The 96,197-nt window shown below is 64.6% G+C and carries 78 protein-coding genes, 3 tRNA genes and 1 pseudogene (1 of these 82 cut by a window edge); 51 read left to right on the top strand and 31 right to left on the bottom strand.

Annotated elements, in window-relative coordinates; translation table 11 throughout:
• Positions 1-282: 282 nt before the first annotated feature.
• From AC3WJD_RS03585 to AC3WJD_RS03570, 4 genes are all read right to left on the bottom strand, one after another.
• The gene (locus tag AC3WJD_RS03585; RefSeq protein WP_492744574.1) at positions 283-840 is read right to left on the bottom strand and encodes a recombinase family protein; all 558 of its coding nucleotides are present in this window, start codon (positions 838-840) and stop codon (positions 283-285) included.
• Between the two features lie 165 nt (positions 841-1,005).
• Complete coding sequence (locus tag AC3WJD_RS03580; RefSeq protein ID WP_492744572.1) at positions 1,006-3,132, bottom strand: ATP-binding protein; 2,127 nt, start codon at positions 3,130-3,132, stop codon at positions 1,006-1,008.
• Positions 3,129-4,418: an SIR2 family protein gene (locus AC3WJD_RS03575; protein ID WP_492744570.1), complete on the bottom strand. Its 1,290-nt coding sequence runs from the start codon at positions 4,416-4,418 to the stop codon at positions 3,129-3,131. The genes AC3WJD_RS03580 and AC3WJD_RS03575 overlap by 4 nt, the downstream gene beginning before the upstream one ends.
• A 106-nt stretch (positions 4,419-4,524) precedes the next feature.
• On the bottom strand, positions 4,525-5,781 hold the full coding sequence (locus AC3WJD_RS03570) for a hypothetical protein (protein WP_492744568.1): 1,257 nt from the start codon (positions 5,779-5,781) through the stop codon (positions 4,525-4,527).
• A 91-nt stretch (positions 5,782-5,872) separates the two neighbouring features.
• Here AC3WJD_RS03570 and AC3WJD_RS03565 point away from each other — a divergent pair, with 91 nt between their 5' ends.
• The 3 genes from AC3WJD_RS03565 (at position 5,873) to AC3WJD_RS03555 (ending at position 7,633) form a co-directional block, all read left to right on the top strand.
• Positions 5,873-6,457, top strand: a complete 585-nt coding sequence (locus AC3WJD_RS03565; RefSeq protein ID WP_492744566.1) for a hypothetical protein — start codon at positions 5,873-5,875, stop codon at positions 6,455-6,457.
• A gap of 30 nt (positions 6,458-6,487) precedes the next feature.
• Positions 6,488-6,563, top strand: a tRNA-Thr gene (locus AC3WJD_RS03560).
• A gap of 305 nt (positions 6,564-6,868) precedes the next feature.
• The gene (locus tag AC3WJD_RS03555; RefSeq protein WP_492744564.1) at positions 6,869-7,633 is read left to right on the top strand and encodes an SDR family NAD(P)-dependent oxidoreductase; all 765 of its coding nucleotides are present in this window, start codon (positions 6,869-6,871) and stop codon (positions 7,631-7,633) included.
• Between the two features lie 75 nt (positions 7,634-7,708).
• Here the strand turns inward: AC3WJD_RS03555 and AC3WJD_RS03550 are convergent, their stop codons facing one another.
• Complete coding sequence (locus tag AC3WJD_RS03550; RefSeq protein ID WP_492744563.1) at positions 7,709-9,691, bottom strand: serine hydrolase domain-containing protein; 1,983 nt, start codon at positions 9,689-9,691, stop codon at positions 7,709-7,711.
• Positions 9,692-10,051: 360 nt separating this feature from the next.
• Here AC3WJD_RS03550 and AC3WJD_RS03545 point away from each other — a divergent pair, with 360 nt between their 5' ends.
• From AC3WJD_RS03545 to AC3WJD_RS03525, 5 genes are all read left to right on the top strand, one after another.
• The gene (locus AC3WJD_RS03545) at positions 10,052-12,124 is read left to right on the top strand and encodes a transglycosylase domain-containing protein (protein ID WP_492744561.1); all 2,073 of its coding nucleotides are present in this window, start codon (positions 10,052-10,054) and stop codon (positions 12,122-12,124) included.
• A gap of 130 nt (positions 12,125-12,254) precedes the next feature.
• Positions 12,255-12,995, top strand: coding sequence for a hypothetical protein (locus tag AC3WJD_RS03540; RefSeq protein WP_492744559.1), 741 nt, complete (start codon positions 12,255-12,257; stop codon positions 12,993-12,995).
• 190 nt (positions 12,996-13,185) lie between these two features.
• The gene (locus AC3WJD_RS03535; protein WP_492744558.1) at positions 13,186-14,988 is read left to right on the top strand and encodes a tetratricopeptide repeat-containing sulfotransferase family protein; all 1,803 of its coding nucleotides are present in this window, start codon (positions 13,186-13,188) and stop codon (positions 14,986-14,988) included.
• Positions 14,989-15,128: 140 nt separating this feature from the next.
• Positions 15,129-17,564 carry a TonB-dependent receptor gene (locus AC3WJD_RS03530; RefSeq protein WP_492744557.1) on the top strand — a complete coding sequence of 812 codons (2,436 nt, stop codon included), beginning with the start codon at positions 15,129-15,131 and terminating at the stop codon, positions 17,562-17,564.
• An 85-nt stretch (positions 17,565-17,649) separates the two neighbouring features.
• Positions 17,650-18,969 (top strand): amino acid permease, encoded by a 1,320-nt coding sequence (locus AC3WJD_RS03525; protein WP_492744555.1) that lies wholly within the window; start codon positions 17,650-17,652, stop codon positions 18,967-18,969.
• Positions 18,970-18,991: 22 nt separating this feature from the next.
• On the opposite strand, the gene AC3WJD_RS03520 is transcribed toward AC3WJD_RS03525, so the two are convergent.
• The 5 genes from AC3WJD_RS03520 to AC3WJD_RS03500 form a co-directional block, all read right to left on the bottom strand.
• Entirely contained in the window at positions 18,992-19,339 is a 348-nt protein-coding gene (locus AC3WJD_RS03520) for a RidA family protein (RefSeq protein WP_492744554.1), read from the bottom strand.
• A gap of 190 nt (positions 19,340-19,529) precedes the next feature.
• Positions 19,530-20,387 (bottom strand): sigma-70 family RNA polymerase sigma factor, encoded by an 858-nt coding sequence (locus AC3WJD_RS03515; protein WP_492744552.1) that lies wholly within the window; start codon positions 20,385-20,387, stop codon positions 19,530-19,532.
• Positions 20,387-20,845 (bottom strand): carboxymuconolactone decarboxylase family protein, encoded by a 459-nt coding sequence (locus AC3WJD_RS03510; RefSeq protein ID WP_492744551.1) that lies wholly within the window; start codon positions 20,843-20,845, stop codon positions 20,387-20,389. The genes AC3WJD_RS03515 and AC3WJD_RS03510 overlap by 1 nt, the downstream gene beginning before the upstream one ends.
• A gap of 111 nt (positions 20,846-20,956) precedes the next feature.
• Complete coding sequence (locus AC3WJD_RS03505; protein ID WP_492744549.1) at positions 20,957-22,567, bottom strand: phytoene desaturase family protein; 1,611 nt, start codon at positions 22,565-22,567, stop codon at positions 20,957-20,959.
• Between the two features lie 105 nt (positions 22,568-22,672).
• Positions 22,673-23,863 carry an aromatic ring-hydroxylating oxygenase subunit alpha gene (locus tag AC3WJD_RS03500; RefSeq protein ID WP_492744548.1) on the bottom strand — a complete coding sequence of 397 codons (1,191 nt, stop codon included), beginning with the start codon at positions 23,861-23,863 and terminating at the stop codon, positions 22,673-22,675.
• A 68-nt stretch (positions 23,864-23,931) separates the two neighbouring features.
• Between AC3WJD_RS03500 and betI the strand changes: the two genes are divergently transcribed.
• Positions 23,932-24,549, top strand: coding sequence for a transcriptional regulator BetI (gene betI / locus AC3WJD_RS03495; protein ID WP_492744546.1), 618 nt, complete (start codon positions 23,932-23,934; stop codon positions 24,547-24,549).
• Between the two features lie 78 nt (positions 24,550-24,627).
• Positions 24,628-25,683 (top strand): alpha/beta hydrolase, encoded by a 1,056-nt coding sequence (locus tag AC3WJD_RS03490; RefSeq protein ID WP_492744544.1) that lies wholly within the window; start codon positions 24,628-24,630, stop codon positions 25,681-25,683.
• Between the two features lie 4 nt (positions 25,684-25,687).
• On the opposite strand, the gene AC3WJD_RS03485 is transcribed toward AC3WJD_RS03490, so the two are convergent.
• Positions 25,688-27,088, bottom strand: a complete 1,401-nt coding sequence (locus AC3WJD_RS03485) for a M20/M25/M40 family metallo-hydrolase (protein ID WP_492744543.1) — start codon at positions 27,086-27,088, stop codon at positions 25,688-25,690.
• Positions 27,089-27,361: 273 nt separating this feature from the next.
• On the opposite strand from AC3WJD_RS03485, the gene AC3WJD_RS03480 reads away from it, so the two are divergent.
• Entirely contained in the window at positions 27,362-27,697 is a 336-nt protein-coding gene (locus AC3WJD_RS03480) for a hypothetical protein (protein WP_492744541.1), read from the top strand.
• A 12-nt stretch (positions 27,698-27,709) separates the two neighbouring features.
• Here AC3WJD_RS03480 and AC3WJD_RS03475 read toward each other — a convergent pair whose 3' ends face one another.
• A complete protein-coding gene (locus AC3WJD_RS03475; RefSeq protein ID WP_492744539.1) occupies positions 27,710-28,165 on the bottom strand; it encodes a MarR family winged helix-turn-helix transcriptional regulator in 456 nt (151 codons plus the stop codon).
• A 171-nt stretch (positions 28,166-28,336) separates the two neighbouring features.
• Between AC3WJD_RS03475 and AC3WJD_RS03470 the strand changes: the two genes are divergently transcribed.
• From AC3WJD_RS03470 to pip, 3 genes are all read left to right on the top strand, one after another.
• The gene (locus AC3WJD_RS03470; RefSeq protein WP_492744537.1) at positions 28,337-28,759 is read left to right on the top strand and encodes an organic hydroperoxide resistance protein; all 423 of its coding nucleotides are present in this window, start codon (positions 28,337-28,339) and stop codon (positions 28,757-28,759) included.
• Between the two features lie 109 nt (positions 28,760-28,868).
• Positions 28,869-30,536 (top strand): MFS transporter, encoded by a 1,668-nt coding sequence (locus AC3WJD_RS03465; protein ID WP_492744594.1) that lies wholly within the window; start codon positions 28,869-28,871, stop codon positions 30,534-30,536.
• 43 nt (positions 30,537-30,579) lie between these two features.
• The gene (gene pip / locus AC3WJD_RS03460; RefSeq protein ID WP_492744535.1) at positions 30,580-31,533 is read left to right on the top strand and encodes a prolyl aminopeptidase; all 954 of its coding nucleotides are present in this window, start codon (positions 30,580-30,582) and stop codon (positions 31,531-31,533) included.
• A gap of 26 nt (positions 31,534-31,559) precedes the next feature.
• Here the strand turns inward: pip and AC3WJD_RS03455 are convergent, their stop codons facing one another.
• The 3 genes from AC3WJD_RS03455 to AC3WJD_RS03445 form a co-directional block, all read right to left on the bottom strand.
• The gene (locus AC3WJD_RS03455) at positions 31,560-32,759 is read right to left on the bottom strand and encodes a serine hydrolase domain-containing protein (RefSeq protein ID WP_492744533.1); all 1,200 of its coding nucleotides are present in this window, start codon (positions 32,757-32,759) and stop codon (positions 31,560-31,562) included.
• Between the two features lie 148 nt (positions 32,760-32,907).
• Positions 32,908-34,863 carry a hybrid sensor histidine kinase/response regulator gene (locus AC3WJD_RS03450; RefSeq protein ID WP_492744531.1) on the bottom strand — a complete coding sequence of 652 codons (1,956 nt, stop codon included), beginning with the start codon at positions 34,861-34,863 and terminating at the stop codon, positions 32,908-32,910.
• A gap of 106 nt (positions 34,864-34,969) precedes the next feature.
• Positions 34,970-37,981, bottom strand: a complete 3,012-nt coding sequence (locus AC3WJD_RS03445; protein WP_492744529.1) for an EAL domain-containing protein — start codon at positions 37,979-37,981, stop codon at positions 34,970-34,972.
• Between the two features lie 419 nt (positions 37,982-38,400).
• Here AC3WJD_RS03445 and AC3WJD_RS03440 point away from each other — a divergent pair, with 419 nt between their 5' ends.
• A complete protein-coding gene (locus AC3WJD_RS03440; RefSeq protein ID WP_492744527.1) occupies positions 38,401-39,132 on the top strand; it encodes a hypothetical protein in 732 nt (243 codons plus the stop codon).
• Between the two features lie 419 nt (positions 39,133-39,551).
• Here AC3WJD_RS03440 and AC3WJD_RS03435 read toward each other — a convergent pair whose 3' ends face one another.
• Complete coding sequence (locus AC3WJD_RS03435; RefSeq protein ID WP_492744525.1) at positions 39,552-40,727, bottom strand: aromatic ring-hydroxylating oxygenase subunit alpha; 1,176 nt, start codon at positions 40,725-40,727, stop codon at positions 39,552-39,554.
• Between the two features lie 150 nt (positions 40,728-40,877).
• Between AC3WJD_RS03435 and AC3WJD_RS03430 the strand changes: the two genes are divergently transcribed.
• Complete coding sequence (locus AC3WJD_RS03430; RefSeq protein ID WP_492744523.1) at positions 40,878-41,492, top strand: TetR/AcrR family transcriptional regulator; 615 nt, start codon at positions 40,878-40,880, stop codon at positions 41,490-41,492.
• A 27-nt stretch (positions 41,493-41,519) separates the two neighbouring features.
• Here AC3WJD_RS03430 and AC3WJD_RS03425 read toward each other — a convergent pair whose 3' ends face one another.
• Both AC3WJD_RS03425 and AC3WJD_RS03420 read right to left on the bottom strand, forming a co-directional pair.
• On the bottom strand, positions 41,520-42,224 hold the full coding sequence (locus AC3WJD_RS03425) for a glutathione S-transferase family protein (RefSeq protein WP_492744521.1): 705 nt from the start codon (positions 42,222-42,224) through the stop codon (positions 41,520-41,522).
• Between the two features lies 1 nt (position 42,225).
• Positions 42,226-43,050, bottom strand: a complete 825-nt coding sequence (locus tag AC3WJD_RS03420) for a glutathione S-transferase family protein (protein WP_492744519.1) — start codon at positions 43,048-43,050, stop codon at positions 42,226-42,228.
• Between the two features lie 220 nt (positions 43,051-43,270).
• On the opposite strand from AC3WJD_RS03420, the gene AC3WJD_RS03415 reads away from it, so the two are divergent.
• From AC3WJD_RS03415 to AC3WJD_RS03390, 6 genes are all read left to right on the top strand, one after another.
• Positions 43,271-44,779 (top strand): acetyl-CoA acetyltransferase, encoded by a 1,509-nt coding sequence (locus AC3WJD_RS03415; protein WP_492744517.1) that lies wholly within the window; start codon positions 43,271-43,273, stop codon positions 44,777-44,779.
• A gap of 60 nt (positions 44,780-44,839) precedes the next feature.
• Positions 44,840-45,748 carry a LysR family transcriptional regulator gene (locus tag AC3WJD_RS03410; protein ID WP_492744515.1) on the top strand — a complete coding sequence of 303 codons (909 nt, stop codon included), beginning with the start codon at positions 44,840-44,842 and terminating at the stop codon, positions 45,746-45,748.
• Positions 45,749-46,034: 286 nt separating this feature from the next.
• The gene (locus tag AC3WJD_RS03405; protein ID WP_492744513.1) at positions 46,035-46,820 is read left to right on the top strand and encodes an enoyl-CoA hydratase-related protein; all 786 of its coding nucleotides are present in this window, start codon (positions 46,035-46,037) and stop codon (positions 46,818-46,820) included.
• Positions 46,817-48,907, top strand: coding sequence for an acetate--CoA ligase family protein (locus tag AC3WJD_RS03400; protein ID WP_492744511.1), 2,091 nt, complete (start codon positions 46,817-46,819; stop codon positions 48,905-48,907). Before AC3WJD_RS03405 ends, AC3WJD_RS03400 begins: the two co-directional genes overlap by 4 nt.
• 2 nt (positions 48,908-48,909) lie before the next feature.
• Entirely contained in the window at positions 48,910-50,250 is a 1,341-nt protein-coding gene (locus AC3WJD_RS03395; protein ID WP_492744592.1) for an MFS transporter, read from the top strand.
• Positions 50,251-50,266: 16 nt separating this feature from the next.
• Entirely contained in the window at positions 50,267-52,555 is a 2,289-nt protein-coding gene (locus AC3WJD_RS03390; RefSeq protein WP_492744509.1) for a TonB-dependent receptor, read from the top strand.
• A gap of 752 nt (positions 52,556-53,307) precedes the next feature.
• Here the strand turns inward: AC3WJD_RS03390 and AC3WJD_RS03385 are convergent.
• The gene (locus AC3WJD_RS03385; RefSeq protein ID WP_492744507.1) at positions 53,308-53,724 is read right to left on the bottom strand and encodes a hypothetical protein; all 417 of its coding nucleotides are present in this window, start codon (positions 53,722-53,724) and stop codon (positions 53,308-53,310) included.
• 106 nt (positions 53,725-53,830) lie between these two features.
• Between AC3WJD_RS03385 and AC3WJD_RS03380 the strand changes: the two are divergent.
• The 4 genes and pseudogenes from AC3WJD_RS03380 to AC3WJD_RS03365 form a co-directional block, all read left to right on the top strand.
• A pseudogene (locus AC3WJD_RS03380) lies at positions 53,831-54,282 on the top strand (DDE-type integrase/transposase/recombinase); the annotation flags it as partial.
• Positions 54,283-54,536: 254 nt separating this feature from the next.
• Entirely contained in the window at positions 54,537-56,000 is a 1,464-nt protein-coding gene (locus tag AC3WJD_RS03375) for an amidase family protein (protein ID WP_492744505.1), read from the top strand.
• A 69-nt stretch (positions 56,001-56,069) separates the two neighbouring features.
• Complete coding sequence (locus AC3WJD_RS03370; protein ID WP_492744503.1) at positions 56,070-56,552, top strand: DUF302 domain-containing protein; 483 nt, start codon at positions 56,070-56,072, stop codon at positions 56,550-56,552.
• A 31-nt stretch (positions 56,553-56,583) separates the two neighbouring features.
• Entirely contained in the window at positions 56,584-57,171 is a 588-nt protein-coding gene (locus AC3WJD_RS03365; protein WP_492744502.1) for a TetR/AcrR family transcriptional regulator, read from the top strand.
• Between the two features lie 90 nt (positions 57,172-57,261).
• Here AC3WJD_RS03365 and AC3WJD_RS03360 read toward each other — a convergent pair whose 3' ends face one another.
• The 3 genes from AC3WJD_RS03360 to AC3WJD_RS03350 all read right to left on the bottom strand — a co-directional run bounded on the left by AC3WJD_RS03360 (position 57,262) and on the right by AC3WJD_RS03350 (position 58,831).
• Positions 57,262-57,438, bottom strand: coding sequence for a hypothetical protein (locus tag AC3WJD_RS03360; RefSeq protein WP_492744500.1), 177 nt, complete (start codon positions 57,436-57,438; stop codon positions 57,262-57,264).
• A 141-nt stretch (positions 57,439-57,579) separates the two neighbouring features.
• Positions 57,580-57,654 (bottom strand) — tRNA-Gln (locus AC3WJD_RS03355).
• A 79-nt stretch (positions 57,655-57,733) separates the two neighbouring features.
• Positions 57,734-58,831, bottom strand: a complete 1,098-nt coding sequence (locus tag AC3WJD_RS03350; protein WP_492744498.1) for a branched-chain amino acid aminotransferase — start codon at positions 58,829-58,831, stop codon at positions 57,734-57,736.
• A 91-nt stretch (positions 58,832-58,922) separates the two neighbouring features.
• On the opposite strand from AC3WJD_RS03350, the gene AC3WJD_RS03345 reads away from it, so the two are divergent.
• Entirely contained in the window at positions 58,923-59,423 is a 501-nt protein-coding gene (locus AC3WJD_RS03345) for a MarR family winged helix-turn-helix transcriptional regulator (RefSeq protein WP_492744496.1), read from the top strand.
• Here the strand turns inward: AC3WJD_RS03345 and proC are convergent.
• Positions 59,420-60,235 carry a pyrroline-5-carboxylate reductase gene (gene proC, locus AC3WJD_RS03340; protein WP_492744494.1) on the bottom strand — a complete coding sequence of 272 codons (816 nt, stop codon included), beginning with the start codon at positions 60,233-60,235 and terminating at the stop codon, positions 59,420-59,422. The two genes, AC3WJD_RS03345 and proC, sit on opposite strands and share 4 nt — an antisense overlap.
• Before the next feature lie 46 nt (positions 60,236-60,281).
• Positions 60,282-61,823, bottom strand: coding sequence for a M23 family metallopeptidase (locus tag AC3WJD_RS03335; RefSeq protein WP_492744492.1), 1,542 nt, complete (start codon positions 61,821-61,823; stop codon positions 60,282-60,284).
• 215 nt (positions 61,824-62,038) lie between these two features.
• On the opposite strand from AC3WJD_RS03335, the gene AC3WJD_RS03330 reads away from it, so the two are divergent.
• The 20 genes from AC3WJD_RS03330 (at position 62,039) to AC3WJD_RS03235 (ending at position 84,592) form a co-directional block, all read left to right on the top strand.
• Positions 62,039-64,528, top strand: coding sequence for a helicase-related protein (locus tag AC3WJD_RS03330; RefSeq protein ID WP_492744490.1), 2,490 nt, complete (start codon positions 62,039-62,041; stop codon positions 64,526-64,528).
• Complete coding sequence (locus tag AC3WJD_RS03325) at positions 64,518-64,820, top strand: RNA-binding S4 domain-containing protein (protein ID WP_492744489.1); 303 nt, start codon at positions 64,518-64,520, stop codon at positions 64,818-64,820. The genes AC3WJD_RS03330 and AC3WJD_RS03325 overlap by 11 nt, the downstream gene beginning before the upstream one ends.
• A gap of 49 nt (positions 64,821-64,869) precedes the next feature.
• Positions 64,870-65,208, top strand: a complete 339-nt coding sequence (fdxA, locus tag AC3WJD_RS03320; RefSeq protein WP_492744487.1) for a ferredoxin FdxA — start codon at positions 64,870-64,872, stop codon at positions 65,206-65,208.
• A 243-nt stretch (positions 65,209-65,451) separates the two neighbouring features.
• Positions 65,452-65,982 (top strand): CarD family transcriptional regulator, encoded by a 531-nt coding sequence (locus AC3WJD_RS03315; RefSeq protein WP_492744486.1) that lies wholly within the window; start codon positions 65,452-65,454, stop codon positions 65,980-65,982.
• A gap of 123 nt (positions 65,983-66,105) precedes the next feature.
• Complete coding sequence (locus AC3WJD_RS03310; RefSeq protein WP_492744484.1) at positions 66,106-66,855, top strand: head GIN domain-containing protein; 750 nt, start codon at positions 66,106-66,108, stop codon at positions 66,853-66,855.
• A 64-nt stretch (positions 66,856-66,919) separates the two neighbouring features.
• Complete coding sequence (locus AC3WJD_RS03305) at positions 66,920-67,624, top strand: head GIN domain-containing protein (protein WP_492744482.1); 705 nt, start codon at positions 66,920-66,922, stop codon at positions 67,622-67,624.
• A 47-nt stretch (positions 67,625-67,671) separates the two neighbouring features.
• Positions 67,672-68,868, top strand: a complete 1,197-nt coding sequence (locus AC3WJD_RS03300; protein WP_492744480.1) for a CoA transferase — start codon at positions 67,672-67,674, stop codon at positions 68,866-68,868.
• 13 nt (positions 68,869-68,881) lie between these two features.
• Complete coding sequence (locus AC3WJD_RS03295) at positions 68,882-70,111, top strand: acetyl-CoA C-acetyltransferase (protein ID WP_492744479.1); 1,230 nt, start codon at positions 68,882-68,884, stop codon at positions 70,109-70,111.
• A 2-nt stretch (positions 70,112-70,113) separates the two neighbouring features.
• Complete coding sequence (locus tag AC3WJD_RS03290) at positions 70,114-71,709, top strand: acyl-CoA dehydrogenase family protein (RefSeq protein WP_492744477.1); 1,596 nt, start codon at positions 70,114-70,116, stop codon at positions 71,707-71,709.
• Positions 71,709-72,557, top strand: a complete 849-nt coding sequence (locus tag AC3WJD_RS03285) for an HTD2 family dehydratase (protein ID WP_492744476.1) — start codon at positions 71,709-71,711, stop codon at positions 72,555-72,557. The genes AC3WJD_RS03290 and AC3WJD_RS03285 overlap by 1 nt, the downstream gene beginning before the upstream one ends.
• Before the next feature lie 93 nt (positions 72,558-72,650).
• Complete coding sequence (locus tag AC3WJD_RS03280; protein WP_492744590.1) at positions 72,651-73,232, top strand: ANTAR domain-containing response regulator; 582 nt, start codon at positions 72,651-72,653, stop codon at positions 73,230-73,232.
• Positions 73,229-74,428, top strand: coding sequence for an ABC transporter substrate-binding protein (locus AC3WJD_RS03275; RefSeq protein ID WP_492744474.1), 1,200 nt, complete (start codon positions 73,229-73,231; stop codon positions 74,426-74,428). Before AC3WJD_RS03280 ends, AC3WJD_RS03275 begins: the two co-directional genes overlap by 4 nt.
• A 285-nt stretch (positions 74,429-74,713) precedes the next feature.
• On the top strand, positions 74,714-75,922 hold the full coding sequence (locus AC3WJD_RS03270; RefSeq protein ID WP_492744472.1) for an MFS transporter: 1,209 nt from the start codon (positions 74,714-74,716) through the stop codon (positions 75,920-75,922).
• Entirely contained in the window at positions 75,922-77,115 is a 1,194-nt protein-coding gene (locus AC3WJD_RS03265; RefSeq protein ID WP_492744471.1) for an alginate export family protein, read from the top strand. Before AC3WJD_RS03270 ends, AC3WJD_RS03265 begins: the two co-directional genes overlap by 1 nt.
• A gap of 9 nt (positions 77,116-77,124) precedes the next feature.
• A complete protein-coding gene (gene nirB, locus AC3WJD_RS03260; protein WP_492744469.1) occupies positions 77,125-79,605 on the top strand; it encodes a nitrite reductase large subunit NirB in 2,481 nt (826 codons plus the stop codon).
• Positions 79,602-79,940, top strand: coding sequence for a nitrite reductase small subunit NirD (gene nirD / locus AC3WJD_RS03255; protein ID WP_492744467.1), 339 nt, complete (start codon positions 79,602-79,604; stop codon positions 79,938-79,940). The genes nirB and nirD overlap by 4 nt, the downstream gene beginning before the upstream one ends.
• 1 nt (position 79,941) lies before the next feature.
• The gene (locus tag AC3WJD_RS03250) at positions 79,942-82,545 is read left to right on the top strand and encodes a molybdopterin-dependent oxidoreductase (RefSeq protein WP_492744465.1); all 2,604 of its coding nucleotides are present in this window, start codon (positions 79,942-79,944) and stop codon (positions 82,543-82,545) included.
• Positions 82,538-83,317 (top strand): uroporphyrinogen-III C-methyltransferase, encoded by a 780-nt coding sequence (cobA, locus tag AC3WJD_RS03245; protein WP_492744464.1) that lies wholly within the window; start codon positions 82,538-82,540, stop codon positions 83,315-83,317. Before AC3WJD_RS03250 ends, cobA begins: the two co-directional genes overlap by 8 nt.
• 131 nt (positions 83,318-83,448) lie before the next feature.
• The gene (locus AC3WJD_RS03240) at positions 83,449-83,595 is read left to right on the top strand and encodes a lmo0937 family membrane protein (protein ID WP_492744462.1); all 147 of its coding nucleotides are present in this window, start codon (positions 83,449-83,451) and stop codon (positions 83,593-83,595) included.
• A gap of 853 nt (positions 83,596-84,448) precedes the next feature.
• Complete coding sequence (locus AC3WJD_RS03235) at positions 84,449-84,592, top strand: EamA family transporter (protein WP_492744461.1); 144 nt, start codon at positions 84,449-84,451, stop codon at positions 84,590-84,592.
• A 35-nt stretch (positions 84,593-84,627) separates the two neighbouring features.
• Here the strand turns inward: AC3WJD_RS03235 and AC3WJD_RS03230 are convergent, their stop codons facing one another.
• Complete coding sequence (locus AC3WJD_RS03230) at positions 84,628-85,938, bottom strand: epoxide hydrolase family protein (protein WP_492744459.1); 1,311 nt, start codon at positions 85,936-85,938, stop codon at positions 84,628-84,630.
• Between the two features lie 10 nt (positions 85,939-85,948).
• A complete protein-coding gene (locus tag AC3WJD_RS03225; protein WP_492744458.1) occupies positions 85,949-86,569 on the bottom strand; it encodes a cysteine hydrolase family protein in 621 nt (206 codons plus the stop codon).
• 130 nt (positions 86,570-86,699) lie between these two features.
• Between AC3WJD_RS03225 and AC3WJD_RS03220 the strand changes: the two genes are divergently transcribed.
• On the top strand, positions 86,700-87,596 hold the full coding sequence (locus AC3WJD_RS03220) for a LysR family transcriptional regulator (RefSeq protein WP_492744456.1): 897 nt from the start codon (positions 86,700-86,702) through the stop codon (positions 87,594-87,596).
• Positions 87,597-87,677: 81 nt separating this feature from the next.
• Here AC3WJD_RS03220 and AC3WJD_RS03215 read toward each other — a convergent pair.
• Positions 87,678-87,770: transfer RNA gene (locus AC3WJD_RS03215), tRNA-Ser, on the bottom strand.
• 190 nt (positions 87,771-87,960) lie between these two features.
• On the opposite strand from AC3WJD_RS03215, the gene AC3WJD_RS03210 reads away from it, so the two are divergent.
• Entirely contained in the window at positions 87,961-88,722 is a 762-nt protein-coding gene (locus AC3WJD_RS03210) for a DUF1134 domain-containing protein (RefSeq protein WP_492744454.1), read from the top strand.
• Positions 88,723-88,783: 61 nt separating this feature from the next.
• On the opposite strand, the gene AC3WJD_RS03205 is transcribed toward AC3WJD_RS03210, so the two are convergent.
• Both AC3WJD_RS03205 and pyrC read right to left on the bottom strand, forming a co-directional pair.
• Positions 88,784-91,147: a TonB-dependent receptor gene (locus AC3WJD_RS03205; protein ID WP_492744451.1), complete on the bottom strand. Its 2,364-nt coding sequence runs from the start codon at positions 91,145-91,147 to the stop codon at positions 88,784-88,786.
• A 141-nt stretch (positions 91,148-91,288) separates the two neighbouring features.
• Positions 91,289-92,347, bottom strand: coding sequence for a dihydroorotase (pyrC, locus tag AC3WJD_RS03200; protein WP_492744449.1), 1,059 nt, complete (start codon positions 92,345-92,347; stop codon positions 91,289-91,291).
• A 53-nt stretch (positions 92,348-92,400) separates the two neighbouring features.
• Between pyrC and ygfZ the strand changes: the two genes are divergently transcribed.
• The gene (ygfZ, locus tag AC3WJD_RS03195) at positions 92,401-93,120 is read left to right on the top strand and encodes a CAF17-like 4Fe-4S cluster assembly/insertion protein YgfZ (RefSeq protein WP_492744447.1); all 720 of its coding nucleotides are present in this window, start codon (positions 92,401-92,403) and stop codon (positions 93,118-93,120) included.
• 98 nt (positions 93,121-93,218) lie between these two features.
• On the top strand, positions 93,219-94,841 hold the full coding sequence (locus AC3WJD_RS03190) for a M28 family metallopeptidase (RefSeq protein WP_492744588.1): 1,623 nt from the start codon (positions 93,219-93,221) through the stop codon (positions 94,839-94,841).
• 12 nt (positions 94,842-94,853) lie between these two features.
• Here the strand turns inward: AC3WJD_RS03190 and AC3WJD_RS03185 are convergent, their stop codons facing one another.
• On the bottom strand, positions 94,854-95,483 hold the full coding sequence (locus AC3WJD_RS03185) for a hypothetical protein (protein WP_492744445.1): 630 nt from the start codon (positions 95,481-95,483) through the stop codon (positions 94,854-94,856).
• Positions 95,484-95,689: 206 nt separating this feature from the next.
• Positions 95,690-96,197 carry the end of an aconitate hydratase AcnA gene (gene acnA / locus AC3WJD_RS03180; protein WP_492744443.1) on the bottom strand. The gene runs 2,165 nt beyond the window's last position, so the window shows 508 of its 2,673 coding nt (coding positions 2,166-2,673); the start codon falls outside the window, past its right edge; its stop codon occupies positions 95,690-95,692.

The following is a 96,197-nucleotide window of genomic DNA, read 5'->3' as shown; positions in this document are numbered from 1 at the left end:
TTCGCCGTCCTCTTCGGCGACAGGTTCACGGTCTGATGAACGAAACTGGCCTCGCGCACAAAATTCCTGACAGTCCCCCATCAAGCTCCCAACCTTGACCAGTCAATGCACGGCACTCGCCACGCGCATGCAACAGCGTTCACGGACGGCATGCGGGTTAGTAGTGCCGCACGATGACGGCCCAGCGGGTATGCCAATGGGCAGGCCTGGCGCCAAGCCCCTTGCCTCGGGAGGAAGCAAAGTTTCCTGTGGATAGATTTGCCCCGACCCCGAACGCTGGCTTTAATTGCGGTCCGCTGAGCTGTTCAAAGCCCTGTAAACGCTCGCTCGTGAGATGCCGAGTGTCCTTGCTATCTCAGTGGGCCGACTGCCACCCGCTGAAAGGGCCGCAACTTTGGCAATTTCCACGGTGGGCTTTCGTCCACGATAGACACCGTTCGCCTTAGCCTTGGCGATGCCCTCCATTTGCCGCTCCTTGCGGATATCGGCCTCGAACGCGGCGACCGCGCCGAGTATGGCGAGCATCAGCCTGCCAGTGCTGCTGTCGGTATCGACGCCAGACTGTTGGAGGCACTTGAAAGCCACCCCTTTCGCCGTCAGCCGTTCAATGATGGCGAATAGGTCACTCACCGACCGCGCAAGGCGGTCCAATCGCGTGACGACAAGGGTGTCGCCCTCCCGCACAAAATCTATGCAATGTGACAGCGCGGCGCGGCCAGTGGCGGACAACCCCGATTTCTTCTCCGAGAAAACCTTGCCGCATCCCGCCTGGTTCAACGCATCAAGCTGAACATCAAGGCTCTGACCGCTTGAACTGACGCGCGCATACCCCACCAGCATAACCCCTCCCGTCTCATTTGGGTCTAGAGCCTATGCAATTACGCGATCGAAATATTATTGACAACCCTATTGAGACGTTTTTTCTGTCTCAGCAATGTGTTGCACATGGGTATACCCATTTGAGATGACCAGCGACGCGGAACCGAGAGCGTGGCCAGCATTGGTCTAGCCGCCAGGAAGAACCGGTGGAGCAGGCGCATCAGGCGCCTCGTCCGGCAACCCAACCCAGTCCTGTACGAGGCCCTTCCAATCAGTCTTTCTCGGATTTTTACCGATCCAAACATCCCAGAAATCGGGATCAGACGATTGGGGCCGATGATCTGGCGCAAGTTCATCCATTTCCACGAGCAAGGGAATGGGGGTCGCCCAGCCGAGCAAAATCGCCTGTCGGGACGGCAAGCTGGGCAGCTCTTTTAACAGGCCCGACACGTTGTCGGGTACCAGCCGTGCGACAAGGGTTTGGTCGACATCATTGACAATTCGGTGCAGTAGAAAGGTGTTGCATTGGGCCAAGATGGTGGGGGAAAGCTCAGAGGGCCGCTGGGATGATAGCAGCAATCCGAGACCGAACTTTCGACCCTCTCGCGCGATTTTCTCGAACGTTTCTCGGCACAGCTGGGCCGGATTTTCAGCCGGCCCTTCCTCATCGCGGCCGCGCCGAACAAAGGTATGCGCTTCCTCCAGCACAAGTGTTGTGGGTAGAGGCAATCCCTCCGGATGGAGGCGTCGATACCTTTGCAAAGATTCAAAGATGAGGCGGGCAAGAACCGCGACGACAACATGCACGATCTCGGACGGAACCAACGATAAGTCGATGACAGCTATCTGACCATTAGATGCTGCGTCGGCCCCGATTGTGTCCGACAACCATTCCTCGAATGTGGCCGGCGGCTCGGTGCCTATCACAGACCCCAATCGCGGATCGGCCATCATTCCTCTGATACGCATGCCTAGAGTAGATATGAACCCCGCCAGGTTGCCGCCCTCGTTGGCCGCAATGCGGTCAAGATGTTCGGCCAGCATCTCAACATCGAATGGAATGGGGGCATCCTCAGTGATCGGCGAGGATGCAAGGGTATCTGGAATCAAATCCAGTATTGATTGAAGGTTGGCGCGAACACCCTCAATGTCAGCGACCGTAAAGGCGTTGAACCAATCACCTGATCTACGCCCATCATTTATGGCTGTAATTGCGGCCCCTACGGCCTCCAGATTTGCGCGTAAGTCGCCGTCAATGCTTGCCGCAAGAGTGCTGCAATCGCTGGCGATGTTGTCGAGAAAATCCCCACACTGCCGCCTGACGCCGGCGGGGCCGGTAAAGGCCGCAACTCCCTGGGCGAGCATTGCGTCAATCGAAATTCGATAGGAATAGACGTACCGCCGGACGATCGCCTCGCGGGGTACGGTGTCTGTATTCCCGCTCTTGAGTTCTCGAAGGGCCTGCAGGAGCAACGGACGCTGCGCGCCGGGGCGAGCGAAGGAAACAGCGGTCCATTCGTGACCATTCCAAAGCCACGCCGGCACCCGAAGGGCCTTTTCTTCGCCTTCCACAGGTGGCACGCGAAACAGCCGTACTTTGTCTGGTTTATCGGCGAATGCCTGCGCATATTCACCGTTGGGATCAAGGATCACAAATCGGGCATTTGGCACCCCATCGGATGTCGTATGTGCGTCCGACGCGGCATCCATGGACCATCTAATAAGACCCGCAACCGAGCAGGACTTACCGCTCCCCGTGTTGCCTAGAACAGCCAAATGTCGCCCAAATATCTTGTCCGGATCGACCTTGATGGCAGCGTTTGCTGCGAGCGGCGACACCCCAATTCGCACCCTACGATCCGAAGCCTTGGCCCCGACAATCGCTTCGATTTGCTCCGAGGTAGGAAGCAAGACCTGATCGCCGACCGAGGGAAAGGCTACAACACCGCGACTTAATTCATAGTCTATCATGCCCGTCTGTCGGTCGCGTCGCGCTGTAAGCGTTCCTACGGGCGATAGCACCATTTTCCGCAAGGGAAACGGAAGGTCGATGAGGCCAAAATCCTTGAGACCGGAACGTTTCGGATAAGGAGAACGCTCGATACCGATCCACACAACATACGCCACCGTCGCACCCGCTTCGTTTGGAAGTAGCACATAGCTGTTGAGTCGCGGAAAGCTGGCCGGTGTCCCCGTGTTTAGCGCTGTTGACTGCGGCGCATCGAGATCAAGAAGTACACGAATCTCTTGCGAAGAGATCGACTCGACCGTCCCAATGACAAGACCCGATAGCCGCTCTATGGGAGAGGTCATTTCAACAACTCGTCGAAAGCAGTCGGCGCTGGCGCTTGGGGGATTGGCTCAGGTTGAGGCCGATTTTTGAGCAACTCGGCCATGCGTCCCGTGATGTAATCAAGGGCTGGCTTCGGAAGGTAGTCGTCTACAAGATTGCCCAAATCGGCGAAGTGCCGCCCCGCCAAAATGCTGACTTGTGCGGGTCGAGTCTTCTTCACAAAACCCGTCACCCGATCGTCGATATCGTACGCCATGATGACCAGATGCGATGACGGTACGGAGAGCATATCGAGCAGAACACGATTGATGTGGTCGTCCCCAAACCCATACCCGTAAGTCACAACAACCGAATTTGGCCGACACGTCGCAGATGCGAAATCGCGAAACAGCTCCGCATATGGGTACTGCGTCGTCTCGACGTCCTTCGCCGGATTGGGATAGATCATGACCGTATCAACCGGAGATTCGGGAATAACGGGATGCCCCGCGTCAGCACCGAAGGGTAGCCCTACCCGGTTTATTCGCTTGGTAGCCTCGTCGAATACCCAGTCGAGTGATCCATGAAGTTTGGTCAGGCGGACCACCCCTTCCATGAAGCGTGGTTCACCTCGGATACCCGGCGGATTGTAGTGATAGTCGACTTCAATCCGGGAGTTCCGGAAGACTGGGTTTAGGCTTCCAACAAATCGATCGATAACACGCAGACCGGCATGGTCGCAGCCACGCTCGATTAAGCGATCATAGTTGGTGGTGAAAATGTGGAGCCGCTCCCTCGATGCAGCCCGGCTTGCAAAGCTAAGTAGGAAAGACTCGAGAAGGGCGGATGACCGCGCATTTTCATTGGTTGCGATACCGCATTCCGTTTCCAAGAGCGACTTGAGGAAGGCCGCAAGTGCCTCGTTGATGTCTCCCTTGAGTTCCGTTGCGGCGGCGCCGTCTACCACCATTAGACCGTCCAATGCCGCAATTGCACTACGCAACTGGTCTTCGATGTTCGCAGCGCCACGTCCCATAGCGCTTGCGCTGGCATCCGCGTGGGCAAGGATTTTCGCGGCGAAATGTGACTTCAACGCTGCCGTGGCCATGCCAGTGGCCTTAGTATCACTGGCGAACGCCACAGCCGTTGTGAACCCGCTGCCGACCAGCAAGTTGAGATGTTCGGCCTGAAAAACTGCTGACAACCACGGCTCGATTCGCCGCCTATGAGCCGACATGAACTCGTCGAGTTCCTTGGGATCATGGGGGACATTATCGAACGCTTCATGCGAGGCGCCGACGCGATAAACGTGGTTCTTCCAATCCATACTTCCCCCTCCCCTGGGGATACCTTGTAGCGGTCATGGCACGATTACTGGGATTAGCCGAGTTGAATTGTGGGCCGCGCCTCACACCTAAATTTTGCTTTATCTATCAGGAGTTGCCTAGATCGTCGCACTCTTCTTCCTCTGGATCATATCCGAAGTACGACAAGTCGACGAAGGGGGCGTTGGGATCAACAAGCTCCGCCACTACCTGCTGTCCAATGGCTGGGCAATCTGCTGCCGCACTCAGATTGCCCAGCAGATATTGTTGACGGAGACGTTCGAAAAAGGTGTCGCCGAAAACCCCCCAACCGTAGAAGCCGACAAGCTCCGCTCGTCCGTCCATGTCGTATTTCAGAGTTTTCCAATCATAGAAGCCTTCCGTCCGCGGCTTACAGAAACTGCTAAGAAAGCTAGCCCCAAACTGCTCGATCTGATCAAGGCTTCGCCCGTGGCCGACGGGATCATATTCCGACACAAGCCCAAGAAACCGGCGCTGTATCTCGGTGAGTTGATCCTCGCTTCCCAAGCGCAACAGGAACCGACCCAAGGATCGAAATGCAGCAACATTTACAATGGTAAAACTGTACGGCGCCAAGCTGATAGACCACGTATCCCGCCACAAGAACGCGAACCCGTGGCACCGAATTGCGTTTCCTTTGGCGGCCATTGCTTGGCCGGATGCGCGCATTTGATTGACGTAGGCGTCGAATCTGGTTCGATCAGCATCGGGTGAATACAGGCCGTCGTCGTATAGGCACAGCTGATATCCGCCCAGCCCTTGCTCTGGCAGAGACAGAATTGCTTCTGGATCCGCAAAAATCGGGATCTCCTTGATTCTCAATCCAACCTGGTCGCCTTCTAGTTGTATTGGCTCCAAGCAAAGAACATTTCGCTTAATCCAAAATATCTCGTGGAATATATGATGGCGAAGCAGAGTAGGCCAATCTGATGAAACAATTACGTTCGCGATGTCCCCGTCTGAATTAAAGGGCAGATAGCTCCTAACTTCTGCCGAGTAGGCGGACATTTCAGTACCGGCCTGTCGAGTGGCGTTGCTCTCGTTCTTCAGCTCAACAATAACAACGGATTCTCCTTCTGCGCCATAAAGGAGAAAATCAGGCTTTAGAACTTCTCCTTTTGAAAGTGAAATATTTTCGTTATCTGTGATTACGTTGGTGACATACAGTACTGAAATCGATTCGCGAAAGCTTTCCAAGATGCGACGCTCTGTGTTAGAACTTGGCACGAATTCATCGAGATATTCAGAATTGCATATTAGATCGCCAAGAGATTTTTGATTGGTGATCATTTCATCGCGCAGCCAATCTTGCATATCACGTTCGCTATTGAACAGCTTCGTCATCAAAGCACCTTTTCGGACAATCCAAACCAGATTCTGCCGTCACGCTTTAACAAGTCTTGCGCGCGCCGACTCCGCGTATCAACGTTGTGTAATGGCCAAGGGAAAGCGTGCTGTCAGCAGTGAAATTGAAACGATGGTCGTCGCCATTGTTGAGAAACGACAATCGTATTTTATTGCAGAAAATACCAACAAGGAAAGCAATCGAGAAGTTGGCGATGAAGGTATCTTGGAGATCGAAGGCCGCATAGATCAAATTAGCTATCGTTCCAAAACCTACCTTGGAAAATTTGTCAAAATCACGCTTCTCTGCTCACGGCGGTTCGTTCCCAATTCGGAAACGCAACCAGCGGACAAGACAGCATTGTATCACGTCAATTTGAAACACGAGCAAGCGTCGATGATGGCCTACTTCCCCGCTGATGTATTTTGGGGCCTGCCGAGAATGATCGATCTGCAGGCTATTAGCCGCGTTGAGGTTCGCTTTGAGCGACCGCGCTACGGGTCCGGGCGATTGGACAGCCTCCACTTTTGTAATGCGATGGTGACGGCGCGTGAACCGATTGGGACCAGCGCCGACCGCAATTCGACCAGTCACAATTTAGTCACACCGAACACAGCAAATTGGGTTGAATCGAGGGTCTTCGGCTGGTATCCCAACTTCGGAGTGATGGCATAAGCTATTGTTTGTAAGTCGATTTTTCGAACCGCCGCTTTAGCTCAGTTGGTAGAGCATCGCATTCGTAATGCGGGGGTCACAGGTTCGAGTCCTGTAAGCGGCACCATTTCCAAGAAAATCGTTGAAAACCAATCGTCTAAGCAGCGGTTGTATGCCGACTGTCACATATCACTTTCGGCGACCTCATCTTGTCAGCGGGCGACCATCTGAAGATCGGAGCCGGCGGAGAACATGACGCGGCAGCACTTCAAGATTCGGTGTTTTCCTTGATCATGCGGGGGCACCATCATCAGGGACTGACGCCACAGGGTTACGTTGTATTCAGCACCGGAGGCTGGCACCCTGACGCCGTCCGGATGCGACGTGCCCCCCGGAGCAACGCCCAAGCCCATGGGACCAGAGGAGCCAGTGATGACGAACGGATCTTCGGCCGGGCTGGCACCTTCCAACGGAAAGGGCGCCGTGCTGATCGTGGGCGTCGGTGCCTCGCGAGGCCTGGGGGCGGCTGTCGCGCGCCGCTTTGCCGCTGCCCGGCACCCGGTGGCGATTGCAGGCCGCAATGCCGCGAAACTCGAGCAGACGCGACAGGAACTCGAAGCATCGGGCGCGCGCGTCGTTGCGGTCGTCGGGGATGGTTCGCTGGCCGCGGACGCCCGGCGCTTCGTGGAGACCGCCTGTGCGCTGGCACCGCTGGAACTTGCCATCCATAACGCCGGATCGAACCAGCCGGCGCCATTTTTGAGCGTATCGGAAACGAGCTTCGAGACGCATTGGCGCGAGCATGCGCTGGGCGGTTTCCAGCTTGCGCAGGCGGCGATCCCGATGCTTCTGGAGCGCGGCGGCGGGAGCCTGTTCCTGACCGGCGCCAGCGGAAGCTTGCGCGGCAAGGCGAACTTCGCGCCGTTCGCCGCGGCCAAGGCAGCGCTGCGCGCCCTCGCCCAGAGCCTCGCGCGCGAGTTCGGTCCGCAGAACATCCATGTCGGCCATGTCGTCATCGACGGCGGCATCGAGGGCGAACGGCTGCTGACGGTGCGCCCGCAGGTAAAGGAACAGCGCGGTCCCGATGGCATGCTCAGGATCGACGCGATTGCCGAAGCCTATTGGGCGCTCCACCAGCAGCATCGCAGCGCGTGGACGCTCGAACTCGACCTGCGTCCCTGGTCCGAGTCCTTCTGAAGGATCCGGCTTGCCCGCCCCCGGATGGTCGCCGCCATATGAAGGCGACCACCCGGGAGAAGGACAACGCTCCCCTCAATATTGCGTGCCGAAGCCGATCAGGTTGAAACCGATCGCGACCCAGAGGACGATGAAGGCGGCAAGCACGATCAGCACGCTCCAGAGTCTGGAGAACCAGCCGCGCTTGCCCTTCCAGATGAGCCAGAGGTGCCACAGCGCGACAGCGAGCATCCCGAAGAAGCCGATGACGCCCGCGATCTGGAGCAGCCACACGAGCCAGTCGAGTGCACCACTCAGCAGCGCCAGATCGGACATCATCGTGCCAATCGCGCTCGCCCAGCCGATCAGCACCAACGTCACCAGCCAGGCAAAACCGCGGACGAGGCGATAGGCCTTGCGGTCGTTGCCGGTGAAGGGCAGCGCGGCACCGTAGCGACGGCGTGCGATGGCACCGATCGGCCAGGACAGCGCGGTGAGGGCAAGGACGCCCATGCCAAGCAGCAGCATCGGCGTGAGCCATGCGGTCGAGAGATACCAGGGCGCGCGATCGAACATCATGAACGGCGAAAAGGAGTCGAAGCTGACGCGCACGATCTTGCCGTTCTCGACCCTGGCCGCCATGCGCTCATGGCCATAGGCGTCGCGCCAGACAAAGGGTGCGATCTCGACCCATTTGCGCGGCTGTTCGCCAAGGTCGGTCGAGAAGCTGATCAGCGGGGCACCATCGGCGCCGACCCCGATCTTCACCTGCCCTGCGAGTTCGAGCGCCTTGAAGAAGCTCGAGTCGGGGCGGCGGCTGTTGACATAGGTGCCGACGAGCATCGCCGCGTGCACCTTGGCGGTCTTTTCGTCGACACGGGCGTCGGTATTGGGCGCCGGGAAATAGCGATCGGCGAAACCCTCGAACAACGCGTCGCGGATCGGGCCGGAGGCGCCATTCTTGCCCGAGCTGTTCATCGAGATGTAGAGGCCCGTGTTGCGTTCGGGGAAAAGCCAGAGATTGCTGTGGAACCACTGGGTGTCGCCGCCATGCGCGATTGCGGTCAGCCCGTTGATCTTCTGCTCGTAGAAGCCGAGCGCCATGCGGTTGACCTCGGGCAGGATGGTGAGCGTCGTCGTGTGCATCAGCCGCGCGGTTTCGGGCTTCAGCAGCGCGCCGCCATTGGCGAGGTGCGCGAGCATGAAGCGGCCCATGTCGGCCCCCGTTGCCGCGAGGCTTCCCGCGGGCGCGAGCCCGACGAGCTCATAGGGCTTGGGATCGTCGTTCGGGAGCGCATACCCGCTCGACATCAGCGGCCGCAGGCCTGCGGGCAGGGGCTGACGGAAGCTCGACCGCGTCATGCCGAGACGCGCGAAGATGTTGCGGTCGACATAGTCGTCGAACGACATGCGCGAGACGCGCTCGACCACATAGCCAGCGAGTCCGGTTGCATAGTTCGAATAGGCGGGGGTCGTGCCCGGCGCGAAGATGCGCTCGGGCACCCGGCGCTTCAGGATCTCGCCGAGCGGATCGACCTTGTCGCCCGCGGTGATGAGACCACGGAGCGATTCCTCGAAGCCCGCAGTGTGCGTCATGATCTGGCGCATGGTGACGGGCTTGCCGTCCCGCGGCGGAATCCTGAAATCGAGATAGGTGTTGATGTCCGCGTCGAGGTCGATCTTGCCCTGTTCGACGAGTTGCATCACCGCGGTCCAGGTGACGAGCTTGGAAACCGATCCGGGGCGGAACATCGTCGTTTCGGGATCGACGGGCTTGCGCTTCGCGACATCCGAATAGCCGAAGCCCCGCTGGGTGAGGACCTGTCCGTCCTTGACCACGACCACGACCGCGCCGGCGATCGCACCGCGCTTGAGCGCGTAGGGCATATAGCCGTCGAGCCATGCGTCGACATCGGCCTTGGTGAGCGCCGCGTCGAGGCCCGCGGGTGCGGGCGTCGCGGTCGCTGAACGCAACTTAGGCGGCGTTGGCGCGAGTGTCGGCGCCTGCTGCGTCGCGGCGGGTACCGCCGCAAGCGACAGGATGCCCGCCAGTGCGAGTTTCAACGAACGTAGTTGCATGGTCCCTCCCGATATCTTCAACCTGCCGACGTGCCCGCTATCGCGCGATTCAGCCGCCCGGACGGCTTTTGTAAATTGAGCAACTTTGTCCCAATTGGGCTATAATGATCCCATTCGGGTAATTGTCAAACGGCACTCCGGAGGGCACGCAGCCCAGGGCCGGCGCCGCGAGGACAGCATCGGCATTCCCGCCTCGATACGCCGCAAGCCGGTTGATCGTAATGCGACACTGTATTATTCCTATAAGTCAGTCCGGAGATGAGACCGGGCGTTGTAACGGGCAGGGCAAGGACTGTTGCTGGCAATGCGATCCCGCTATCTTCGCGCGATGCGCGGCGCAGATTTGGGCGACAGACGGGGATGAACGGCCCCTTTCAGGGTACGGATGCCGGGCATTCGGCCGATCTGCGCGACGACCCGCCGCTCTCGCCCGCCCCCGGCACGGAGTCTCCCTCCCCGCCCATCGAGACGACGCCCGCGCAGCGCGTCTTCCGGCGCTGGAAACGGATCGCGCTCGTCCTCCTCGCGCTGTTCGTCGCGCTCGTCGCGTGGCTCGCGATCACCGCCCCGCTGTCGCGCTCGCTGAAGCCGATCGCGCCGCCGAGCATCACCTTGCTCTCGGCCGAGGGCAAACCGATCGCGCGCCGCGGCGCGATCATCGACGAGCCCGTGGTGATTGCCGAGCTTCCGCCGCACGTTCCGCAGGCCTTCATGGCGATCGAGGATCGGCGCTTCTACGGCCATCCCGGGATCGACCCGCTGGGCATCGCGCGCGCCGCGGTCCGCAACGCGATGGCGGGCGGTGTGCGCGAGGGCGGCAGCACGATCACCCAACAGCTCGCCAAGGTCGCCTTCCTCAAGGCCGACCGCACCGCCGCGCGCAAGTTGCGCGAGGTGCTGATCGCCTTCTGGCTCGAAGCCTGGCTGTCCAAGGACGATATCCTCGCGCGCTATCTCTCGAACGTCTATTTCGGAGACAATGTCTATGGGCTGCGCGCCGCCTCGCTCCACTATTTCAACCGCCAGCCCGAAAAGCTGACGATCCCGCAGGCGGCGATGCTCGCGGGACTGCTCAAGGCGCCCTCGCGCCTCTCTCCCGCGGTCAACCTGAAGGGCGCGCGCGACCGTTCGAAGGTGGTGATCGCGGCGATGGTCGACGCGGGTTTCATCGACCAGAAGACGGCCGATGGACTTTCGCCCGCGCGCGTCTCGATCCGTGAGTTGAGGAATATGCCGAGCGGCACCTATTTCGCGGATTGGGTGCTGCCCGAGGCGCGCGACCGTTCGGGCGCGGTCTATGCCGAGCGGCGCGTCGAGACAACGCTTGACAGCGACCTCCAGCGCATCGCCGAGCGCGTGATCCGCCGCGCCGGGCTCGGCAAGGCGCAGGTCGCGCTCGTCGCGATGCGCCCCGACGGCGAGGTGGTCGCGATGGTCGGTGGCCGAAGCTATGCCGACAGTCCGTTCAACCGCGCGACGCAGGCGCGGCGCCAGCCGGGATCGACCTTCAAACTGTTCGTTTATCTGGCGGCGTTGCGCGCGGGCATGACCCCCGACACGCTGGTCGACGATTCGCCGCTCACCATCGGCGACTGGTCCCCATCCAACAATAATGGGCGCTATCGCGGCAGGATCACGCTGCGCCAGGCCTTTGCGGTTTCGAGCAATGTCGCCGCGGTCCGTCTCGCCGAGGCGGTCGGCCGGCAGAACGTGATCCGCGCGGCGCGCGACCTCGGCATCACCAGCCCGCTCGGCGACCAGCCCAGCCTCGCGCTGGGTACGTCGGGCGTGACCTTGCTCGAGCTCACCAGCGCCTATGCCGCGGTCGCGGCCGACAGCTACCCCGTGCGCGCACGCGGTCTGCCCGAGGGCGAACGGAGCTGGTTCGACAATCTGTGGGACCGCAAGCGCAGCTTTGGCGGCGACACGCACGACATGCTGCTCGAACTGCTTTCGGCCGCGGCCAATGACGGCACGGGGCGTTCGGCCGCGCTGCGCAAGGCGACCTTCGGAAAGACCGGGACGACGCAGGACAATCGCGACGCGATCTTCATCGGCTTTGCGGGCGATCTCGTGACGGGCGTGTGGATCGGCAACGACGACAACAGCCCCCTGCCGGGCGTGGGCGGCGGCGGCCTGCCCGCGCGCATCTGGCGCGACTTCATGGCGCAGGCGGTGAAGGACGCTCCCGCGGTACGCGCGGTGGTGCCCGAACCCGAGACGGAGCCCGAAGCCGTGGACAATGCGGCCGCGGCAACGATCAATGCACAGGTCGGCGGGCTCGACATCGGCGTCGAGATCAATGCCGACCAGATCAACATTTCGGCGCAGCCCTCTCCCGACGATGCGCCGCAGCCGCCTCGACCAGCCGTGACCCCACCGCCCGCGATCCCCACGGGCAATGAGGAGCGCGTCGCCGAGCCGCAGCGATGACGGGTTCGACCCATCGCGTCTGGCGAACCGCCCGCCGACAGGGCGGTTTCGCGAGGCACTTGCACCCGCCTAGCTGATCGCGTCTATCGGAATGGGGCAAGAGGCTTTGGAAGGAAGCGGTGTGGCACGAATGACGACGCGTTGGGCGCTGACGATCGCGGGGCTGGCGCTGCTCGCCGCGTGCGACCAGACGCCGCCGGAGCCTGACAATGGCTTCGCGCCGAGCGCAAGCGTCGATCCCGCCGCGCATTTCCGCACCATGCCCGAAAAGGAGCTGCTCCAGCTCGCCTTCCAGAGCGCGTTCAAGGGCGGCGTGACGACGCTCGAACTGGGCGGCACGCGCTATGCCTTCAAGCCTGAAGGCGTTTCCTGGGTCGGCGGGCGCGCAGTGCTGATCTCGGGGGGACAGGGGCAGGATTGCCATGGCTGCGCGGGCGCGCTCGCCGTGCACTACCTCGAACCCAAGGGCGACACGCTGCAGGTTGTGGGCGCCTGGCCCAAGGCGGCGCAGGGCACGAGCTGGGGCGAACCGCCCGCGTGGAAGCTGCGCACCGACCTTGCCTCCAACCCCGTGATCGAGACCGAAGGCGGCGGCACCTTCCAGGGCTATAGCTGCAGCCAGGCGCAACTCGTCGAGCTGCGTCCGGACTCGCCCGTCATCGTCGCCGAGGGCATCCAGCTGGGCTATAGCGACGGCGGCGCGGCGGTCGGCATAGCGAAACAGGATATCAGCGGAAAAATTATTCCGGGCACCAAAGACCAGAGTTTCGTCGTCGCCTATAATGGATCGAGTTCGGCGCGCGTGACCTATGAAAAGCACGGCAAAACCTATGAAAAGGTCAGGGGTTCGCCCGAATTGCCAAGCTGCTGATACGCTCTTGCGTGAACTCGGCGGCCCGTTTCCGGTCGGCCGTTGGTGCTGATTTATCAAAATCCAACATTGGGAGCGCAGGACGCTTGCGCCGTGGCGCGGAGCGCGCCGTTCGGTTGCACGCGCCGCAAAAAGTTGCTCCGATGGCGTCGGGGACGACCAAGAGCATCCGGACAGGGAGCCGAGCAGAATGCCAGTTGCCGAAATGCGCAGCGAAGGAAGCATCGATGAGGCGCTCGTGCACGGCAGACGGATGCTCGGCGAATCACCGGTGCTGGCGGCGGCGCAGGCGCGCGAGATCCTGGCGATCGCCCCCGATAATGCCGATGCCTTGCGACTGCTGGGCCGTGCATTGCGCGCCGCGGGCGACCATGACGCCGCGGAGCATGCCGAACTCGATGCGATCGCCGCCTCGGTACACGATCCCGAACTTGTGCGCGCGGCGCATGCGCTGCTCGACAATGCGCTGGCCGACGCCGAGCGGATTCTGCGCCCGCGGCTGAAGGCCAATCCTTTCGACGTCGCGGCGATCCGGATGATGGCCGAACTCGCCGGCCGGCTGGGGCGCTATGGCGATGCCGAAAATCTGCTGCGCCGCGCGCTCGAGCTCGCGCCCGCATTCGCCGCCGCGCGCTCGAACCTCGCGACCGTGCTCTACCGGCAGAACCGCGCGGCCGATGCGATCGCCGAACTCGACCGCCTGCTCGACGCCGACCCCGCCAATCCCGCACACCGCAACCTGAAGGCGGCCGCGCTCGGGCGTATCGGCGGATTCGAGGAAGCCATCACGCTCTACGAAGACGTGCTTGCGCGCTTTCCCGACCAGCCCAAGGTCTGGATGAGCTATGGCCATGTGCTCAAGACCGTCGGCCGCCAGACCGACAGCATTGCCGCCTATCGCCGCGCGATCACGATCACGCCCAGCCTGGGCGAAGTCTGGTGGAGCCTCGCCAACCTCAAGACCGTCTCGTTCGACGATGACGACATCGCCGCTATGACCGCCGCGCTCGAGCAGCCCGATCTTGCTGCCGAGGACCGCTTTCACCTGCATTTCGCGCTCGGCAAGGCGCTGGAGGATCGCGGCCGCGCCGCGCAATCGTTCGCCCATTATGCCGCAGGCAACGAGCAGCGCCGCGCGCTGATCGACTATGACGCCGACGATACCACCACACATGTCGCGCGCAGCCGCACGCTCTTCACGTCCGCATTTTTCGCCGCGCGGGCGGGTCAGGGATGCCCTGACCCCGCGCCGATCTTCATTCTCGGCATGCCGCGTGCCGGATCGACGCTGGTCGAGCAGATCCTCGCCAGCCATCCGCTCGTCGAGGGGACGCACGAACTGCCTGACATCGGCGCCATCGCGCTTCGGCTCGGACGCGGCGAAGCACGCTATCCCGACTGTATCGAATCCATCGATGCCGAAGCGCTCGCCGCGCTCGGCAGGGAATATCTCGAGCGGACGCGCGTCAACCGCAAGACGGATCGCCCCTTTTTCATCGACAAGATGCCCAACAACTGGGCGCATGTGCCGCTGATCCATCTGATCCTGCCCAATGCGAAGATCATCGACGCGCGGCGCCACCCGCTCGCCTGCTGCTTTTCCAACTTCAAGCAGCACTTCGCACGCGGCCAGGGCTTCAGCTATGCGCTCGAGGACATGGGACGCTATTACCACGACTATGCCGCGCTGATGGCGCATATCGATGCGGTCCTGCCCGGGCGCGTCCACCGCGTGATCCACGAAGCGCTGGTCGACGACACCGAGGCCGAGGTGCGACGGCTGCTCGCCCATCTCGAACTCGATTTCGATCCCGCCTGCCTGCGCTTCTGGGAGACCGCCCGCCCGGTGCGGACCGCCAGTTCCGAGCAGGTCCGCCGCCCGATCAGTCGCGCGGGGCTGGACCAGTGGCAGGCGTTCGAGCCGTGGCTGGACCCGCTCAAACAGGCGCTCGGGCCTGTGCTCGACCATTATCCCGAGATGCCACCATTGTGAAACTTTCGTGATATTTTCGTCACAGGTTTGCGCCAATCGTTGCCGACAAAAGCCGTTGATCGAAATCAAAATTGACGCCCCCCTCAAAGCGACTCAGATTTCGTTCTCGTTATGAACGCTTTCCTTAGGGGACAGGAAGAATGCGCGTTTCGGATTTCGATCACGGTTCCACGTCGGTGCGTCTGACCATCGCGGCGCTGCTTGGTTCGACCATGCTCGCGACGGGCACGACCGCCCAGGCGCAGGCGCAGGCGACCGAGCCCGCAGTCTCGAACAGCGACGTCATCATCGTCACCGCGCAGAAACGCGAGGAGAATCTGCAGGACGTCCCCATCGCGATCACCGCAATCGGCACCGAGAAGCTCGAGGAGCTCAAGGTCACCGATTTCGACGATTATGCGCGCTTCCTGCCGAGCGTCAGCTATCAGACCACCGGGCCTGGCGGCTCAAACGTTTATTTCCGCGGCGCGGCCAGTGGCGAGAACGCCAACCACTCGACTTCGCTGCCCTCGGTCGGCACCTATCTCGACGAGCAGCCGATCACCACGATTCAGGGCGCGCTTGACGTCCACGTCTTCGACATCGCGCGCGTCGAGGCGCTCGCCGGTCCGCAGGGCACACTTTACGGTGCGTCGAGCGAGGCGGGCACGATCCGCATCATTACCAACAAGCCCGATACCTCGGGTTTCTACGGTGCCGCCAATGTCGAGGTGAACACCGTCAGCCATGGCGGCGAGGGGTATATCGGCGAGGCATTCGTCAACGCGCCGATCTCGGACAATGCGGCGTTGCGTGTGGTCGGCTGGTACAAGAAGGACGCCGGCTATATCGACAATATTCCGGGTTCGCTGACCTTCCCGAGTTCGGGCATCACGATGGACAATGCGCCGTTCGTCGAGAAGGACTATAACGACGTCGAGACCTATGGCGGCCGCGCGGCGCTCAAGATCGACCTCGACGAAAACTGGACGATCACCCCCACCGTCATGGCGCAGAAACAGGTCAGCCATGGCTTTTTCGCCGAAGAATCGGGCCTCGATGAGCATCAGGTCCAGCAGTTCAACCCGGAACGCTTCAACGATCGCTGGATCCAGGCGGCGCTGACGATCGAGGGCAAGCTGGGCAGCTGGGACGTGACCTATGCGGGCGCCTATCTGAAGCGCAAGATCACCGGTGCGTCCGACTATGTCGACTATGCCTATTTCTACGATGCCATTTCGGGATACGGCACCTTCTTCTACGACAATAACGGCGATCTGGTGAACCCGAACCAGTATATCCAGTCGGTCGACCGTTTCAACAAGCTGAGCCAGGAACTGCGCTTCGCTTCGCCCGCGGACAAGCGCGTGCGCTTTGTCGGCGGCCTGTTCTACCAGCGCCAGGAACACAATATCGAGCAGAACTACATCATCGACAATATCGCCGACTCGATCACGGTTCCCGGCACCGACAGCAATATCTGGCTGACCAAGCAGCTGCGCGTCGACCGCGACTATGCGGCGTTCGGCGAACTCACCGCCGATGTGACCGAAAAGTTGAGCGTCACACTCGGCACGCGCATCTATTATTACAAGAACTCGCTAGTGGGATTCTTCGGCTATAATTACCCCGGCTACAGCTCCAACCCCATCTACCAGTGCCAGGGGCCCGCGGTGGTCAAGGGATCGCCCTGCACCAATCTCGACAAGACGACGAGCGACACCGATTTCATCCACAAGATCAACGCCACCTACAAGTTCAGCGATGACGCACTCGTCTACGCGACCGCATCGCGCGGCTTCCGTCCGGGCGGCGTCAATCGCCGCGGATCGCTGCCGCCCTATCAGGCCGATTTCATCGACAATTACGAACTCGGCTTCAAGACGAGCTGGTGGGACAACCGCATCCGCTTCAATGCCGCGATCTATCAGCTCGACTGGACCGATCTTCAGCTCTCCTTCCTCGGTGCCAACGGTCTCAGCGAGGTTCGCAACGCGGGCGAGGCACGCATCCGTGGCGCCGAGTTCGACTTCTATGTCCGCCCGGCCGAAGGTCTGACCTTCACTCTCGGTGCGTCGTACAATGATGCGAAGATCACCAAGGACTTCTGCAAATACGCCAATTTCGCCTTCGACTGCACCATGGATGCCCCCGACACCGATGGCGACGGCGTCCCCGAAACCAACGAGCTGCTTGCTCCCGCCGGCACGCGTCTGCCGATCACTGCGAAGTTCAAGGGCAACGCCGTGGTGCGTTACGAATTTCCCGTCGGCGGCGATCTCAAGGCCAGCATGCAGGCGGGCGCGGTCTATGAAGGTCGACGCACGAGCGATTTGCGCCTGAGGGAACGCGAAATCCTGGGCGATCTGCCCGATTACACCACGGTCGATCTCAGCGCGGGGATCGAGGGTGAGCACTGGTCGGCCGAGATCTTCGCGCGCAACGTGTTCGACGAGCACGGCGATGTCGGCAAGTCGATCCAGTGCCTCGAAGTGGTGTGCGGCGACCCCGACGGCGTGACCGCGATCGGGCCCAAAATCTACACCTATGTCACGCAACCGCGGACGATCGGGATCAAGGTCGGAACCAAGTTCTGAGATACGATTGGCCGGGACGGCCTGATCGCCGTCCCGGCCACCGATTTCGCTTTGCGTTCCCGTCCTATGCGATAGGTTGGCTGCGATGAATCGCCCCGCCCCTGCCCGCGCGCTTGGCTTCTGGATGTGCCTCGCGCTTGTCATGGGCAACATGATCGGCTCGGGCGTCTTCCTGCTCCCGGCAAGCCTCGCGCCCTATGGCTGGAACGCGCTGTTCGGCTGGATCTTCACGATCGGCGGCGCGCTCTGCCTAGCGCATGTGCTGTCGCGGCTATCGTCCGCGCTGCCCCATGCGGGCGGCCCCTACGGCTTCGTCCATGCCGCCTTCGGGCCCTTGCCCGCCTTCGTCATGGGGCTGAGCTACTGGATTTCGGTCTGGGTCGCCAATGCGGCGATCGCGATCGCGGCGGTCAGCGCGCTCAGCATCTTCGCACCGGGTATCACGAAGATATCGGGACTGCCCGCGCTGCTCGCCGCGGGCCTGCTCTGGACGGTGACGCTGATCAACCTGCGCGGCGCCCGGTCGGCCGGGTGGTTCCAGCTCGTGACGACCGTGCTCAAGCTGCTCCCGCTGATCGCGGTCGTCGTCATCGCGATGCTCGTCGGCTCGGGCGTCGAGAGCGCAGAAATCGCTCCTTTCCGCCCCGCCGACATCTCGCCTTCGGCGATCACCGCCACCGCAGCCCTGACGCTCTGGGCGATGCTGGGTTTCGAATGCGCCGCGGTGCCGCAGGGCAAGGTCGACAATCCTGCGGTCACGATCCCGCGCGCGACGATGATCGGCACGCTGCTTGTCGGCCTGCTCTACATCCTGGTCTGTTCGGCGGTCACGCTGATGCTGCCCGCGGCGCAGGTCGCTGAGTCCAATGCACCCTTCGCCGACTTCATCGCGCGCTACTGGGGGCCGCAGCCCGCGCTCTTCGTCGCACTGTTCGTCGCAATCGCGGCAATCGGCGCACTGAACGGCTGGGTGCTGATGCAGGGCGAGGTCGCCTTGTCGATGGCGCGCGCAGGCAGCTTTCCGCGCTGGTTCGCCAGGACCGACGCGCGCGACACCCCGGTGCGCGCGCTGCTTGTCTCGAGCGCGCTCGTCAGCGTGCTCATCTACATGAACTATGACCGCTCGATGGCGAGCCTGTTCACCTTCATGGCGCTGCTCTCCACGGCCTCGGCGCTCGTGCTCTATCTCTTCTGCGCGCTGGCGAGCCTCAGGCTCGCGCAGCGGGGCGCCATACCGCGCTCGGCTAACTTCACGATCATCGCGGGGCTGGGCGCGCTCTACTCGCTCTGGACCTTCTATGGCGCGGGCATAGAAGCGAGCGGGCTGATCCTGCTCCTGCTCGGGCTCGGCATTCCGGTCTATTTCCTGACAAGGCGGTGGTGCGGCGACACCGTACCTGCGTGACCCGCCACACCGTCACCCGCGCCTAGTCGCGCGCGGCGATCGCGATGATCTCGACCTTGTAGTCGGGGGTGGCGAGCTTCGCCTCGCCTGTGGCGCGCGCAGGTGCGTACTTACCGTCGACCCATGCATCCCAGACCGCGTTCATCTCGGCAAAGTCCGCCATGTCGGCAAGCCAGATCGTCGCGGAGAGAAGCTTCGACTTGTCGCTGCCTGCCTCGGCCAGCAGCGCCTCGATCTGCGCGAGGATGGTCCGGGTCTGCGCGGTCACGCTCTCGCCGGGCGCGCCGACCTGGCCCGCGAGATAGATGGTGTTGCCGTGGACGACGGCCTGGCTCATGCGGGCGCCCGATTCAATGCGGCGAATGGTCATGATGCTTGCTCCTGTGCTGCGTTGATCGGCGCGACGTAGACCATTTTCGAGATGAGCGTGCACGCTCATCGACTCGGAAAATGGTCTAGTTCAATTTGATAGAGTATTTTCAGACGGAAAACCGGTTCCCCCATTTCCTGAATATGCTCTAGCGCCTGGCAGCAGGATCGGAAGCCTCAATCGGTGTCGATCAGTGGAGATGCCGCAGCTTGTCCGGGTTGCGGACGACATAGATCGCCGCGACCTTGCCGTTCTCGATCTCGAGCGCGGTGGTCTGGAGCTCGCCATCGGCCTCGCGCGTGACGAAGCCGGGCAGCCCGTTGATCAGGCCCGCATGGACGAGCTCGGAACCGTGCTTGACGAAAAACACCGCAAGCCCCTTGTGCAGCTTCATCACATGGTCGAAGCCCAGTACCGGTTCGGGCACGGCCAGGCGTTTGCCACCGCCATCGGCATGCAGGCTGACATCGGCCGCGAGTATCGCGCCGAGCGCGGTCATGTCGCCGCTGCGCGAGGCGGCAAAAAAGGCGCTGGCGATCTCGAGCCCGCGCTGTTTCTCGACCTCGAAGCGCGGACGCGCTTCCCGGACATGCGCGCGCGCACGCGCGGCCAGCTGACGGCACGCCGCGGGATCGCGCCGGATCGTTGCCGCGACTTCCTCGAAATCCTGGCCGAACACGTCGTGAAGCAGGAACGCGGCCCGCTCGAGCGGCGACAGACGCTCGAGCGCAAGCATCAGCGGCAGCGTAACATCGTCGCCCTCGTCCTCCTCCACAATCGGATCGGGAAGCCAGGGGCCTACATAGGTTTCGCGCTGGTGCCGCGCAGACTTGAGCTGGTCCAGACACAGGCGCGTCACCGTCCTGCGCAGGAAGGCCTCGGGCTCGCGCACCGCGGCACGGTCGACCTTCATCCAGCGGATGAAGGCCTCCTGCACCACATCCTCGGCGTCCGCGACCGAACCGAGCATGCGATAGGCAACACGTGTGAGCCTGGGGCGCAGCGGGCACAAGCTCGTCGCCGCGTCCAGCTGCGCCCCGTCCGTCATTATGCTGCCGCCTTGGCCGCGGCAGGCTCCATCCACAGGTCGAAGCCCACCGCCATGCGGTTCCAGCCATTGATGACGTTGATCATCACCGTAAGATTCACCTGCTCCTCCTCGCTGAACTGGGCCTTCAGCGCCTCATAGGCGGCTTCATGCGTGTGCCCTTGCGACAGCCGAGTCAATGCCTCGGTCCAGCCGAGCGCCGCACGTTCGCGATCGGTATAGCACGGCGCCTCCTGCCACGCCGAGAGCAGGTAGATGCGCTGTTCGGTCTCGCCCTTCGCGCGCGCCTCGACGGTGTGCATGTTGATGCAGTTGGCGCAGCCGTTGATCTGCGAAGCCCGGATCTTGACGAGCTCGATGAGGCTGGGCTCGAGGCTCGCGGCGGCAGCGAGCGAGGTGTTGAACCAGCTCTTCATCAGCTGGGGCGAGGCGGCAAAGGGATCGAGCTTGGCAGTCATGGTTCCGGTTCCTTTCATGGGTTCCGATGACATGACGAGCCAGCTTCGGCGCGTGTGACATGCGCACGAAAAAAATCGAATAACTTTGCCGCGGCCTCGTCCGCCCTGTTGTCAGGCGCGCCGCAGCATGCGCCCGAAGAAGCTGCGATCCGCCAGGATCTCGTGCGCCGCATTGTGCCCGGGCGCGCCGGTCACCCCGCCGCCGGGATGGGTCCCCGCGCCGCACATGTAGAGCCCCCTTACGGGCCCGCGATAGGATCCGTGCCCAAGCACAGGCCGTGCGGCCCAAAGCTGGTCCAGCGACATGTTGCCGTGCATGATGTCGCCGCCGACCAGCCCGAACTTGCGCTCGAGCCCCTTGGGGCTGAGGATCATCCGCCCGACGATCGAGGCGCGGAAACCCGGTGCATAATGCTCGACGGTGTCGATGATCGTGTCGGCCGCGGCGCCCTCTTCCTGATCCCAGTCACGGTCATCGGGAAGCTCGGGCGCGAACTGCTGGCAGAACAGGCTCGCGACATGCTGGCCTTTGGGGGCGAGGCTGTCGTCCACCGTTGAGGGGATCAGCATCTCGACGATCGGCTTCTTCGACCAGCCATGCGCCTTCGCATCGACGAACGCCTGATCCATGTAATCGAGCGTTGGCGCAATGATGATGCCCGACTGGTGATGCTCGCCGGGCTCGGGCAGGCAGGTGAAGCGCGGCAGTTCACTGAGCGCGACATTCATGCGGAAGGTGCCCGATCCCGCCTTGAACGCCTTGATGCGCTTCAGGAACTCGGGTCCCACGTCGCCCGCGTCCATCATCCGCTCGTAGAGCAACTTGGGCCCCACATTGGCGGCGACGATATCGGCCATCACCTCCTCGCCGGTCGCGAGCTTGACGCCCACCGCCTTGCCGCCATCGACGAGCACCTTCTCGACGGGCGCCTCGAGGCTGATCTCGACGCCCGCGGCCTGGCAGACCTTGGCCATCGCCTGCGTGATCGCGCCCATGCCGCCGACCGAATGACCCCAGGCACCCTTCTTGCCGTTCACCTCGCCAAAGACGTGGTGGAGGAGCACATAGGCGCTGCCCGGCGTGTCGGGGCTGGCATAGTTGCCGACGACCGCGTCGAAACCGAAGGCGGCCTTGACCGCCTCGCTCTCGAACCAGCTGTCGAGGAAGGTGCGCGCGGATTTCACGAACAGGTCGAGCACGTCGCGCTGCTGCTCGATCGGCATCTTCGCGAGCCGGCGTCCCTGCCGTGCGCCGTCGAGCAGCGTCTTTAGGCCGTCGCCGACGTTTGGCGGCGCCTTCAACGCGAGGTCGCGCAGCACCTCGGCGACATTCTCGAGCGCGTCGTAATAGGCGGGGAGCGCCTTGGCGTCATGCTCGGAGAAGCGCCGGAACTCCGCCTGCGTCCGCTCGAGCCCGCCGCCGAGCTTGAGATAGCCGCCATCCTCCTGCGGGAAAAAGTTGGAGATCGGGCGCTCGATCACACGATAGCCGTGATCGACGAGCTTCATGTCGCGGATCACCTTGGGCTGGAGCAGGCTGACGGTGTAGCTCGCCACCGAATTCCTGAATCCCGGATGGAATTCCTCGGTCACCGCCGCGCCGCCCACGGTATCGCGGCGCTCGACGATGCGGACCTTGAGGCCGGCCTTTGCGAGATAGAAGGCGCAGACAAGGCCGTTATGCCCTGCCCCGATGATGACGGCGTCGTATTTCTTGCTCACGTTCTTTTCAGTTCCTCTCCGTGTCATTCCCGCGAAAGCGGGAATCCAGACGATGTCCGGGACCGTGCAAGGCCCGCTGGGTCCCCGCTTTCGCGGGGATGACACCTAGGTTGCTGCCGTAATGCTCGCACGATGGCTCCAGCCCGGCGCGGGCGCGCGGTGCAGGCGCGCCTCGGGGATCAGCTCGCGCGTCTTGCGGCAGAAGGCGCGCAGACAGACCTCGCTCTCGCCAAGCGGGCCGACGGTATAGCTCTGCGACATCATGCCCTGCTGCACGCGCGTGATCAGCTCGGTGTCCTCGGTATTGACCTGCCGGTTGATCCGCCAGTTGAGGTAGCGCGCGGCCTTCATCTCGCGGCGCTCGTCGGGGAGCGCATAGCTGATCTCGCGGATCATCGTCTCGGTGGGCGAGACGGGGATGAACTGCATGAAATCGACCTGGTCGGGATAGATGTCGAAGGCGACATTCGGCCACAGCTTGAAATAGAGCCACAGCCGCTGGTGATCCTCGGGCAGGTGATCCACGCGCGGCAGGATCTTCTGGTACATGCGTTCCGAAAGATTGGCCGAGGGGCGATCGATCAGCGCACCCCACATGCGGTCGACATGCTCCTCGGCCTCGACGCCATAGCCGCGCCCGAACAGCCGCGTCAGCCCCGGATGCGCAACGGGGATGTGCAGCCCGTCCGAATAATTGTCGGCGACGTTCTTCCAGTTGACCTTGCGCGGGCGCATCGTCACGCGGCCCAGCGCCTTCAGCTCGCCGAACCGATAGGGCGCAACCCTGTCCTCATAGGGCGCCATCATGCTCGCAACCGAAGGCCCGCCGCCTTCCAGCCGAACGAAGATGAAGCCCTGCCAGATCTCAAGCTCGACCGGGGCGAGCCCATTGTCCGCCATCACCAGCGTCGGATATTCGCTCTTGCCCGGAACGCCCGTTAGCCGCCCGTCGAGCGCATAGGTCCAGGCGTGATAGGGGCAGATCAGCTTCTTCGCGCAGCCCGAGGAGCCGTCGACCAGTTTCGAAGCACGATGGCGGCAGACATTGGTGAAGGCGCGCACCTCGCGGTCCTCGCCGCGGATGACGAGGATGCTTTCGCCCAGATACTCCAGCGTGTGCCAGTCGCCGACATTGGGCACGTCGTTCACATGGCACACGACCTGCCAGCTCGGCCGCATCATCCGCGCCATCTCGACCTGGAAATATTCGGGGTCGTGATAGATCCAGGCGGGCAGGCTCCAGCCCTCGTCGGGATCGATATTGGGACGGGCTTCTGCAAATGCGGGCTGTGCCATGGCGACTCCTTGTTATACGATCGTATAACAGCGTGACGAACCGCGCAACTGCCGTTATCGTGCCAACGATGCTCGACCAAAGCCGTGCCAGCTTCACCCGCGAAAGCGCCGACCAGCGTCGGCAGGCGTTGATCGACGCCGCCGCCGCATGCCTCGCCGAAAAGGGCGTTTCGGGAACCTCGGTGCGGACGATCTGCGCGCGCGCGGGTGTCTCACCCGGGCTGCTGCGCCATTATTTCGCGGGCGTGGATGCGCTGATCGCCGAAACCTATCGCGAGGTGACGCAGCGCGTGGCGGACACCTTCACCGCCGCCGTGGCCAGTGCCGGCGACGATCCGCGCGCACGATTGATCGCCTATGTCACCGCGAGCTTCCGCCCGCCGATCACCAACCCCTCATTGCTCGCGACCTGGCTCGCCTTCTGGAGCCTGGTCAAGACCGATACCGCGATCGCCGCAATCCACGGCGACACCTATCGCGCCTATCGCCATGACCTCGAGGAGATGCTGGTGACTTGCGGAATGACGACGGCCGAGGCGGGGCCCGTCGCGATCGCGCTCACGGCGCTGGTCGACGGGCTGTGGCTCGAACTCTCGCTCGATCCCACCACCTTCACCCCCGATCAGGCGTGCGCGATGGCGGTGCGCTGGCTGGATACCCTGCTTGAACGCCCGGCGTTCGGATGACCGGAGCGCCGGGCCTGTATCCCGGCGCATGAAATCGATATCATCGCCGCTTCAGAGCATGTTGAATGAGGGATGCCGATGACGGGGATGCACGTAACGCGCGCTGCGATATTTCTGGCGGCGCTGCTCGCAATGCCGGCAGGCGCCCGGCCCGGCGCCGAACCTCGTGTGACGATCCCGCGCACCGAGCTGCCGGCCAGCACGTTCATGAGCCCTGAGGCGAAAAGCCAACTCGCGAAGATTCTCGCACATCCCGACCCGCCCTTTCCCGACATCGCCGCCGCGCGCGAATATTACGGCAGATTCAATGACGACCGGCTCGCCGAGATGCGCCGTCATTTCGGAGTGAAGATGGAGCGGGCGCAGCTCGGCGGCGTGAACGTCGATGTGGTTATCCCGCAAGACGGTATGGCCGAGCGCCATCGCCGCCAAGTGCTGATCAACGTCCATGGCGGCGCCTTCATGTGGGGTGCGGGGAGCGGCGCGCTGGTTGAGGCGATCCCGATCGCAGCGACGGGCAGATACAAGGTGGTGACGGTCGACTATCGCCTCGCGCCAGAGCACAATTTCCCGGCGGCATCAGACGATGTCGTCGCGGTCTATCGCGCGCTGCTCAGGGAGCATCGGCCGGAAGACATCGGCATCTATGGCTGCTCGGCGGGCGGCATGCTTACCGCGCAGACGGTCGCACAACTGATCCGGCTTGACCTCCCGGTCCCTGGCGCGATCGGCAGCTTCTGCGGCTCGGGGATCGAATTCACCGGCGATTCAGCCTGGCTGGCCCAGCTCGCGATGGGGCAGCCACCAATGACCGATACCGCCTCGGCGACCTCCTACCTCAAAGGCGTGCCGGCCAATGATGCGACAGCCTATCCCGCGACGTCTCCGGCGATCCTCGCACGCTTCCCGCCCACACTGCTGCTGGCGGGCAGCCGCGATTTCGCGGCGAGTGCGGTCTCGACGATGCACCGACGATTGATCGCCGCGGGAGCGGACGCACAGCTCGTGCTCTTCGATGGACTCTGGCACGCCTTCATCGTTTATCCCGACGTGCCGGAAGCGCGCGAAGCCTATCAGATCATCACGCGCTTCTTCGACGACAGGCTAGGCAAGCGGGCTGGACGCCGCCGTTGATCTCTCAGCGGCTCCCCAGCTCGGTCAGCACCGAATGCCACTGGCCGAGCGCCTCGGGGATCGTCGCCGTCGGCACGCGCTCGTTGAGTCCGTGTGCAAAGCCATCCTCGGCGCGCATGAAGAGGCTTGCGACGCCGTAGCTCGGCACGCCCTGCGCGCGGAAATGCAGGCTGTCGGTCGCGCCCGCCGACATGTTGGGCGTCACCGCAAGACCCGGATAGCGCGCATGCACCGCCCTGGTCACCGCGCCCACCACATCCGAACGCAGCGGCGAGGCGTCGCTCGCCGTCGGATCGTCGAGCACCGTGATCTTCGCACTCGGATCGGCGAGCACCCTGGTCAGCTCGGCTTTGATCGCGTCGATCGAGGTGCCGGGAAAGATGCGGCAGTTGATGTTGGCGGTCGCGCGCTGCGGCAGCGCGTTCTGCGCGTGCCCGCCATTGACCATCGTCGCGACGCAGGTTGTGCGGATCTGCCCGACATATTCGGGCTTGGATGCGATGACCTCGGCGGCCGCGCTGTCAGCGGGATTGGCGGCATAACGCGCCATCGCCGCGCCCAGCTCGCCGCCGACCTGATTGCTTGCCGCGGTCAGCGAAGCCTTGGTCAGCTCGTTGGCCATATTGGGGAATTTATATTCGGCCAGACGCTCGAGCGCACGCGACAGCCGATAGATCGGGTTGGTCGGCGTCGGCGTGCTCGAATGGCCGCCCGCATCGGTGATCGCGACCTCGAAATCAGCATAGGATTTCTCGCCCGCCTGGAGCGCGTAGAACAGCGGCTTGCCCGCCTCGCTGAGCAGCCCGCCGCCGCCGTCGCCATTGAGCGCCATCTCGGCGCCCTTGAACTTCTGTGCGAGCGCGCGCGTCGTCGTCATCGAGGTTTCCTCGTCGCCCGAGAGCGCGAGGACGATGTCGCGCCTGGGCTTGAAGCCCTCCTTCTTCAGCCGCGCCATCGTCGCGACCATCATCGTGACGTCGTACTTGTTGTCCTCGGCGCCGCGCCCGAAGATATAGCCATTCTCCTCGACCGCGGTGAAGGGATCGCGCGTCCAGTCGGCCGCCTTGGCCTCGACCACGTCCATATGACCGAGCAGCACGATCGGCTTGGCGCGCGTCGTGCCCTTGAGCGTCGCGACCAGCGTTGCGGTCTCGCCCATCGGCGTGATCTCGATGTCGCTGTCGGCATAGCCCGCGGCCTTGAGCACCGACGCGAGATAGGTGGCATAGGCGGGCACCTGGCCCTGCCCTTCCACCGTGCGGAAGCCGACACCCTTTTTCAGCATCTCCTTGGCTTCGGCCGCCTGCGCCGCGGAAGCAGGCTTGGCGACAGCCGGCCCGTGTGCGCCGGCTGCGAGGATGAGCGCCAATACCAACGCAGTGCCCGTCCGAAACCCTTTAGTCATTCCTGCCTCCTTGTCCTTGAGCGGACCTTGTGTTCGCAGTCCGGGTCGCTGGCAAGAGGGGTTTGCGGATCGGTCAGTCGCCCTGGTCGGGCGATGCCCCCAACAGCTCGAGGCCCTTTTGCACGCTGCACCACTGGCGAAAGAGGTGGATCGCATAGTCGAGATGCGCGCCGCATTGTGCGCCGACCGCATCGAGGCAGTGCCTGCTCCATCGCGATCATCGTGGCGGCGGCGGGAGTCATCAGGTCGAACGGCTTGGCGGGAAGCAAGGGGGTGTTCAATCTCAATCCTCATCCTCGATCGAGCGGAGCACGCGCCGCCGAGTGCGCTGAGCGTCAGCGCGCCTTCGCCATGCTCCTCGGCAAGGCCGAGGCACACCAGCAGCGCAATCTCCTCGCCGATCCGATCGCTCATCGTCTCGCGCAGGTTGATCGGCGCGATCAGCGCGCCGTCCCGGCACTGTCCGGCGGCGGCGAGCAGCACCAGCCCGAGATGCGTGACCACGATCGCACGCGGGGCATCGCCAGGGCCGCCAACGCTGATCCGCATCGCCCCGCCGCCCTCGGAAATGCGGGCCGCTGCGATATGCAGTACATCCCGCCCGTTTAGGCTGCCGCGCAGTCAGCCCGCGGCAGCCTCGAGCATCTTGTCGCGCACCCCGAGCATTTCCTCCTTGAGCCGCGTCAATGTTTCGGCGTCGCAGCCCGTTGCGCAGAGCAGCGCGGCGGGAAAGTCTTTCGCGGTTTCGCGCATTGCCCACCCCTTTTCGGTCAGCCGAACGCGTACCTGGCGCTCATCGTCGGGGTTGCGTTCGCGGCTCACGATTCCCGCCGCCTCCAGCCGCTTGAGCAACGGGGTCAGTGTGCTCGAATCGAGCAGCAGCTTCTCGCCGATCTCGCCGACGCTGCGGTCATCGGTTTCCCAGAGGACGAGCAGCACCAGATATTGCGGATAGGTGATGCCGAGCCCGTCGAGCAGCGGCTTGTAGGTCCGATTGAGCGCATGCGCGGTCGAATAGACCGCGAAGCAGAACTGAGCGTCGAGCGTCATCATCGTGTCGCGTGGGGTCGTGGCCATGAGAATCTCCTGGCCAACATATAAGCACGATTAGATCGCGCGCAAATATATCGCTCAAAGCAAATCCTGAGACGTCGATAGATATTTTTCTTTTGCGCGATTAGATCGCGCACGATATAAAAGCCCCAGCAGCCGAGTCCCCCTTTCTCGGTCCCCATAAGGAGAACACGCATGAAGACGCTCTACACGACTGAGGCCACCTCGACCGGCGGTCGGACCGGGTCATCGCGCACCGCCGACGGCGCGCTCGAGGTCACGCTGACCACCCCCAAGGAGCTCGGCGGACCGGGCGGCGAGGGCAACAACCCAGAGCAGCTCTTCGCCGCGGGCTATTCGGCGTGCTTCCTCGGCGCGATCAAGTTCGTCGCCGCGCAGAAGAAGGTGAAGGTCGCTGACGACAGCACCGTCACTGCGACCGTCGGCATCGGCCCCCGCGACGATGGACAGGGGTTCGGCCTCGATGTCGCGCTCGCGATCAGCCTGCCGGGGATCGACCGTGCGGCCGCACAGGAGATCGTCGATCACGCGCACATCGTCTGCCCCTACAGCCATGCGACGCGCGGCGGGCTCGACGTCCGCATCTCGCTCGTCTGAGGCGTTACACGCGAAAATCTGGCCGGCCGGGCGCGCTCCCGGCCGGCTTTGGCGCGCAGGGCGCAAATATTGCTTGGCCTTGCGCGCGCTTGACGGCATCGCTCTTGGCATGGCGACGATCGACACGTCCCGCTCAGCGACGCTGGCTTCCTTTCGGCATCCCGTCTTCAAGACGGTGTGGATCGCGAGCCTTGCGTCCAATTTCGGCGGGCTGATCCAGTCGGTCGGCGCGTCGTGGATGATGACCTCGATCTCGGGCTCGGCGGACATGATCGCGCTCGTCCAGGCATCAACGACATTGCCGATCATGCTGCTCTCGCTCGCCGCCGGCGCGCTCGCCGACAATTTCGACCGGCGCCGGATCATGCTCATCGCGCAGGGTTTCATGCTCGCCGTCTCGCTTGCGCTGGCGGGGTGCGCTTGGGCGGGCTGGATCTCGCCATGGCTGCTGCTGGGCTTCACTTTTCTGATCGGCTGCGGCAGCGCGCTCAACGGCCCCGCCTGGCAGGCTTCGGTTGGTGATATGGTGCCGCGCGCCGATCTGCCCGGCGCGGTCGCGCTCAATTCCATGGGCTTCAACATCGCGCGCAGCCTCGGCCCCGCGCTGGGCGGTGCGATCGTCGCCGCCGCGGGCGCCGCCGCAGCCTTTGCGGTCAATGCGGTGAGCTATGTCGGGTTGATCGCTGTGCTCGCGCGTTGGAAGCCCGCGCTCGCCCCGCGGCGACTTCCGCCCGAATCGCTCGGCGTCGCGATGGCGGCGGGGGTTCGTTATGTCGCGATGTCGCCGGGCATTCGTGCGGTGCTCATGCGCAGCGCGATCTTCGGGATCGGTGCGAGTGCGGTGCCCGCATTGATGCCGCTGATGGCGCGCGATTTGGTCGGCGGTGGCGCGCTCGTCTATGGCGTGCTGCTCGGCGCCTTCGGCCTCGGCGCGGTCGCCGGCGCCTTTGCCAGCGGACGCCTGCGCAGCCGCATGTCCAACGAGGCGCTCGCGCGATCCGCGACAATTCTGTTTGGCCTTGCAGGCGCGGTCAGCGGGATCAGCGAGCTGGCCCCGGTGACCATCGCCGCGCTGCTGTTGGCGGGGGCAAGCTGGGTGCTCACGCTGTCGACCTTCAACGTCACCGTCCAGCTCTCCGCGCCGCGCTGGGTCGTCGCCCGCGCGCTATCGCTTTACCAGATGGCGGCCTTTGGCGGCATGGCGCTCGGCAGCTGGGTCTGGGGCGAGACCGCTGACCTCAAGGGCGTGGGGATTGCGCTCGGCGGCGCCGCGCTCGTCCAGTTGCTCGGGCTGGTCGCGGGCTTCTGGTTTACGCTTCCGCAGACAGGCGATCTCAATCTCGACCTGCGCAGCTGGACCGAACCCGAGACCGCAGTTCCGATAGAGCCGCGCAGCGGCCCCGTCGTCGTCACGATCGAATATCGCATCGCGCAGGACGACATTGTCGAGTTCCTGACGGTGATGGCCGAGCGCCGTCGCATCCGCCGCCGCGACGGTGCGCGCCACTGGACGCTGCTGCGTGACCTGGGCGATCCCGAGCTGTGGATCGAACGCTATCACACCCCGACCTGGCTCGATTACGTCCGCCACAACCAGCGCCGCACGCAGACCGATGCGGCCAATAGCGAAAGGTTGCTCGCGCTGCACCGCGGCGCCGCCAAGCCTGTCGTCCACCGCATGATCGAGCGCCAGACCGGCTCGCTGCCCGCGACAGGCCGCGCGCCCGGCGCGCGCGAAATGGCCGACCCGCTGACCGATCCGACACGCGGCGCCTGATCGCGGCTTGCACGCCCCCGGGGGCGCGGGCATGTTCGCAGGCATGACAAAGATGCCGCGCTCGCTCTATCCCGAAATCGAACCCTATGCCTCAGGCCATCTCGACGTCGGCGACGGACATCGCGTCTATTGGGAGATGTGCGGCAATTCCGAAGGCAAGCCCGCGGTGTTTCTCCATGGCGGCCCAGGGGGCGGTTGCACCCCCACGCACCGCCGACTGTTCGATCCCGCGCGCTACAATGTACTGCTCTTCGACCAGCGCGGCTGCGGCCGCTCGACCCCGCATGCCGAGCTTGAGGCCAACACCACCTGGCACCTCGTTTCAGACATCGAGAAATTGCGGGAAATGGCGGGTGTCGACCAATGGCTCGTCTTCGGCGGGTCCTGGGGTTCGACGCTGGCGCTGGCCTATGCCGAGACGCACCCCGAGCGCACCAGTGCGCTCGTGCTGCGCGGCATCTTCGCAATCCGCCGCGCCGAGATCGCCTGGTATTATCAGGAGGGCGCGTCGTGGATCTTCCCCGACAAATGGGAGAAGTTCCTTGCACCCATCCCCGAGGCCGAACGCGGCGCACTGGTCGAAGCCTATCGCAAACGGCTGACGCATCCCGATCGCGCCGTGAAGCTCGAGGCCGCGCGCGCATGGAGCCAGTGGGAGGGCGGCACGATCACCTTGATGCCCAACCCGGAGCTGACAGACTCCTTTGGCGAGGACGATTTCGCGATCGCCTTTGCGCGCATCGAGAATCATTATTTCGTCCACGAAGGCTGGCTTGAGCCCGAACAGCTCATCCGCGATGCGCACAAGCTCAAGGGCATTCCCGGCGTGATCATCCAGGGTCGCTACGACGTGGCGACCCCGGTCAGGACCGCCTGGGACCTCCACCGCGCCTGGCCCGAAGCCGATTTCCACCTGATCGATGCTGCGGGCCATGCCTTTGACGAACCCGGCATCCTCGACAGGCTGATCGAGGCGACCGACCGTTTCGCGGACTGAAGGGCTTCGGTTCCTCGCGAGCGCCTCTAAGCGAGCGCCTCGCGGAGCGCATCAAAGGCATTGGCATGGATCAGGTCGGTGTAGCTGTTGCTCGCCACGGGATGCGAACCCGTGCGAATCACTGCCAGCCCGCTGCCGGGTTCGAGATAGATGCGCTGACCGAACACGCCGAGGGCAGACAGACTGCCATAGCCCTCGTGATTGACCCACCATTGGCTGCGATATGAGCCTCCGGGCCGCGTCGGGAATCCCGCAGCGTCAAACATGGCGCGGTCGCCCCCCACCGCGATATTGTCGAGCGCGGCCGGCGGGATCGCGAGCCGTCCGTCGATCCATCCGCCATCGAGCAGCATCAGCGCGACGCGCGCAAGATCGCGCGCGGTAGCATTGAGCCCTGCCCCCGCTATCTCATGCCCCGCAGTGTCGAGCAGGATCTGCGCGTTATCCGCGCATCCCGCGGGCCGCCAGATCCGGTCTCCGAGCAGCTTGGTCAGCGACTGTCCTGTCGCACGCAACAGGATCCAGCCAAGCACATCGGCGACGGGCGTACGATAGCGGAACTGCATGCCCGGCGGCGCGGCGCGCGTCGTAAACCGCTTGAGCGCCTCGAATACGCCGCCCAGGCCCGATTGCGGTGTCCAATAGGCTGCCGAATAGCGGTGCACATCGGCGTCCAGGTTCACATAATCCTCGTCGAAGGCGACGCCGTCGGTCATGTCGAGGATCTGGCGGACGGTGCATCCCGCAAAGGCCGTCGCCCCGAGCTCGGGCACATGGCGTTCGACCAGGCTTTCGGCGTCGAGTTCGCGCTGCGCGATCAGGATCTCGGCCAGCAGCCCAAAAAAGGACTTGGTCACCGAGAACAGCAGGTGCGGCGTCTCCGCGGTCATGCCATTTGCGTAATATTCGAAGGCGAGCCCACCGCGGTGAAGCACGAGGAAGGCATCGGTGTAGGTGCGTTCGAGGAATTCGGCCCAGCCTATCGAGCGGCCTTCTTCATCGGCAAAGCGGATCGCCGAAAGATCGCGCCAGCCCTCCTCCAGGATACGCGGCGCGCTGCTGCGCCGGATCATGCGCGATGGAACCAGCTCGCGCGCATGCTGGAATGCCCAGCGCGAATAGGGATAGGTCCGCCAGTTGTCGCGCGTCACGCGAAGCTCGGGCGGCACATCTGCGTCGGGGCCGATCCCCGCAACGGGCCAGTCGAGGGGCGGTGGCAGCTTCATCCGTCGCCATGGATAAACGCAAACCCCCGCGCTTTCCTAGCGTCCGCCCGGAAAAAGCCGCCGCTGTTGCGCGCGCAACACACCTGGCTCATCGGACCTGTCGCATATGTTTGGCTCGACGCCCTCGGCAGATCATCCGCACCCTGGCCTAACGCCCTCCGACCGGTTCGGTCAGGGCCGCGGTCGAGACCGCGAGCGCCCGTGCAAGGTCTGTCTGATTGAAGGGCTTTTGGAGCTTGAGGAACTTCGCATGGCAATCATCAGGCAACTCACCATAGCCCGTGGCGAGGATCGCGGGAATGTCGGGGCGCTCTGCCCTGACGGCATCGATCAGTTCGATGCCCGTTACCCGCGGCATGGCCTGGTCGGTCACGATCAGGTCGATTTCGGGATGAATATGGAACAGGTCGAGCGCTTCCTCCGCCGAGCCTGCCTCATATGCCACATGCCCCAGATCCTCGAGCAGCGCAGCGGTATTCATGAGCACGAGCGCGTCGTCGTCCACCGCCAGAACGTGAAGCGATCGTCCCGCGGCGGGCGGTTCTTCAGCCGTATCCTGCTCCGCCACGGGCATCGGATCGACCGCCGCTGGAAGCCAGAGCTCGGCGGTCGTGCCCTTGCCGACAGCACTGGCGAGAACGAACGTGCCGCCCAGTTGCTCGGCAAGGCCGTGGGTCATCGAAAGCCCAAGTCCCGTGCCCTTTCCCACGCCCTTGGTGGTGAAAAAGGGCTCGGTTGCGCGCGCCAGCGTCTTTGCGTCCATGCCGATGCCGGGATCGATGACGCGCAACGCCACATAATGCCCGGGTGACAGGCCGTGCAAGCGTTCCGGACCGACATGACGATCCTGCGCCGAGACCGTGATCATCCCGCCATCGGGCATCGCATCGCGCGCATTGACCACGAGATTGACGAGCGCCATCTCAAGTTGATTGGAATCGGCTTTCACATTGCTCAGATTGAGCGGGAGCCGGACCTCGATGGACCAGACCGGGCCGAGCGAGCGCTGGAGCAGATCGGTCATGCCGTGGACAAGCCCGGCTATCGCGACGCGTTCGGGATTGAGATTCTGGCGGCGCGCAAAGGCCAGCATACGCTGCGTGAGCGCCGCCCCTCGTTCCGCACCCATCACCGCATTGTCCAGCATCCGCTCCATCTGCGCATCGGGCGGCAGGCGCTTTCTCAGCAGCGCGAGACTGCTGAGGATGGCCATCAGCAGATTGTTGAAGTCATGCGCGATCCCACCGGTAAGTTGCCCGATCGCGTCCATCTTCTGGGACTGGAAGAGCTGTTCGCGCGCGGTTTGGAGCGCGAGTTGCGCTTCGACGCGCTCCGTCTCGTCGCGCGTGATCTTGGCATAGCCTATCACCCTGCCTGAATCGTCGCGGATCGGATCGATGACCACGCTCGCCCTGAAACGGCTGCCGTCGCGGCGCAGCCGCCACCCTTCCTCGGCATAATGCCCTTCGCGTTCGGCCGTTCTGAGCGCGCGTGCGGGCGCGCCTGCTTTTCGATCCTCCTCCGGATAAAAGCGCGAAAAATGCTCGCCGATGATCTCTTCGGCCGCATAGCCCGTGATCCGTTGCGCACCCGGATTCCAGCTCGACACGCGGCCGTCGACATCGAGCATGTAAATCGCATAATCGGTAACGCTCTGGACGAGCAGTCGAAACAGCTCCTCTTGCGCGCGCAACTCGCCCTCTGCACGCTTGCGCTCGGTCAGATCACGCGTGATCTTGGCATAGCCCACCAGCGTCCCGTCCGAGTCAATGACAGGGTCGATAACCACATGCGCCCAGAATCGTTCGCCGTTCTTGCGAACCCTCCAGCCCTCCTGTTCGAATTTGCCCTCGCGCGCAGCAATCGTCAGCGCGCGCTCCGGGAGCCCTGCTGCGCGATCCTCATCGGTATAGAATCGGGAGAAATGCTGGCCGACAATCTCGGCCGCCTTGTAACCCTTGAACTTCTGCGCTCCTGCGTTCCAGTTCGTTACGCGCCCACCGATGTCGAGCAAGTAGATTGCATAGTCGGTGATTGCGTCGACCAGTAGCCTGTAGCGACCGTCCTCCGTCAGCAAAGCCAGGAAGCGATCAGGCTGGTCCATGATAACTGATCTCCCCGCAAGCGCGAGCTCGAAGCAGTGGTTCTGACAAAACCTGCCGGCATTAAAAAAGTTGCTTTCGGCGCGGGTTAAGGGGGTGAACTCCGGATCACCAGTCGCCGCCGCAATGCCGCAGATCATGGAGGCTGACATTGGGCAGGCCGGCCTTGCGCCGGGCGGCGTCCCAGCTTCCGAAGATCGATTGATAGGGTTTGCGGGTGCGCGGGTTGACGATGACGTGGCTGCAATCCTCCCAACGCGGCAGCTGGCGGATGATGTCCACCGCGGCCGGCGACAGCGAAACCTGGCCGACCTCGCCCGATTGCGCCGGCGGGATCCGCCAGAGGCGCTTTTCGAGATCTACATCGTCCCACTGCGCGTCCAGTATCTCACGCACGCGAAGGTTGGTCGAAAGCAACAGGGCGATGATGAACTTGAGCTGGGGATTGTGGCTGGCGCGCGCGGCCGTGCGCAGCCGTTCCACCTCCTCGGTGGTCAGTGCATGTTCGCGACCGGCGGCCTTGCCCGTGGAGACACGCAGGATCGGGTTGAGCTCGGCGCCGGGCACCCCCCAGCGCTTCGCCAGCGTGAACATATAGTGAAGGACACCGCGTAGCCGGCTGGCGGTCGCCGGGCCGTGTCCGCCCGCCTCGATCGTGGTGGAGAGCCAGCGGGCGACGTCGGAGCGGGCGACCTCGTCGAGGCGGAAGCGACCAAATTTCGGGAGGATATGATCACGCAGGCACGCCTGCTGGATCGCATGGGTGCGCTGATGGCCCGCGAGGTGATCGAGATAGCGCTGCGCAAACTGCTCGATAGTCGGGATGGCGCGGCGATCGTCACTGCCGACGCCGCCAGGACCGTCGACAGACGGAAACGGCGCGGGCCCGCCGCCGGCAGCCCCTGCACCTTGACCCGGGCCCAGGACGCCGATGCCCGGAATTACGGGTGGAGGCAGCGGTGGCGCGACGAGTCCCAGTCCCAATTTGCCCATGAGTTGTTCGATCGTCGGCGCGTCCGCCTCGCTCCACAATTGCGTGGCGCGGGCATGGCCCGCGGCGGAGAGGCCGACGATACCCAGCATGTAGGGAGAGGCACGGTGGCTTGTGCACAGGCCGCCATTACCGTCGCTCACCATCGGCAGGCCGAATGCAATACCAAGCTGCCGCTTGTGAAGGCGGCGGACCGTGGCCACGGCGAGCTGGCCGTCCCCGAAATCGAGGACGAGTTCGGTACCCAGCGGGACATCTATCAACCCCTCGATCAGCGCCCCGGTTTCGGAGAGATTGCGGATCAGGACCGGGTAATAATAATTGCGGAGGATCGCGCCGGCCTTGCGATACAAGGATTGCCGATCGCTGCGTTGTTTCGCGGGGCCGGACGGCGGGATGGTCCACGCGCCGCTTTCCAGTCGCCCGGTCAGCTCGTCGCTGTCGATCGCCTTGCTATAGACATAGCCCTGGACGTGACTGACGCGGAGCTGGCGGATCAGATCGAGCTGGTCGAGCGATTCAATGCCTTCGGCAGTCGTCTCCATGTCGAGTGCCTCGGCCAGCGCCACGATGGCCGCGATGATCGCGCCGTTGCGCGATCCCGGCGCGGTTACTCCGCGGACGAAACTCTGGTCGATCTTGATCTTGTCGAACGGCGCCGTCTTCAGATAGCCGAGCGAGGAATAGCCGGTGCCGAAATCATCGAGCGCGAGGCGGACCCCGATATTCTTCAACGTGGCGAACATGTCGTCTGTTTCGGCGGATTCGCTCAGGAAAACGCCCTCGGTCAATTCGAGCTCGAGCCGATGGGCGGGTAGGCCGGATGTAGCGAGCGCCGACAGGACGATCTTGGGCAGCGATTCATTGGTGAACTGGAGCGGCGAGACGTTGACCGCGACGCGTAACTCGCCGGGCCATTGGGCGGCATCCTCGCACGCCTTGCGCAGAACCCATTCGCCCAAGGGTTCGATCAGGTTCGCTTCCTCGGCGATCGGGATGAACAAGGCGGGCGAGATCAGGCCGCGTTCGGGATGGTGCCAGCGGATCAGCGCCTCGACGCCGGTGACGCAGTTGTTCCCGGCGTTGACGATAGGCTGGTAGAACAGCTTGATCTCGCCTCTGGCGAGCGCATCGCGCAGATCCTCTTCGAGCAGGCGCTTGTCCTCGGCCGCCTGCAGCAGATCGCTTGAGAAGAAGCGGAAACGGCCGCGCCCCCCGGATTTTGCGGCATAGAGCGCGAGATCGACATTGCGGATCAACTCCTCGCTTGAGCTGCCGTCCACCGGGGCGACCGCGACGCCGATCGACGCACCGATGATGCAGCGGCTGCCTTGCACAGAATAAGGTTGCGAGAGGCTGGCGATGATCTCGGTCGCCAGATCGCCGAGATAGCCGCGATGAGCGCTGTCGGGGAGGATGATCTGGAACTCGTCGCCGCCGAGGCGGAAGACCTTTTTCGTGTCGCCGATGATCCTGAGCAGCCGTTCGCTGACCTGCTTCAGGAGCGCGTCGCCCGCGGGATGGCCGAGCGTGTCGTTGACCTGCTTGAAGCGATCGAGATCGATGAGGAGGACGGCGCAGGGCTGCCTGAGCTGATCGAGCGCAAGCAGGCTCGTTTCCAGCGCCTTTGACATGCACAGCCGGTTGGGCAGGCCGGTCAGAGAGTCATACAGGGCAAGCTGCGACGCCTGCTCCGAGGAGCGGCGCTGCTCGGTGACGTCGACCGCGGAGCCCCTGTAGCCGGCGAAGTCACCCGCCTTGTCAAATTGCGGGGAGCCGGAGACCATCCACCAACGATCGATCTTCGCATTGGCCGCGCGCAGCATCAGCTTGTCGAAGCCCGAGCGCCTGGTCATGGTGAAGGCAAGCGTGCGCCCGCCGCCCGCGCCGTCATCGGCGTGGACGAAATGATCGGTGAACGCCGATCCGATGATATCGCCGGGATCGCCGCCCAGTGTCGCAGACATACTGTCGGTCAAATAGGTCAGGCGGCCGGCATGATCGGTGGACCAGAACCAGCCCTGGCTCATTTCCTCGAAGGTGCGCAGCAGAAGCAGCGCTTCGTCGACATTGCCGCGCTTATCCGCCCCCCAGCTCGCTGTCGCGCGCGCGCCCTGCAAGAAACGCATTCTGCCCATTGCACGCTTCCGCCAAGTCTGATCCCCATTTTCTTCTTAGTCATTCGTGCTTGCCGAAGCGTAAACGGACAGGACGACTCCTTGACGATGCTCGGCGCGGCGCTCGTGTTGGGTAGACCGCCACCGCTTGAAATCAATTGAACTGCCCCGGGGTGTGCGCGCTGACACCTATACTGATGGCGGCTGCAGCCTCGACCACAGAACGGCTTACACCCATTCTCACCGTCGATATCCTTGCGCGCCAAAGGCACGATCTTGTAAACTTGAAATGAGGAACCGGCGGCTTCGCGGAAGCGAAGACCGCGCTATGGGCGGAAAGGCCATGGTCTACAAGCTGATGGAAGACTGGGAAGAAGCTGAAACTGCGGTCTCGGCGCCGCACGGGGCTTCTCAAACTGCGGCAAACTAGCATGGGCTCGGCCTTTCCCGAACCGTCGCAGCTCGAGCAGCCCGAAATGGCCAACAGGCAGGCCTCTGCCGAGCTGAGTGACCCGCTAAGCGTCTCAACTAGTTATATAATCCTGCGCAACGGTATTGGCGTCCTTGGACTCATCTTTCCCATTGTGCTGGTGATCGGTGCGGGATTGGACCACATTCAGGGGTCGCTCAGCGCCTATTATCATTTTTCTCCAGCTCACCCCGGTCAATATGGCGCGGGTACGATGCGCGACATGTTTGTCGGAATGCTCTGCACGATCGGCGCCTTCTTGCTGTTCTATCGGGGCCACACAGTTCCCGAAGATCTTGCATTGAATGTGGCGGGCATCGCGGCAGTCCTTATCGCGCTCTTGCCCATGGACTGGCCGGACTACAGCCAGTCGACCACAATAGCCGCGAAGCTGCATTGTATATGCGCTGCAATATTTTTCGTCATGATCGCATATGTTTGCGTATTTCGTGCCCGTGACACGCTTTGGATACTGAAGGACCCGAAACGTCGCGAGGTCTTTGGACGAATATATCTTGCCTTTGGCATACTCATGCTGGCGACGCCGGCTACGATCTTTGTCCTGGAAGTCGTTCTGCGCCAGGGGCAGAATGGCTATGCGACACTGATCGTGGAGGTTTCTGGCGTCTTTGTCTTCGCCGCCTTCTGGCTGGTCAAGGGGTGGGAGATAAGGTCGTCTTTGCGTCCTCATTAGACAGTGCTGTCAGCGGAAGATTCGCTCGGTGCCATCGGGACCCCTGCTGACGCTATTCACGGGCTATTCCGCCTTAATGGCCCTTATCGGCATCTGGGCCAGATCTTCGCGTGCGCCCGCCGCCTGCGCCGCTAATCATGTGAGGCCGGACACACGGCAGCACCAGAACCTGCGCAATTACCCTTCAAAAACCTCTTGCTTTTCGTCGGGGCGTCCACACACGGAAGTTCGTTCATGCCTTGAGGCGTTTTGCTCCGGCGAGGTCTCGGTTATTGCCCGGGGTGTCAAGGGTTTCCGCGTGGCGGGCCTTCATCCGGGTTGGGGCGTCCACGAGACGTCCGCGCCATCAGCGTTGGCGCTGCCATGCTGAATCAGTGACCGCCGAGCTTCATTGAATCTGCCAATCTTGCAACGGTAATTCACCCAAGAGCATTATCGGCCGGCTGATCCTCCGCGAGATAGCGGTCGAGCCAGCGGTGGAATTGCTGGTTGCCGACTTCGTTGCGGCCGAAGGTAACGCAATCGTGCGCGCCCGATTCCAGACCTTTCTGCACCTTGAGCCCGAGCAGATAGTCCTCCTCATAGGTGACGTCCCCGAAGAAGCGGCACATCTCCTCGACATGGGCGCGGGCGGCTTCATCGGCGGGCGCCTCGCGGCAGATATAGTTGAGGATGGTTCGATTCTCGGCGGGGCCGGGACCTGGCAGAAGTTGCGCGATCTGGCCCATTTCGGGAGCCAGGAAGATCGAGACGTTGGGAAAGAGCGTGCGCGTGAAATCATATCCCTGATTCTCGCACCGGCCCCATTCGTCGCGCGCAATGTCGCGAAGTTCGCCGATCCGGACCTGTGGAAACGCCAGCCGCATGTGCGGGCCAAAGAAATCGTATTTCGCGACATTGGAATAGGTTCGCGGCAAGACCGTCTTGGGATGCGCGGCCGCGAAATGATACCCCTCGATATATCCGTCGAAGGTTACTTTCCAGTTGGCGCCGAAGATGTCGCGGGTGTTCAGAAAATGCCACTTGTCGAGTTCGAGCGCGGCCAGATCGTCAAGCATGCCGCCGAGGAAGGCAGCAACGTCGATCGAAAGTCCGGGGGTGAGGATGACGAAGATCATGCCTGCCCGCTCCTCGCAGGGAAGCGCGGTCAGACCATAGGCCGCTCGATCCACGGAGCCGAACTTGCTCGGATCCGCCACACCGATCAATCGTCCGTCGGCGGCATAGGTCCAGCCATGGTAGGGGCAGGAGAAACGGCTGCAATTCCCCTTGCCTTCCCGCGCGACCTGTGCAGCACGGTGCGAACAGACATTGAGGAAGGCGTGCGCCGTTCCATCCTTGCCCCGCGTGATCAGCACCGGCAGGCCCAGCACGTCCATAGCCTTGTAGTCGCTGGCCTTTGGCAGCTCGATGGAGAGCGCCAGCATGAGCGGGAGGCGCTTGAAGATCAGCGCCATCTCGCGATCGAAGCGATCAGCATCGAGATAGGTCTGGGCAGGAACCCTGAGCAGATCCTCGACCTGGTCGGTCCGATCGTTCTCCACATAGTCGAGCAGCGTTTCCGCAATGTCGCCATAGGTCTGGACCAGATCCATGCTTCGCTTCCTCTCGCCGCTTTGTCAGATTGAACGCATATCGGATACCAGCCGGTATCTGGCGTGTAAATACCGTCCGGTATCCGAGTTAAGTTTTCCCCCTTGCCGCGCGCCGAGTTGTGCACCAAGGCTGCCCAAGGGATGCAGACGTTGAAACGACCGACCCGCAAGGAAAGCCAGGAAGTGACGCGCGAGCGATTGCTCGAGTCGGCCCGGCGCTGCTTCGCCCGGGACGGCTATGACGGCACTTCGGTCGATCGGGTCGCCGAGGATGCGGGGTTTTCCAAGGGCGCCTTCTACTCGAATTTCGATAGCAAGGAATCGATCCTGCTGGAGATCCTAGCGCGGCATCATGCGCAATATATCGCGGATCTGCGTGCGATCATCGATCAAGCGGCGAGCGCGGATGAGCTGAGCGCGGCGCTGGGGCGCTGGAGCGCGATCCGCAACAGGGAACCCGAATGGGCCGGTCTCAATATCGAGCTCCAGCTCCACGCCAAGCGCAATGCACGCTTCAGACCGAAATATTCGGACTATTTCCAACGATATCGCGAAGCGCTCGCCGAGCTCATCGCGTTGCGCTTCGAAAAAGTCGGCCGGCAACCCCCAGCGCCGGTGGACGAACTCGCTTTGGTTCTGATCGCGCTCGCCGATGGCTTGGCATTGCAACGAGCCCTGACCAGCCCGCTGGGCCCGGAGATCACAGGCTCGATGCTGAACCTGGTCTCGGATGGCTGGATCGCGATTGCCGCGCCAGCTCCTTGATGCCTCCCAGCAAGGCAGAGGCGCGGGCTATCGCACGCGTGTCTCGTTCTTCGCGAAGTCATCTGCCTGCGCGTACCAGGGGCCTTGCAGCATTTCCCGTGTCTCCGGCTGCACCGCCTCGAGCCCGACTTGCCTGGCTCGGCGCACCGCCGGGCGTTCGGACATTGCGAGAAACCAGCGTCTGACGTTCACAAAATCTTCGAGCGTCTGGCCATGAAGTCGATGGAACCACGTCCAGCCCCAGCACGCCATGTCGGCGATGCCATAGTCTCCCGAGATCCAGTCGCGCCCCGCAAGCTGCCGGTCGAGCACGCCGTATAATCGCGTGCATTCGTTGGTATAGCGCTCGACCGCATAGGCGTTGCCATCCGCCGCGTAACGGCGAAAGTGATGTGCTTGTCCGGCCATCGGTCCAAGACCGCCCACCTGCCAGAACAGCCATTCCATCGCTTGTGTCCGTTGGGGACCCTCGGCGGCCAGGAACCGTCCCGTCTTTTCGGCGAGATAGATCAGGATTGCGCCGGACTCGAACACCGTCCGCGATCCTTCGGGAGCGTCATGGTCGATGATGGCGGGCACGCGGCTGTTGGGACTGACTGCGAGAAAGTCGGGAGCGAATTGCTCATCCCTGGTGATGTCGATGATCCTCACGCGATAGGGGAGAGCGCACTCCTCCAGCATGATGCTGACTTTCCAGGTATTGGGCGTGGGGAAATAGAGCAGGTCGATCATCTCAATAGTCCAGCGGCAGGCCGATATGGCGCTCGTAGATGCGGTCGCGATGCTCGAACAGGATCGGGTGGAGCGCCGCTGCGATCGCCTTGGGCATCGCCGAATAGAGCGATGAGACGTAATCCGGGATCGGATTGACATCCCTCGGCAGCGGCCCGACCAATTGGGAGAAGCACGCCCAGTATAGGTCCGCGGCGCTCAGGCGGTCGCCCACCAGATACTCTGAACCCCGCCCCCGCTGGTCCAGGAGCTGCGCTGCCAGCGCCCGCAAGATGTCCGCCGCCCTTCGCGGCGCACGGGCCGCCGCTTCGCGCGAAAGGCCATATTGTCGCAGGTATTCGCGCTGGTGTGGCTCGACATCGGCCGGCGCCTCCGGCCCCCAAATGGCCTCGAGCATGTTGAGCCGGCGATTCCATCCAAAGCCGTCCTCGCCGCAGATTTCCATAATGAAGCCGAGGCATAAGGCGCGCTCGGCGGAATGCACCGGCAGCAGCGACGCTCCCGTCCCCAACCGCTCGGCCAGCATCAGGATATCGAACCATCCGGTCAACGGCGGTTCGTCGTCATAGACCGCCGTGGGCGCGTTGCGACAGCCCGTCCAGTCCCGGAGTTCGGCGTTGGCAGCCATAGGTTTCTGCGCCACGGGCACAAACGGCACCTTGCGTGCCCCGAGCATGGCCTTAGCCGCTTCGCCCCAAGGTCCCGGCACACCGGCGCTCAGGACGAGGCGCAGGCCCGGCATCGCCCGGGCCTCGGCAACCGAATGATAGTTCATCCCGTCCTCCCGGCAGCCGCAAGGATCGAGGAGCGGCGGTTCGGCGAACAATGTGGAAGTCGTGTGCTGTATGGTGCGCTCGCGCAGAATCCCAGCCTCAAAAGCCGCACCCTGAGAGAAGTGCTAGCTATCCCCCTCGTCAAAAAGCTAGGAGCGACGAGCGACTTGATGCCATAGCATGCCAGCTTTCAGAAGAGCTGTCCGCATCGGAGCGGGTGATCGCCCAGTTGCCCACACCGAGGAAAGTCAGCCAAGGCCAAGGAGTCGATTTGTGCTGGAACGGGATGAAACGCACCGCATCCCGGTCGTGATCGCAGTGGGCGAAATTTGCGATCGGCCGGAGATCGAGGTTGAGGGGCTGGATTCAATCGAACTGATGTTCGCTGCGCTGCGCGAGGCCGAGCGCGAACTCGGCGTGGCGGTGCTGGACCGGTTGGATTGGCTTGGCGTCGAGGATCAGATTTCTTTCCCCAATCCCGCGCCGCACGAGCATCTCGCGGCACGACTGCCGAAACGGCCGTTCCAGGCCGTGAAGACCTTCGAGGCGAGTGGCGACGGGCCACTCCAGCTCATCAACGATGCCGCCAACCTGATCGGCCGTGGCGAGATCCAGCTCGCCGCGGCGGTGGGCGCGGAGGCGCTTCGTACCGCCGCCAAGCGCGCGCAGGCCGACATCGCCGCCGGGCGGACTCCACCAAAGAGCTCGGTGGCGGAGGTTGCCGAAGAGGCGGCGCGGCCGCTAGCCCGGAAATATGGGCTGCTGACGCCCATCGACGTGTATCCGCTCTACGAGAATGCCACGCGCGCGGCATGGGGGCAGAGCCTTGCGGACGGCCAGCGCGAAAGCGCGCAGATTTGGGCGGGCTTCTCGGCAGTGGCGGCCGCGAATCCCAATGCATGGCTGCGCCGCCCTATGACACCCGAAGCGATAGCCGATGTCACCGCCGACAACCGCATGGTGAGCTTTCCTTACACCAAGCTGATGGTGGCAAACGCGTCGGTCAACATGGGTGCAGCCGTCATCATCGCGAGCCTTGCGATGGCGCGCGAACTGGGTGTGGCCGAGGAACAGATCGTTTATATCGGCCCCGGTGCCGCCGCGCATGAGGACGAGGATTTCCTGAGGCGCGACAGCTATGCCCGCTCCGCCAGCCTGGAGACGACGGTGACCGCCGCGCTCGAGCGAAACGGCCTCGAGCCCGGCGACATCGATCATGTCGAGCTTTATTCGTGCTTCCCCTGCGTGCCGAAAATGGCGCGCAGGGTGCTGGGCTGGCCGCTCAACGCGCCTGCGAGCGTCTATGGCGGGCTAACCTTTGGCGGTGGTCCGATTGGCAACTGCATGATGCACGCCGCCGCGCAAATGGTGGATAAACTGCGCGGAAACGGTGAGCACGGCCTGATCGTGGCCAATGGCGGCTATGCGACCCACAGCCACTCGCTCGTCCTGACCCGCCGGCCTGTGCCGGCCGGCGCCTTTCCGCAGGACTACGACGTCCAGGCGGAAGCCGATCGACGGCGCGGCGCGGTCCCCGAGCTGCTCGAGGACTATGAGGGCGAGGGTGTCATCGAAACCTTCACGATCCCGTTCGACCGCAGCGGCGAGCCACGGCACGGCACGGTGATCGCGCGCACGTCCGATGGCGCCCGGTTTCTTGCACATGTGCCGCGCGAGGATGAGGCCACGCTTGCATTTCTGATGTCCGATCAGGCCCAGCCGGTGGGCACGACCGGACGCGCAGTTCGCAGGGAGGACAAGGTCGTCTGGCAACGATCATGACTGGCTGGTATTAATAACAGCGGCGGCGCGGCACGTATCGCGCCGTCGCGGGAGAGGCGCATGAACGAGCTCGATATCCGGCTGGTCCGGTGCTTCGTCACGGTTGCCCAGGAACGCTCCTTCACCCGCGCCGCGGAGCGGCTGAGGATCGCGCAGCCATGGCTTTCGGTCCAGATCCGCCGGCTGGAAGAGCAGCTCGGCTTCCAGCTCTTCGACCGCAACCGCAATCGCGCGGTCATCGCCTCCCCCGAAGCCGAAGCGTTCCTGCCGGCCGCGCAGGATTGCCTGATCGCCGCGGAGCGTGCGGCGGCCGCCGCGCGACGCATCCGCGACCAGGCGGCCGTCCTGCTCAATCTCGGCGCGCCCGATTTTTCGGTCGAGATGCCGGTGCGTGCGGCGCTTGTGGAGGATTTCCTCGCGCACCACCCGAAATTCGAGATCGAGATCACCAATGCCTGGTCGATCGAGCTTCTCAGGCGCCTCGGCGATGGCGAGATCGACATGGCCTTCACCGTCGGGCCCCATGTCGACCCGCACAGCGAGGCGCTGGTGCTGGCGCGCTATAAACTGGCGCTACTCGTGGACGGCGAACGTGTTAGGACCATGCCCCGGCCGGTACCTCTGGCTGCATTTGCAGGAAAACAGGTCGCCATCTTTCGCCGCAACGTGAATCCCCCCTTTCACGATTCGATTGCACCCATCCTCGAGGCCGCGGGCATCATCGTGACGTACCTGCCGGAATCGGGCCTCCCCGCGATGGTGCATTTTGCGGAGCGCACGGGCATTCCAGCGCTGGTCGGCGAATGGCAGGGCAGCGTGCAACATATGCCCGAGAATTTCTCGGTTGTGCCGCTCGACGAACCCGCGCTGGCGTTCAACCTCAATCTGATTCGCCGTGTCGGCGACCGCCGGCCTGCAGTGGCGGCGCTATGGACCTTTGCGACCAAATCTCTGCGCGCAGCCGCTTGATAGCGGATTCTTATCAAGAACGCTCCGATCCGTATTAGACAAGAGATACCGGACGACTTTAGCTTCATCGAACAACAATGGCTGCACCGCAGGACGGAAAGCAGAGATAATAATGATCGGGAGAGCTGAGCCATGACGATCTTAGAAGGCTGATCCGACGCCGGACGGTAATTCGTCCCATCGCTGACCATTATCTTCCATCAAATTCGCAGCTGCCGCTGATTGCGGGGGACTGTTTGTGCCTGGGTGAGCCTTGAAATCATCAATTCAGCTTCGGAGCCAACCTATGTCCGATGATGCCGATGTTGTCCTCCTCGAACGCGTCGAAGACCATGTCGCGATCGTCACGCTGAACCGTCCCGAAAAGCGCCACGCGGTCAATGGCGCGGTCGCGCGGCGGCTCGACGCAATCGTCAAGGATACCGAGGCGGACCCGTCGGTCTGGGTGGTCGTACTGACGTCGAGCGGAGGCCCCACTTTTTGCGCGGGCGCCGACCTCGCCGAGGTCTCGGCCGGCCGCGCGGCGGAGCTCAGCACGCCCGACGGCGGTTTCGGCGGCTTCGTCGAATCGAAGCGCGACAAGCCGTGGATCGCGGCGGTACGCGGCAGCGCGCTGGGCGGCGGCCTGGAATTCTCGCTTGCCTGCGATCTGCGCGTTGTCGGCGAGAATACCGTGCTCGGCCTGCCCGAGGTCAGGCGCGGACTCATAGCGGGGGCCGGCGGTATCTATCGCCTGCCGCGCCAGATCCCGCGCGCCATAGCGCTCGAGATCATCGCGGTCGGAGAGCCCATCGACGCTGCCCGCGCCTATTCGCTCGGCCTCGTCAACGCCGTCGTACGCGACGATCAGGTGCTAAAGGTCGCGCTCGACTACGCCCGCAAGATCGCCGCCAACGCGCCGCTCTCGGTTCGCGAGAGCCTGAAGATCGCCCGTTCCGCGCATGAGACGCCCGAGACGGAATCGATTGCGGCCATGCACGCGGCGGTCGGGCGGCTTATGCAGACCGAAGATTTCAAGGAAGGTCCGCGTGCCTTTGTCGAGACGCGCGCGCCTCAATGGAGCGCGCGTTGAGCGGGAGCCTCGACACGCTGTTCAAACCGCGCTCGATCGTGCTGGTAGGTGCGACCGACAAATCGGCGTGGTCGCAGCTCATCCATGCCAATTTCGACGCGATGGGCTATGACGGAGAGGTCTGGCTGGTCAACAAGCGGGGCGTGCCCGCGCACGGCCGCGATGCCGTGACATCTTGCCGCGACCTGCCCGGTATCCCCGATGTCGCCTATGTGTTCGTGCCCACGGACGCGGTGCGCGAGGCGATCGAGGACGTCGCGGAAGCGGGCATTCGCAACGCACTGATCCTCTCTTCGGGCTATGCCGAGACCGGCGCCGGTGGAGCGGCGAAGCAGGAAGGGTTGCTCGCCTATGCCCGAGAGAAAGGGGTCACGCTGGTGGGGCCCAACAGCCTCGGCTTCATCAACTACGCGCAAAAGACCCCCGTCTCGCCCTTCCCGGTGGGCAGCGAATATCTGACCGGCCATCTCGCCATCGTCTCGCAAAGCGGAGCGACCACCAATGTCATTGCCGGCTTCGCCCAGCAGCAGGGCATCGGCCTCAGCTACGCGATCGCGACTGGCAACGAAGCCGATCTCGATACCGCACGCGTGATCGACTATCTCGTGGACGACGGCACCACGCGCGTGATCGCGGTCTTCGCCGAGACGATCAAGGACCCAGCGGCATTTCGCGCCGCCGCGCGCAAGGCGGCTGCGGCCGGGAATCCGCTGATCGCGCTCAAGGTCGGGCGCACCGAACTCGCCAGCCAGCTCGCCCAGGCGCATACCGGGTCGGTCACGGGCGATGATCGCATCTTCGACGCGGTCTGTGCGCAGGACAACATCATCCGCGTGTCCTCGATCGAGGAGTTGGTGACCACGGCCGGCGTGCTCGCGCACAGCGGTCCCGTGACAGGCGGCCTCGCGATCGTCTCGATCTCGGGCGGCGCGTGTGAGATCATCGCCGATGCCGCCGAGGAGGCGGGCTTGGCATTACCCCCCTTCGCCGATCACACGCGCGCGGCGCTGGAGGACGTGATCGCCGACTATGGCGCGATCTTCAACCCGCTTGACGTGACGGGCGCCGCGGTCCGCGATCCGGCGCTGTTCGAGCGCATCTTGAAGCTCCTGGCCGCCGATCCGGCGATCGGCATGACCGCCTGCGTCTATGACCTGCCGCGCGAGGCGGCGGATCTTGTCAACCGTGAGGCGCTCGGCTGCATCGGCGCGGGCCTCTCGGCATCGGCGACCCCCGGCTTCCTGATCAACCAGGCGATCCGTCCGGTGAGCGATTTCTCACATGCCCTGATGGCCGAGCTGAGCATACCGGCCGTCACCGGGGGGCTCGATCTCGCCGTCAAGGCCTTCGCCTCGGCGCAACGCTGGTCAGATCGGCGCGCCGCCGATACCCGGCGCGGCACCGGCACCGGCCCGCCAGCAGCCGCGCTCCCACGGCCAATCTCGGAATATGAAGCACTCACTTTTCTGCAAAGTCGGGGCGTGCGGATACCTCTCCTTACGCTCGCCCGGACTGCGGACGAGGCGGTCACGGCATGGCGGGCTATGGGCGGTCCCGTCGTGCTCAAGATCGCCTCGTCCGCCATCCAGCATAAGAGCGACATCGGGGGCGTCAGGCTGAACCTCGACAGCGAGCCCAAGATCCGAGCGACATTTGCCGAGATTATCGCTGCCGCCCAGGCGGCGTACCCCGAGGCGGAGCTCGACGGCTGCCTGCTGATGCCCATGCGGTCGCGCGGGATCGAGCTGTTCGTGGGAACCGCGCAGTCGAGCTGGGGCCCGGTGATCGTCGCCGGTCTCGGCGGTGTATGGATCGAGGCCCTGGCGGATACGAGCCTTCGCCTGTTGCCGATCGATGATACCGAAGCGCGTGCGATGCTCGACGAGTTGCGCGGTCGCCGCATCCTGGACGGCTATCGGGGTGCGCCCGCGGCGGATCTCGGCGCCATTGCAACGGCCATCCGAATGATCGGCGATGCCGCGCTGGCGCTTGGCCCCGATCTCGTCGCACTTGAGGTGAATCCGCTCCTGGTACGCGGCGATCAGGTCGAGGCGCTCGACGCGCTCGCCATTTGGAAAGATCGGTGAGCATGCTCGCGGATTCTCCAGCCGTGGTGCCGCGGACGCGTGTCGCATCGGCTTGGGTGGCGACGGCGTTGCTGTCGCTCTGTTTCACGCTGTCCTACATCGATCGTCAGGTAATGAGCCTGCTGGTCACGCCGATCAAGGCCTCGCTCGAACTCAGCGACAGCGCGATCGGGTTGCTCCAGGGCGTGAGCTTCTCGCTCTTCTACGTTGCCGCATCGCTGCCGCTCGCGCGGCTGGCCGATCGCGGCAACCGGCCTCGCATTGTCGCCTGGTGCGTAGCCTTTTGGAGCGTGATGACGATGGCGTGCGGGCTCGCAGCGGCATTCTGGCACCTGCTGCTCGCGCGGATTGGACTGGCCGTGGGCGAAGCCGGGCTGCCCCCCTCGGCGCTGACGCTGATGGCGGATTTGCACGATCGCAAGGGGCTGGCACAGGGAACGGCGATCTTCATGCTGGCGCCATTCGTGGGCGGCGGGCTCGCGCTGACGGGCGGCGGGGCGCTCTATGCGGCGATGGCGGATTGCGCGCTCCCCTTCGGGGTCGAGCGGTGGCAGCTGCTGTTTCTCCTGCTCGGCTTGCCCGGGCTTTTGCTGGCGCTGATCGTGGCGGCGGTGCTGCGCGAGCCGCGCGCGGGAGCCGCGGCAAATACCGGGAGCGGATCGCTGCGCGATCTTGCCGCCTTCATGCTCGGCAACTGGCGCTTTTGCATGGTCTACGTCATCGGGATCGCGCTCATCGTGACGATCCTCAATGCGCACATCGCGTGGATGCCGACCGCGATCCTGCGGCGTTTTCCGATCGGCGAGGCGGCGATGGGAGCGACCTTCGGACCGATCTATCTCGTCGCGGGCTGCTTGGGGACAATCGCCGCGGGCTGGATCGTCGCACGCGCTGCGAACGGCGCCATGCTGACGCGCACGCTCGAGCAGATGCGATTGGGCGCGGTATTGCTGGCGGTGCCCGCGGCGCTCGCCCCGCTCGTTCCCGCGCTGTGGGCGATGCTCACGCTCGCGGGGCTCGCGGTGTTCTTCACCAGCGCGGTGGTCAGCATGGGATCGATTCCCTTCCAATTGACCGCGCCCGGGCCGCTGCGTGCTCAGGCGATCGCCCTCAGCGGATTGGTGGCGGCGCTACTTGGCACCGGACTTGGACCGTTGCTGGTGGGACTCGCCAGCGACGCGTTCGCCGCGACGGGCGCAGCGCACCCCCTTTCGCTCGCACTCGCGCTGATCGGCGGCGCCGTCGCGCCCGTCGTCGCGCTGATGATGTCATTTGCGTTGCGTCATTCCGCGACAATGCCGGTGCCCGGGCTCGGGGGGACAACCGGCCAGCCACGACAATGAAAAAGGGAGGGATGTCATGAAACCCAGATTGCTCGTCGGCAGCGCGCTCATTTGCCTCGCCGCTCCGGCCTATGCGCAAACCGCCGATTCCACACCCGGCGCCGAAGCGCCCCAACCACAGACCACGGACGTCGGCGTCGCGGACATCATCGTGACCGCCCGCCAGCGCGCCGAGTCGCTCCAGGACGTGCCCGTAGCGGTCGCCGCGATGGATGCTGACCTTATCGAAAGGGCGCAGTTGGCGAACATCGACGCGGTCGAACGCTACATGCCCAACGTCGAGCTCGGGCGGCACCCCTTCACCGGCGGCGGCATGTCGGCCTCGATCCGCGGCGTCAGCTTCGGCGATCTCGACCGCGCCTTCGAGCCGGCGGTGGCCGTCGCTGTCGACGGCGTCTTTCTGGCCTCCAACACCGGGGCAATGACCGACACGTTCGATATCGAGACGATCGAGGTGCTGCGCGGCCCGCAGGGTACGTTGTTCGGACGCAACACGATCGGCGGCGTTATCAACATCAAGCGCACCAAGCCTACGCTCGATTGGGGCGCCAAGGTGCAGGGCACGATCGGCAGCTACGACCTGCGCGAGCTGAAGGGCATCGTCAACGTGCCCCTGGTCGAAGGGACGGCCGGTCTCAAGCTAGGCGGATATGTCGAGCGGTCCGACAGCTTCACCCGATCGGCGACCACGGGCAAGCACGAGGACGGCATCGATCGCATCTCGCTGTTCGGTGCGCTGCGCGTGAAGCTCGATGACAAGTTCGATGCGGTGTTGAGCGTCGACCATATCGACGATGATTCGATCTATCCCTCCCTGGCGCCGCTGTCCGCAGGGCCGGGGCTGGGTGCGAACAACCAGCTCTTCTGCACTGCCTTTCGCGCCTGCTACGGGACCCAGTTCCAGACGATCGTCGACAGCGGGTACGAGCTCGCGCTCAACGACTATCCGTTCAGCGCAAAGCTCGAGAGCACCGCGGTGGTGCTCAACCTCAAATACGAGTTCGACAACATCTCGGTCGAATCGATTACCGGCTACGTCAAGCAGAAGGACAATCTCAATGCTGAAAATACCGGCGGCGCCAATTTCCTCCCCGGCGTACCGATCTTCGTTTCGATCCGCGACCAGAAGGCCAACCAGTTTAGCCAGGAGTTTCGGGCGATCAGCAGCTTCGGCGGGGCGTTCGATTTCGTGGCGGGTCTTTATTACATGCGCTCGGAGTTCGACCTTCTCCAGCAGCTCGCCTTCGTCAACGGCACTGCGTCGCAGAATTTCAGCGCTGGCCAGACGCTCGATGCCTATGCCGCCTATGCCGAGGGTTATTTGGAGATCGTTCCCGATCTCCGCCTGACGGTCGGTGGCCGCTACACAATCGAGAAGAAGAAATTCTACATCGTATTCCGCAATCCCGCGACGGGGACAGTGACCGCTCAATGCCCCGACCCATCGCTCGCCGATATTCCGGCGTTCGACAGTTGCCGAGATCCCGACGTCACGTTCAAGAAGTTCACGCCGCGCATCATCCTCGACTATCACTTCACGCCCGACATCATGGTCTATGGCGGCTGGTCGCGCGGCTATCGCTCGGGCGGCTGGAACAGCAGGGCCACGGTGATCACCGCGATCGGCCCCTATGAGCCCGAGACCGTCGACAGCTATGAGGCAGGCGTCCGCACGACCTTTCTCGATCGACGCGCCCGGTTCAACCTCACGGGTTTCTATGCGCGCTACAAGAACAAGCAGGAAGAGGTGATCACCTCCTCGCCCATCAATCCCGCGGTGACGCAGACGTTGGTTGAGAATGCGGGGAAGGCGACAATCAAGGGGATCGAGGCCGAACTCCAGCTCGTGCCGATCGACTGGCTGACCTTGCGGAGCGCGGTCGGCTATCTCGACGGCAAATATGATCAATTCCTCCAGAACGGCGTCGATATCCGTGACCAACGCAACCTCCGCTACGCGCCCGAGTGGTCAGTGAGCGTCGGGGCCGACGCCACCATTCCCGCGGGCGACGGCGAGGTTCAGATGAGCGCAAACTATAAATGGACCGATCGTTTCGCCACCGCGGTCGTCAAGGACACCCTCGGGCTAAACCGCGACTTCATCGATGCCTATGGCACCTTCGACGCGTCCATTGGCTATGAAGGGAAAATCGGGACGCGCAGCCGCTACCGGATCGCGGCCTTCGTCAACAATGCCTTCCACGACAGCGGTCGCCTCTACCGCAAGGTCATAACCGGTCCCTTCTCGTTCGCCAGCCGCGAGGTAGGTCGGACCTATGGGCTGGAGATCGGCTTCACCTATTGAGGCCGGCGCGGCGACGCGCCGGTCTGGTTCGGGCTAGATTCGTCGATTCCGCTTTGCGCCATTATCGGTCATTGACGATACCAGCCTTGTTTTCGGAAAGCCGTCATGTGTGTCTTTGGCCATGCGCGGTCCCACCGATTGGGTATCAAGGCAAACCGCCCCGAGACTCCCGTTAAAACCTACCTAAGGTCCACCCGAGGCCGCCTTGCGGCTCCGGTGCGGGATGGGGAAAATATCGCTACACCCCGGGGAGGCCCAGGCGCCCTGCAGGATGCCAAACCTGTCCCACAATCGTGTCCCACAGACCTGTCCCCAGCGGCGGAGTGATCAGACTTATCTCATTGATTTGACGCGTTTTTTCTGGCTAGCTGGGGCGGCAGGCATGAGCCAGGGAGCCTAAAGGATTGATTTAATGTGATTGATCAATTCGCTCCCGCGGAAAGACCATCAAATTTATCTTAGCCAAACAAGCTGCTGTGGACTGAACTGAAACGTTCTCACGCCGCAGGACCTGTCGTGCATTATTCACGATCGGGTGCTAGCTGGCCCTCAATCGGAACGCATTGCGCACGATCCGCGCGCCTCGCATTCGCCCGAATATCCCTCTTTGCATTTCCGCTTTGCGCGCCATCCTGGTCATGGAGCCGGTCCGACAGCCTTTAAGGGTTGAGCAGCGCCAAGAGATGAATAGCCTTCGAAATCCTCGCCCGGCTTGATGTTGGGGTATTCCGCAACGCTCTTCTGATAATCGGTCAAAACCTTTCCCGCAGGCCCAGCATCCATGCCATATCCATCTTGTAGACCATGAGATTGTAATCTTCGTGCGGATCGTTGGTCAGGTCGTAGACACGCGGCCAATACGGCGTCTGGATGGGCGTTTCGAAGCTGTCGGCGTAGCGAAATACGACTTTGATGGTCTTCCATTTCACGGACATCGGACCGGCGTCTGGACCGAAGAAGAGATATGAGTCCCGCCCCGTCGTCTTGCTCGTGCCAAGCATGAACGCCGAGGCATCGATGCCGTCAATCGGGCGATCCTTCGGCACGCGATCCGAATGGCCCACCAGGCCGGCCAATGTCGGCAGCCAGTCGTGCGCCGTCAGCATCTCTTGCGAAACCACGCCTACGGGTACGCGGCCCGGCCAACGGATCATCGCAGCAACCCGCATGCAACCTTCATAAGGCGGGTTCGCAAAACTGCCGCGCCAAGGTCCGTTCGACCCGCCAATCGGAGGTGAGTGGAGCCCGCCAGTCGCATTGTCGCTGCTGAGGATCATTCCGCGCCGGACGTTCTACCGCTGGTATGATCGCTTCCTCGAACGCGGACCGAGGCGCTGGAGGGTCGCCCCTCGGCGCCGAGCCGGGTGTGGAACCGCATCGGCGACGACATCCAAGACCAGATTGTCGAGATGGCGCTGGAATACAGCGAGTCGTCACCGCGCGAACTGGCGGTGCGCTTCACCGATGAGAAGCGCTACTTCGTGTCGGAGGCCACCGTTTACCGCCTGTTGAAGGCCCATGATCTGATCACCAGCCCGGCCTATGTCGTGATCAAGGCCGCCGATCAGTTCCACACCAAAACGACCCGGCCGAACGAGATGTGGCAGACCGATTTCACCCATTTCAAGATCATCGGGTGGGGCTGGATGTATCTGTCGACCGTGCTCGACGACTTCTCACGCTACATCATCGCCTGGAGGTTGTGCACCAACATGCGGGCCGAGGAGCCTGGGTTTGTGGAGCACCGTGGCGCCGTCACAGCCTGAGGTCTTGAGGGCGAGGTCCAGCGCGTCGGTGATCCCCGGACGAGGCCCGCACTCCGCTAATCCACGCCGCGATCTGTGCCAAATGTTATGACGACAGGCACACAGGGCATATTGAATTATGATTGTAATGCTATATTATGATCGTAATGACACCAGGCCGCGACAGTCCGTGCGGTCGGGAGATGCCGGGTCACAACACGCCTTGTGAGGAACCAATGAACGACACGACCGCCACTTCGAAAGATACCGCCACGACCCAGGACGCTCATCTCGCGTCGCTCGGGCTGGCAGATGCCGCCGCCGCAATCCGCAATGGCGAGGTGACTTCGGAACGCTATGCGACGGCGCTCCTCCACCGCGCCCGGTCGCAGGCCGACCTGAACGCGTTCATCACCATCGACGAAACCGCCCTGCTTTCGGCGGCCAAGGAAGCGGACAACGCGCGCTCCGCCGGATCCGCAGCGCCGCTCCTCGGTGTTCCGCTCGGCGTGAAGGACAGCTATCTCACGGCCGGCCTTCCGACGAGCATCGGCCTCGAGAGCCTCTCGCATTTCGTGCCGAAGGAAGACGCCGGTGCCGTTCGCGCGATCAAGGAGGCGGGGGCGCTCGTCTTCGGCAAGAACAATCTCGTCGAGATGTCCTATGGCCTCACCGGCCACAACGAGCGTTTCGGTCAGGGCAAGAACCCCTACGATCATAATCGCGTCACCGGCGGCTCCTCGAGCGGCTCGGCCGCGTCGGTCGCCGCAGCGATCGTGCCCGCTTCGCTGGGCGGCGACACTGTCGGCTCGATCCGCGTCCCCGCCTCCTTCTGCGGCGTCGTGGGCTTCAAGCCGACGACGGGGCGCTGGCCGCGCAACGGTGTCGCACCGATCTCCCACACGCTCGACACGACGGGTGCCTTCGCGCGGAGCGTCGGCGACGTCATTCTGCTCGATCATGTCGTCACCGGCGAGACGTCCGCAGCGCCGATCGCTCTCGAGGGCCTGAAGGGCGCGCGTCTGGCGATCGCGCCGCGTCAGTTCCTCGAGCTGGTGGATGCGGACGTGGAAGGTCGTTTCCGCGACGTGATCCGGCAGCTGAAGGATGCCGGCGCCGACGTCGTCGAGGTCGATCTCGGCGACGATTTCAATGCCCTGATCCAGACCACGACCTGGGGCATCTTCGCCCATGAGACGCAGGGTGCGATCACCGACTTCCTGCGCGACCATAACATCCCCACGACGTTCGACGCGATCTACGCGGGGCTCAAGCCGGTCCTTCACGGCGCATGGTCCCACATCGTGCTGCCGGACGGCCCCGGCGCAACCTCGGTCGAGGCCTATCAGACGGCCCTCAATGTCAGCCGTCCGGAGATCCAGCGTCGCCTCAACAAGGCCTTCGTCGATCAGGGCGCGCTCGCGATCCTGCAGCCCACGACGCCCTGCACGGCGCCGCGGCTTGCCGAGCAGGAAAGCCTTCGCATCGGTGGTCAGGAGGTCAGCTACCTGACGCTCGCCAACCACACCGTCTCGGCCAGCAGCGTGGGCCTTTCCGGCATCAGCCTGCCCGTCGGCCTGTCCGCTGGCGGGCTCCCGTTCGGTCTTGAGCTTGACTCGCCCCTGGGCACTGATCTGGCTCTTCTCGACCTCGCCCGCCGGATCGAGAACGTCGTGGGCCGCCAGCCGGCCGCGATCTGACGCCAAGGGCCCCTTCGCCCCCGAAGGGGCCCGCTCCCCCGCAACGACAATCACTCAGAGGATCGGCAAATGACCTATTCAACCCAGACCATCACGGTCGAGCATGTCACCATCACCTCGACAAAATCATTCGAGGACGTCCAGGCCAAGCTCGTGGTGCTGGCACCGCGTATCGACGACGGCATCTTCACGCTCCTGCGCTACGGCGAGGCGACGCGCGCGCTCAAGGAACTGGAAGCATCGCCGCCGCTCACCATCTTCGGGCAGCGCGACCATGGCGCCTTGCTCGCCATTGCCGGGCAAAAGCGCCGCTCGATCCAGTATGACATCGGGAACCCGCTGACCGCCTCCAAGATGACACGCCACCGGCTCTCGGCCGGCCTCTATGCCCCCATCCGCGTGCTGCTGCGCGAGGACGTCGATGGCAGCGTCGCCTTCGAATATGATCGACCGGCTTCCGTTTTCGGACAGTTCGGCGACGACGATGTTGACGCGGTGGCCCAGCAGCTTGACCGCGACCTGCGTACCCTGTTGGAAACGGCAGCAGCCTGAGCATGCTGGCGAGACGAAGAACGGAAAGTAGATGCGCTTCGAGAAAGGTCACAAGGAGGCGACGCGGCGACACATTCTCGACGTCGCCTCAAAGCGCTTTCGCCGCGACGGTGTGTCGGCGGCGGGCATTGCCGGGATCATGGGCGATGCCGGCCTGACCAACGGGGCGTTCTATGTCCACTTCGACTCCAAGGACGACCTGGTTCGCGAGGCGCTCGCAAGCGCGCTCGCGGACCAGCAGGGTCGTATCGAGAAGAAACTGGGGGCCGGCCTCGATCTTGAGGGCGTGATCCGAGACTATCTCAACCGGGCGCACCTTGAGGATCCTGCATGCGGATGCCCCTCGGCTGCTCTGCTTCCGGAAGTCGCCCGGCAGCCCATGGCGACGCGACAAACCTATGAAGACGGGCTGCAGGACTTCGCGTCGACGCTGGCCTCATCGTTTCCGGATGCCGGCACCGCTGCAGCCGAGCGGCGCGCGACAGCCGTCTTCGCCCTTATGGTAGGTACCCTTCAACTCGCCCGGGCAGTGCCGGACGTCGCGCGCGCCGACGAGATCATCAACGATGGCGTTGCGGCGGCGCTGCTACTTGCGCGCTCCTCGTCTCCCGGGAATTGAAACTGTCCCCCGCGACATATTGCCCCCTATGATTTGGGCGACCCCGGCGGAGCCGCCCGACCGTTCCTATATTTGACAATCTAGCTCAGGCTATGTCGATTGGATCAGCCGAAGCATGCCTGCAGCCGCGCTAAAATCCCGTCGGGCGTCTTCAATACTGAAGAACTCCCGCGCCGACATGGATACCGGATTTCCTTGCGCGTCGGTGGTGTACCAACGCCACATGTAGTCCGTGTCCATATGGAACATAGGATTGAATGCAGCCATGAGCGCCTCCCTGATTGTGGGTGGGCTTTACTCGCTGACCCTTTCCGAGGTGGTGCATTGCGTCATATTCGATGTCTCCGGTGCCTGGATGTCTAAATCCGCCGACCGGGAGGGATCAGGAATCTGCAATGGGTGTCGTACTGGCTGGGGCGGCAGGATTCGAACCTGCGAATGCCGGTACCAAAAACCGGTGCCTTACCACTTGGCGACGCCCCAGCAGGATGCGAGCCGCGCTTATAGCGGCGCGATTGCGCGTGGGAAGGGGGTACCGCAAATTGCGGCCCACCCCTTTCGATCAGACGATTTCCTCGACCCAGCCATGCGGATCGGGCGCATTGCCACGCTGGATGTCGACAAGCGCGGCGCGCAGCCGCTGGGTGATCGGGCCCGCCGACTGGCCGCCGATCGTGAATTGCCCCTCGGCGCTCCTGACGCTGCCGATCGGCGTCACCACCGCAGCGGTGCCGCAGGCGAAGGCCTCGGTCAGGCGGCCGCTTGTTGCGTCGGCGCGCCATTGCTCGATCGAATAGGGCTCCTCGCGCACCGTGATCCCCATGTCGCGCGCGAGCGTCAGCAGCGAATCGCGCGTGATGCCCGGAAGGATCGTGCCCGTCAGCGGCGGAGTGACCATCGTGCCGTCGTCGAACACGAAGAAGATGTTCATGCCGCCCAGTTCCTCGACCCAGCGGCGTTCGACTGCATCGAGGAAGACGACCTGGTCGCAACCGTTGCGCGTCGCCTCGGCCTGCGCGATCAGGCTGGTGGCATAGTTGCCGCCGCATTTGGCGGCGCCCGTGCCGCCCGGCGCCGCGCGCGTGTATTCGCGCGTCGCCCACAGCGAGACGCTGGGTGCGCCGCCCTTGAAATAGGCGCCCACCGACGAGGCGATCACCATGTAGAGATATTCGGACGAGGGCTTCACGCCGAGGAACACCTCGCTCGCGAACATGAAGGGGCGCAGATAGAGCGCGCCATCCTCATTGTCGGGAATCCACGCCTTTTCGGTGCGGACGAGCGCGCGGACCGATTCGAGGAAAATCTCTTCCGGCAGGTCGGGCATCGCCATGCGGCGCGCTGAAGCGTTGAAGCGGCGCGCATTCGCCTCGGGGCGGAAGAGTGCCGCGCCGCCACCCGGGCGGTGATAGGCCTTGAGCCCCTCGAAAATTTCCTGCGCATAATGAAGCACCGAGGACGCGGGATCCATCGACACAGGTTGCCGCTGCGTGACCTTGGCGTCGTGCCAGCCCTTTTCGGTGCTGTAGCGCACCAGCGCCATATGATCGGTGAAGACGCGGCCGAAGCCCGGATTCACAAGCTGCTCGGCCCGTTCGTTCGCCGCCACCATATGTTGGCTGGGTTCGAAGACGAATTGCGGGGGAGCACCGGACAACATGCGTTTCCTCTCTACCTGATCGCGTCGGAATTGCGCGGGGCGGCGCGTGACGGCTTGCGCCGGACTAGGGGCTGCGGCTAGATACGTCAATATGGCTGTCCAACCTGCAACCGCGGCTTCGCCGCTTTTCCTGCGCGGTCCCGAAATCCGCCGCGGCGTCGAACTGCTCTATTTTGGCTATAGCCACCTGACACGTTCGATCGACGAAAGACTGGCGCAACGGGGACTTGGGCGCGCGCATCACCGCGCGCTCTATTTCATCGCGCGCCAGCCCGACCTGAGCGTGAGCGAACTGCTGCGCTTTCTCGCGATCACCAAACAGTCGCTGGGCCGAGTGCTCAACGAGCTGTCAGCGCGCGGTCTGGTCGAGCAGCGCCCCGGCATCAACGACCGGCGCCAGCGGCTGCTCCGCCTGACCGAAGAAGGCGCCGCGCTCGAGGCCCAGCTGTTCGACGCGCTGCGCGAAAAGCTCTCCGCGGCCTATGCGCAGGCGGGCCAGGGTGCGGTCGCGGGCTTCTGGCAGGTGCTCGAGGGGCTGATCCCACCGCGCGAACGCGAGCGCGTTGCCTCGCTCCAGCGGCAGCCGGGCTAGGCTTTCCGCGCCTCTGCGGCGAGCTCGGCGGCGCGATCGGCGGCTGCCTTGAGCGTTCGCTGAACCAGGTCGAAAATCGCGCCGTGGGCGTCGAGCACATCGAGCCCGGCGCGCGTCGTGCCCCCGGGGCTGGCGACCCGATCGGCGAGCGTCGCGGGGCTGACGTTCGCGCGTGCCGCGAGCGCCGCCGCGCCCTCGACAGTTGCCAACGCGAGCTGTTGCGCGTCCTCGGTCGCAAAGCCGAGCTTCTCCGCGCCCGCGGCCATCGCGTCGATGAAGCGGTAGACGAATGCGGGCCCCGAACCCGAGACTGCGGTGCCCGCGTCGATCAGCGCCTCGCGCTCGACCCACAACGCCAGGCCAAGCGGCGTGGCGAGCGCATCGGCGGTTGCGCGCGCGACATCGGGGCCGAACAGCAAGGCAACGCCCTTGCCCAGCGCGACCGGCAGATTGGGCATCAGCCGGACGACCGCGCCCGCGGCGGGCAAGGCCTTGCCCAGCGTTGCGGTATCGACGCCCGCCATGATCGATATGACGACGCTCTGCGCGTCGACGCGCGGGGCCAGCTGCGGTGCGACAGAAGGAAAGCTCTGCGGTTTGACCCCGAGCAGCAGTACTGCGGGAGGGGCTTCATCCGCGGGCGGCGCGGCGAGCAGCCGGACGCCTGCGGGCGCCTCGGCGCGATGGGGATCGACGATCGTCACGGCTTCGGGGTCGAGACCGGTCTCAAGCCAGCGCGCGAGCATGGCGCCCGCCATGTTGCCGCATCCGATCAGCCAGAGCTGGCGTTTCGCATCAAAGGGATAGGTCATGCGCGGCGCTTAGGCCAAATTGGGCACGCGCGCAAAAGCAGTTGCCTCAGCGTGCCGCTCGGACGGACGCGACGCTTCCGGCCGGTGTCGCCGTTGGGGCAGCCTTGGCGCCCAGCTTGACGTTGAGCAGCTGGTTGAGCTTGGCGCGGAAGCGCGCGAGCTCGTTGCCCGAAAGCTGCGCGGTCTGGACGAAGGAGATCGACTTGGGATTGATCGCGACGCCGTTGCGATACACCTCGTAATGGAGGTGCGGGCCGGTCGACAGGCCGGTCGAGCCGACATAGCCGATCACCTGCCCCTGCCGCACGCGCGCACCGCCCGGAACCGCGATCCGGCTCATATGCGCATAGGCGGTGGCAATGCCGCCGGTATGGTTGAGCCGCACATAATTGCCATAGCCGCGGTTGCGTCCCGCAAAGGCGACGACGCCATCGGTGGCGGCATAGATGGGCGCGCCATGCGGTGCACCGAAATCGAGGCCCTTGTGCAGCCGCGAATAGCCGAGCAGCGGGTGGCGGCGCATGCCGAAGCCCGAGGTCAGACGGCCGCTGACGGGCTGCGTCATCACGCCGCGCTTCTTGCCGACGCCCGCGGCGTCGAACCATTCGGTACGGCCGTCGAGCGTCCATTCGATCAAGCGGATCTGACGTCTCCCCTGATCGAGCCCGGCATAGAGCAGCTTGCCCGTCCGCGTTTCGCCGGTCTCGGCGCGCTCATGCTCGACGATGATGTCGAAGCGATCGTCGGAGCTGAGGTCGTTGATCGAGATCTTGCCGCCGATGGCCTTGAGATAACTTTCAATCGCGCTTGCGGGGACGCCCGCGGCGCGTGCTGAGGTGACGAAGCTCGCACCGCGGCGGCCCTGGATGCGCAGGGGCGTGTCGTCGACCGCGATCGGGATCTGCCGCAACGTCAGCGCGCCATTGACGCGCTCGATCTGGAGGCGGAGGTCGAAGCGCGCGCGGAAGGCGAGGAAATCGAGCGGACGCGCGACATTGCGGTTGGGGCGGCGGCCCAGCGTCACGTCCATGCGCGTGCCCGGCGAGATGCCCCCGAGCGCGGTTGCGCCCGCGACCATGCCCGCCACCCTGGTCGCCTCGCTGTCGGCGACGCCCGCGCGGGTCAGCACGCGCGCAAAGCCGTCGCCGCGGCCGAGCGTCGCGACAAGATCGATCGACGGGCGTTCGGGCGTGTCGGTGAGCGGCGCGACCGCGTCCGTCGCGGCCATGCGCCGGCCGGTGTCGGCGCCAAGCGCCAGCGGCGCGATGGTCAGCGCACGCGCCTCGTCCAACGCCGCGTCGTGCATCGCGGGCGGGCTGACGCCGAGAAGCGGGCGAAAGCCGGGCGAGAGCGCCCATGCGGCGGAGATCAGCACGGTGCATGTAGCGAGGCCGCGCAGCCATTCGCGCGAACCGATGCGCGCGCCGAGATCGGGGACGAGCTCGACATCGGCAAGCTGCGCCTCGATCCGCTGCCAAATGCCGGGACGGATGATCTTGCGGCCGAAGCCGGCAGGAAGCGCCTGGTCGAGCGACAATGCCGCGGTACCGCTGCCATTGCCGAAACCATGATCGCTGCGCTGATACAAGGCTGCGCGCCCCCCCGAAGCCGTGATTACCCCTTCGGCCCAAATTTGAAGCCGACCCGGGCGCCTGTGTGTGGAGCATCACGGTTAAAGTCAAATTAAGATGGTTAACAGTCGCGGTTTTCTGCGGCGAAACGTGCCGCCCGCCCGTTCGCCGGTCCGCGCCCGATCGGACAAGCCGGCTTGCGCTTGGGCCCGTCATTGCCGATCTAGGGCGCATGAGCCGTTTCGCGCGTTCACCGGTCACCGCAATCCTGGGGCCGACCAATACCGGCAAGACCCACCTCGCCGTCGAGCGGATGTGCGGTCATTCGAGCGGGATGATCGGCTTTCCGCTGCGCCTGCTCGCGCGCGAGGTCTATGACCGCGTCGTCGCGATGAAGGGACCGGGCGAGGTCGCGCTGATCACGGGCGAGGAAAAGGTCCTGCCCGACAAGGCGCGCTGGTTCCTGTGCACCGCCGAGAGCATGCCGCTGGACCGCGAGGTCGCATTTGTCGGCATCGACGAGGCGCAGTTGGGCGCCGATCCCGAGCGCGGGCATGTCTTCACGGATCGCCTGCTGCGCGCACGCGGGCGCGAGGAGACGATGATCCTTGGTTCGGAAAGCCTGAAGCCGATGGTGCGAGCGCTCGTCCCCGATGCGGAGATTATCGGGCGGCCGCGCTTTTCGACGCTGAGCTATGCGGGCGCGAAGAAGCTGTCGCGGCTCCCCAAGCGCTCGGCGATCGTCGCCTTCTCGGCCGAGGAAGTCTATGCGGTCGCGGAGATGCTGCGCCGGCTGCGCGGCGGTGCCGCAGTGGTAATGGGCGCGCTGTCGCCGCGGACGCGCAACGCCCAGGTCGCGATGTTCCAGGCGGGCGAGGTCGATTATCTCGTCGCGACCGACGCGATCGGCATGGGATTGAACATGGACGTCGCGCACGTCGCCTTTGCAGGACTGAAGAAGTTCGACGGGCGGCGCCGGCGGCGGCTGACGCTCGCCGAGATGGCGCAGATTGCGGGGCGTGCGGGGCGGCACCAGCGCGACGGTACCTTTGGCACGCTGGGCGCCGAGGAAGGCGGGATCGCCTTCTCTCCCGAGGAGATCGAGCGCATCGAGAACCACCACTTCCCGCCGCTCGAGCATCTCTTCTGGCGTGACGGCGCCCCCGACACGGCAAGCCTCGACGCGCTGATAGCCGCGCTCGAGGTGCGGCCGCAATCGCCCGTGCTGCGCGCAGCACCACAGGCGGTCGACCTTGCGGTGCTGAAACGACTGGCCGATGAGCCCTGGCTGCGCGATCGTGTCCGGTCGCCGCAGATGGTCGCGCGTCTCTGGGCCGCGTGCGGCCTGCCCGATTTTCGCAAGACGGGCGCCGAAGTTCACGCCCGGCTGGTCGGCCGCGTCTTCCGCCATTTGAGCGAGGGCCAGGGTCATGTCCCCGTCCATTGGTTCGCCGACGAGATCGCGCGGCTCGACACGATCCAGGGCGATGTCGAAACGCTCGCTGCGCGCATCGCCTCGGTGCGCACCTGGGCCTATATCGCGCACCGCGCGGACTGGCTCCCCGATCCGGCCCACTGGGCCGAGCGGACGCGCGCCGTCGAGGAGAAGCTGTCCGATGCGCTCCACGCAGCGCTCACCCAGCGCTTCGTCGACCGGCGCACGACGCTGTTGATGCGCGAGATCGGCGCCGACCCCGATGCGCTGCCCGTGACGATCGCCGAGGATGGCGCGGTTCGCGTCGATGACGAGCCGATCGGGCGGCTCGACGGCTTCCGCTTCGAGGTCGCGCCCGATGCGCGCCATGCCGACCGCAAGAAACTGCTCGCGGTCGCGGGGCGGCGGCTTGGGCGCGAGTTGAAGCGTCGCGCCGACGCGCTCGCCGCGTCCGACGACGGCGCCTTTGCGCTGGCGACCGAGGCGCAGGGCCCGGTGCGTATCGCGTGGCAGGGCGCGGTACTCGGCGCGCTGGCTGGCGGGCGCAGCCTGTTGGCGCCGCGCTTCGTCCCCGACCGCGCGCTGGGAACACTCGACGATGCCGCGCGTCGCGCGGTCACCGCACGCGTCGAGACGTGGATCGCAGCGCGGATCGCGCAGGTGCTGAAGCCGCTCGCGCGGATCGCGGAAGCGGCGGCAAGTCCCGACACGCCGCCGCTACTGCGCGCGCTGCTCGTCCCGCTCGCCGAGGCTGGCGGTGTGATCGCACGGTCGGCGGTCGACGCGCCGCTCGCCGCGCTCGACCGGCAGGCGCGGCATCAGGCGCGCCGGCTTGGGCTGGTGATCGGCACGCTCGACGTCTTCCATCCACAGCTGCTCAAGCCCGAAGCGATGCGCTGGCGCGCCGCGCTCGCGGCAGCGCGCAGCGACACTCCAATGCCGGCACTGCCATTGCCGGGCGCAGCGATACTGACCGCACCCTCCATGGTCGCCGATTTCCGCACGCTTGGGCGGCAGGCGCTACGCGTCGATCTGGCCGAACGCGTCGCGCGCGCCGCGCATGAGGCGCGCGACGGCCGCCGTCCTTTCACCCCCGACCCGTCGCTTGCGGTGTCGCTGGGGCTGAGCGGCGATGCGTTGGCGCGATTGATGCGGCTGCTCGGCTTCGAGGCGCGGGACGGCGCCTGGGCGTGGCGCGGGCGCGTGCGACCACGCACAGCGCCCGAGAAGCGCGGCGGTGGGCATTTCGACGAACTCGCCGACATGGTGCTGGCGCATGGCCGCTGACGCGCACGCGCCCGGCCAGCGGATCGACATCTTCCTGTGGTTCGCGCGTCTGGCGAAAACGCGAAGCATCGCGCAGGCGCTGTGCGAGCGGGGGCATATCCGCCTCGACGGCCGCCGCATCGAACGCTCAAGCGCGCACGTGCGCCCGGGCAATGTGCTGAGCCTTGTCGCGCACGGCCGCGTCCGCATACTGCGCATCGAGGCGCTGCCGACACGGCGCGGCCCCGCGAGCGAGGCCGCCACGCTCTACCGCGAGATCACAGACGCGCGCCCCGCCGAAACGGACGATTGACGGACGCCGGGAGCGGGAATAGCAGGGCCTTACAGGAGGATTGTTCCCAATGACCTATGTCGTCACCGATGCCTGCATCCGCTGCAAGTACATGGATTGCGTCGAGGTGTGCCCCGTTGATTGCTTCTACGAGGGCGACAACATGCTGGTGATCAATCCGAGCGAGTGCATAGACTGCGGCGTGTGCGAACCCGAATGCCCCGCCGAGGCGATCCTGCCCGACACCGAGAGCGGACTCGAGAAATGGCTCGAGCTCAACAACACCTTCTCGGCGCAATGGCCGAACATCACGCGCAAGCGCGAGGCGCCCGCCGATGCCGACGAGCACAAGGGCGAAGAGGGCAAGTACGACAAATATTTTTCGCCCGAACCCGGCCAGGGCGACTGAGGCGGCGAATACCTAAGGGATTCTCCCGATCTCCGGCACTTGCCGTGCTGCCCGCAAGAAAAGACTGCGGGCTGGCATTTTTGTTGCGAATCTGTTAAACGGCTTTGTCGCAAGCGCGTGCGCCGCACGCTGCTATAGGAGAATCACACCCGCTGATCGCCGTCATGGGGACCGTACTGACTTGCTTGGTCAGGGTGGCATGCCCATATCCGGTGATCTCCCCATGGAAAGGGCCACACCAACATGGCATCCAAGGCTTTGTCCTTCGACGTCGGCGATTATGTCGTTTACCCCAAGCATGGCGTTGGTCGCGTAATCGAGCTTCAGAGCACTGACATCGCTGGCATGCAGCTGGAACTGTATGTTCTGCGCTTTGAAAAGGAGCGGATGACGCTCCGCGTGCCGACCAACAAGGCCGAAAGCGTCGGCATGCGCAAGCTGTCGTCGGACAAGACGCTCAAGGAAGCGATGGATACGCTCAAGGGCAAGCCCAAGGTCAAGCGCACCATGTGGTCGCGCCGCGCCCAGGAGTACGAAGCCAAGATCAATTCGGGCGACCTCGTCTCGATCGCGGAGGTGGTACGCGACCTGTTCCGCGCCGACGACCAGCCCGAGCAGAGCTATTCGGAACGTCAGATCTTCGAAGCCGCAACCAGCCGCCTCGCGCGTGAGCTTGCCGCGATGGAAGAGACCGACGAGGCGGGCGCGCAGGTGAAGATCCTCGAGATCCTCAACAAGGCGGCGCCGCTCCACGCCAAGGAAAAAGCCGAGTAAGCGGATCGCATCCGCACCTTGGCTCCGAAAAGGGCGGTCCGCGAGGGCCGCCTTTTTTGTGCCGGGGGTGGACGGCGATGGTAGCTTGCTGTATTACACATACAATACAGTGGGAGCCCGATCATGCGCATCCTTATCCTTGTTCCGTCGCTGCTCATCGCCACCGCCTGTTCGGCCGAAGCCGATAATGGCACGCCGCTGAGCGGCGTCAAAGGCAGCCGCGCCTTCGCGGCCTCAGGCTTCGACGCGGTGTCGCTGCGTGGACCCGACAATGTCGTCGTCAAGGTCGGTGGCGCCGAATCGGTGAATGCGGTGGGCGATCAGGCGATCCTCGACCGGCTCGAGATCGAGGTGGTCGATGGCACGCTGCGCGTCGGCCGCAAGAAAAGGAACGGCTTCGGCTGGGGCAGTGAAAAGGGCGCGGTGACCGTGACGGTCACGCTGCCCGTGCTCAAAGGCGCGAACATAGCGGGCTCGGGCGACATGGACGTCGATCGAGTCGAGGCGCCCAAGTTCGACGCTTCGATCGCGGGTTCAGGCTCGCTCAACATCGCCGCACTGGCGGCCGACACGCTCGATCTGGCGATTGCGGGCTCGGGCGACACGCATATTGCGGCGGGCAAGGCCGACGCGCTCGACATCTCGATCGCAGGCTCGGGCAATCTCGACGCGCGTCAGCTCGCCGCACGTACCGCCGACATCTCGATCGCAGGCTCGGGCGGGGTCAAGGCTGGGGTGTCGGAACACGCCGACGTCTCGATCATCGGCTCGGGCGATGTCGACCTCTATGGCAACGCCAAATGCTCGGTCTCGAAGATCGGTTCGGGCGACGTCCGCTGCACCCCCGCTGCGTCCGACACGACGCGCGAATAGATCCCGCGGCATTGCCGCCGACGTCCCGCAATGCCACTATCGCCCTTGTCTGAGGGAGGATGGCATGGCGGGACCTGGGCGTTGGATCTTGGCTGCGGCGATGCTGCTGGGCGTGGCGCCCGCAGCGCAGGCAGCGGAACGCGGCTTCACCATCACCGATTTCGACCGCATCCGGGTCGACGGCCCCTATCGGGTCGAGATAGTCACGGGGCGCGGCACCAGCGCAAAGGCGAGCGGCGAACGCGAGGGCGTCGAGCGCGTATCGCTCGACGTCCAGGGGCGCACGCTCACGATACGGCCCGATCGCAGCATCTGGGGCGCCAACGGGGCCGCGCCAACGGGGCCGGTCACGATCACCATTGCTACGCGGGAACTGCGTACGGTGATGCTCTATGGCAGCGGCAGCGTCGCGATCGACCGCGCGCGCGGCGCGCGGCTCGAGCTGATCGTCCAGGGGTCGGGGCGGCTCGAAATCGCGCAGGTCGACACCGACCGGCTCGACATCGGCATGACGGGATCTGGTGCGGTGAGGCTTGCGGGCAGTGTCAGGCTGCTCAACGCGGTGGTGCGCGGGTCGGCGGCGCTCGACGGCGGCGCGCTGGTCGCCAATGATCTTGTGCTCAATACCGAAAGCGCCAGCGACGTGACGCTCGGCGCACGGACCAGCGCCAAGGTCCAGTCGACCGGCGCGGGCAATACCAGCATCGACGGCAATGCTGCCTGCACCATCACCGCAACGGGCGCGGGCATGGTGACGTGCGGGCACTGACGCGCGTGCTTCGCGAATTCCACGCTGCGACATAGGACGAGCGCACGGTGTACCATCTGCTCTCCGGCCTGTCGGTCATCGAGGCGTCGTCATTCGTCGCCGCACCCAGCGCGGGTCTCTATTGCGCGCAGCTTGGCGCCGAGGTGATCCGCGTCGACCAGATCGGCGGCGGTCCGGACTTCCATCGCTGGCCGGTGACCGCGAACAACGACTCGCTTTACTGGGAGAACCTCAACCGCGCGAAGAAATCGGTGGCGCTCGACCTCGGCCGGCCCGAAGGCCGCGAGCTGCTGCAGGCGCTCATCCGCGCGACCGGGCAGGTCATCACCAATTTCCCCGCAACGGGTTTCATGGCTCACGATGTGCTGGCGCAGGGCCGGCCCGATCTGGTGACAGTGCGCGTGATGGGCTGGGCCGACGGTTCGCCCGCGCTCGACTATACCGTCAACAATGCGGTCGGCTATCCGATGATGACCGGGGCGGGTCCTGAACCGGTCAACCATGTGCTCCCGGCATGGGACCTGCTGTCGGGCGCCTATGCCGCCTTTGCGCTGCTCGCCGCGCTCCAGCACCGCCGTGCCACCGGTGAGGGCAGCGAGGTGCGCATTCCGCTGTCGGACGTCGCGATCGGCACCGTGGCAAACCTCGGCGGGCTTGCCGAGGTCCTCTATTCGGGCGCAAACCGCGCGCGTCTCGGCAACGCCGTCTATGGCCTGTTCGGCCGCGACTTCGTGACGGCGGACGGTGAGCGGACGATGATCGTCGTCGTCACGCCGCGCCAATGGGCGAACCTCGTCGCGGCCCTGGGGCTCGGCGAGGCCATCGCGGCAATCGAGGCCGAACGCGGTGTCTCCTTCGCGCGCGACGACGGTCTGCGCTTCACCCACCGCGACGCGCTCTATCCGCTGTTCGAACGCGCCATCGCAGCCCGCACGCATAGCGATCTTGCCGCCGCCTTCGATGCCGGCGGGATCGTTCATTCGGCCTATCGCACCATGTATGACGCTGCGCAGGACCGCGCGCTGGTCGCCGAGAATCCGATCTTCGGCGCCACGGAGAACCCCAGCGGCTTTGCCTATCCCGCCGCGGGCGCCTTCGCGACCGTACCCCAGATGGAGCGGCAGGCACCCCGCCCCGCTCCGCGCAACGGCCAGCATTCGGAAGACGTGCTGGCCACGCGCCTGTCGCTTCCTTCGGGCGAGATCGCCCGCCTCATCGACGCCGGCATCGTCGGCACCGCCTGACCGGAGACCCAGCATGACCCTGCGCCGCGCCGCCATCGTCGCCCCCATCCGCACCGCCGTCGGCAAATTCGGCGGCAGCCTTGCCGGCCTCGATGCGGGGCAGCTCGGCGCTGTCGTGCTGAAGGCGCTGATCGAGCGCACGAAGATCGACCCGGCGCGTGTCGACGACGTCGTTTTCTCGCAAGGCTATGGCAATGGCGAAGCGCCCGCGATCGGTCACTGGTCCTGGCTCGCGGCGGGCCTCCCGATCGACGTACCGGGATATCAGCTCGACCGGCGCTGCGGGTCGGGCCTGCAGGCGATCGTCAATGCGGCGATGATGGTCCAGACGGGCATGTCGGACGTCGTCGTCGCGGGTGGCGTCGAATCCATGTCGAATGTCGAGCATTACAGCACCGATGTCCGCAAGGGCGTGCGGTCGGGCAATCTGGTGCTTCATGACCGGCTGACGCGCGGGCGCGTGATGTCGCAGCCGATCGAGCGCTTCGGCGTCATCAGCGGGATGATCGAAACAGCGGAAAATCTTGCCAAAGATTACGGCATCAGCCGCGAACAGGCCGACGCCTATGCGGTGCGCAGCCATCAGCGCGCCGCGGCCGCGTGGGACAAAGGGCTGTTCGACGACGAGCTGGTTCCCGTTGCGGTTCCGCAGCGCAAGGGCGAGCCTGTCCTCTTCGCCCGCGACGAAGGCTACCGCCCCGACGCGAGCATGGAAACGCTCGGCGCGCTCAAGCCGATCGAGGCGAAGACCATTCCGGGCGCGATCGTCACCGCGGGCAATGCGAGCCAGCAGAATGACGCCGCGGCCGCCTGCCTCGTCGTTGCCGAAGACAAGCTCGAGGAACTCGGCCTCGAACCCATCGCCTGGTTCCACAGCTGGGCGGCGGCGGGCTGCGACCCGAGCCGGATGGGCATCGGGCCGGTGCCCGCGGTTGAGCGACTGTTTACGCGCAGCGGTCTCGGCTGGCGCGACATCGACCTTGTCGAGCTCAACGAGGCCTTCGCGCCACAGGTTCTGGCGGTGCTCAAGGGCTGGGGGTGGTCAGAGGATGACGGCCGGAACGATATCCTCAACGTCAACGGCTCGGGCATCTCGCTCGGTCACCCGATCGGCGCGACGGGCGGGCGCATCCTCGCCAATCTGGCGCGCGAACTGGTGCGGCGCGGGGGACGCTATGGCCTCGAGACCGTGTGCATCGGCGGCGGTCAGGGTATCGCGGCAATCTTCGAGCGCGCCGCCTGACCATGACCGACCTCCGACCCGTTCTTCGGGCCGCGCAAGCATATCGCGCGGCGGCGCAGGCCGAACTGGCCGAACGACTGGCGAGCCGGCCGATCGACAGCGAACAGCGCGCCGCACATGGCTTTGCCTGGGTGGCGACGACCGTCGCCGCGCTCGAAGCGACGCTGGACTGGAACGACGCCGGCGAAGGCGCGAACGCCGTCGATGCGCTGGTGACGCAGCTCGCCTTTGCCGAAGCGGTTGCGCAGCTCGCGGGCGGGCTGCCGATGGGTCAGAACGAATTCTTCCGCCCCTCCGATCTGGGCGTGGGAATGGCAGCGCGAACGCTGGCCGATGCCTGCAGCGCGCTGCTCGATGTCGATCATGCCGCGATCCGCGCGAGACTCGCCGCCGCGCTGGCGGACGGCGATTGGCCGAGCGAAACGCTCCACGACACCGACCTCGATGCGATCCGCAACCAGTTCCGCCGCTTCACCGACAGCGAAATCATCCCCCATGCGCACGCGTGGCACCTCGCCAACGACCTGATCCCCGACGCGACCGTCCGGGCGATGGCCGAACTCGGCACTTTCGGTGTCTGCATTCCCGAAGAATATGGTGGCCTGGGCCTCGGCAAGCTCGTCATGTGCCTCGTCACCGAAGAACTTTCGCGCGGCTGGATCGGCACGGGATCGCTCGGCACGCGGTCGGAAATCGCGGGCGAGTTGATCGTGCTCGGCGGCACCGACGCGCAAAAATCATACTGGCTGCCGAAAATCGCCAGCGGAGAGATATTGCCCACCGCGGTCTTCACCGAACCCGATGTCGGATCGGACCTTGGCGCGCTGCAGACGCGCGCGCGGCGCGACACGAACGGCGCGTGGCTGATCGACGGCGCGAAGAACTGGATCACCCATGCCGCGCGCTCCGACCTGATGACCTTGCTCGCGCGGACCCTGCCCGATGCAAGAGGCTATGCAGGCCTCTCGATGCTGCTCGTGCCCAAGCCGCGCGGGACACAGGAAAACCCGTTTCCCGCCGAAGGGATGTCGGGAAGCGAGATCGAGGTGCTCGGCTATCGCGGGATGCGCGAATATGCACTCCAGTTCGATGCCATGCGCGCGCCCGCCGACGCGCTGCTTGGTGGCGAGGAGGGTCAGGGGTTCAAGCAGCTGATGCGCACCTTCGAAGGCGCGCGCATCCAGACCGCTGCGCGCGCCGTCGGCGTCGCCCGCCGCGCGCTGGAACTGGGCCTCGACTATGCGCTGAATCGCAGGCAGTTCGGCAGGGCGATCATCCATTTCCCGCGCGTCGCCGACAAGATCGCCATGAGCCTTGTGGATTTCGTCACCGCGCGCGAGCTGACCTATGCCGCAGCACGCGCCAAGGATTCGGGCAAGCGCTGCGATATCGAGGCGGGCATGGCAAAGCTGCTCGGCGCACGCGCCGCCTGGTCGAACGCCGACGCCAGCCTGCAGATCCACGGGGGCAACGGCTATGCGCTCGAATATGAGATCAGCCGCGTGCTGTGCGACGCGCGCATCCTCAACATCTTCGAAGGCGCGGCGGAAATCCAGGCGCAGGTCATCGCGCGTGGCATGATCGAGGGGCGCAACTGATGCGCGAATGGGATGCCTGGATCAGCCGGGAGGAGCTGCGCCGCGACCGCGTCGACGAAGGGCTGGTGGCGCGCTGGTGCGCCATGCTCGACCGCGAGCCCAGAGGAGACGGCGACGTTCCGCAGGGGCTCCACTGGTGCCTCTGCCTGCCCGAGGCGCCGACGGCGCGGCTGGGCGCGGACGGCCATCCGCTGCGCGAGGACAATGCCGACAGCTGGCTGCCCCCCATTGCCCTGCCGCGCCGCATGTGGGCGGCGAGCAAGGTCGAATTCCTCGCACCGCTGCGGTGCGGCGATCGCGTCAGCCGGGTGTCGCGAATCGCATCGATTGTCGAGAAGCACGGAGGCTCGGGCGTTCTGGTTTTCGTCGATCTGGTACACGAGACATCAACCGAAGCCGGCCCTGCGCTGCGCGAGACACAGACGATCGTCTATCGTCCGGCCGCCCCGGCTGCAGCGCCCGTACCGCCGCCGCCCGGCGACGCGAAATTCGATTGGACAGGCTGGGATGCCCACCGTCTCATCACGCCCTCGGAAGCATTGCTGTTCCGCTTTTCCGCGCTGACCTTCAACAGCCATCGCATTCACTACGACCTGCCCTATGCGGTACGGCAAGAGGGATATCGCGGGCTGATCGTCCAGGGTCCGCTCACCGCCACCTTGCTGCTCGATCTCGCGCAGCGACAGTTTGGCGACAATGGGCTGAAGCGCTTCGAATTTCGCGGCGTGTCCCCAGCCATCTGCGGCGAAGACGTGCACCTTGTGCTGCGCGGCGGCGATTCGTCGGCCGAACTCGCTGCCTATGCCGGCGATGGCCGGCAGGTCATGATCGCATCAGCGACGATCTGACCGATTACCTGGCAGCTTTGGCTGGCCTTTCAGAGACGGATTGACTTCCTCGACCGCACCCATAGCTTTGTTGCGTTGCAGCAGGAGGCGGAGCTGAAGATCGCGATTGTGGATGAAAGCCCCGCGCGCGCTGCAATCATCGAAGAAGGGCTGCGCGAGGCCGGGCTGAGCGACGTGGCGATTCTCGTCGAGCGCCGCGGGCTGGTGGCACGACTTGAGGCGCTGGCGCCCGATGTCGTGCTGATCAATCTCGAAAACCCGGGACGCGACATGCTCGAGGAGAGCTTCGCGCTGTCGCGCGCGCTGGCGCGGCCCATCGCGATGTTTGTCGACCAGTCCGACGAGCAGTCGATCGCCGAGGCCGTCGACGCGGGCATATCGGCCTATGTCGTCGACGGGCTGCGCAAGGATCGGATCAAGCCGATCCTCGAGCTTGCGGTGCGGCGCTTCAAGGCATTCTCGCGGCTTCAGGTCGAACTGGCCGAGGCGCGGTCGGCACTGGCCGAGCGCAAGGCGGTGGACCGGGCCAAGGCGCTGTTGATGAAGCGGCGCGGGATCGACGAGCCCGCCGCCTATGCCCTTCTGCGCAAGCAGGCGATGGACAGCGGGCGGAGGATCACGGATATCGCCGAGGCGCTGGTGACCGCCGACAAATTGCTGGGAGGCGAGTCATGAGTGTTTTCAGGATCGGCTTCCTGCCGCTGGTCGACGCCGTTCTGCCGATCGTGGCGCACGAGTTCGGGCTGGCCGCGGCCGAAGGCGTTTCGATCGAGCTGGTCAGGGATCCGAGCTGGGCGACGGTGCGTGACCGGCTGATCTACGGACAGACAGACGCCGCACATCTGCTGGCGCCGCTCGCGATCGCGACCTCGCTGGGGCTCGACCGGCCCGCGGTGCCGCTGGGCGCCCCCTTCATGCTCGGACTGAATGGCAATGCGGTGACGGTCAGTCCGCGCATAGCCGCGCTGCTCGGCGAAAATGCGATCGCCGATGTCGCGGCGACCGGGCGCGCGCTGGCTGAGGTTGCGCGGCGCGAAGCGTCGTCAGGCCGCAAACTGCGCTTCGCGGTGGTCCATCGCTATTCGAGCCATAATTACATGCTGCGCTACTGGCTGGCCGCCTCGGGTTGTGACCCCGATGCCGATGTCGAGATCGTAGTGGTTCCGCCTCCCTTCGTTGCCGACGCGCTCGGATCGGGCGAGATCGACGGATCCTGTGTCGGCGAGCCCTGGAACAGCGTCGCGGTCGAGCGCGGCGTTGGCATGATCGTCGCCGCGACCGCGCGTATCTGGAGCCGCGGTGTCGAGAAACTGCTGGCCTTCCGACGCGAGACCCTCGATCAGCGCGGCGACGAAGTGGCGGCATTGATCCGTGCGCTCCATGCCGCGGGGCGCGCGATCACCGAACCCGACCAACGCCGCGCGGTCGCTGACCTGCTGGCGCGCCCCGCCTATATCGATCAGCCCGCGGCGCTGATCGAGCGCGCGCTTTCCAATCAGATGGTGCTGGCAGAGGGTCAGATGCCGACGCGGATCGACGATTTCCTCGTCCTGCATCGCGAGGCCGCCAACTTCCCCTGGCGCAGCCAGGCGATGTGGCTCTACTCGCAGATGGTGCGCTGGGGTCATGCGACACTCGATTCGCAGGGCTTCGACGCTGCCGCAGCGGTCTTCCGCCCCGACATCTACCGTGCGGCACTCACCGGGACCGACGCCATATTGCCCGGCGCCAGCGCCAAGGTCGAAGGCGCAATCGAGCAGCCATTGGGGGCGCCCTCGGTGAGCGGACGATTGATCCTGGGGCCCGACCGCTTCTTCGACGGACGACGCTTCGACCCCGACCGCGCCGAGGCGTATCTGGCGCAGGGTTAGGCTGCACGGGTAAAAATGCTGCACCGCGCAAAAACCATCTTGCGCCGCAACACGAATCATGACAGCTTTCTGACATCCAGACGACGGAGTCCGGATACGAAATAACAGGGAGCGTCCAATGGCGGGCGCGACCTTTCGCGAAGCCCGCCATTGGGTGCTCGCGAGCAGGCAACGACGCCGCCCGAACCGGTCCTGACGACCGCGCTTCGAGGCGGCTTTTTTCATGCCCGAACGAATGGCGCGCTTCATCGCGCTGCCGCCCGTATCGGCTTGCGGAGCATTGGGATGAACAAGGGATTCTGGGCCGCTGGCCACCGACCGACATTGTTTGCGGCGTTTCTCTATTTCGACCTCGCCTTCATGGTCTGGGTGCTGCTCGGGCCGCTCGCGCCGTTCATTTCGCAGGATCTGGGCCTGAACGCGGCGCAAAAGGGCTTCATGGTCGCGGTGCCGACGCTCGCGGGCGCGGTGCTGAGGCTCGTCAACGGCCTGCTCGTCGACCGGATCGGCCCCAAGATGACGGGGGCGGTCGGGCAGCTGATCGTGATCGCCGGGCTCGGGACTGCCTGGGCGTTCGGGGTCAACAGCTTTGCCGGAACGATCGCGCTTGGCGTCGTGCTTGGTTTTGCGGGAGCAAGCTTCGCCGTGGCGTTGCCGCTCGCCAGCCGCTGGTATCCCGCCGAGCATCAGGGCACCGCGCTTGGCATCGCGGGAATGGGCAATTCGGGCACCGTGCTCGCGGCGCTCTTCGCGCCGGGGCTGGCCAAGGCGTTCGGCTGGAATGCCGTGCTCGGGCTCGCGGTGATCCCGCTCGCGATCACCTTCGTGATCTACATGGCGCTGGCCAAGGACGCGCCGGGTGCGCCCGCGCCCAAGCCACTCGCCGCCTATCTCGCGCCGCTCCGCCACGCCGACGCCTGGTGGTTCATGTTCTTCTACGGCGTCACCTTTGGGGGTTTCGTCGGGCTCGCTGCGTCCTTGAGCATCTACTTCACCGACCAGTTCGGACTGACCCCGGTGGTCGCTGGCTATTGCACTGCGGCTTGTGTGTTCGCGGGCTCGATGATCCGGCCTATGGGCGGCGCGCTTGCCGACCGGATCGGGGGAACGCGGACGCTGTCGCTGGTCTATGCGGTCGCCGCGGTCACACTTGCCGCCATCAGCATGGGCCCGACCACCGTCGCAATGGCGCTCGCGCTGTTCGTCGTCGCGATGCTGGCGCTGGGCGCGGGCAATGGCGCGGTCTTTCAGCTCGTGCCGCAGCGCTTCCGCGACGAGATCGGCGTGATGACCGGGCTGGTCGGTTTCGCGGGCGGTGTCGGCGGCTTCTATCTCGCCTCCTCGCTCGGTCTCGCCAAGCAACTCACGGGCAGCCCGCAATGGGGTTTCCTGATCTTCTCGGGGCTGGCGCTCGCGGCGCTCGCAAGCTTGACGCTCGTAAAGCAGAAGTGGCGCGCGACCTGGGGGGCAGAGCTCGCCGGAGCGCGGATCTGATGCGGGCCGCCCGCGCCCTCCTTCTCGCCGCCGGGTGCTTCGCCGTCCCGGTGGCGGCCGAAACCGGTCCCGAATTCAAGCCGCTCGTCGATGCCCGCCTGCGCTACGAAAATGTCGACCAGCAGGGCATCGCGCGCGAGGCCGATGCGGTGACCGCGCGGGTGCGTGCGGGCTTCGAATTGAGCCAGGGCGATTTCGCGCTGCTTGCCGAAAGCGAGGCAACGCTTGCGATCGTCGGCGACTATAACATCAGCACCAATGGGCGGACGCAGTTCCCGATGGTCGCCGATCCAGAGAATGTCGAGCTCAACCGGCTCCAGCTTCAGTATCGCGGGCTACCCCAGACCGTCGTGACGCTCGGCCGCCAGCGGATCAACCTCGACGATCAGCGTTTCGTGGGCAGCGTCGGTTGGCGGCAGAACGAACAGACCTTCGACGCGGTGCGGCTCGAAACCTCGGCGCTTGGCCCCGTGACGCTCGACCTTGCCTATGCGTGGTCTGACCGGACGATCTTCGGGATCGACAGCCCGATCCAGGCGATCTCGGGCGACAATGTCTTTGCAGGTGCCGGGGTGAAGCTGGGGCCGGTGACGGTCAAGGGCTTCGCCTATCTGGTCGATCAGGACGAGGCAGGGCGACGGCCGTTCTCCAGCCAGACCTATGGCGCGCGTGCGGCGGGCAGCGTGCCGCTGGGCAAAGTCGCGAAACTCAACCTCGTGGCAAGCTATGCCCGCCAGTCCGACTGGCAGGACAACCCCAACGACTATGCGGCGGACTATTGGCTGGGGGAGGCCGCGCTGCAGGCAAAGGGCTTCACGCTGACCGGCGGATACGAGGTGCTGGGCGCAGACGAGGGGGCGGCCTTCACCAGCTTCCAGACGCCGCTCGCCACGCTCCACAAGTTTCAGGGCTGGGCGGACAAGTTCCTGACGACGCCACCCAACGGCATTCGCGATCTCTATGCGAGCGCGGGCTGGGCCGCGCCCACGCTCAAGGGGCTGTCGCTGCTCGTCGCCTGGCACCGCTTCGAGAACGACCTGGTCGATCAGGATTACGGCACCGAATGGAATGCGCGGATCGGCTTCAAGCCCGCGAAGAAGCTCGCCGTGTTGCTCAAATATGCCGACTACGATGCCGAGGATTTCGCGACCGACACGCGCAAGCTCTGGCTCCAGCTCGATTATGTCCTGTGAGGAAGTGAGATGACCCACCCCATCAAGCGCGAGCATCTCGTCGTGATCGGCAACGGCATGGCCGGCTGCCGCGCGGTCGAGGAGATCCTGGCGCGCGATCCCGGCCGCTACCGGATCACGATCTTCGGCGCCGAGCCGCGCGTGAACTACAATCGCATCATGCTTTCGCCGCTGCTCGCGGGCGAGAAGAGCTTCGACGACATCGTGATCAACGATGCCGCGTGGTACGAGGACAACGGTATCACGCTGGTGGCCGGCGATGCCGTTGCCGCGATCGACCGCTCCGCCAAGACCGTGACCGCGACGTCGGGCGCGGAGACGGCCTATGACAAGCTGCTGATCGCGACGGGTTCCGATCCCTTCATCATTCCCATTCCGGGAAACGATCTGCCGGGCGTCGTCACCTTCCGCGACATGGACGATGTGGACGCCATGTTGCGCGCAGCCGATGCGGGTGGCGATGCGGTGGTGATCGGCGGTGGGCTGCTGGGGCTCGAAGCCGCGCATGGCCTGTCACTCAGGGGCATGAAGGTGACGGTCATCCACCTGATGTCGACACTCATGGAACGGCAGCTCGACGAAGCCGCCGGCTGGCTTCTCAAATCGGCATTGGAGGCGCGCGGGCAGACGATCCTGACCGGCGCCGACACCGCCGAAATCTTTGGAGAGGGGAAGATCGAGGGCATCAGGCTCAAGGACGGGCGCGAGATCCGGGCAAGCCTGGTGGTGATGGCAGTGGGCATCCGCCCCAATGTGGCGCTCGCGCGCGAGGCTGGCCTCGGCGTGGGACGCGGCATCCAGGTGGATGACCACATGGTCACATCAGACCCCGACATCCTCGCCGTCGGCGAGTGCGTGGAACATGACGGGCAGGTCTATGGCCTGGTCGCGCCCCTGTGGGACATGTGCCGCGCGCTCGCCGACGGGATGACCGAAGCGCCCAGCGGCTACAAGGGTTCGGTCACCTCGACCAAATTGAAGGTCGCGGGGCTCGACGTGTTCTCGGCGGGCGATTTCTCGGGGGGCGACGGGGCGGAGGACATCGTGCTGCGCGACGCATCGCGCGGCGTGTACAAGCGCGTGATCGTGAAAGAGGACCGCATTGTCGGCGCGGTGCTCTATGGCGATACTGCCGACGGCAACTGGTATTTCGACCTCCTGAAAAAGGGCGAGGACATCGCGCCCATTCGAGACGCGCTCATCTTCGGCCAGGCCTTCGCCCAGGGAGGGGGCGCGGCGGACCCTAAACTGGCCGTTGCGGCGCTTTCCGACGATGCGGAAATCTGCGGCTGCAACGGCGTCTCCAAGGGCAAGGTGGTGGCGGCGATCGAGGGCGGCGCATGCTCGCTCGACGCGGTCCGCAACTGTTCCAAGGCATCGGCTTCGTGCGGTTCCTGCACCGGGCTGGTCGAGACGCTGCTCGCGGTCACGCTCGGCGACGACTATTCGGGCGAGCGTGCGACGAAGACGATGTGCAAGTGCACCAGTTTCGGCCATGACGAGGTGCGCAAGCTCATCCTCGAGAAGGCGCTGAAGGCGATCCCGCAGGTGATGCAGGAGCTGCACTGGAGCACGCCCGATGGCTGCTCCTCCTGCCGCCCAGCGCTCAATTATTACCTGCTCTGCGCCTGGCCCGGAGATTATGTCGACGACCAGCAGAGCCGTTTCGTCAACGAGCGCATGCACGCCAACATCCAGAAGGACGGCACCTATTCGGTCGTCCCGCGCATGTGGGGCGGGCTCACCACCCCGCAGGAACTCCGCGCGATCGCCGATGTCGTCGAGAAATACAATGCGCCGATGGTGAAAGTCACCGGCGGGCAGCGGCTCGACATCTTCGGGATCAGGAAGGAAGACCTGCCCGCGGTCTGGGCCGATCTGAATGCCGCCGGCATGGTCTCGGGCCATGCCTATGGCAAGGCGCTGCGCACCGTGAAGACGTGCGTGGGCTCCGAATGGTGTCGCTTCGGGACGCAGGATTCGACGGGGCTCGGCGTCAAGCTGGAGCGCGGCTTCTGGGGAAGCTGGATGCCGCACAAGTTCAAGATGGCGGTTTCGGGCTGCCCGCGAAACTGCGCCGAAGCGACGATCAAGGATTTCGGCGTGGTCTGCCTGGACTCTGGCTACGAGCTTCATGTCGGCGGCAATGGCGGCATCCATGTCCGCGCAACGGACCTGCTCGCGAAGGTCGAGACCGAGCAGGAGGCGCTCCACTACGCCGCCGCCTTCGTCCAGCTGTACCGACAAGAGGCGCGCTATCTCGAACGCACTGCGCCGTGGATCGAACGCGTTGGCCTCGCTTATGTGAAGGAGCGCATCGTCGACGATACCGTGCTCCGCGACGAGCTCGCCGCGCGCTTCTGGCACAGCCAGCAATTCACGCAGGACGATCCCTGGGCCGAACGCGCCGTAGGCGGCGCTCGCGACCTCCTCCACCGTCCGCTCGCCGAAGTCCGACCCATCAAGGCACTCGAAGGAGCAGATGCATGACCACCCAATGGCTCGATGTCGGCGCGCTCCACGATATCCCGCTGCGTGGCGCGCGGACCGTGGCCGTCGCGGGCGGCGATGAAATCGCGGTGTTCCGCACCGGTGCGGGACGCGTCTACGCGCTCGTCAACAAATGCCCGCACAAGCATGGACCGCTCAGCCAGGGCATCGTGCATGGTGACAGCGTCGCATGCCCGCTGCACAACTGGGTGATCTCGCTGTCCACTGGTGAAGCGCAGGGCGCCGATGTCGGCCGCACGCCGATCATACCCGTGCAGATCAGAAGCGGCCGCGTGCTGATCTGCCGGGAGACGACGCTGAGGTTGGCGGCGTAGCATGAACGCGATCCGCACCACCTGCGCCTATTGTGGTGTCGGGTGCGGCATCTCCGCCACTCCGACGGGCGAACGCAGCGTCGAGATAACGGGCGATCCCGAGCATCCGGCCAATGCGGGCAAGCTCTGCTCCAAGGGCACGCATCTGGGCGAGACGGTCGCGCTGGAGGGGCGCCTACTTCATCCGATGATCGGTAATGCGCGAGCGAGTTGGGACAAGGCGCTTGACCTCGTCGCGCGCCGCTTTTCGGAGACGATCGCGCGCCACGGTCCCGACAGCGTCGCCTTCTACGTTTCGGGCCAGTTGCTCACCGAGGACTATTACGTCGCCAACAAGCTGATGAAGGGTTTTATCGGCTCGGCGAACATCGACACCAATTCACGCCTGTGCATGTCGAGCGCAGTCGCGGGGCATATCCGCGGCTTTGGCGAGGACGTCGTCCCCGCCAGCTATGAGGATCTCGATCAGGCCGACCTGTTCGTCCTTGTCGGATCCAACACCGCATGGTGCCACCCGATCGTCTATCAGCGCATTCAGGTCGCCCGCGCGGCACGCGGCGCGAAGCTGGTCGTGATCGACCCGCGCCGTACCGAGACATGCGAGGATGCCGATCTCCACCTTGCCTTGCGGCCCGGCACAGACGTCGCGCTGATGAACGGTTTGCTCGCGCATTGCCGGCGCGAGGGTCTGCTGGACGAGGCCTTTCTTGAGGCGAGCGTCAATGTTCCCGCCGGTTTCTGGGAGACGCTCGAAGAGGGTAGCGATCTGTGGTCGGTCGCGCGCACCTGCGACCTTACGCCCGCCGACCTCCAGCGCTTCTTCGACCTGTTCGCCGCGCACCCGCGCACGATCACGCTGTTCAGCCAGGGCATCAACCAGTCGCTGCGCGGCACCGATCAGGTGGGCGCAATCCTCAACCTCCATCTCGCGACGGGCCGGATCGCCAAGCCCGGCGCTGCGCCCTTCTCGATCACCGGCCAGCCCAACGCGATGGGCGGGCGCGAGGTGGGCGGACTCGCCTCGACGCTCGCCGCGCACATGGATTTCGCCCCCGACAATGTCGCACGCGTGGCACGCTTCTGGGGTGTGAAGACCGTCGCCGCCAAACCCGGCCTCAAGGCGGTGGATCTGTTCCGCAGCATCCGCGAGGGTCGCATCAAGGCGCTCTGGGTGATGGCGACCAATCCCGCGGTCAGCCTGCCCGATGCCAATATGGTCCGCGAGGCGCTCGCCGCCTGCCCCTTCGTCGTCGTCTCGGACTGCATCGCCGAAACCGACACCAGCCGCTACGCGCACGTGAAGCTGCCCGCGGCGGGCTGGAGCGAAAAGGACGGCACCGTCACCAATTCGGACCGCACGATCAGCCGCCAGCGCCCGATCCTCGCCACCCCCGGCGAGGCGAAGCCCGACTGGTGGATCATCACCGAGGTGGCGCGGCGCATGGGGTGGAAGACCGCCTTTTCCTACGATCGCCCTGCCGACATCTACCGCGAGCATGCGCGCCTTTCGGCCTATCAGAATGGCGGCGCGCGCATCTTCGACATCGGCCACCATGCCGCGATCGGCAATGCGGCCTATGAGGAAATGGTACCCTGGCGCTGGGGCGGCACGCCCTTCGCCGATGGCCGTTTCCCGACGCCCGACGGCCAGGCGCGGCTGGTCAAGGTCGCGCAAGGGCCGATTGCGCCGCCGCTCAAGGACTGGCCGATGACGCTCAACACCGGCCGCTACCGCGATCAATGGCACAGCATGACGCGCACCGGCCTGTCGCCGAAGCTCGCGCGGCATCGTCAGGAGCCGCTGATCGAGATCCATCCCGAAGACGCGGCCGAACTGGGCATCGAAGAGGGCGATCTTGCACGGGTCTCGACCGCGCAGGGCAGCAGCGTCTACCGCGCACAGATCGCGAACGGTCAGCGACGCAGCGAGGTGTTCGCACCGATCCACTGGACCGATCAGCAATCGACGGGCGGCCGCACGGGCCTTCTCCCCCGCCCCCTTGTCGATCCGCATTCGGGCCAGCCCGGCTTCAAGTCGACGCCCGTGCGTGTCGAGAAGCTCGCGGTCGAGTGGCGCGGCTTCCTCGTCACGCGCGAGGCACCCGCGCAGATCGACGCCGCCTATGCGACGCGGGTGCGCGTCCCGCAGGGCTGGCTGATCGAATTCTCGGGCAAGGGCGATGCCGCCGCATTCGCAAAAGCCCTGCTTCCCAGGGGCGAGCGTATCGAGGCGCGCGACGAAGCACGCGGCCAGATGCGGATAGCGGTGCTCGACCGGGGCCAGCTCAGGGCGGCGCTTTACGTCTCGCGCGCCGGAAACCTGCCGCAGCGCGACTGGCTGATCGGCCAGCTCGAAGCCGCCGAGGCCGAATCCGCAATGGCACTGCTCGCGGGCCGCCCCGCCAAACCCGCACCCGATCGCGGCGCGATCGTCTGCGTCTGCTTCGACGTCGGCATGAAGCAGATCATGGCCGCGATCACCGGCCAGGCGCTGACCAGTGTCGAGGCGGTGGGCGCGGCGTTATCGGCGGGCACCAATTGCGGATCGTGCCGCCCCGCGATCCAGCGGCTGATCGTGGATAGGAAGGAGGTAGCCAATGGCTGACGATCTGATCGCACCCGGCGAGGTCTGGCTGGTGGGCGCGGGTCCCGGCGATCCTGACCTGCTGACGCGCAAGGCCGAAAAGCTCATCCATGCCGCGAGTATCGTATTCTATGACGCGCTGGTCGGCCCCGGCGTTCTCGCGCTCGTGCCCGGCCACGTCCGCCGCGTGCCCGTCGGCAAGCGTTCCGGCCGGCATTCGAAGGATCAGGCGACGATCAACGACCTGCTCGTCGCCGCCGCGCTCGACCGCGAGCGCGTCGTCCGGCTGAAGGGCGGGGATCCGTCGATCTTCGGCCGCTCGGCCGAGGAGATGGCGAGCCTCGCAGAGCATGGCATCGCGGTGCGTATCTGTCCCGGCATCACCGCGGCCAGCGCCGCCGCCGCCAGCGCGGGCGTCTCGCTGACGCTGCGCGGCCTCGCGCGCCGGCTCCAGTTCGTCACCGCGCATCTGCGCCACGACGCGCCCCTGGCGCTCGACTGGAAGGCGCTCGCCGATCCCGAGGCGACGCTCGCGATCTATATGGGGCGCAGTGCGGCCGACACGGTATCGCGCCAGCTCATCGCCGCGGGTCTGGCGCCCGACACGCCCGTACTGCTTGCGGCCAATGTCAGCCTTCCCGGCGAGCAGCTGCTGCGAACGCGGCTCGATCTGATGGCGCTCGCGGCAAAGGCCATCGCAAGCGAGGCGCCCGCGCTCCTCCTGATCGGGCAGGCTGTGGCCGCGCGAAAGGCGGACCTGCGCCGATTGGCATCGACGGTGGCGATCGCCTAGCGCGATCGGGACGTTTTGGATGGACCGGGTTGGCGAAAGACAGACGGCAATCTACGGAACGATCGGCTGCGCCGCCTCGTTTGATTTTGGGAAGCCCCCCGCCCCCGGGAGGCGAATTGGGAGATCATTCGATGCTCTGGACGATCGTAATCATCCTCCTGGTTCTCTGGTTGCTTGGTTTTTCGTTTCACGTTGCCGGCGGGCTGATCCATATCCTGCTCGTTATCGCGATCATCGTGGGTCTGGTGCAGCTATTCTCAGGGCGCCGCTCGATCTAGGGGTGCGGCCAGTGAGAAGCGCCGCAAGCTGGATGCAGATCGAGCAGCATCCAGCGCCCGGCCGCGCCGAGCGTTCTACTGCCGAATGGTCTCTCGAAATGCACCAATTTGAGGCAGCGCCCAAGATCCGCACGAACTGGCATCTGCCATACGCGCTGGAAGAGAGGGGAAGGAACGCTAATCAGACAGCTGCGGCGGCGCCCTTCGATCGGTGACGCTGACCCCCTTGCCGCCGGCGCGCTTCATCTCGACCGCAAGCGCCCGCTTGCCCAGGAAGATCCATTGGCTTGCAGATACGAGAAATCTTCTGCGGACGGTCGGAAGCTCTGCCTCTTGCGCATGACACATGCACTCATGCGCGTGCGCCCAGCATTCATCGCTCGTTCGCATCTTATGCACAACGCGCTGTTTGCAAGAATCCCACTTCTGTCCGGGATTCTTCGAACTGAGCCTCTTTGGCGGCAGCGCGATATCGACTCGCAAATTTCAGATGCAGCTTGGCGACCGCTTGATCGCTCGAGTTTTCCGACGCGTGAATGCACTCGCGCATACGTCGTTCAAAATATTCGCCATTGTCGCTGACGCACATTGTTGCCTCCATACCGACAAGCGGCAGCAATCGATGTGCTGTCAGCCGACGCTGTGCTTGCAAGCCCCTCGCGTCGGTGCGGCAGTATAGACCGTTTCCATATCGATACCATCTGAATCGGCTTTGATCATCGATGGCAGCCTTTGCCCAGGTTGGCGACGGCTGCCGCATCGAATTTCGACAATCGCACATTGGCGGTGATGCAGACTCACTAGGCCGTGAACCTGGCCTGGAGCACCGGACGGTACCGTTTGGCGCCGGGTCATGAAGGCCGCCTCTGTCTATTACATTCCACCGGTCGTTGCCCTTGTGGTGGGATGGGAGTTTGCCGGCGAGACAATAACGATAGTCCAGGCCATCGGCGCAGCACTGGTCATGACAGGCATCTTCTATGCAAACCGGGATTGACGCTTCTTTCGTGTGCGTGGGGGGCAGCGGGAAGTTCAGCGCAGCGAGCGGAACGCCGCGCGGACCTCCTGGGTGAACAGCCGCGGCTGCTCCCAGGCCGCGAAGTGGCCGCCCTTGTCGGCCTGATGGAAATAGATGAGGTTGCGATAGGCCCGCCGCGCCCAGCTCTCCGGCGGGCTATAGACGTCTTCCGGGAAGACGGTGATCGCCACCGGCAGCGCGATGTCCGCGGTCTTCTGGGCGGCCGCGACAAGCGGACTGCGCCCCTTGTTCTCCCAGTATAGCCGGCCCGCCGAAGCGGCGCTGTTGGTCAGCCAGTAGAGCGTGAAGTCGTCGAGCACCTCATCGCGGGTCGGCGTTTTTTGCGGGTCGGTGCCATAGGCCCATTGGGCGAAGCCGGGATGCCCGAGCAGGAACGCTGCGAGAAAGGCCGGCGAGTCGGTGGCACCATATCCGATCGTCTGCGGGCGAGCGCCGAGGATCGTGATGTACGCCGAGTTCCCCTGTTTGGCGAAGTCGCGGAGCGCGTCGAATGTGGCGTGTTCCTGCTCGGAGAGGCCTGCCGGCGCTGGCCCGCCTGCGGCAAGCGCCGCTGCCACATCCGGCGGTACCGTCGCGGGCAGGTTGAGGTGGATGCCAAGCAGGCCTGCCGGGGCTTGGCGCGCCATCGCGCTGGTGATGGGCGCGCCCCAATCGCCGCCCTGCGCGACATAGCGTGTGTAGCCGAGGCGCTTCATAAGCTCCGCCCACACGCGCGCGATGTGTTCCGGGTCCCAACCCGGCCCCTTGGGCTTTCCGGAGAAGCCATAGCCGGGGATAGACGGGATCACGACGTCGAACGCGTCCGCGTCGCTGCCGCGATCGGCGGCGGGATTGGTGAGCGGGCCGATCACCTTGGTGAATTCGAACACCGATCCCGGCCAGCCATGCGTGATGAGCAGAGGCAAGGCGTTCGGGCGGCTGGAACGGACCCAGATGAAATGGATGTCCACGCCATCGAGATTGGTCATATATTGCGGCAAGGCATTCAGCCGTGCCTCGGCCCTGCGCCAGTCATATGTCGTTCCCCAATAGCGGACCAGCTCCTGCAGCTTGGTCAGCTGCGCACCCTGCGACGCGTCGGGAACCGTTTCGCTATCGGGCCAGCGGGTCGCGGCGATGCGGCGGCGCAGGTCGGTGAGCGCAGCTTCCGGCACATGGACCTGGAAGGAGCGGATCGCAGTTGCGGCGTGCGACGACGTGGCCGGCGGGGCGGTACCGGCACCGTCTATAGGAGCGGCGCTCGCGATCGGTGCGCAAGCGAATGCGATGGCCGCCGCAGCGGCCAGATAGGCGATCGTCTTCATGGTGATCTCTTCAGTTGAGGGCGGCGATGAGTTCGTCGGTGGTCAGGATGGCGTGCGCGAAAGTGGGGCCGTTGAGCTCGTGCGCGGCGTGCATCATCTCGCGCGAGAGGGCGGCGGTCGCGTCGCGCACCAGGGTCACATGGTAGCCGAGCTCGGCCGCGAAGCGCGCGGTGCATTCGACGCAGGTGTTGGCGAGCAGGCCGGCGAAGATCAGATGCGTGACGCCATGCTGTTTCAGCTGGAGATCGAGGTCGGTATTGGCGAACCCGCTCGAACCCCAGTGCTCGGCGACGACGATGTCGCCTTCCCTGGGTGCGAGGTCCGGGTGCCACTCGCCGCCCCACTCGCCGCGCGCGCAATGGTGCCCGTGCATGACAAGGCGCTGGTTGGGCGTGGGGTGGTCCCAGCCCTCATAGTCGCCCGGCATCCAGCGCCGATGCGGGACGAAGAACACCGGGATGCCGCAGGCACGCACGGCAGCGTCAAGCGCCTTCAGATGGTCGAGCAGGCCGACTTCGCTGGCGACAGGTGCGATCCGCGACCAGACCTTGCCCCCTTCCGACAGGAAGTCATTGTACGGATCGACCAGCAGATAGGCGGTGCGATCGAACGGGGTCTGTGGGTTCGACATGGGCGTCTCCGGTATTTCTGCAATGCCTGCCGACGAAAGGCTGGCTGGCCTTGGTACGCAGTATCTAGGCCCTTCCGGATTTCGCGAAGAGACGATAAATTCGATAGGTACCCTCCCACTGGTGGAAGGCATGGACCAGCTCGAAGCCATGACCATCCTGCTTGCCGCGGCGGACGCGGGAAGCCTTTCGGCCGCCAGCCGCCAGCTCCGTATTCCGCTTGCGACGGTCAGCCGACGCGTCTCGGAACTGGAGCAGCATCTCAACGTGCGGCTGTTGCTCCGCGGCAGTCGCAGGCTGACGCTTACCGATGCCGGGCGCTCCTATGTCGCGGCATGCCGGAGGATAGTGGAGGACATTGCGGAAGCCGATCGTATGGCAGCCGGCGAGTATCGGGCACCGCGGGGCGAGCTGATCATCAGCGTGCCCGAGGTGATGGGACGGACGCATGTATTGCCCGTCGCCGCCGAGTTTCTGCGCACCTATCCTGACATCCGAATGCGCGTCCTGCTGGAGGATCGGCGTGTGAGCCTGCTGGAGGAAAATATCGATCTGGCGTTACGTGTCGGCGATCTGCCTGACAGCAGCATGATCGCGCAGCGCGTCGGGTGGATCCGCCGCGCGCTCTGCGCCAGTCCTGCCTATCTGGAAGGCCGGAGCAGGCCACAGGTTCCCGCCGACCTGACGGGGCACGACTGCGTTGCCTATGAGGGATCGGTCGCCGCGAGGGATTGGGAGTTCCGTTCCGGAGGCGCTCTTCAGATAATTTCGATCCCGTCCCGGCTCGTCGTGAACACGATCGAGTCGGCAGTGGTCGCTGCGCTTGCAGGCGCCGGCATTGCCCGCGTGCTGTCGTACCAGATCGATGAACTGGTGAAATCGGGCTCGCTCGTGCGATTGCTGGAAGCATATGAGCCTGACCCGATGTCGGTCAGCCTCATCTATCCAAGTCAACGACACATGCCGCTGAAACTGCGTGCATTTCTGGATTTTTCGGTGCCGCGTCTCAAAGCGCGGCTGGAATTATGAAGTGCGGGACACACATCACGCTCAAAGCCGCAAAAATTCTCGGCTTTCGTGATTCAATACGGATGTGGAAGGATCAGGCGCTGGCGGAGACGGAGGGATTCGAACCCTCGGTACAGGATTTACCCGTACGACGGTTTAGCAAACCGTTGGTTTCAGCCACTCACCCACGTCTCCGGATGCTCGGCGAAGCGCGGCTATAGCGAGGCATTCGAGGCATATCAACAGCGCTATTGCGATTCGACACCCTCTTTTTTGCAGCAAGCCGACTCGGATGGCCGCAGGATCGACTCGGGTCGCCGCGCGGTTCATTGCCGGGTCATGTGTCAAGGCGCTATTCTTCGGCGCTATTAGCGGGGGTCGAAAGATGGTCAGGAATCAAGCACTCAACAGCCTTTTGATGGTGGCTGCACTGTCGACGGGGGCGGTGCCCGCATCGGCGCAGATCCGTTCGATCGATCCAAACGAGGCGATCGACGCCGATCTTGCGCCGGCGCCGCAAAACGGCGCGGAGCCCGAGTCGGCAGCCGAGACCACCGCGGATCCGGCGTCCGAGCCGGGCCTGCCGGTGAACAGCGAGCCGCTGCCGCCCGCGGCGACCGCAGCGCCCGCGCCGCCCGCGGGAACCAGCGCCTCGGCGCAGCAGGGCACCTATCGCAAGGGCGACCTGATCGGCGCCGCCGAGGGAGTCTTCGGCAAGGGCGCCGAGGGCCTTGCAGGCTTGATCGAGAATATCCTCAAGGACCAGGGCGAGCCCAATGCGTATATCACCGGCGAAGAGGCCTCGGGCGCGTTCGTCGTCGGGCTGCGCTATGGATCGGGCACGCTGCACCACAAGGTGGAGGGCAATCGCCCGGTCTACTGGACGGGGCCTTCGGTGGGGTTCGACGCGGGCGCCAATGCGTCCAAGAGCTTCGTGCTCGTCTATAATCTGCACGACAGCCAGGATCTTTATCGCCGCTACCCGCAGGGCGAGGGCGCGGGCTATTTCGTCGGCGGCTTCACCGCGAGCTATCTGCGCCGCGGCGATATCGTGCTGATCCCGGTGCGGCTGGGCGCGGGCCTCAGGCTGGGCGCCAATATCGGCTATATGAAGTTCAGCGAGAAGGGCCGCTGGCTGCCCTTCTGAAGTCGCTCAGGGACGAGAGCATGAAAAGGGCCGGCGGAGCGATCCGCCGGCCCTTTCTGCGTCAGAAGGTGACGCGCCCCGAAATGCCGTAGATGCGCGGCTCGTTGACCATGCCGGTCAGGTTGTTGAAGTCGATGCCGCTGACCGCCGAGACGTCGTTGGTGATGTTGCGGACGAAGCCCGCAATGTCCCAGCTGTCGGTCTTGTAGCCGATGCGAAGCCCGCCCTCGAGCATGTGCGAGTCCTGGAACTCGACCGATTCATAGAGGAAGAAGTTGATCTTCGAGCGATAGGCCCAGTCGGTATAGGCATAGATCTCGGCGTCGCCGACGGGGATCGCGTAGCGTGCGGTCCAGTTGGCGATCCAGCGCGGGCTCTGCGGCAGGCTGTTGCCGTCGATCGAGACGATCGCGGGCGAGAAGGGCGCCGCGGGCACCACGACCGGATCGAGCGGGGTGCAGAGCGACACGTTGGGGAAGGTGTCGGTGCGCACCGCGCCGCACGCTGCGGTGGTCAGGTCCGAATCCTGGATCTCGGTGTTGTTGTAGCTGAGCCCGAAGGTCAGCAACAGCTCGGGCACGGGCTTGAGCTCGGCATCCATCTCGAAGCCATAGCCGCGGACATTGTCCGCGTTGATCAGCCGGTTGGCGTTGACCCCGCCGCCGACCGCGGTCAGCTGCGCGTCGTTGAGATCATAGTAGAAGCCGTTGAGGTTGAACCGTCCACGGCCGTCGAGGAACGTCGCCTTGATCCCCGCCTCGTACGACTGGATCGTCTCCGAATCGCCGACGGTGACGCCCGATTCGAGCGGCGTCGCTGTCGCCGGCGGGAACAGGATACGCCCCTGGATGCTCGGCGCACGATAGCCCTTGGCGACACGCGCATAGAGGTTGATGTCGTCGGTTGCGGCGAAGTTCGCGCTGATGTCCCAGGTCAGGTTGTCATCCTCGACATGGCGCGTGACCGTGCCGAGCGGGAACTGCAGGAAGTCGGGAAACTGCGTGTCGCGCGTGCGGTTCACCACATAGTCGCGCTCGTCATTGTTGTAGCGCATGCCGCCCGTCAGGCTGAACTGGTCGGTGAACTTGTAGGTGACCGAGCCAAAGATGCCGTAGGCCTTGCTGTTCTGATGCTGGTCGACCGCGATGTTGACCCCGCCGGGCGGGTTCAGCGGATCGCCCAGCGTCGAGTAGTTCTCGCTGACGATGTCGAGATCTTCATCGAAATAGAAGAAGCCCGCCTGATAACTGAGTGCATTGTTGCCGTTGCTGGCGATGCGGATTTCCTGCGTGAACTGCTGGAGATTGGGAACGCTGTCGCGCGTCTCGGCGGTGAAGGGAATATAACCCGGGCCGGTGAGCGCAGGCGGCAGGAAGGATGCGCCGAAGCCGCCGTCGACATCGCCAACCGAGGTGGCATCGCCATCCCAGAAGCTGGTCACCGAGATCAGCGAAAGCGGGCCGAAATCATAGGTGATGTTGGCCGACAGGTTGTAGGTGTTGACCTCCTGCTCGTTCTGGCCGTCGGTCGCGACCTCGCCGCGCTTGAAGCCAGGCCGCAAACCCTTCTGCCCGCGTTCGAAGACATTGGCGCGGAACACGCGCGCGGTGCCGTCGAGCTGGCGCATCTGGCCCGAGAGCAGGATGTCGAGATTGTCGCTCGGCTTGAACAGGAACTGCAGGCGCGCCGCGAACTCGTCATAGCCCTCGAGCGCGTCCTTTTCGGGGGCGCTGGGATTGACGTTGTCGACCCAGTCATCCTGGCGCTGATAGAGGACCGAAAGGCGCGCCGACACCGCATCGCCCGCGAGCAGGCCGCCGATCGCGCCCTGCGCGGTCACCGCATTGTGGCTGCCATAGGACAGCTCGGCATAGCCGTTGAGATCACGACCCGGCTTGACCGAATCGAACTTGACGATGCCCGCGGGGGTGTTGCGCCCGAACAGCGTGCCCTGCGGGCCGCGCAGCACCTCCACGCGGTCGAGGTCGAATACCGGGAAGCCCTTGAGGATCGGGTTTTCGAGAACGACGTCGTCATAGACGAGGCTGACGGGCTGCGACGCGTTGAAATCGAAATCGGTGTTGCCGAGCCCGCGGATATAAAAGCGCGGGAAGGTGCGGCCGAACGAGGATTCGACCACAAGGCTCGGGATGCGTGCCGACAGGAAACGGATGTCCGCGCCGCCCGACGAGATCACGTCGAGCTTCTCGCCACCGACCGCGGTGACCGAGATGGGCACGTCCTGCAGATTTTCCTCGCGGCGCTGCGCGGTGACGACGATCACGTCGAGCCCGGCTTCCTCGGCCGCAGGCTCCTGCGACTCGGTGGTCTGCGCCATCGCCGTGCCGCTGGCGAGCATAAGTGCGAGCGCCGAGGCGCCGGTGCGAAGAAAGTAATCCAGATGCAAATTCTGAAGCTTGGCCATTATTTCCCCCTGATGGATAGCTGTTCAAGGCCTCCTGCCCGGCCAGCTCTTGGGCTGGTCCGGCGTCACATGCTCGTCACATAAAGCCAGTCTTGGGCTAAACCAAGGCAATTGCGCGACATCCGTCGCGCGCGCAACGCGTCAGCCCGCCGCACCCGCGAAGCGCCAGCCCAGCCTCTCGCCGGCATGGAAGGGGACGAGCGCCGATCCACCCTCGCCGAAGCGTTCACGCACGACGGTTTCGGTCCGCTCAATCACCACGCGCCCTTCGTTGAGCGGCAGCCCGTAGAAGCGCGGCCCGTTCTCCGAAGCGAATGCCTCGAACCGGTCGAGCGCGCCTTCCTCGTCAAACACCTTCACATAGCTTTCGAGTGCATAGGGGGCGTTGAAGATCCCCGCGCAGCCGCACGCGCTTTCCTTGGCGTTCACCGCATGCGGCGCGGTGTCGGTGCCGAGGAAGAATTTGGGCGAGCCCGAGGTGGCGGCGCGGCGGAGTGCGAGGCGATGCCGCTCGCGCTTGGCGATCGGCAGACAATAGGCGTGCGGACGGATGCCGCCGGCGAAGATCGCGTTGCGGTTGATGATCAGATGCTGCGGCGTGATCGTGGCGCCGATATTGGGTCCGCTTTCGCGCACGAAATCGGCGGCGTCCGCGGTCGTGATATGTTCGAACACGATCCTGAGTTCGGGAAAGTCGCGGACGAGGCGGGTCAGCGTCTTCTCGATGAACACCGCCTCGCGGTCGAAAACGTCGACGTCCGGGCCGGTATCCTCGCCGTGCACGAGCAGCGGCATGCCGATGCGCTGCATCGCCTCGAGCGCGGGATAGATGTTCTTCACATCGGTCACGCCGTGCGCAGCGCCGGTGGTGGCGTGCGCCGGATAGAGCTTGGCCGCGGTGAAGACGCCCTCGGCATGGCCGCGCGCGAGTTCGGTGGGATCCGAACTGTCGGTCAGATAGCTCGTCATCAGCGGCGTGAAGGCTGCGTCCGAAGGCAGCGCTGCGAGAATTCGATCGCGATAGGCGCTTGCCGCATCGACCGTCGTCACCGGCGGATTGAGGTTGGGCATGACGATCGCGCGTGCGAACTGGCGCGCGGTGTAGGGCGCGACGCGCGCAAGCATCTCGCCATCGCGCAGATGGACGTGCCAGTCGTCGGGACGCCTGATCTCCAGTCGCGTGATTTCGGTCGAGGTCATGGACGCTCCGGCTTGGGCTTGGGATTCGGCGCGGGCATCCCTAACTCTTTGGCATGAGCAACACCACCCTTGTCGACCGCGCCGCGATTCGCTTGTCCGGAGAGGATGTCCGCGGATTTCTTCAGGGCCTCGTCACCAATGACGTGACCGGCCCGCTCCCCGTCTGGGCGGCACTGCTGACCGCGCAGGGCAAGGCGCTGTTCGACTTTCTCGTCTGGGCAGACGGCAAGGACCTGCTGATCGATTGCGAGGCCGAACAGGCCGATGCGCTGGCAAGGCGCCTGACGCTCTATCGTCTGCGCCGGCCGATCACGATCGCACGCGACGAGGCGCTGGCGGTGCATTGGGCGCTTGATGGCGAAGGCGGCGACGACCCGCGCCTTGCCGCGCTCGGCAAGCGCTGGATCGCTGCACCGACCGCGCCGGCGCAGGGGTGGCTTGCGCATCGCCTTGCGCTCGGCGTGACCGAGGGTGCGGCCGAACTGGGGCAGGACAAGACGCTCTGGCTCGAATGCAATGCCGCCGAATTGAACGGCGTTAGCTTCGCCAAGGGCTGCTATGTCGGCCAGGAAAACACCGCACGGATGAACTGGCGGCAGAAGGTCAACCGGCGACTCGTCGTGGTGCCGCTGGAGAAGGCCGACCCCAGCCGCCAGCGCGTCGCCTATCCCGAGCTTGGCCTGTCGGTCGAGCATCGACGCGTTGAGGACCTCGCCGGTCTCGACCTGCCCGGCTGGCTCGCCGACGCGCTCGTCGAACAGCCCGCGCAATAGTTGGCGCGCTCCGGTCATGGGGCTAGGATGGGGCATTCTTCCCCAGTCGGAGCTCTGCCGTGGTCTCGCGTATCGCCCTGTTCGCCTCAGCCGCCCTGATGCTGGCGCAGCCCGCTTTCGCGGCCAGCGACAACATCGACCCCAAGCGCATCGAGGCGACGGTGAAGGCGATCACCGCTGACGAGTTCGAGGGCCGCGCGCCGGGAACGCCGGGCGAGGAAAAGACGATCGCCTGGCTGATCGAGAAGCTCAAGGCGCTCGGGCTCGAACCGGGTGGGCCGGACGGCCAGTGGATCCAGCCGGTGCCGTTGCTCCACACCAGGCTCGGTACGGCCGCGAAGCTGGAGGTGGCGCGAGGTGGCGCAACGCAGCCGCTTGAAACGGGCAAGGACATTTATCTCAGCACCTTGCAGCCCAAGGACCGCGCAGCGATCGCGAACGCGCCGATGGTGTTCGTCGGCTATGGCGTCAAGGCGCCCGAGCGCGGGTGGGATGATCTGAAGGGCGTCGACCTGAAGGGCAAGGTCGCGGTTTTCCTGATCAACGATCCCGATTTCGAGGCGAAGGACGGCGAGGCGGTCAAGGACGCCTTCGGCGGCCGGACGATGACCTACTATGGCCGCTGGACCTACAAGTTCGAGGAGGCCGCGCGGCAGGGCGCGGTCGGCGCGCTGATCGTCCATGACACGGCCGGCGCGGGCTATGGCTGGAATGTCGTGGTGAGCCCCGGGGGCGAGAATTACGACATGGTGCGCCCCGCGGACAGGATCACCAGCGTCGCGCTGCAGGGCTGGCTGAGCGGCGACGCCGCGACCGCGCTGTTCCGCGACGCGGGGCTCGATCTCGCGGCGCTTCGCATCCAGGCGCGCAGCAAGGATTTCCGACCCGTTCCTCTTTCGGGCGTGACCTTCTCGGCGGACATTCCTGTGACGCGCGAGGTGGTGCAGAGCCGCAATGTGCTCGCGAAGATCAGCGGTGCCAAGCGTCCGGACGAGGTGGTGATGCTGGGCGCGCACTGGGACGCGTACGGGATCGGCAAGCCCGACGCGCAGGGCCGGACGATGCGCGCGGGAGCCAATGACGACGGCATCGGCGTCGCGGCGCTGCTCGAGATGGCGCGGCTGTTCAAGGCGGGGCCGAAGCCTGAGCGGACGATCGTCTTCGGCTTCTGGTCCGCCGAGGAACGCGGCTTGCTAGGTTCGGAAACCTATGCCGCCAACCCCGTTTATCGCCATGAAAAAACTGTCGCCAACCTCACCGTTGACGTGCTCCAGACCGCGGGCCGCGCGAAGGACGTGATCCTGATCGGCAAGGGGCAGAACACGCTCGAGGACGATCTGGCGCGTCTCGCCGCAAAACAGGGGCGGACGATCACCCCCGACGCCGCACCCGAGCGCGGACTGTTCTACCGCGCCGACCATTTCCCGCTCGCCAGGCGCGGCGTGCCAGTTCTGCTGATGATGGGCCTCGCGGGCGGTGCGGACCTCGTCGAGGGCGGCCGCGCCGCGGGGGAGAAATGGGTGAGCGACTACACCACCAATTGCTACCATCAGGCGTGCGACGCATGGAGCCCCGACTGGAATCTCGACGGCGCGGTGATGGACATGGAACTGGTGCGATCGCTGGCAAGCGAGCTCGCCAATTCGAACCACTGGCCCGAATGGAAGCCGGGTTCCGAGTTCAAGGACGTCCGCGACAAGAGTGCGGCCGAGCGCCAATGACACGAGGGGGTGTCAGGCCTCGGTGATCCCCGCCCATAGCGCCTCATGGCTACCCTCATGGTTGGCCATGCCGGGCTTTGTGAGGCAACCGCGCGGTGCGACGAAGCTGTCGATGCGGCGGACGGGCATTTCGTGCCAGCTGATGTTGAAGGCGCGGTTGACCGGAAAGAAATAGAGGCTCGAATAGTTGAGGTGGTCGTGGATCCACCAGGCGAGCTTCTGCCAGTCGCTGGGTTCGTGGTGGCGATCGATGAAGCCGGGAACGATGACACAGGAGGTGGCGCCCATGAAGCCCAGCGCGTCACGGCGATCCCAGATATGGCCCGCGGCGCTCGTCTCGTTCATCGAACAATTATAGCCCTTGGCACCTTTGCGCATCATCCGGTTGCCAAGGCCGTTGACCTCCGCACTTCGCAGCGATCCGCGCACAGCAATCCTCCCGAACGCGTCCTGCAGCGGCTCCAATAGCTCCTCGCACAGCCGCGTGCCCGCCGCGATGGCGAGGTCGGGATCGTCGGGAATGTTAGGAAGGCCGTGAATCTGTGCGATCTCCGAATAGAGGAAATCGCGCATGAAAAAGCTTTTCGACAGCCGGACCCGGCCGAAATTACTGAGGGCGTCGACGCTTTGGGGTTTGCGCATCTGCGCAATCTACGACGAAGGGAAGCGGGGTCCAGTGGGGCCAGCTTCGATGCTGACAGATATTGGTGATCGTTGTTCCTCCCCGAGCTCGTCTCGGGGAGGGGGACCGGACGAAGTCCGGTGGAGGGGCAAGCTCGGAGCTCGACCTCTCCACCATGCTTCGCATGGTCCTCCTCCCCACGCGAGCTTGGGGAGGAACGAAAACTTTACGCCGCCAGCTTCCTCAGCACGTACTGCAGGATGCCGCCGTTGAGGAAATATTCGAGCTCGTTGACGGTATCGATCCGGCACAGCGTCTCGAAGGTCTCGCTTGAGCCGTCGGCGCGCTTGAGCTTCACGCTGACGCTCTGGCGCGGCTTGAGGCCTGCGACATTCTCGATCGTGAAGGTCTCGCTGCCGTCGAGCTTGAGCGTCTTGCGATCGACGCCGTCTGCGAACTGCAGCGGGAGCACGCCCATGCCGACGAGGTTCGAGCGGTGGATACGCTCGAAGCTCTCGGCGATCACCGCGCGGACGCCGAGCAGGTTGGTGCCCTTCGCCGCCCAGTCACGCGACGAGCCGGTGCCATATTCCTTGCCCGCGATCACGACGAGCGGGGTACCGTCGGCCTTGTAGCGCATCGCGGCGTCGTAGATCGCCATCTGCTCGCCCTTGTACGCCGAATAGCCGCCCTCGACCCCCGGGAGCATCTCGTTCCTGATGCGAATATTCGCG

The sequence above is a fragment of the Sphingobium sp. FW306-1B-F04DB genome (assembly GCF_058781925.1).
This window is presented reverse-complemented; position numbering and strand designations above follow the sequence as displayed.

Coding starts and splice junctions, on each gene's coding strand:
- AC3WJD_RS03345 (WP_492744496.1), top strand. CDS start 58,923: ATGGCTGTCCAACCTGCAACCGCGGCTTCGCCGCTTTTCCTGCGCGGT.
- AC3WJD_RS03220 (WP_492744456.1), top strand. CDS start 86,700: ATGGACCAGCTCGAAGCCATGACCATCCTGCTTGCCGCGGCGGACGCG.
- AC3WJD_RS03585 (WP_492744574.1), bottom strand. CDS start 840: ATGCTGGTGGGGTATGCGCGCGTCAGTTCAAGCGGTCAGAGCCTTGAT.
- AC3WJD_RS03270 (WP_492744472.1), top strand. CDS start 74,714: ATGAACAAGGGATTCTGGGCCGCTGGCCACCGACCGACATTGTTTGCG.
- betI (WP_492744546.1), top strand. CDS start 23,932: ATGCTCGACCAAAGCCGTGCCAGCTTCACCCGCGAAAGCGCCGACCAG.
- AC3WJD_RS03445 (WP_492744529.1), bottom strand. CDS start 37,981: ATGCGTTTCTTGCAGGGCGCGCGCGCGACAGCGAGCTGGGGGGCGGAT.
- AC3WJD_RS03485 (WP_492744543.1), bottom strand. CDS start 27,088: ATGACTAAAGGGTTTCGGACGGGCACTGCGTTGGTATTGGCGCTCATC.
- AC3WJD_RS03285 (WP_492744476.1), top strand. CDS start 71,709: ATGCGCGAATGGGATGCCTGGATCAGCCGGGAGGAGCTGCGCCGCGAC.
- AC3WJD_RS03305 (WP_492744482.1), top strand. CDS start 66,920: ATGGCGGGACCTGGGCGTTGGATCTTGGCTGCGGCGATGCTGCTGGGC.
- AC3WJD_RS03525 (WP_492744555.1), top strand. CDS start 17,650: ATGAATCGCCCCGCCCCTGCCCGCGCGCTTGGCTTCTGGATGTGCCTC.
- AC3WJD_RS03325 (WP_492744489.1), top strand. CDS start 64,518: ATGGCCGCTGACGCGCACGCGCCCGGCCAGCGGATCGACATCTTCCTG.
- AC3WJD_RS03390 (WP_492744509.1), top strand. CDS start 50,267: ATGAAACCCAGATTGCTCGTCGGCAGCGCGCTCATTTGCCTCGCCGCT.
- AC3WJD_RS03265 (WP_492744471.1), top strand. CDS start 75,922: ATGCGGGCCGCCCGCGCCCTCCTTCTCGCCGCCGGGTGCTTCGCCGTC.
- AC3WJD_RS03330 (WP_492744490.1), top strand. CDS start 62,039: ATGAGCCGTTTCGCGCGTTCACCGGTCACCGCAATCCTGGGGCCGACC.
- AC3WJD_RS03565 (WP_492744566.1), top strand. CDS start 5,873: ATGGCCAAGGGAAAGCGTGCTGTCAGCAGTGAAATTGAAACGATGGTC.
- AC3WJD_RS03500 (WP_492744548.1), bottom strand. CDS start 23,863: ATGGCACAGCCCGCATTTGCAGAAGCCCGTCCCAATATCGATCCCGAC.
- AC3WJD_RS03395 (WP_492744592.1), top strand. CDS start 48,910: ATGCTCGCGGATTCTCCAGCCGTGGTGCCGCGGACGCGTGTCGCATCG.
- AC3WJD_RS03435 (WP_492744525.1), bottom strand. CDS start 40,727: ATGGATCTGGTCCAGACCTATGGCGACATTGCGGAAACGCTGCTCGAC.
- ygfZ (WP_492744447.1), top strand. CDS start 92,401: ATGAGCAACACCACCCTTGTCGACCGCGCCGCGATTCGCTTGTCCGGA.
- AC3WJD_RS03360 (WP_492744500.1), bottom strand. CDS start 57,438: ATGGCTGCATTCAATCCTATGTTCCATATGGACACGGACTACATGTGG.
- AC3WJD_RS03465 (WP_492744594.1), top strand. CDS start 28,869: ATGGCGACGATCGACACGTCCCGCTCAGCGACGCTGGCTTCCTTTCGG.
- AC3WJD_RS03275 (WP_492744474.1), top strand. CDS start 73,229: ATGAGTGTTTTCAGGATCGGCTTCCTGCCGCTGGTCGACGCCGTTCTG.
- AC3WJD_RS03250 (WP_492744465.1), top strand. CDS start 79,942: ATGAACGCGATCCGCACCACCTGCGCCTATTGTGGTGTCGGGTGCGGC.
- AC3WJD_RS03530 (WP_492744557.1), top strand. CDS start 15,129: ATGCGCGTTTCGGATTTCGATCACGGTTCCACGTCGGTGCGTCTGACC.
- AC3WJD_RS03290 (WP_492744477.1), top strand. CDS start 70,114: ATGACCGACCTCCGACCCGTTCTTCGGGCCGCGCAAGCATATCGCGCG.
- nirD (WP_492744467.1), top strand. CDS start 79,602: ATGACCACCCAATGGCTCGATGTCGGCGCGCTCCACGATATCCCGCTG.
- AC3WJD_RS03295 (WP_492744479.1), top strand. CDS start 68,882: ATGACCCTGCGCCGCGCCGCCATCGTCGCCCCCATCCGCACCGCCGTC.
- AC3WJD_RS03545 (WP_492744561.1), top strand. CDS start 10,052: ATGAACGGCCCCTTTCAGGGTACGGATGCCGGGCATTCGGCCGATCTG.
- AC3WJD_RS03550 (WP_492744563.1), bottom strand. CDS start 9,691: ATGCAACTACGTTCGTTGAAACTCGCACTGGCGGGCATCCTGTCGCTT.
- AC3WJD_RS03365 (WP_492744502.1), top strand. CDS start 56,584: ATGCGCTTCGAGAAAGGTCACAAGGAGGCGACGCGGCGACACATTCTC.
- AC3WJD_RS03540 (WP_492744559.1), top strand. CDS start 12,255: ATGACGACGCGTTGGGCGCTGACGATCGCGGGGCTGGCGCTGCTCGCC.
- AC3WJD_RS03535 (WP_492744558.1), top strand. CDS start 13,186: ATGCCAGTTGCCGAAATGCGCAGCGAAGGAAGCATCGATGAGGCGCTC.
- AC3WJD_RS03515 (WP_492744552.1), bottom strand. CDS start 20,387: ATGACGGACGGGGCGCAGCTGGACGCGGCGACGAGCTTGTGCCCGCTG.
- AC3WJD_RS03205 (WP_492744451.1), bottom strand. CDS start 91,147: ATGGCCAAGCTTCAGAATTTGCATCTGGATTACTTTCTTCGCACCGGC.
- AC3WJD_RS03575 (WP_492744570.1), bottom strand. CDS start 4,418: ATGGATTGGAAGAACCACGTTTATCGCGTCGGCGCCTCGCATGAAGCG.
- AC3WJD_RS03230 (WP_492744459.1), bottom strand. CDS start 85,938: ATGAAGACGATCGCCTATCTGGCCGCTGCGGCGGCCATCGCATTCGCT.
- AC3WJD_RS03210 (WP_492744454.1), top strand. CDS start 87,961: ATGGTCAGGAATCAAGCACTCAACAGCCTTTTGATGGTGGCTGCACTG.
- AC3WJD_RS03475 (WP_492744539.1), bottom strand. CDS start 28,165: ATGGCCACGACCCCACGCGACACGATGATGACGCTCGACGCTCAGTTC.
- AC3WJD_RS03385 (WP_492744507.1), bottom strand. CDS start 53,724: ATGCGGGTTGCTGCGATGATCCGTTGGCCGGGCCGCGTACCCGTAGGC.
- cobA (WP_492744464.1), top strand. CDS start 82,538: ATGGCTGACGATCTGATCGCACCCGGCGAGGTCTGGCTGGTGGGCGCG.
- fdxA (WP_492744487.1), top strand. CDS start 64,870: ATGACCTATGTCGTCACCGATGCCTGCATCCGCTGCAAGTACATGGAT.
- AC3WJD_RS03440 (WP_492744527.1), top strand. CDS start 38,401: ATGGGCTCGGCCTTTCCCGAACCGTCGCAGCTCGAGCAGCCCGAAATG.
- AC3WJD_RS03580 (WP_492744572.1), bottom strand. CDS start 3,132: ATGACCTCTCCCATAGAGCGGCTATCGGGTCTTGTCATTGGGACGGTC.
- AC3WJD_RS03570 (WP_492744568.1), bottom strand. CDS start 5,781: ATGACGAAGCTGTTCAATAGCGAACGTGATATGCAAGATTGGCTGCGC.
- AC3WJD_RS03490 (WP_492744544.1), top strand. CDS start 24,628: ATGACGGGGATGCACGTAACGCGCGCTGCGATATTTCTGGCGGCGCTG.
- AC3WJD_RS03455 (WP_492744533.1), bottom strand. CDS start 32,759: ATGAAGCTGCCACCGCCCCTCGACTGGCCCGTTGCGGGGATCGGCCCC.
- AC3WJD_RS03370 (WP_492744503.1), top strand. CDS start 56,070: ATGACCTATTCAACCCAGACCATCACGGTCGAGCATGTCACCATCACC.
- AC3WJD_RS03235 (WP_492744461.1), top strand. CDS start 84,449: ATGAAGGCCGCCTCTGTCTATTACATTCCACCGGTCGTTGCCCTTGTG.
- pip (WP_492744535.1), top strand. CDS start 30,580: ATGACAAAGATGCCGCGCTCGCTCTATCCCGAAATCGAACCCTATGCC.
- AC3WJD_RS03185 (WP_492744445.1), bottom strand. CDS start 95,483: ATGCGCAAACCCCAAAGCGTCGACGCCCTCAGTAATTTCGGCCGGGTC.
- AC3WJD_RS03190 (WP_492744588.1), top strand. CDS start 93,219: ATGCTGGCGCAGCCCGCTTTCGCGGCCAGCGACAACATCGACCCCAAG.
- proC (WP_492744494.1), bottom strand. CDS start 60,235: ATGACCTATCCCTTTGATGCGAAACGCCAGCTCTGGCTGATCGGATGC.
- AC3WJD_RS03315 (WP_492744486.1), top strand. CDS start 65,452: ATGGCATCCAAGGCTTTGTCCTTCGACGTCGGCGATTATGTCGTTTAC.
- pyrC (WP_492744449.1), bottom strand. CDS start 92,347: ATGACCTCGACCGAAATCACGCGACTGGAGATCAGGCGTCCCGACGAC.
- AC3WJD_RS03350 (WP_492744498.1), bottom strand. CDS start 58,831: ATGTTGTCCGGTGCTCCCCCGCAATTCGTCTTCGAACCCAGCCAACAT.
- AC3WJD_RS03410 (WP_492744515.1), top strand. CDS start 44,840: ATGAACGAGCTCGATATCCGGCTGGTCCGGTGCTTCGTCACGGTTGCC.
- AC3WJD_RS03470 (WP_492744537.1), top strand. CDS start 28,337: ATGAAGACGCTCTACACGACTGAGGCCACCTCGACCGGCGGTCGGACC.
- AC3WJD_RS03450 (WP_492744531.1), bottom strand. CDS start 34,863: ATGGACCAGCCTGATCGCTTCCTGGCTTTGCTGACGGAGGACGGTCGC.
- AC3WJD_RS03310 (WP_492744484.1), top strand. CDS start 66,106: ATGCGCATCCTTATCCTTGTTCCGTCGCTGCTCATCGCCACCGCCTGT.
- AC3WJD_RS03375 (WP_492744505.1), top strand. CDS start 54,537: ATGAACGACACGACCGCCACTTCGAAAGATACCGCCACGACCCAGGAC.
- AC3WJD_RS03240 (WP_492744462.1), top strand. CDS start 83,449: ATGCTCTGGACGATCGTAATCATCCTCCTGGTTCTCTGGTTGCTTGGT.
- AC3WJD_RS03405 (WP_492744513.1), top strand. CDS start 46,035: ATGTCCGATGATGCCGATGTTGTCCTCCTCGAACGCGTCGAAGACCAT.
- AC3WJD_RS03555 (WP_492744564.1), top strand. CDS start 6,869: ATGACGAACGGATCTTCGGCCGGGCTGGCACCTTCCAACGGAAAGGGC.
- AC3WJD_RS03225 (WP_492744458.1), bottom strand. CDS start 86,569: ATGTCGAACCCACAGACCCCGTTCGATCGCACCGCCTATCTGCTGGTC.
- AC3WJD_RS03510 (WP_492744551.1), bottom strand. CDS start 20,845: ATGACTGCCAAGCTCGATCCCTTTGCCGCCTCGCCCCAGCTGATGAAG.
- AC3WJD_RS03520 (WP_492744554.1), bottom strand. CDS start 19,339: ATGACCATTCGCCGCATTGAATCGGGCGCCCGCATGAGCCAGGCCGTC.
- nirB (WP_492744469.1), top strand. CDS start 77,125: ATGACCCACCCCATCAAGCGCGAGCATCTCGTCGTGATCGGCAACGGC.
- AC3WJD_RS03425 (WP_492744521.1), bottom strand. CDS start 42,224: ATGATCGACCTGCTCTATTTCCCCACGCCCAATACCTGGAAAGTCAGC.